This window comes from Rhizobium sp. PAMB 3182 (assembly GCF_052908355.1).
This window is the reverse complement of the sequence record NZ_CM128607.1, coordinates 2904870-3016053: the sequence shown is the minus strand read 5'-3', so window position 1 is coordinate 3016053 and position 111184 is coordinate 2904870. Positions and strand designations below refer to the sequence as shown.

Genomic DNA, 111184 nt, shown 5'->3' with positions numbered 1-111184 from the left:
GATAGAATGATCCCGGTTGCATGGAGTGTTGTAGATGGCCTTATTCGAGATCGATGTCTTTCCCTGCCGCAGCGACAATTTCGGCGTGCTGTTGCACGACCCCGAAACGAAGCAGACGGCGGCCATCGATGCGCCGGAAGAAGGGCCGATCCTGGAGGCGTTGAAACGCCGCGGCTGGACGCTGACCCACATTCTCACTACCCACCATCACCACGACCACGTCGAGGCCAATCTGGCGCTGAAGGAAAAGTTCGATTGCGAGATCACCGGACCGATCAATGAAGCCGTCGCCATACCGGGCCTGGACCAGGCCTTCGGCGACGATGACCGCTTCGAGTTTGCCGGCCACCCTGTCCATGTGATCGAGACACCCGGCCACACGGCCGGCCACATCTGCTATTATTTCCCGGACGACGCGCTTCTCTTTGCCGCCGACACCCTGTTCGCGCTCGGCTGCGGCCGCCTGTTCGAGCGGCCGGCCGCCGACATGTGGCAATCGCTACAGAAGCTCGCCGAACTCCCTGACGGCACCAAGGTCTATTTCGGCCACGAATACACCCTGTCCAATGCCCGCTTCGCGGTCACCGTCGACCCCGGCAACGACGCGCTCGCAAAGCGGGCAGCCGAAATCGAAGCCTTGCGGGCCGATGGCAAGTTCACCATCCCGACGACGATCGGGCTGGAGAAGGCGACGAACCCGTTCCTGAGACCGTCCGATGCCGGCATTCGTGCCCATCTGGGCATGGAGGCGGCAAGCGACGCCGATGTTTTTGCAGAGATCCGCAAACGCAAGGACAACTTCCGATGACTGCCGAAGAGATCATCCAGAAACTATCCCTGCAGCCGCACCCGGAAGGCGGCTGGTACGCAGAAACCTTCCGCGACACCGCCGGCGCACCGCGCGGAAATTCGACCGCCATCTACTACATGCTGCAGAAGGGCGAGAGATCTCACTGGCACCGCGTTCGCGATGCCGTTGAAATCTGGCACTATTACGCCGGCGCGCCGCTTGCCCTGCACCGCTCGTCGGATGGCCTGATCAGCGACACCGTCAAGCTCGGCATCAATCTGGCCGACGGTGAACACCCGCAGGCGATCGTCCATTCGGGCTGGTGGCAGTCGGCGGAAACGCTCGGCGATTACACGCTTGTCGGCTGCACCGTTGCACCCGGCTTCGAGTTTTCGAGCTTCGAAATGGCTCCGGCGAACTGGAACCCGCTCGACCGCTGAGTCGCCCTACTTGGCCCTCGCGGCCCGCCGGCCGATCATTTCCTGTGCCGCCAGCATCGCGCCGCCGGTAATCAGCAGGCAGGCGAGACCGATCCGCCAATCCAGCACCGCGAAACCGGCCAGCACGAGAACCAGCGTCGAGACGAGCGGCGCCGCATAGCTCGACGCGCCGAGAATCTGGATATCGCCGTTCTTCACCCCGTAGTCCCAGGTGTAGAAGGCAGCGCCGACCGGAAACAGTCCAAGCCCCAGCACAGCAAGCCATTCACCGACCGTTTGCGGCCATACCGTCTGCTCGAGCGCGAGATGGCTCAGGAAGGAAAGAATCGCCGTCGCCAGGCAGAAGCCCGCGACGACATCCGTCGGAACCTTGCCGAATCGCCGCGACAGCAGCGAATAGGCCGACCAGGTGAAGGCGCACAGGAACGCCGCACCATATCCAAGGGCATAGGCGCCATCGAATGCCACCCCATGGCGGCCGACGATCAGGACGGTGCCGCCAAGGCCCATCAAGGCGCCGGCGACATGAAACCACCTGAGCCGCTCGCCCGGAAGCATCGCCGAACCGACGACGATCAGCAGCGGCCAGAGATAGGCGATCAGCCCGGCCTCGACCGGCGGCGCGTTCCGGAGCGCCGTGAAATACAGGAAATGGTAGCCGAACAATCCACCGATGCCGAGCACCCAGACGGGCAGCGGCTGGCGCAGCAGGCTGCGCCTTTCCGGGCGAAGGATGAGAGAAAACAAGCCGGGCAGGCTGCCGATCGCAAATGTCATCGCCGCCAGCTGGAACGGCGGCACCTTGCCCGAGGCAGCTGTGAACAGCGCCAGGAATGACCACATTATGACGGCCGTGAAGCCGATCAGCGTCGCGCGGGTCTTCATCTTCAGGATTTCCGGCAAAAGGAGTTATGGACGAATTGCGGGCGAACCATAACCGGCACCACCATGACTGGCAATATGGCCGTTCTACCCTTCGAAGCGCACCGCCCGGATTACCAGCGTGCCAGCCCGGGTCGGGATATCCACATAGACCGGCGCATAGGCGCCACCGGACGCGGTTTTGGCGAACCAGATCTCCATGTCCCGGCTGCCGGCGAGATAGCGCATGTCCTTGTCGCTTTTCTTGTAGCCGGCCTGCGGTTTGAAATCGACGGCGCAGACTGCAGCATCTCCCTTGTAGCCGGCGGCGGAGAATTTGCGCATGGAGCGGAAGGACATCTTGAGCTCCATGCGCGTTTCCCCGTCGAACAGGGAAATCTGCTTCGGGCAGGCACCCTCGCCTGGCGGCAGAATCAGGCCGGAGATCGGATCGGAAACTCCGCGCAGATGTGCCGGTTCGACGTCGACCCAGTCCTTCGGCCGCCGTTTAGATGGCACGATCTCGGACGACGTCACGTTGCCGTTGTCGAAGGCGACCGTAAACTTGCGGTGCTTCTTGCCCTTCTTGTAGGCGAGCGCGTATCGCGACGGGGAGAGCCGTCCGTCGCGCACCGCGCCGCTGACATCCGCTGTCGCATCGAAGTCGGTGAAGAGATCGGCGATGCCACGCGCTTTGATGCGGCCGCTGATGGTGAAGGCGCCATTGTCGATCCGCGAGACGAAGGACGCGCCCGCCACGGTGAAGCCGGCCAGTGTCACCTTGTATTCGGTGGTGCCGCCACCGGCCTCCGCAGAGGCTTGCGGATTGAGGGCGGGAAGGACGCACAAGGCGCCAACAAGAGCTAAGCGACGCAACATATCGAAGGTACCTTTTCGCCCGCCCGGCGGATCGTCGGCCTTTGCGGCTCGTTGGTTGTGCTATGATATCGCGCTAGATGTGAATTGAAGCAAGTTTTTGTCTGAATCGGCTAAAACATCGAGCTTTGTCTTGACGCGGGCGGCTCCTCTGACTATAGAACCGCAACTTTCCAATCATGACCAGTTGGATTGCGCACTGGGCTTTGCCTGGCTGACGATCCAACGCGAAGAAAAAGAAATAAAGGTGTATCATGTCCCGCAGTTGCGAATTGACCGGCAAGGGCGTCCAGTCGGGTAACAATGTCAGCCACGCAAACAACAAGACCAAGCGCAAGTTCCTGCCGAACCTGTGCAGCGTCACGCTGATCTCCGATGCTCTCGGCCAGCGTTATCGCCTGCGCGTATCGGCTGCGGCCCTGCGTTCGGTTGAGCATCGCGGCGGTCTCGACGCTTTCCTTCTGAAGGCCGACGAGAACGAACTTTCGATGCGCGCCCGCCTGCTGCGTCGCCAGATCGTCAAGAAGACGGCCGAAGCCGCCTGATCAGGCCACCGTGCTTAAAGCTTGAAAAGGCTTGACCGGCATCCGGTCAGGCCTTTTGCTTGTGCATAATCGACACTCCAACTGGTGGCATACCCCAGGATAAAAAAATGCAGATGCTCAGACACACAATCCCCTATGTTGCCCTGATGACGCTCGTCGTCGTCGCCTCGAACTTCCTTGTGCAGTTCCCGGTACCTGGCACGATCTTCGGCATCAATCTCGCCGACATCCTCACCTACGGCGCCTTCATCTATCCGGTCTCGTTCCTGATCACCGACCTGACCAACCGGCAGTTCGGTCCGGCGGCGGCGCGCCGTGTGGTCGCAGCCGGCTTCGCCGTGGCGGTCATCCTCTCCATCGTCGCATCGACCCATCGGATCGCAATCGCCTCAGGCTCCGCCTATCTCGTCGGACAGCTGCTCGACATCACCCTGTTCAACCGGCTTCGCCGCTCAAGCTGGTGGAAGGCGCCGCTGGTGTCGACGCTTCTCGGCTCCGCCCTGGATACGGTCATCTTCTTCTCGCTGGCATTTGCGGCGGCCTTCGTCTTCCTCGGTCCGAACGACGATTTCGCGCTCGGCACCGCGCCGATCCTCGGCGTCGTCGCCTATGATATCCCCCGCTGGATGTCCTGGGCGATCGGCGACTTCACCGTGAAGCTTTTGATCGGCTTCGTCATGCTGCTGCCCTACGGCGCCGTCATGAGCCTCGTCAAGCCGATGCCGGCGGTAGAACCGACAGCCTGAAACTCATTGAAAAAGCGCGCGCGGAAGGTGTTCCGCGCGCTCTGCCCTCATTCGACCAGCTTGAACTCCAGCATCAGGCTGCGCTGCAGGATCGAATGATTGTCGTCCGAGACGAGGATGACATGCGTGCTGCCATCCTCCGCCTGCAAGGCGTCGATCCCCTCCATGTTATCGATCTGGTAGGACAACCCCGCCTGCAGCAGCACGTCGCCATCGACGAGAGCACCCGGACGGATATCATCCGTCCTGATCCGGCGGATGCGCATGTCGAGACCGTCGGAGAAGTTGAACCGGCGTTCAAGGATGAGCAAATCGCCGCCCGGCAAAAAGGTGCCGTCCGTCACGTCGAAATCGTCGGTGCGCCGAACGGTGAAGATACCCTTCCTGGGACCGCTGAGGACCGCTCCGAACAGGTTGCCGGCCGCATCGACGCTCTTCTCGGCAATCACCATCAGCGAACCGCCAAGCGGCCCGGCATCCGGAGAGCGCACCAGCGTCTCGAACCCGCCATTGTTTCGCAATTCGCCGCGAGGAATGAGGAAATCGAGCGTGCGCAGCGGCTTTGAGGCCTCGAATCCCGGATCGGGATAGACGTCAATGCGATGGCGCTGCTCGAAGCTGGCTGCAATCTCACCGCCCTCCATCAGTGTCAGCCCTTCGGCATCCACCCGCCACTTTTGCGATTGCGGCGCGCCGGACGAATCGAGAATCGACGTGATCGCGACGTCGCCGAGCCCTTTCAGCTTGCCGCTGTCGTCTCTTTCGATCTCGCCGGTTATCCAGTGCCCCGTATCGAGCACGCCGACGAAATGCCGCCCGTCCGGACGGAAGCGGATGGACGACCAGGCACCGAAGAGGCTGTCGGGCGAACTCATCACCATGCCACCGACGAATTCGAAAGCGCCGAACCGGGAGGCATCGGAGCCGGGCTCGAAGGCCGTGATCTGCCGCGCGGTCACCGTGCTTCCGCCGCTGGCGGGGCCACTCAGGCCGATTGTCACCGCGAAGGCGGCACAGGCAATAACGGCCCGGCGATGGGGAAAGCGCATTTTGATCGGGATCCTCGTAAGTCTGAGCCGCTGTTTACAACGCTGCGGCCGATCGCGAAACCCACGATCGCGCCTGCTGTAACGCGCCGCTCCAGCCACACGCAAGTATCAACGGAGAAACTCGCGCACTGGTAGAAATTTCCGCGCTTTCCGCGCCACGAGGGCGACATGGTTCACTCTTATACCGTTAGCAACCCCTACACGAACGTCGGCAGCGTTGCCTCCGCCGGCAACAGCAACGTGAAGTCGGCCGACACCGCGAGCTTCGATGACATCATCGCCAACGGCGCGCAGCAGGAATTGACGCGGGAGGAGAGACTTGCCGCTCAGGAGGCCGACAAGACCGCCGAATCCGACGCGCGCCACGCGGCACTCGCCGAAGAATTCGGTGACATGGCCAACAGAACGGCTGCGGAGCAGATCCGGGCACAGTATCTCGAAGAACGCGGCATGACGGAAGAATCCCTAGCCGCAGCCCCGCCTGAAGTCCGCGAGCAGATCGAGAAGGAAATCGCCGAGGAGATCAAGAAGCGGCTCAGGATTTCAGAGGACGCGGCTCCCGGCACGCTTGGCGCCGACAATCAGAATGAGGATCCCGCCGCCGAGCTGACGGCCAGCAACGCGCTGGACCTGCTGGAGTACTAAGCGGCCGGCTGCGATCAGCCGGCGCGGCGCCGGCTGCTGCCCCGCTTGCGCGTCATCTGCTCGTCCTCGAAGAGTGCCGCCAGCTGTTCGGTCATTGCGCCGGCCAGTTCGTCCGCATCGATGATCGTCACCGCGCGACGGTAGTAGCGCGTCACGTCATGGCCGATGCCGATCGCCAGCAGTTCGACCGGCGACTTCGTCTCGATCTGCTCGATGACCGCCCTCAGGTGCCGCTCCAGATAATTGCCCGGATTGACCGACAGCGTCGAATCGTCGACCGGCGCACCGTCCGAAATCATCATCAGGATCCGGCGCTGCTCGGGACGTCCGAGCAGGCGGTTATGCGCCCAGATCAGCGCCTCGCCGTCGATGTTCTCTTTCAGCAGCCCTTCCCGCATCATCAGACCGAGATTCCGACGGGCACGCCGCCAGGGCGCATCGGCGGACTTGTAGACGATGTGGCGCAGGTCGTTGAGGCGGCCGGGCGACTGAGGCTTGCCGTTGGCCAGCCACTTCTCGCGCGATTGACCGCCCTTCCAGGCCTTGGTGGTGAAGCCAAGGATTTCCACCTTCACGCCGCAACGCTCAAGTGTGCGCGCCAGAATGTCGGCGCAGGAGGCCGCAACGGTGATCGGACGACCGCGCATCGAGCCGGAATTGTCGATCACCAGGCTCACGACCGTGTCGCGGAAATTCGTGTCGCGTTCCATCTTGAAGGAGAGCGGCTGCATCGGGTCGATGACGACGCGCATCAGCCGCGCCGTGTCGAGATAGCCTTCCTCGAGGTCGAAGTCCCAGGAGCGGTTCTGCTGCGCCATCAGGCGGCGTTGCAGGCGGTTTGCCAACCGCCCGACCGCGCCCTGCAGATGCGCCAGCTGCTTGTCGAGGAAGGCGCGCAACCGATCGAGCTCGGCCTCGTCGCACAGTTCCTCTGCCAAAATTTCTTCGTCGAACTCGGGCGTGAAGACGCGGTAGTCGACCTTCTCGTTGACGTCGTCCAGCGGACCGTTGGGGCGGCGCGTCTCGCCGGGCGTCTCGGAATCGTCGTCGCCTTCGTCGGACATTTCCTCGTCGGAAATCTCGGCGCCGTCCATCTCGCCGTCTTCCATCTGCTCCTGGGACGACTCGTTTTCTTCGGCGGGCGCGGATTCGGAGCCGGCCTCCTCCTCCATCTGCTCTTCACCCTGCTCTTCGCTGCGGGGCTGATCTTCGTCCGTCGTCTCGCTCTCGTCGTCCTCTTCCGTCTCCGGATCGGCATATTCCTCGGCGACATTCATGGACGACAGCATGTCGCGCACGACGCGCGCAAAGGCCTGCTGGTCCTCGATCGTGCCGGAAAGATTGTCGAGTTCGCTGCCGGCCTTGTCCTCGATGAACGGCCGCCAAAGGTCCAGCACCTTGCCTGCCGAACCGGGAGCCTTCTCGCCGGTGAGCTTCTCGCGCACCAGCATGGCAACGGCTTCACCGAGAGGGGCGTCATCCTGGCGTTCGATGCCCTGGAAATTCGCTTTGGCATACTTCTCGGAATGCATCGACTTCAGGTTTTCGGCAACGCCGGCCATCCGGCGGGCGCCGATCGATTCCACCCGTGCCTGCTCGACGGCGTCGAAGATCGCCCGCGCATCGTCGCCCTGCGGCGACATGGAGGCGTGGATCTTGGCGTCGTGGCAGGCGAGACGCAGCGCCATCGAATCGCCAAGACCGCGGATAACCGCCAGTTCGTGCGCCGTTGGCTTCTTGGAGAGTTCCGGCAGGCGCACCCGCTCGCCGGCGAGCCCCGGACGCTCGTTGGAGAAGCTGACTTCGATATTCGGATCGCCGGCGACCGCGCGCACGCAGCCGGTGACGGCCCGCCGCATCGGTTCCGTATCCACGGCCTTGCCGGCCGTACTCCGTAAGTTGTCTCCGGGGCCTGCCATTATCGGGCCTTTCTCAGGCGCTGAGCACGATGTTTGCGGCGCTTTCCTTCAGCTCGACGCCGAAGGCGCGCTGGTAGTGTTCCGCCACCAGGGTCCGCTCCAGCTCGTCGCACTTGTTGAGGAAGGTCACGCGGAATGCAAAGGCCAGGTCGCCGAAGATTTCGGCATTCTCGGCCCAGGTGATGACCGTACGCGGGCTCATGACGGTCGACAGGTCGCCGTTCATGAAGGACGCACGGGTGAGATCGGCGACGCGCACCATCTTCGAAACCGTTTCGCGGCCGCTGCCGGTCGCCAGGCTCTTGACCTTGGCGCAGACGATGTCGACTTCGTTGTCATGCGGCAGATAGTTCAGCGTGGTCACGATCGACCAGCGGTCCATCTGTGCCTGGTTGATCTGCTGCGTGCCGTGATAGAGGCCGGTCGTGTCACCAAGGCCGACCGTGTTGGCGGTGGCGAACAGGCGGAACGACGGGTGCGGGCGAATGACGCGGCTCTGGTCGAGCAGCGTCAGGCGGCCGGATGATTCCAGCACGCGCTGGATGACGAACATCACGTCCGGGCGGCCGGCGTCGTATTCGTCGAAGACGAGCGCGACATTGTGCTGATAGGCCCAGGGCAGGATGCCATCGACGAATTCGGTGATCTGCATCCCGTCGCGAACGACGATCGCGTCCTTGCCGACGAGGTCGATACGGCTGACATGGCTGTCGAGGTTGACGCGCACGCACGGCCAGTTGAGGCGGGCGGCGACCTGCTCGATGTGGGTCGATTTACCGGTTCCGTGGAAACCGGACACCATCACGCGGCGGTTGTGGGCAAAGCCGGCGAGAATGGCAAGCGTCGTCTCGCGGTCGAAGAGGTAATCCGGATCGAGGTCCGGGACATACGCGTCACCCTTCGTGTAGGCCGGAACGCGCAGGTTGGTGTCAATGCCGAAAACCTCCCTGACCGAAACGGTTGTATCGGGCAGGTTTGCATAATCATATTCAGTCTTGCTCATCGTAACTCCATGCCGGGCGGGAGACACTCGGCTTCGACATCTCAAACTTCATGGTGCCAAGTTTTTTTCGTATCGTGTTCGCTTAGCAGAAGCCAGCCTGTTTTAACAATTGGTATGCTTGCACAACGGCGCGAAATCTTTCCTCCGAGCCCCGGTCGCCGCCATTCGCATCGGGATGGTGTTTCTTCACAAGCGCCTTGTAGGCCCGCTTGATGTCGGGCGCCTGCGCATTGGCCGACAGTTCGAGCGTATCGAACGCCTTGGCCTCGAGCGTTTTCAACTTACGCTGGCGCGGCTCGAACCGGGTTTCCTTTCCGCTCTGGTGTACGAAGCCGAACGGATCACGGACCCGCGCGAACGATGCGGCACTGCCCGAGCGAGTCGTGGAATGCAACGGACTGGCGCGCGCGGCGCTGTTGACGCCCACCGTCCAGGTGGGACGATGGCCGGTGATCGCCTCTTTCTGGTAGCGTGCGATCTCCCCGTCCGACAGGCCGGAGAAGTAATTATAGCCCTTGTTGTATTCCTTCACGTGTTCGAAACAGAACAGGAAGAACTTGCCTTCGGCGTTGCGTCCGACCGGCGCCCGGTGGGTACCCTTCTGCTCACAGCCGTCCCACTGGCAGGTCGGCACCGATTGGTCCGGTTCCGGCGTTCGCTTGCGTCGCGTGCGGACCTTGTCGAAATATTTTGAATCGAGCCTCATGACATCCATTATGGTGCGCCGCAGGGACCGCGGCAAGAATTGACAAAACGCTTTGTTGCTGGCTTTGTGCCTGCCCTTTTCCACCGGCCGCCGGCCGGAGCTCAAACACCGGACACATTACCGATGACGACCAGAAAAGACCGTATCGAGAAAACCCTGACCCGAACCTTCGCGCCTGAGCGGCTGGTCGTGATCGACGAAAGTCACCAGCATGCCGGCCATCACGGCATGGACGGCGCCGAGGGAACACATATCCGCGTGAGGATCGTTGCGGAAACCTTCAACGGCATGACGCGCATTTCGCGCCACCGTGCCGTGACCGATGCGCTGCGCGGCGAGATCGAAGACGGACTGCATGCGCTGGCGATCGAGCCGGCCGCACCGGGAGAACCGACCCGCTGGTGACTGCCAGACCGCTTACTTGACCACCACCTCATCGACCGGACGGATGCGAAGCTGCACGATCCGGTTCTTCTCCCGCTTCATGACGGTAAAGCGCTTGCCGTAGAAGGTGAAGGCCTGCCGTTCTTCCGGAATGGTCTTCGATTCGTGAATGACGAGGCCGGCGATCGTCGTCGCCTCTTCGTCCGGAAGATCCCAGTCGAGCGCGCGATTGAGGTCGCGGATCGGAACCCAGCCGTCGACGACGATGGAGCCGTCCGCCTCCTGACGCACACCGGAGATTTCGAGATCGTGCTCGTCGGCGATATCGCCGACGATTTCCTCGAGAATGTCCTCCAGCGTGACGATGCCCTGCACCTCGCCATATTCGTCGACCACGACGGCGAAATGCACCTTGCGGCGCAGGAAGGCGTTCAGCTGGTCCTTGAGGTTGGTGCTGTCCGGCACGAACCACGGCTTCTGGGCGATCTTGACGATATCGACCTTGGACGAATCCGCCTCGGCTTCCGCAAGCGCCCTCAAAAGGTCCTTGGCGTGCACGACGCCGATGATGTTTTCCGCCGAGCCACGCCACAGCGGCATGCGGGTGTAGGGACTGGTCAGCACGGTCCTGACCGCCACGTCCGGCGGATCGTCGGCATTGACGCCGCGCACCGCGGTGCGGTGGATCATGACGTCGGAAACTTCCAGCTCGCCGAGGTCGAGAACGCCGCCCAGGCGGTCGCGGTCGGCCTTGACCACCGAGCCTTCCTTGTGGAGCAGGTCGACGGCGCCGCGCAGCTCCTCATGGGCCGACAACATCGAATGGTCGGCGGAAAGGGTGAGCCCGAACAGCCCGAGGATGAAGCGGACGATCATGTTGACGCCGGCCGACAACGGGCCGATCACCGCCACCAGGATGCGCACCGGCGTGGAAACGGCGAGCGCGAAGCGGTCCGGGCTGGAGATCGCCCAGCTCTTCGGCAGCACTTCAGAGAAGATGACGAGAAGCGTCGTCATGACGACCGTGGCGATCGCGACGCCCGAAGCGCCGAACAGCGCCAGGAACAGGCTGGTCGTCAGCGACGAGGCGAGGATGTTGACGAGGTTGTTGCCGATCAGCAGCGCGCCGATCAGCCGGTCACGGCGCTCGATGAGGGAGTTCACCATGCCCGCCTTCACGTCACCGCTGTTTTCCAGCGAGTGCATGCGGGCGCGCGACACCGCCGTCAGTGCCGTCTCGGAGCCGGAGAAAAAGGCGGATGCGACGATCAGCACCAGGATTGCCGCAATCGTCATCCAGTGTTCCGCAAGTGCCGCAATGATCCCTTCGAATGTCATGCCGGGTGTTTTTCCTTCAGGAAGCTCAAGACCTCTGAGGCGGGAACGTCATCGGCGACAAACGACTGGCCGATGCCGTGCGTCAGGATGAAGGTCAGCTTGCCGGCCTTCACCTTCTTGTCCTGCGCGATCGCATCCATCAGCGTATCGGCCGGCGGCAAAGCGCCGGGGATGTCCTGGATGACGGTCGGAAGCCCCACCTCTTTCAGATGCGCCTTAACTTGGGATGCGGCGTCCGGGCTTGCAAGGTTCATCCGTGCGGAGAATTCATGCGCCAACACCATGCCGATGGCGACGCCTTCGCCATGCACCAGCCGCCGGCTGTCATATTGCGTCGCCGCCTCCAGTGCATGGCCGAAGGTGTGGCCGAGATTGAGGAGCGCGCGCTGGCCGTTCTCGCGCTCGTCGGCGGCCACCACATCCGCCTTCGCCTGGCAGCTGATGGCGATCGCCTCGGCACGCGCAGCACCTCCGGCAAAGACCTCGCGCCAGTTCTTCTCCAGCCAGCCGAAAAACTCCGGCTTGTCGATGAGACCGTATTTCGCGACTTCGGCATAGCCGGCGCGGAACTCGCGTTCGCTCAGCGTGTCGAGCACGCTGGTGTCGGCGAGCACCAGATCCGGCTGGTAGAAGACGCCGACGAGGTTCTTGCCGTGCCGGGTATTGATGCCGGTCTTGCCGCCGACGGAGGAGTCTACCTGCGCCAGAAGCGAGGTCGGGATCTGCGCGAACCGCACGCCGCGCCGGATGATGCCGGCGGCAAAACCGGTGAGATCGCCGATCACCCCGCCGCCAAGCGCGATGACCACGTCATTGCGTTCGATGCGGGCGTCGAGCAGCGCGTCCGTGACCGTCACCAGATGCTCGAAGCTCTTGGTCTTCTCGCCAGCCGGCATGACGATCGGGAAGACCTGGAAGCCCTCGGCCTTCAGGCCGGCGCTCACCATGTCCAGATAGAGCGGAGCGACATGCTCGTCGGAGACGATTGCCGCGCGCCGGCCCTTGATGCGTTCCGCCAGTCGCTTGCCGGCATCGGCCAGAAGACCGCCGCCGATCAGGATGTCGTAGGACCGGTCGTCGAGCGGTACGCGGACGGATTTCAGCTCACTCATCGGCACAGTTTTCCTTGTTCAGGCGGGCGACCGCCTTCAGCACTTCGCGCATCATGACGTCCTTGCGCACGTTTCGGGACACGACGGTGACATCCGCCTGCGCATAGATCGGATAGCGGCTGTCCATCAGCTTCTCGAGCGTCTGCTTCGGGTTCTCGGTTTTCAGAAGCGGCCTGTGGCTGCGCTTGCTGACCCGCTCCCAAAGCGTATCCAGGTCCGCCTTCAGCCAGACGGAGAGACCGCCATTGCGGATCTCCTGGCGCGTTCTCTCGTTGATGAACGCGCCGCCGCCGGTGGAGACCACCCGGGGGCCGTCCTGCAGGATGCGGCCCATCACCCGCGTTTCCAGGGCGCGAAACTCATCCTCGCCATAGGCGGCGAAGAGCTCCGAAATCGACATGCGCGAAACCGTCTCGATTTCGTGGTCCGTGTCGATGAATGGAATGCCCAGTTCGGCGGCGACCATGCGACCGATCGCGGACTTGCCCGCCCCCATCAGGCCGACCAGAATGAGGTTTCGTCCGTCAATGGCTTTGAGGGCCTTGTCACGCAGGGTCTCGGCGACGGGTGTTTGAAGCTCTGTCATCACGCTTTTCTGGCAAAATTTCATGACGGTATCGACAAATGTAAAGCAAGCGTCAAGCCATTCTGCGTCAAAAGACGGGGACTGGACCACACCTGCCTTGCGATCGGCTGCCGGCTTATCCATAAGGTGATGAACCTAGAGGACGTCTGAATGCCTACCCTCACCCGGCTGATCTTCATCATTGCGGTTATCGTGGGGTCGATCTACGCCGCGATGTTCGCCCTGACCGTCCTGGTCGAGCCGGCCCCGAGGCAGATTTCCGTCGACGTCCCGCCAGACCTCCTGAAGCCGCAAAGCCAGAAGGTCAAGCCATGAGGGATCTCGGCCGCGCCCATATGGAATCCTTCCTGGAAATGATGAGCGCCGAACGCGGCGCGGCGGTCAACACGCTATCTTCGTATCAACGCGACCTCGACAGCCTGCATGCCTTCCTCACCGGTCGCGGCGCACGCATCGTCGAGGCGACGACGGAAGACCTGTCGGCCTATCTGGCATCACTCTCGGCCGCCGGCTTCCAGCCGAGCACCCAGGCGCGCCACCTGTCCTGCCTGCGCCAGTTCTACAAGTTTCTCTATGCCGAAGGACTGCGCGACGACGACCCCACCGGCATTCTCGACGCGCCGAAGAAGAACCGCTCCCTGCCGAAAATCCTCAGCGTCGACGAGGTGACTCGCCTGATCGACCAGGCGACAGAAGAGGCCGAAGCCGAAGGCCCCGGCCAGTTGCAGCGACTGCGACTGCTTGCCCTCCTGGAATTGCTCTACGCCACCGGCATGCGCGTGACCGAACTCGTCTCGCTGCCGGCCAAGGTTCTGGATCATGAAGGCCGGTTCCTGATGATCCGCGGCAAGGGCAACAAGGAACGCGTCGTTCCGCTCTCGCAGGCAGCGATCAGGACCCTGCGCGCCTACGCCGCCGCCCGCCGACGGGAGGCTGAGCTCTCCGGACGCGAGGACGATTCCGAATGGCTGTTTCCATCATCGGGAAAGGCCGGCTATCTGCCGCGCCAGGTTTTCGCCCGCGACCTGAAGGACCTTGCCATCCGGGCCGGCCTTCCGCCGTCGGCCCTCTCGCCCCACGTCCTTCGCCATGCCTTCGCCAGCCATCTTCTGCAGAACGGCGCGGACTTGCGCGTCGTGCAGGAATTGCTCGGACATTCGGACATTTCCACCACGCAGATATACACTCACGTGCTGGAGGAAAGGCTGCGCGACCTTGTGGAAACACATCACCCCCTTGCCAAACGGGTGAAAAATCTAGATTAGGACCGTCAGAAAGCTCGGCCCATACCGGCCGAACGGCACGGACATTGAGAAACCGGACCCGACTGATGCACAATTATCTCGATTTCGAAAAGCCGATTTCCGATCTGGAAGGCAAGATTTTCGAACTGAAGAAGCTGGCAGAAGAAGACGAAAGCATCGACACGAGCGACGAGATCGGTCGCCTCGAAGTCCGCGTGCAGGAGGCGATGTCCGAGATCTACACCAATCTCACCGCCTGGCAGAAGACGCAGGTCGCCCGCCACCCGCAGCGTCCGCATTTCGTCGACTACGCCGCAGCGCTCTTCGAAGACTTCACGCCGCTCGCCGGTGACCGCAAGTTTGCGGAAGACGCCGCCATCCAGGCCGGCCTTGGACGCTTCCGCGGCCAGCCGGTCGCCATTCTCGGCCAGGAGAAGGGCAGCGATACAAAATCGCGCCTGAAGCACAATTTCGGCAGCCCCCGTCCGGAAGGCTACCGCAAGGCGATCCGCATCATGGAACTGGCCGACCGCTTCGGCCTGCCGCTGATCACCATGATCGACACGGCCGGCGCCTACCCGGGTGTCGGCGCCGAAGAACGCGGCCAGGCGGAAGCCATCGCCCGTTCGACGGAAATGTGCCTGAACGTCAAGGTTCCGATCGTTTCCGTCGTTCTCGGCGAAGGCGGCTCGGGCGGTGCGATCGCTATCGCCACCGGCAACCGCGTCTACATGCTCCAGCACGCGATCTACTCGGTCATCTCGCCGGAAGGCGCTGCTTCGATCCTGTGGCGCGATTCGACCCGCGCCCGGGAAGCTGCGACCAACATGAAGATCACGGCGGATGACCTGAAGTCGCTCGGCATCATCGACGGCATCATTCCCGAGCCGATCGGTGGCGCCCATCGTCATTCCGAGACGGTCATCAAATCCGCCGGCGATACGATCGCCAACGCGCTGAAGGAGCTTTCGGCCCTTTCGCCCGAGCAGGTGCGCGCCGACCGGCGCCAGAAATACCTGGCTATCGGCCGCAATCTCTAAGCTGTCATGCGTACATGAATTATGGCAATAATTGCCGCCATAATTCATGATATCGACACAATCTTACCGTCAATCGTGCCGTCAGGCAGCGATATTGGTAAGGTTTTGTGAAGCATACCCCGGATAATATCCGGGGGACAAAACCGGCAGCAACAGAGATCTGCCGAAACACATTCTGTGAGCGACCGATTATGGCCAACAGGCAATTCATTGCCGTAATGCTGATGGCAGCCCTTCTTGCCGGCTGCACCAATTCCACGGATGTCCTTGACGTCTCCAACGTCAAGGACAAGGTCGACCATCCACTGCCGAAGGAAATCCTCAACCGCATGGCGGCGAAGGATATGCCGAAGAATTCGCCGATCATGATCCGCATCTTCAAGGAAGAAGGCGTGCTGGAGATCTGGAAGGCGAAGACCAACAATCGATTCGACAAGATCGCGGAATATTCGATCTGCGCCTGGTCCGGCCGTCTCGGCCCCAAGGTGAAGGAAGGGGACCGCCAGGCGCCGGAAGGCTTCTATCCGCTGACGCGCGCCAATCTGAACCCCTATTCGAAGTACTTCCTGGCGATCAACACGGGTTTCCCGAACACCTATGACCGCGCGAACGCCCGCACCGGCACCAATTTGATGATTCACGGCGCCTGCTCGTCGTCGGGCTGCTACTCGATGACGGATGCGCAGATCCTCGAAATCTTCGGTTTCGCACGCGACGCCTTTGCCGGCGGGCAGACGACGATCCAGCTTCAGGCCTTTCCCTTCCGCATGACGCCGGACAACATGGCGCGTCACCGGATGAGCCCGTATATCGGCTTCTGGAACATGCTGAAGGTCGGCTACGACCAGTTCGAAGTGACCAAGCGCCCGCCGGAGGTCAATGTCTGCGAGAAGAAATACGTCTTCAACCAGCAGCCGGCCGAAGGATCCTCGTTCAGCTCGACGGGCGCCTGCCCGCCGATGAGCACGCCGCCGGCGCTTTCCGCGGCCCTGGCCGACTACAACAAGACCTATGACGTGGCCTACGCCAAGGCCATGCGCAAGTATGACGGCCTCGTCTGGTACGATCCGACCGAAGCCGAGCGCAAGGCTCTGGTGGCGGAACAACGCAAGGGCCGCGATCTCGCCTATGCGCCCACCGGCTCGGCCTTGAAGGCTGGCAAGCTGATGAAGGTCGAGGACCTGGAAGCCAAGCAGGAGGCACAGGAACAGGCCGAGGAGGCGAGTGCCGCCCTGAAGGCAACCTCGACCGTCCCCGTTCCCCAGCTTCCCCCGCCGCAAGCACAGGCGGCCGCACCTGAAGCGCAGCCGGCCGCAACCGCTCCATCGGATGTTGCAGATGCGGACGGCAAGAAGCCATTGTGGAAACGCTGGTTTACGAAGTGAGCGGCGACAGGCCCGAAACCGTCTACGATCTCAGGGGGCTGAAATGCCCCCTGCCCGTCTTGAAAACGCGTCGTCGCTTAACCGAGATGGCGTCCGGCGACGAACTGACGATCGAAACCACCGATCCGCTTGCCGTCATCGACATTCCGCATTTCTGTCATGAGGACGGCCACGAGCTGATCGGCTCGGAAAAGGCGAATGGCGGCCATCGCTTTCGTATCAGGAAGGGCTGATCCTCGTCAGAACTTCATGCCCGGCACAGCCAGCGGATTGTTTTCCAGCCCCTGTCGATCGGCCCGGTCAATCTGCGGCCGGCCGGTGAAGGCGTCAAACAGTTCGCGCACGAAGGCTTCCTCCAGCCCGTCGGTAATCAATACCATGCGGGTCTTGCGTTCGGCGCCCTCCGGCCATGCCTTCATCCGCACCGGCGTGTGGAAAATCTCCTGCACGCCGTGCAGCACCAGCGGACGGTCCGGATTGTCCTTCAGCAGGACGACAGCCTTCATCCGCAGAAGCTTTGGCCCATGAGCCGAACGCAGGAGGTCCACGAACATTTCCAGCGCCATCGGGTCGATGGCCTCCTCATGCACGATAGAGAAAGAGCGGATCGTATCGCCATGACGCGTCACGTCATGATGATGATGGTGGTGTCCGTGGTGGTCATGGTGATGGCCATGATCATCGTCGTGGTTATGGTTATGCTCATGATCGTGGTCATGATCCGTCTCCGCTTGCAGCCACTGCACGACGTCCGGAATCTTCGTCTCCGGATCGTAGAGCCCGTTCGCGAGAAGGGCCGCCCTGCCGGCATCCTCGCTGTCACCGTCGATCATGGGCGCCCGCGGATTGATGGAGCGCAGACGCGCCTTGAGGGCGGAGATCTGCTCAGCGCTTGCAAGCGTCACCTTGGACAGCACCAGCTGGTCGGCCACCGCCGCCTGCCGCAGCGCCTCGGAATGCCGCTCCAGCGTCGCGAGGCCGTTGACCGCATCGACGAGCGTGACCACCCCGTCGAGCACGAAATTCTGGGCGATCACCGGATTGCCGATGACGGCCTGCATCACCGGCGCCGGATCGGCAAGCCCCGTCGTCTCGATCACCACTCGCTTCAACGCGGCGATGCGGCCGGTCTGAACCTGCTCGACCAGCATGGCCAGCGTGTCGACCAGTTCGCCGCGGATCGTGCAGCACAGGCAGCCATTGGCGAGCTCGATGACGGAATCGTCCGACGCCTCGACCAGCATGTGATCGATGCCGACCTCGCCGAACTCGTTGATGATGACCGCCGTGTCCTTCATCGCCGGATCCTGCAGAATCCGGTTGAGCAAGGTCGATTTGCCGGCACCGAGAAAGCCGGTGACGATGGAGACCGGTATGGTCAGGGGCATGGTCTTTTCCGTGATATCTAGAGGGCCGGGCGCGGGATCGGCACCGGGACGTTTGCAATCTTCGGTGCCGGATCCCCGCCGGGCAGCAGCCCGGCAAAGACGTAGGTCGGCTGGTGATCCAGCGGCTTCATATAGGGCGAAACCGACTTGCTGTCGCTGTCGCCGTCACTGGTCTCCGATGCATTGCGCCGCGCTTTCGGATCGCACATCTTTTGGGAAATATCGGCAACCGGATTGGCAGCGGCCTGATCCGGCGCCAGCGACATCAGCGGCACTCCGGCGCCAGACGGCGCACTCAGGCCGGCCGTCAGCATGTCGGCCGAGCGTTCGGCCCGGGCCGCGAGACTGTCCGTGCCGAGCACGACCGAAATTACCGAGCGGCCGTCACGGGTCGCCGAAGACACCTGATTGTAGCCCGACGCGCAGATGTAGCCCGTCTTCATGCCGTCGGCGCCCTTGTAGCGACCGATCAGGGCATTGAAATTGCCGTAGGTGCGTTTGCCGGTGTTGATGCCCTCGATCTTGAAATAGCCGGCATACTGCGGAAAGTTCCGTTTCAGGGCGAGCGCCAGCAGGGCAAGATCGCGCGCCGTCGTGTACTGGCCAACGCCCGGCAGGCCGTTGGCATTGATGAAGCGGGTCGACGTCATGCCAAGCCGAGCCGCTTCGGCGTTCATCCGATCGACGAATGCCGGCTCGCTGCCACCGACGGTCTCGGCCACCGCCACGGCAATGTCGTTGGCCGATTTCACCAGCATGATCTTTAGCGCGCTGTCGAGCGTCAACCTCTGGCCAGGCTTGAAATACATCTTGCTCGGTGGCTGCGAGGCCGAATGCTGGCTCATCACCACCTCGCTGTTGAGGGTGAGCTCGCCGGCCTTCAGCGCGTCGAAGGTGACATAGGCCGTCATCAGCTTCGTCAGCGATGCCGGATACCATTTCTGGAACGCGTCCTCATGCTCGATCACGCGACCGGTATAGGCGTCGACGAGGATCGACGGATTGGCCCATGCGGTTCCTGCCGACAGAGCCATGACGGCGGCGAAGACGCTGCCGATGAAATACCGGATTGCCGATTGCATACGATTGTCTGAGGACACGGTTCCTCCCGGAATATTTAGCTTGATAGCGCGATTTTTTCCATTGCGAGGCGGTTCAAACGGCCTGGCACGAGGCCCATATGAATGGCAAAGACGGCCCCAAAGGTCAATTGCCGGGGCGCCCGCCGCCTGATAACAAAAACGTTTACTCATGAATTTGCCGGAGTCCAGACAATGCCGATACTCAACAGGGTTGCCGATCTTCAACGCGACGTCACCGAGTGGCGCCGCCACCTCCACACGCAGCCGGAGCTGATGTTCGACGTCGACGATACCGCAGCCTTCGTCGCCGAAAAGCTGACCGCCTTCGGCGTCGACGAAGTGGTTCAGGGCATTGGCAGGACCGGTGTCGTCGGCCTCATCCGCGGCAGAGGCACCTCGGGACGCACGATCGGCCTGCGCGCCGACATGGACGCGCTGCCGCTCGACGAAGTCTCCGGTAAGCCCTGGTCCTCGAAGGTTCAGGGCAAGATGCACGCCTGCGGCCACGACGGACACACGGCCATGCTGCTCGGTGCGGCGAAATACCTCGCCGAGACACGCAACTTCAACGGCAATGTCGCCGTCATCTTCCAGCCGGCGGAAGAAGGCGGCGGCGGCGGCGACCTGATGGTCCGGGACGGCATGATGGAGCGCTTCGGCATCGAGGAAGTCTACGGCATGCACAACATGCCGGGCCTGCCCGTCGGCCAGTTCGCCATCTGCAAGGGGCCGATCATGGCGGCGACCGACCAGTTCACCATCACCGTGAAGGGCCTCGGCGGCCACGCCGCCGAGCCGCACAAGGCGATCGACCCGATCACCATCGGCGCGCAGGTCGTCTCCGGCCTGCAGCAGATCGCATCGCGCAACACCGATCCGCTGAGCTCGATCGTCGTTTCGGTCACCCGCTTCAACGCCGGCTTTGCCTTCAACGTCATTCCGAACGAAGCTATCCTGAACGGAACGGTCCGCACACTGTCGGAGGAAAACCGGTCACTGGCCGAAGCCAAGATCAAGGCGATCGCCGAAGGCATCGCCGCCGCCCATGGCGGCAGCGCCGAGGTCGACTACCAGCGCAATTACCCGGTGACCGTCAACCACGACGCCGAAACCGACCACGCCGCGAATGTCGCAAGCGAAGTGGCGGGCGAGGCAAACGTCGAGAGAAACTACGCGCCCTCCATGGCCGGCGAGGATTTCTCCTTCATGCTGAACGCCCGCCCCGGCGCCTTCATCATGATCGGCAACGGCCAGACGCCGAACCTGCACAACCCCGCCTACGACTTCAACGACGAGGCGATCCCCTTCGGAATCTCCTACTGGGTTCGCCTGACCGAGCAGCGCCTGACCGACTAAGCACGCACGTCAAAATCATCCTATTGCCAGGTCCGATTAGTCCGTTTTCGGACTTGGCTTGTGGCCTTCGCTTTTGTATGGATGAACGCAAGTGGTCCCGTAGCTCAGCAGGATAGAGCGACAGATTCCTAATCTGTAGGTCACGCGTTCGAATCGCGTCGGGATCACCAATTTTCAGAACAACCCATGTCTTTCAGTGCGAACGCGAAGGCATCCGCCCATCGCTCGGCACCATTCCCTCCACGCATCACCCCATCCGCCTTTTTGGCTTGCGCAGTTTGCGATGGTCGCTCTAGAGTGAGACCGCTCGTACACGAATATCCCGTCCGGCTCCCCTGCCGGCCCGGCCTCTTCCGCACCCCTTCCACTGTGAAAGTCATGACATGGAACTGGTATTCGACGGTCACAACGACGTACTTTTGCGGCTTTGGAAGACGCGAAAGGATGGCGGCGACCCGATAGCGGAGTTCATTGACGGCACGGACAAGGGACACATCGATGCGCCCCGTGCCCGCAAGGGCGGGCTCGCAGGCGGGCTCTGCGCGATCTACATTCCGTCGGAAGGACCGATGCAGTTCGCCCCGGATGCCAACGGCCATTACGCCACGCCGCTTGCCGCGCCTCTGGAGCACAGCCCGTCGCTCGACATCGCTTTGGAGTTTGCTGCAATCGCCTTCCAGCTTGACCGCGCCGGCGGCTGGAAGCTCTGCCGTTCCACCGGAGACATCCGCCAGGCCATGGACGCCAGCGTCTTCGCCGCCGTCCTGCACATGGAAGGCTGCGAGGCGATCGGCCCGGATCTCGCCGCCCTTGAGACCTTTTATGCGGCGGGCCTTCGCTCGCTCGGTCCGGTATGGAGCCGCAACAACGTCTTCGGCCACGGCGTACCGTTCTCCTTTCCTGCCGACCCTGATTGCGGACCGGGCCTGACCGAGGCCGGTTTCGATCTCATCAAGACCTGCAACCGGCTGGGCATTGCCATCGACCTTGCCCACATCACCGAAGCTGGTTTCTGGGACGTGGCGAAAACCACCGACCAGCCGCTGATCGTTAGCCACTCCAACGTGCATGCCATCACGCCGGTCGCCCGAAACCTGACGGACAGGCAGATGGACGCCGTCAAGGAGAGCGGCGGCCTGGTCGGGCTCAATTACGCCGTCGCCATGCTTCGCCCCGATGCCGCCGCCGACGGCGACACGCCGATCTCGGACATGGCGCGCCATATAGAGCACATGCTGGAGCGCATGGGCATCGGCTGCGTGGCACTCGGATCGGACTTCGACGGTGCGCTGGTGCCCGATGCCATTCACGACGCAGCGGGAAATCAGGTTCTGATTTTGGCTCTTGAAAAGTTGGGCCTTAACGGGGAAGAATTGGCAAAAATCTGCAGGGACAACTGGTTGAGGGTGCTGAAATCCGCCTGGAAGGAAGCCTGACAACCGGCACACGGCAAGAATTCAAAAATCAAAAAAGGGGAAATCGCAATGACGATCATGTCCACGTTCAACAAGCACTTCCGCATGCTTTCCGCCGGCGCGGCCTTAGGCCTTCTCGTCGCCTCCACGCCGCAGGCCTTCGCCGAGACACCTAAAGACACGCTCGTGATCGGCTGGGCGATCGACGACGTCATCACGCTCGACCCCGCCGAAGCCTTTGAAATCACGATGGGCGAAATCAACGGCAACAGCTACAACACGCTGATCAGCCTCAACACGGAAAATACCTCGGAAGTCAAACCCTCGATCGCCGAGAGCTGGACCGTCTCCGACGACGGCAAGACCTTCACCTTCAAGCTGAAGCCCGGCCTGAAATTCGCCTCCGGCAACCCGATTACCGCCGAAGACGTCGCCTGGTCCTTCGAACGCGCCGTCAAGCTCAACAAGAACCCCGCCTTTATCCTGCAGCAGTTCGGCCTGACCGGCGATAACGTGACGGAGATGGCCAAGGCCGTCGACGAAACGACCTTCACCTTCACCACCGACAAGGCCTATGCGCCGAGCTTCGTGCTGAACTGCCTGACCGCGACTGTCGCTTCCGTCGTCGACAAGAAGGTCGTGATGGAACATGTCGCCAGCGTCACGCCGTCCGACGAATACAAGTTCGACAATGATTACGGCAATGAATGGATGAAGACCCATTATGCCGGCTCCGGCCCCTTCACCATCCGCGACTGGCGCGCCAACGAAGTGATCGTGCTCGACCGCAACGAAAATTACTTCGGCGAAAAGCCGGCGATGGCGCACGTGATCTACCGCCATATGCCGGAAAGCGCCGGCGAGCGCCTGGCGCTCGAGAACGGCGACATTGATGTCGCCCGCAAGCTGCAGCCGCAGGATCTCGACGCGATCGCCTCGAACCCGGACATCAAGACGGTCTCGGCGCCGAAGGGCACGGTCTACTACTTCAGCCTCAACCAGAAGAACGAGATCCTCGCCAAGCCCGAAGTGCGCGAGGCGATGAAATACCTCGTCGACTATGAAGCGCTGGAATCGACGCTGATCAAGTATATCGGCACCACGCACCAGACCTTCCTGCCGAGCGGCATGTTCGGCGCACTGGACGAAAACCCCTACAAGTTCGACCCCGCAAAGGCCAAGGAACTGATCGCCAAGGCCGGCTATCCGGACGGCTTCTCCGTGACGATGGACGTACGCAACAACCCGCCGGTCAGCTCTGTTGGCGAAGCGCTGCAGCAGACCTTTGCCGAAGGCGGCGTCAAGCTGGAGATCATTCCCGGCGACGGAAAGCAGACGCTGACCAAATACCGCGCCCGCAACCACGACATCTATATCGGGCAGTGGGGAACCGATTATTGGGATCCGAACTCCAACGCCGACACCTTCACGTCGAACCTCGACAACTCCGACGAGTCCAAGACCAAGACACTGTCCTGGCGCAACGCCTGGGACCGCCCTGACCTGACGAAGGAAGCCCAGGAAGCGCTTGTGGAGAAGGACACCGCGAAGCGTGCGGACATGTACAAGGACCTGCAGAAGAAGGTGCTTGAGGAAGGTCCGTTCGTGATCATGTGGCAGGAAACGGAAGTCGCGGCTTACCGGTCGAACCTCGGCGGCTACAAGCTCGGCCCGACCTTCGACACCAACTATCTCGATACGGTCACCAAGCAGTAATCCCTGCGAAAGGGACAATGCCATTGACCTCCATCGATCAAACCAGTGAAGCGCGGCGGGCGACCGCCCGCGCTTCCAGCTACATCATGCCCGTCATCCGCTTTCTGGTGACCCTCGTCACCACCTATCTCGGCCTGCTGGCGGTCACCTTCTTCATCGGCCGCGTCATCCCGGTGGATCCGGTTCTGGCGATCCTCGGCGACCGCGCGCCGGCCTCTGCAATCGCCCGTGTGCGCGCAGAACTCGGCCTCGACCTGCCGCTCTATCAACAGTTCATGATCTACGTGCAGAAGGCCCTGACAGGCGATTTCGGCACATCCGTGCTCACCACCCATCCGGTGATGGAAGACATCAAGCGCGTCTTCCCGGCGACGATCGAACTGGCAACGCTCGGGACCATCATCGGGACCATTACCGGCATTCCGCTCGGCGTGCTTGCCGCCGTCAAGCGCGGCAGCCTTGCCGACCAGATCGTACGCGTCGTCGGCCTCATTGGCTATTCCGTGCCGGTCTTCTGGCTGGGCCTGATTGCGCTGGTGCTGTTCTACGCCAAGCTTCGCTGGGTCTCCTATCCCGGCCGCATCGACATCGTCTATGAATATACCTTCACGCCGCAGACCGGCTTCTACATCATCGACGCCATCCTTCAGCGAAACTGGGAGGTTCTCGCCGACGTGATGCGTCACATCATCCTGCCGGCGGGCCTGCTCGGCTATTTCTCGCTCGCCTATATCAGCCGCATGACGCGTTCCTTCATGCTCAATGAACTGAGCCAGGAATATATCGTCGCCGCTCGCGCCAAGGGCATCTCGGAAAGCCGCATCATCTGGTTCCATGCGTTGCGCAACGCCGCCGTGCCGCTCGTCACCGTGATCGCGCTCTCCTATGCCGGCCTGCTGGAAGGCTCCGTGCTGACGGAAACGATCTTCTCCTGGCCGGGCCTCGGGCAATACATCACCAGTTCGCTGCAGAATGCCGACATGAACGCCGTGCTCGGCGGCACCATCGTCGTCGGCTCGGTGTTCATCGCCATCAATCTCTTCACCGACATTCTCTACCGCACGCTTGATCCGAGGACGAGAAGCCGATGACCGTCACCGCCTCGACACCAAAACTCAGCCGACGGGATTGGCTGCTCTCCGACAGGCCACAGACGCGCCTGCAGGCAAGGCTCGGCCGCTCCTACGTCATCTGGCGGCAGTTTTCCGCCAACAGGCTCGCCGTCGTCGGCATGTGGATCCTGATCGGCCTCCTGTTCGTCGCCGCCTTCGCGGATCTTCTGGCACCCTATTCGCCGGTCGTCGGCGACCTGAAGAACGCCCGGCTGCTGGCGCCGAACGCCGAACATTGGCTAGGCACCGACGGCCAGGGCCGGGATATTCTCTCGCGCCTCATCTACGGCTCGCGACTGACGCTGCTCGTCGTGTCGCTGGCGGCCATCATCGCCGCCCCCATCGGCCTCATCATCGGCACCATGGCGGGCTATGCCGGCGGCTGGATCGATGCCGTGCTGATGCGCATCACCGACATCTTCCTCGCCTTTCCCAAGCTGGTGCTGGCGCTGGCGCTGGTTGCAGCCCTCGGCCCCGGCATCGAGAACGCCATCCTGGCCATCGCGGTCACCTCCTGGCCGCCCTATGCCCGCATCGCCCGGGCCGAAACCCTGACCTTCCGCAACTCGGACTTCATCTCGGCGGTCAAGCTGATGGGTGCGTCGCCCACCCGCATCGTTATCCGCCATGTCATGCCGCTCTGCATGTCTTCACTGATCGTGCGTGTCACGCTCGACATGGCCGGCATCATCCTGACGGCCGCCGGCCTTGGCTTTCTCGGCCTCGGCGCCCAGCCGCCACTGCCGGAATGGGGCGCGATGATCGCCGACGGCCGCCGTTTCATTCTCGACCAGTGGTGGGTCGCAGCCGCCCCAGGCGTCGCCATCCTCATCGTCAGCCTCGGCTTCAACCTTCTCGGCGACGGCCTGCGCGATGCGCTTGATCCCAAGGAGGCCGGCCAATGAGCAATCTCCTCGAAGTCGACGACCTGCGCGTCACCTTCCCCACCCGCACCGGCGAAGTGAATGCCGTGCGCGGCGTATCTTTCACGCTCGGACGGGAACGGCTCGGCATCGTCGGCGAATCGGGTTCCGGCAAGTCGCAGACCGGCCGCGCCATCATGGGCCTGACGCCGCCGCATGCGAAGATCACCGCCAACCGGCTGAATTTCGACGGCATCGACCTTCTCGAAGCGCCGCCCGCCTTGCGCCGAAGCCTCAGGGGAAAGCGCATTTCGATGATCCTGCAGGATCCGAAATACTCGCTGAACCCGGTCATGCCGATCGGCAAGCAGATCATCGAGACCTTGTTGGCGCACGAGAAAATCAGCAAGGCCGAGGCGCGACGACGCTCACTCGACATGCTGGAAGCCGTGCAGATCCGCGATCCCGAGCGCGTCTTCAAGCTGCATCCGCACGAGGTCTCGGGCGGCATGGGCCAGCGCATCATGATCGCCATGATGCTAGTTACCGGCCCGGAATTGCTGATTGCCGACGAACCCACTTCGGCGCTCGATGTCACCGTCCAGCTCGACGTGCTCGCCATCCTCGACAAGCTGGTCGCCGAACGCGGCATGGGGCTGATCTTCATCTCGCACGATCTGCGTCTGGTCACCACCTTTTGCGACCGCGTCCTTGTCATGTATGCCGGCAAGGTGGTCGAGGAGCTGTCGTCCTCCGCGCTCGGAGAGGCAAAGCACCCATACACGCAGGGTCTCCTGAACTGCCTGCCGCAGATCGGCAACGACCGCCATCCCCTGCCCGTCCTCCAGCGTCAGGTGGAGTGGAGCCAATGACAGACGCCATCACCATCAGCGACATGACCGTCAGTTTCTCCGGCCATCGCGCGCTCGACAATGTCAACCTGTCGGTCCGCGAGGGCGAATCCTTCGGCATTGTCGGCGAATCCGGCTCCGGGAAATCGACGCTGCTTCGCGCCGTCTCCGGGCTCACCCATTTCGACCGCGGCACCCTCACCGTCAACGGACGTCGATACGGCCCGAAGCGCCGCGACAAGGAATTCTACCGCACGGTGCAGATGGTCTTTCAGGACCCTTACGGCTCGCTGCATCCGCGCCAGACGGTCGACCGGCTGCTGCTTGAACCGCTCGTCGTCCACGGCTTTGGCGACGCCGAAACGCGCATCCGCCGCGCGCTCGACGAAGTCGGGCTCGGCTCCGGCTTCCGCTTCCGCTATTCGCACCAGCTCTCCGGCGGCCAGCGCCAGCGCATCGCCATTGCCCGTGCGCTGATCGTCGAACCGAAGATATTGCTGCTTGATGAGCCGACGTCCGCGCTGGATGCCTCCATCCAGGCGGAAATCCTCAACCTGCTCGAACAGGCGCGCGCCGATCGCAATCTCACCTTCGTCATGGTCAGCCACGACCTCGCCGTCATCAATCACATGTGCGGACGGCTGGCCGTCATGCGCGGCGGCGAAGTTGTCGAGATGCTGGATGCCTCAGCTCTTGAAAGCCGTGAGTTTCAGGCCGACTATACAAGGCAGTTGATGATCGCCAGCGAGGGCTTCAAGCGCGATCCCGTATCACCCGCCTCCGCGTAAACAACCAGCGCATAAGCCAGGACATTCCATGGGTAGGCACCGCCTGATCGTCGGCCGCGACGAATACGACGAAATCTTTGCCGTTGGAGATGTGCACGGCCATCTCGACCTGCTTCTCGGCGCCGAGGAGCGCATGCGCAAGAGCAGCAAGACTCACGGCCGGAAGCTGATCATCATGCTTGGCGACTATATCGACCGTGGTCCGCACTCATACGGCGTTATCGAGCACCTCATGAACACGCCGCCGGAAGGTTTTGACCGCATCTGCCTTACCGGCAACCACGAAGCCATCATGCTGGCGTTTCTCGCCGGCATCGAGGGTAATGGCGCCTGGCTCCAATGGGGCGGGACGGAGACCGTCGCCTCCTACGGCGTCGATCCCTACAAATATCTGGACATGGACGGCACCGGTCACGCCTTGCGCACCGTCCTCAATGACGTCCTGCCGCAGAGCCATCTCGACTTCATGCGATCCCTGCCGATCTGCGTCTCGTCGGCACCCTACCTTTTCACCCATGCCGGCATCGTTCCCGGCAAGCCGCTCGCCGAGCAGGCCGACGAGGACCTCTTCTGGATCAGGGAACCGTTCCTGACGCTTGGACCGCAATTGCCGGGACTGACGGTGGTTCACGGCCATACGCCGGCACCGGAGCCGACATTCGCCGAGGGCCGAATCGGCATCGACACCGGCGCCTACAAGACCGGCAGGCTGACCGTCCTGAAAGTCGATCAGGACGGAGCCGTGGTGCTATGATCGCAGGTTCTCCTGCCCCCACCCGCGATGAGCTCAGCGCCAGGACCATGCGATCCGGCGCCGACCTCATGGAGGAAGGCCGTAAGCTCGCCTCTGTCTGGCGGCTGGGACAAAGCCGGTTCATGCAGGAGACCGGCTTTCCCTCCGAGGCGGCTTACAAGCGTCACGCCATCAGCAACGGCGTCATCACCCAGCACGCCCACATCGGCTTTCGCAGCATCGAGCGCACACTTGCGGCCATGGGGGAAGTTCGGGATGCCTGCGCGGCGGGCGGTGTCACGGTCGACCGCTTTGGCATCACACTGGACTGGTCGATGGGCTATCCCGTCGACCGACGAGCGAATGCCGGCCGCGGCACCGGCATCGTCCTCAGCGGACCGGATGACTTCGCCCGCATCACGGATGCGACCGGTGCCGCCTGCCATTTCGGCGACTTCATGCTCGGACTCCCCGGTGCGCTGGACAATGTCAAGGCCGCCATCGCCGCCGGCGCAACCGCCCTCGGCAATCTCGGACAGTACTTCACATTCCGCCTGCCATACTGGGACGACGACGTGGCGACGACCGAAGCAACCGTGACGGCGCTCGGATTGATCGCGGCTCAGGACGCCGAAATTATCGTGCATTCCAATCTCGACGACGGTTTCGCCGGCCTGTTTCTCGACATGTGCTGCAGCCTCGGCATGGTGATCGTGGAAAAGCACATCGTCGAAACACTGATCGGAAGCCGGCTCTCCCATTGCTATGGCCACCATTTCTCCGATCCCCTGTCACGCATGGCATTCCATTGCGGCCTGACCCGTCTGAGCGACAGCGTCGGCACCATGATCTTCGGCAATACGGTCAGCTACCAGTCGAGCGACGCGGCCAATTTTGCCAGCCTGTCCAACTATCTCATGGCGGACATCCTGTCGTTGCGCCGATGGCCAAGCGGTCATGCGATCAACCCGGTCCCGGTCACCGAGAACCGGCGCATTCCGGATACCGACGAAATCATCGCCGCACAGGAATTTGCAGGCCGCCTGAAAGAGCACGCACATTTTCACGAGGCTGTTGTCGACTGGCAGACGGTGGAAGCGCTTTCCGACAGGCTCGTCGCCGGCGCGCGTCAGTTTGCCGAGAACCTGCTGACCGGGCTTGAAAACCTGGGGATCGATACGACGGACCCGGCAGCGCTGATGCTGGCAATCCGCCGTCTCGGCCCGAGGCGGATCGAAGCCCTGTTCGGCCCTGGCGCACAGCGCTTGGGACGTGACCGAAGATCAGCATTGGTTCTGGCGGAATGGGCGCGTGAGCTGGACGACAAAGCCGGACACTGGGTCGCCGCGAACCAGGTCGGCAACGAAGGCTTCGAGAGGCTGAAGGTCTGCGTGGGGACCTCGGATGTCCATGAGCACGGGAAATATCTGGTGGAAAAGGCGCTTGCCGGCCTCGGTGTGCAGATTGCCGACGGCGGCGTCGCGGTCGATCCGGAAATGCTCGTCGAAAGGGCCATCTCGCAAGGCGCGGACCTGATTGCGATCAGTACCTACAACGGCCTGGCTCTGCGCTACACCAAAAGTGTCCTCGACGCCGTGAAGGCGCGCGGGCTTTCTATCCCGGTCATGGTTGGCGGCCGGTTGAATGAAATTCCAGCGGATTCGAATTCCGGGCTTCCGGTGGAGGTCGCCGACGACATCAACAGGATCGGTGCCACGGCCTGCGCGAGCCTCGACGACATGCTTCCGCTCCTGCGTTCGACGATGCTCGGCCGATCGGCGCGAATGCCGGATGCGACAAGCTGATTTCGGTTCGCCTCTTGCTGGCGCTACTCAGGAATTGTAGAGCAGCGCAAACGGAAAAAGAACGGCGCGCAATGACACGAAAATCCGTCACGATCCTCGGCTCCACCGGCTCCATCGGCGTCAGCACGCTTGATGTCATCGGCCAGCTTGGCGGGCGCGAGCGTTTCGACGTGATGGCGTTGACGGGCAACGGCAACATCGCCCTGCTGGCCGAGCAGGCAAGAAACACCGGCGCAAGGCTGGCGGTCACGGCCGACGAGACGCGCTATCAGGAGCTGAAGGACGCGCTGGCCGGCACCGGCGTCACCGTCGCAGCCGGCGCCAGCGGCCTGGCCGAGGCAGCCGCGATGGAAGCGGACTGGGTGATGGCCGCGATCGTCGGCACCGCGGGGCTTGCCCCGACGCTCACCGCCGCCGAGCGCGGGGCGGATATTGCGCTCGCCAACAAGGAATGCCTCGTCTCCGCCGGTCCGCTCTTCGTCGAGGCTGTCAGGCGCGGCGGCGGCAAACTGATCCCGGTCGACAGCGAGCACAGCGCGATCTTCCAGACGCTGGAGGAGCATCAGCGCCATGCCCTGGAGCGGATCATCCTGACGGCGTCCGGCGGACCCTTCCGCACATGGTCACGCGACGAGATGGCCAATGTCACGGTGGAAACCGCCCGCGCCCACCCCAACTGGTCGATGGGCCTGAAGATTTCCATCGGCAGCGCCTCGATGTTCAACAAGGCGCTGGAAATGATCGAGGCGCAGCATCTCTTCGCCGCCACGCCGGAGCAGATCGAGGTCGTCGTCCACCCGCAGTCGATCGTCCACTCGATGGTCGGATATACCGACGGCTCCGTGCTCGCCCAGCTCGGCGTTCCGGATATGCGCACCGCCATCGGCTATGCGCTGACCTATCCGGCCCGCTCGCCGCTCAACGTGGACCGGCTGAACTTCGCCAAGATCGGCCGCCTGGATTTCGAGGCTCCGGACGAGGAGCGCTTCCCCGCCCTGCGTCTGGCACGTCTCGCTATGCAGCGCGGCGGACTGCAGGGCTGTGTCATGAACGCGGCCGAAGAAACGGCATTCGAGGCCTTCGTCGATGGCCGGATCCGCTTCCTGCAGATGGCGGACATCGCCGAGGCCGCAATGGAGCGCCTCTCATCGATTTCGCCGGCCGCATCGATCGAGGACGTGTTTGCCGCCGACGCCGAGGCCAGGCGGACGGCTGCCGAGATCATCGCCAGCCTTTAATGGAAATCAGGCCGCGTAAAGCGCCTTCACCAGATCGTTCGGAAACGCCCCGGTGCAGCCTTCCAGCGCCGTATTGCTATAGGCGACAAGACTGATGCCGTTTGACGGGTCGAGAAGCCAGCTGTTGCCGTATACGCCGCCCCATTTCACCGTTCCGGCCGGCACGCAGCTTTCCGCCGCTTCAGGGTTCACCGTGACAGAACCGAAATAGCCGAACTTCACGCCGGGGCTGTGAAGATGCTTGCCGATCTGGTTCGAGAGCCCCTTCACCGTCATCTCGGAAGAAAGGATCGGATCCCCACCTTTCTGAAGGGCATCCAGGAACTGCATGAAATCAGGAGCAGTGCCGGCCATGCCGGCGCCACCGGACTGAAACGCGGTCGGATTGAAGATCCGTGACGGGGAGAAGTTGAACGACGCCCCCTCCGCATTCGAAAGCCATTGCGGATCGGTCATCGGCATCGGGCGCGGACGCTGGTCGGCATAGGCCGTCGCAAGACGCTCCATGTCGACGACTCGGAACCGCGTGTCAGGCATGCCAAGCGGTCCGCAGACATGCTCGACGACGGCCTCTTCAAGCGTGCTCCCCGACACAGTCGCGATCGCCGCGCCGAGAATATCGGTCGCGTAGGAATACATCCAGCCGGTCCCCGGCGCGAAGCCGAGCGGGCGGCGGTTGACGCGCGAGAAATTCGTCTCGAAGTCGAGATCGGTATCGAGCAGACCCTGGTTGATCCGGTCATCCAAGGGCAGCTCCTCAAGCGACGAATCATAGGCAAGGCCCGATGTATGGGTCAGCAGGTGATGGATGGTGATCTCCGGTTCGGTGCCATCGGTAAGCTTCGGATGAAACCAGGGAAGGTAAGCCGAGACGCGCGCATCAAGCGCCAGCTTACCCTTTTCGACCAATGCGAGCGCGGTGGCCGCCACCAGCGGCTTCGTCACCGAGGCCATCCGGAATATCGTGTCCGTCGTCGTGGCCTTGTCGCTCTCCCGGTCGGCATAGCCGGCGGTTCGCTCATAGACCGGGCTTCCATTCTGGTGCACCAGCACCACGGCTCCGACGATCGTCTCGCCGGAAATAGCGGCATCGATGACGCGGTTGAGGCGGCTTTCAAGCGACATGAAACAGTCCTTCGTAATACAAAACAAAAAAGTGCGGGCCATTTAGAAATGACCCGCACCGAAATTCAAGCAGAGTTATGTCAGATCAGGCGACGGCGCGTGCCAGCGCACACTGCGACCAGAGATCGTGCAATGCGCCGACCAGATGGTTCAGGTCCTCGTCGGAATGCAGCGGTGTCGGCGTGAAGCGCAGGCGCTCGGTCTTGCGCGGCACAGTCGGATAATTGATCGGCTGGACATAGATGCCGTAGTTGTCGAGCAGGATATCGGAGATCCACTTGCACTTGGCGGCATCGCCGACCATGACCGGCACGATATGGCTCGGATTGGGCATGTGCGGGATACCGCGGGCGTCGAGCAGCGAACGCATCCGGCGGACGCGCTCCTGATGCGCACGGCGCTCGTCCTGCGAAACCTTCAGATGCTGGATCGAGGCAATGGCACCGGCGGCCAGTGCCGGCGGCAGCGCCGTGGTGAAGATGAAGCCGGACGAGAACGAGCGGACGAAATCGCAAAGCGCGGTCGAGCCGGTGATATAGCCGCCCATGACGCCGAACGCCTTGCCTAGCGTGCCTTCGATGACCGTCAGGCGATCCATAAGGCCTTCGCGTTCGGCGACGCCGCCGCCACGCGGACCATACATGCCGACGGCATGCACTTCATCAAGGTAGGTCATCGCGCCATACTTGTCGGCGATGTCGCAGATTTCCTTGATCGGCGCGATATCGCCGTCCATCGAATAGACTGATTCGAAAGCGATCATCTTCGGCGCCTTCGGATCGGCGGCCGCGAGCTTCGCTTCCAGATCCTTGACGTCGTTGTGCTTCCAGATCACCCGCTCGCAACGCGAATGGCGAATGCCTTCGATCATCGAGGCGTGGTTCAGTGCATCCGAGAACACGATCATTCCCGGGATCTTGGAACAGAGGGTTCCGAGAGCCGCCCAGTTGGACACATAGCCGGACGTGAAGATCAGCGCCGATTCCTTGCCGTGCAGATCGGCAAGCTCGCGCTCCAGCAGCACGTGATAGTGATTGGTTCCAGAGATATTCCGGGTGCCGCCAGCACCCGCGCCACAGTGATCGATGGCCGTTTTCATGGCTTCGATCACCTTGGGATTCTGCCCCATGCCGAGATAATCGTTGGAACACCAGACGGTAACCTGCTGCTCACCCTTGTCCGTGAAGCGGGTGGCGCGCGGAAACTGCCCGCTGTTGCGCTTCAGGTCGGCGAACACGCGATAGCGTCCTTCTTCGTGAAGGCCGGCGAGTTCGCTCTGAAAGTAGTTCTCGAAATCCATCATTATCTCCAGACAGGTGGAACCGTTTTCTTTTGAATCATTCCAATCGTCAACCTTTTTTCGTGCCACCCACGGCGCACTGCGTCGATTGGGCCCACCGGCTGAAACGGGGCTGCCGGACCTTTCAATATCCGGGCGATTCACCTGCGGCCTTGATGCAAATCAAAAACAGAGTCGCTTGGAAAAATGAATGCGAGATGAACGGGCGGTTTTGTTGGCGTTCATCGAAACGTCCCTATAAGATGCGCAAGTGTAAGCGAGGATCGTCAATCTGACCCGGAGTGTTTCATGTACGGCAAGGCATTCACGACCATAATCGCGGCAAGCATCGCCATTGGCGGCTTCCTTGCCATGCCTGCGGCATCGTTTGCCGAGGGCACAGTCATCACCTCGGGCGGCCAGGTTACAAGAAACAGGACCGAATACGACGGCGACACGAGCTCCAGCCAGCTCGGCGGCAAAACGACCGACGAATCACGTGGACGGATGCGTTGCGAAATCAGTCTCGCGAAGGAAAAGGCTAAACGATACGGCTATCGTTTTCCGGAAGTGGCATCCGTCTCGAAGCGGGCAATCGTGATCGGCGGACGTCTGAACAATCGCTGGCGCCAGATCGCGTTTGCCAACCACTATGGCTGCCCGGTGCTGGACCGATGACAAAAGCGCGCCGGGCCAATGCTGGCGGGATTAATTTTATTTAATGAGCCGGGGAACAAACGTTCGTTCTTTTTATTTATGTGGTGAGCCTTCAACTTGCATGCGTATTGAAATACTCTGAGCCCGCCACATCAATGATCGCGACAATCTTGGACAACGGGACAGGCGATCAGCTCGAAGTTTAGGTCAAGACCGGCATACAAAGTTGCGTAATACCCGATTTCGCCGTGGGGCGTTGGCGGGAAACAGGGACCCGGGAGCAGAAGCCGCCTTCCGGTCCAGCGGATCAAGCGGCTGACAAAATTTGGAGAGAGTAGATGAAAAAGGCAATTGTTCTGATTCTTGTCGGCTTGTCCGTCGCAAGCTGCACCCAGACCGAAAAGGGAGCCGGCATCGGCGCTGCTTCCGGCGCTGTCATCGGTGGTCTGGCGACCGGTAACGTCCGCGGCGCAGCCGTTGGCGCTGCAATCGGTGGCGTCGCTGGCGCTGTCATCGGTTCGGCGAACGAACCCGGCAAGTGCTACTACCGCGACCGTTACGGCCGCCGTTATGTCGACGATTGCCCGGCTGGCTACCGTTAATCAATCCAGGCAAGGCGCACCCAACCGGTGCGCCTTCGCATTTTTGGGGCAGCGTTGACCGCGGCTTCCCAATGATTCTCGCATTCGGAACGTGCTCCGATCGACGCGGCAAGTGTGTCTGCCGTCTGACGCTTCCGGAAATTTATGGTCGAAACCGCAGCTCTGAAGGCAGTTGACTGTTGCCTGGATCGTATCGGTCTGAGACAATGTCTGTACCAATGTTGAAGAGACCGAGCGGACATAGAATGAGTTTTGCGTTGTCACGCCACCGGCCGATGGTCGTCGCGACGACGGCGCTTTTGATATTTTCGGCCCTGCCCCCTGCTGCCTCAGCCTTTGAACTCTTCGGCATCCATCTTTGGGGTTCCAAGGATAAATCGGTCGATGTCGTCGATCCGGTCAAGTATGACGTCGAACTCACGCTGACATCCTCCGACAAGGACCTGAAAGAGACGCTTGAGGAAAGCTCGCTTCTCGTTCAGGACAAGGATACTCCGGTTTCCGGCGATCTCGGCCTCATCGTCAAGGCGCGCGACGATCGCGACCGCCTGGTCGCGGCTCTTTATGAAAACGCCCGCTATGGCGGCGTCGTCACCGTCACCATCAACGGCCGCGACATCGACCAGATCGGACCGACGGAATCATTCGATCGAACGTCAACTCCGAAAGTCGTCATCTCCGTGGACCCCGGCCCCGTATTCAAGATCGGCAAGGTTGCCTTTGAAGGCGATGCGCAGAGGCTCGATCCTGCCAACTACGATCTAGTGCCGGGAGGTGACGCGAGCTCACTGGTCATCCTCAAGGCTGCGGAGAAGGTTGTCCAGGACCTGAAGGCCGAAGGCCGCCCCCTGGCGCGACTGACGCAGCGGGCCGTGGTCGCCGACCATGACACGGATCTCGTCGATATCACCATCGGAGCAGAGAGCGGTCCCATCGCACCGCTTGGACCTGTCAGCGTCAACGGGCAGAAGACAGTGGATCCCGATTTCATCCGCCGCTATTCCCGCCTGAACGAGGGCAAGCCCTATTCGCCGGAGCAACTCAAGGCCGCCAGCGAACGGCTTCGAAAGCTTTCCGTCTTTTCGAGCGTCACCGTCAAGGAAGACGACACCCTCAATGGCGCCGGCCAGATTCCGGTCAAGATCGAGGTCTCGGAGGGCAAGCATCGCTATTTCGGCTTCGGCGCCGAATACTCGACCACAGACGGGTTCGGCCTTACCGGCTACTGGGGGCACCGCAATCTGTTCGGCGAGGCCGAAGCCCTCAAGATCGAAGGGTCGGTCTCGCGCCTCGGCGAAACGACCGACTTCAAGCAGCTCGACTATTCTACCGGGATCACCTTCACGAAGCCGGGCGCATTCGTGCCCCAGGCAACCTTCTCCGCCGGCCTAGTGGCCAAGACGGAGCACACCGACTCCTACGACACGGCCAAGGTAACGGGAACGACCTCGATCGCCTACGAGCTGACCGACAAGGACACGCTCACCGGCGGTCTGGAGCTGTCCTACGAAGACACCGACGACGCCTACGGCAACAATCAGTACGTGACCTTTGCGACGCCATTCGAATATGTTCGCGATGCCCGCGACAACGAGCTGAATCCGACCGAGGGATATCGTTTCTCCGCTTCCGCGGAGCCGGGTTACGAGTTCCTGAGCGCGTCGCCATACCTGTCGCTCGAAGGGTCGATCTCCGGCTACAAGGCGTTCGGCGCCGATGACAATGTCGTCTTCGCCGCCAAGCTTTCCGCCGGCTCGCTTCTGACCTCGAACCTTGAGCATGTACCAGCTACCAAACGGTTCTACGCCGGCGGCGGCGGCTCGGTTCGCGGCTATGCCTATCAGGAAATATCGCCGTACAATTCGAACGGCGATGCGCTTGGCGGCCGCTCCTATGCGCTCGGCTCCTTCGAAGCCCGCATCCGTGTCACGGACACGATCGGTGTTGTTCCGTTCCTCGATGCCGGAACCGTCTCGAGCGAACTCTATCCGGACTTCTCGGACATTCGCACCGGAGCCGGCATCGGGCTGAGATATGCCACGCCATTCGGCCCGATACGCCTCGATTTCGCCGTGCCGCTCAACCCCTATCCTGACGGCACGAAGTACGGCATTTATGCCGGCATCGGTCAAACCTTCTGATAAGCGGACGAACGCCCTTCTATAGACGTTTTAGGCCTGTATTTACTTGAGGATGAGCAGTTTGATTCGCGCCCTTGGCCAGATCACGAAATATGCCGGTATCGGCCTGGTTGTGCTTTTGGCGCTGGCCGTTGCCGTCATTCTGGCGGCCGGCTTCGTCCCTTCCCTGACCCAGTATGCAGCGGACAAGGTTGCCGCGATGGTGTCGACACCGGAACGTCAGATCGCCATTTCGGATCCTTCCGGGCTCTTGAGCGGCCATCTGCGCGTCAAGAACGTCACCATTTCCGATGAAGACGGCACATTTGCGACCATAGACAATATCGCCGTCAACTGGTCCCCGCTCGAACTCCTCGGCGGAAAATTCCATGCGCGCACCGTCGCCGCCGACCGGATTGAAGTCACCAGGCAACCGAAGGCGTCGACGGAGAGCAACACCACCGAGACAGACTCAAGCGGCTTCTCCCTTCCGGTCGCGATCGACGTCGACCGTTTGACGGTTCCCGAAATCGCGCTCTCGGAAAATATCACCGGACGCCCTTTCGACCTGACACTCGACGGATCGGCGGCCGCCGACAGCAACAGCATTGCCCTGAACCTGGCCATCAACCGCCGGGATGTGCCGGACGCGAAGGCGCTCGCCGATATCCTGTTCGCACCGGATGAGAACCGGCTGACGCTGAAGGCGTCGGTCTCCGAGCCGAAGGGCGGCCTCCTCGTCAAGGCACTGAACATCGCAGGCGAGCCGGCAATCGATCTGTCGCTCGACGGCAGCGGACCGTTGTCCGACTGGTCTGGAACGCTGAGCGGCTCGGCGAACGGACAGCAACTGGTGACAATCAAGGGAACGCATCACCAGACCGTCGCCGGCATGCACGACGTCAGCCTCACCGGCGGCGGCGAGATTTCCGCCCTGCTGCCGGAAACGTTCCGCACGTTCTTTGCGGGGGAGACGGACATCAATGTCGCCGGTTCCTTTAATGAGAACGGAAAGATAACCGTCGACAAGTCCGATATCGCGAATGCCAGTTTCCGCCTGTCCGCATCCGGGGCGCTCGATCCGGCAGGTCAGAACGACCTCCAGGCCAGCATTTCCGGCGTCTCCGGTCCGATCGATTTCCGCTGGCCGCTGGCAGAAGGCGAACTGCGCGCGTTGATCACGAGCGCCCGGCTTTCGGTCACCGGCCCGGCGACGGCATCCGGCATCAAGGTGTCGGCGGCCCTGCAATCCGTGGCAATGCCCGGGATCTCGGCCGGAGACATCGCCGTCACTGCGGCAAGCTCGTCCTTCGACGTCGCCGGCAGGACCGGTCAGCTGGCGACGACGCTGTCGGTGGGCAGCACCGCCTTTGCCAATCCAAACCTGCAGCGCCTCGTTCGTGCGCCGCTGAAACTGACGGCACCCCTGAAGATCTCCGACGACCGTGTCGGCTTCGACGGGACGGAACTGGAAAGCGCATCGATCGGCGGCACCGTCAATGGCGGCTATCAGATTTCCGAACGACGCGTGACCGGCAACCTTCAACTCTTCGCTCTCCCTGCCACCTTGCCGGGCGCGCTGGCTGCCAAGGTTTCCGACACGATCCAGATCCGCACCGATTTCGACGCGACCCTGCCCGGCTCGGTGGCGCTATCCGATCTGATCGTCAAGTCCGACGTGCTCGATCTCAGCGGCAACGCCACGCTCGCCGACAACAAGCTGACGGCGGATATTGCCGGCAGCATCCCCGAACTGTCGAAGTTCGTCGCCAACACTGCCGGTTCCGTCAGCTTCAAGAGCTCGCTCGCCGGACCGCTGACAGCCCTGGAGTTCGATGCTTCCGCCGAAGCGGAAAACGTCTCCATGGCCGGCAAGACGCTTGAAAGCCTCAACGTTTCGGCCAAGGGCACCGCCGATCCGGACGCACCGCAGGCGGCGCTGACGGCCAGCGGAAACCTGGACGGACAGAGGATCGATGCCAAGGCCAATGTCGTTTCCAAGGACGGCAAGATCAACCTTCCGGAACTGACGGCTGATGTCGGCCCCAATCACCTGGAAGGCGCCATTGAACTGTCGGCAGACTTTACGCCGGACGGCAAGATCAGGTTCGATTTCCCCGACGTCTCGCTGCTCGCGGCCTTCGCCGGCCAGCAGGCGGCAGGTGACCTATCGGGAACGGTCGACATCGCCAGCCAATCGGGAACGACAAAGCTCTCCGTTACAGCGAACGGTCAGAAACTGCAGGCCGGAACGGCAAGCGTCGCAGAACCGAAGGTCGATTTGACCGCGACGATCGGGGAGCAGCTTGCAGCCAACGGCACCGTGAAGGCGAGCTCGGTGGCGTCAGGGAGCAATCAGGTCAAGAACCTCTCCCTCGGCTTCGACCAGCAGGGCGCGGCCACAGATTTCAAGTTGCTCGGCACCTACGACAACGCGCCGCTCAAGGCCGACGGACGGCTGACGACGTCGGACGGCACGATGGTATCGCTCAACGATTTCCAGGCGAAGCCACGCGGCATCCCGCTCTCGCTTGCCAAGCCGGTGGACATCACCGTCAAAAACGGCGCCGCGCGCTTCAAGGATCTGACCGTCAAGACGGGCTCCGGATCGGTTTCCGCCAGCGGATCGGTCGGCTCCAGTCTCGATGTACAGGCCAACATCACCAACCTGCCGGCGGACCTCGCCAACAGCTTCGTCCCGACGCTCGGAGCGGAGGGGACTATCTCGGGCAAGCTGACGGCCAAGGGCGCCCTGTCCGCGCCGGTGGTGGATTTCCAGTTGAACTGGGGCAATGCGGCCGTCGCCGCCAGCCGCTCGCAGGGCATACCCGCCTTCGGCCTCAAGGCGAACGGCACCTTCGCCAACAACAAGCTGGACCTGCAGACGGACCTCTCCGGGCCTGGTGGACTGAACATCGGCGGCAACGGCAACGTGAACATCAGCGGCGACAGGCCGCTGTCCTACAAGCTGACCGGCGCGGTGCCGTTCTCCCTGCTCGCTGCCAAACTCGCTGAACAGGGCTTCGTGCTGAACGGCAATGCTTCGGTCGACCTGACCGTTTCGGGAGGTGCTTCCTCGCCGCAGGTCTCCGGCACGCTGAGTGCAAAGGGCGCACAACTCATCGATGTCCGCCGCAATCTGGTCCTCAACGACCTGACGGCCAATGTCTCGCTGTCCGGCGAAAAGGCGACGATTTCCGCGCTGTCCGGCAAGCTGGCGACGGGTGGATCGCTGTCGGCGACCGGCGAGGTGGGCATTTCATCCGGCAGCGGCTTCCCGGCCGACATCCGCATGACGATCGACAATGCCGTCTACGTCAACGGAACGCTGGTGACATCCACCGTTGACGGCAAGCTGAGCCTCACCGGACCGCTCGTGGGGTCTCCGACGCTGTCGGGCGAAGTCCGCCTTCAGAAGACGGCCATCACCGTGCCGCAGAAATTGCCGGCTTCGCTGTCGGAGATAAACGTCAACCATCGCAACGCTCCGGCAGACGTCCGGGCCCAGGCCTCCGAAATTGGCCAGCAGGGACAGGTCGGCACCAGCTCCTCTTCCTCGGGCATAAACCTCGACCTGGCGATTTCCGCCCCGAGGGAAATCTTCGTGCGTGGTCGCGGTATCGACGCAGAGCTTGGCGGCAACCTGACCGTCAAGGGCTCGACCTCCTCACCGGTCGTCTCCGGCGGCTTCACCATGCAGCGCGGGCGCCTGACGATCCTCAACAAGCGGCTCGATTTCTCGTCGGGCACCATCACCTTCGGTGGCGGGCTGATCCCGTTGCTCAACATGGTGGCGACGTCTTCGGTCAACTCCAACACGATCACCGTGGATGTAAGCGGATTCGCCAACGATCCGGATTTCACGTTCTCGTCCAGCCCAGCCCTGCCTCAGGACGAAGTATTGGCCCAGCTCATCTTCGGGTCGTCGATGTCGAAGCTTTCGGCGCTGCAGATCGCCCAGCTGGCAAGCGCGGTCAACCAGCTGGCCGGCGGCCGTTCAACCTCGCTGTTCGACAGCCTGCGGTCCGGGCTCGGGGTCGATGATCTGGACATTTCGACGAGCAATGACGGGCAGGCCGAGGTATCGGCGGGCAAATACCTCAACAACCGCACCTATCTGCAGCTGGAGCAAAGCGGCAGCTCCGGCGGCAAGGCGATCATCAATCTGGATGTCGGCAAGGGCGTCAAGCTGCGCGGCGAGGCCGGCAGCGACGGATCGGCCGGCGGCGGCATCTTCTACGAAAAAGAGTACTGATCGCGGCACGCCTGCCAAATTGGCAGTTCCCGTTCGACAAACTGCTCGATTGACGTTCCGAAATGACAGTTTTCTGTCTTTTTGGTGAAACCAATCCCGTCGATAATGGGCGGCACGCAAATCAAAGAGGTCAGCATGTCGAAGATGAAGCAGCCCGTCACCCTGATTGGAATTCCGCTGGAGGAAGGCTCCGGCAGACGAGGTTGCGCCATGGGTCCCGCCGCACTCAGGATCGCCGGAATAGAAGAGACCCTGGCGGAGCTTGGCTATGAAGTCATCGACGCCGGCGATCTCGAGCCGTCGCCCGTGAACGATCTTCAAGAGGTGGCCGGTACGAAGAACTATGCCCAAGTCGCCGGCTTCACCCGCGCGATCGAGGCTGCGACCTATGACGCGGCCAGAAGCGGCACGCTGCCGATTCTGCTCGGTGGCGATCACAGCCTTGCCATGGGCAGCGTGTCCGGCATGGCGCGCCACGCCGCCGAGACAGGCCGTCCGCTCTTCGTGCTATGGCTCGACGCTCATGCCGATTTCAATTCGCCCGCGACATCGCCCTCCGGCAACATTCACGGCATGCCGGTAGCGTACTACTGCGGCGAGGCCGACCTTGGCGATATCCTGCCTGCGGGCCGTCCGCTGGTCGATCCGACACGGGTCTATCAGGTCGGCATCCGGTCGGTCGATGAACGCGAGCGTGAGGAAATCGCCGACCACGGTGTCAACGTCTTCGACATGCGCGCGATCGACGAGCACGGGGTCGGCAGCATCATGAAGCAGATCATCGCCGCGGTGGAGGCGGAGAATGGTCTCCTGCATGTCAGCCTCGACGTCGATTTCCTTGATCCCGACGTCGCACCCGGCGTCGGCACCACGGTGCCCGGCGGCGCCACCTTCCGCGAGGCGCATCTGATCATGGAATTACTGTGCGACAGCGGGCTGACTGCCTCCCTCGATCTCGTCGAGCTCAACCCCTTTCTCGACGATCGCGGCAAGAGCGCCCGCATTCTCGTGGAGCTGACGGCAAGCCTGTTCGGACGGAGGATCTTCGATCGGCCAACCCGGGCCGCGTGACTTGCCAAAGGCTCTACAAAGCTTCGCAGATTAAGATCGCGATCCGACGGCGTTAGCATTTCTTTGACGCGATGGTTATCAGCACCTTACAGAAATGAATGGATACTTAACGGCGGGCATCCTGAAATCTTGTAGTCAAACCTTACCGCGGCATTAATATTCGCCGTGTAGAACCGTCTGTAAGAGAAAATTAGGATTTCCCCAACCCGGCCCCGGAAACTGTGGCTGGGCGCTTGTGTTTGTGATCTATTAATTTTTACCATTTAGAACTGCTCCTCATCGAGACACCCCCTCGCACTGCGGCTGTCTCGACCTTGCATCGTCAAAGGTCAGGCGCGCTTCACGAGCTTCCTCACGGATTGCACCGTGACGGAGGAGAAGGAACAGACATGAGTTTTATGGGTTCGGACGAAAAAGCCGTCCTGAAAGCGATCGGCAAATCACAAGCCATCATCGAGTTCGCGACGGACGGAACTGTCCTTTGGGCAAACGACAATTTCCTGCAGACGCTCGGCTATGCGCTTGAGGAGATCAAGGGCAAGCATCACCGCATGTTCTGCGATCCCGCCTATACGGCATCAGCGGAATATGAAGCCTTCTGGTCCAATCTGCGCAACGGCCGCAGCAATGATGGAGAGTACAAGCGCTTTTCAAAGGACGGCCGGGAAGTCTGGATTCAGGCGTCCTACAATCCCGTATTCTCGGGCGGCAAGGTCTACAAGATCACCAAGATCGCCAGTGACGTCACCGCCGCGAAGCTGAAGGCGGCCGAAAATTCGGGCAAGATCGACGCGATTTCCCGCGCCCAGGCAGTGATCGAGTTTACGCCAAAGGGCGAAATTCTCGACGCGAACGACAACTTCCTGAATACCGTTGGCTATTCGCGCCAGGAAATCGTCGGAAAGCACCACAGCATGTTTTGCGACCGCGATTACGTCCGTTCGCCCGACTATGAGGCCTTCTGGCAGAAGCTGGCGGCTGGCCAGTATGTCGCCGACGAGTTCAAGCGTATCGGCAAGGGCGGCAAGGAGGTCTGGATCCAGGCATCCTACAATCCGATTTTCGACATGAACGGCAACGTCTTCAAGGTCGTTAAGTTCGCAACCGATGTCACGGACCGCGTGAACGCAGTCGAAAGCCTGGCATCCGCACTCGGCGCACTCGCCAAGGGCGACCTGTCGAATACCTTGACAACTCCCTTCCCGCCGGCCCTCGAACGGATACGCGAAGACTTCAACACCTCCCTCTCGCATCTGCGCGACGCCATGCGCACGGTCGCCGGAAATGCCGACACGATCGCCGCCAGCGCCGAGGAAATCCGTTCGGCGTCCGACGATCTGGCCCGACGCACGGAGCAGCAGGCGGCCGCGATCGAGGAAACGGCAGCCGCCCTCGAGGAAATCACCCAGACGGTCACCGACAGCGCCACTCGCGCCCGCGAGGCAGGTGAACTGGTGGCCAACACCAAGTCGCATGCCGAGAAATCCGGGGAGGTCGTGCGCAAGGCCGTCACGGCCATGGGCGAGATCGAAGCCTCCTCGAAGGAGATCGGCAATATCATCGGGGTCATCGACGACATAGCCTTCCAGACCAACCTTCTGGCACTGAACGCGGGCGTCGAAGCGGCACGCGCCGGGGACGCCGGCAAGGGATTCGCGGTCGTCGCCCAGGAGGTGCGCGAGCTTGCACAACGCTCGGCCAATGCCGCCAGGGAGATCAAGACGCTGATCTCGAACTCGTCGTCGCAGGTCACCAACGGCGTGAAGCTGGTCGACGAGACGGGCAAGGCGCTGACGGAAATCGTCGGCCAGGTCAACGCGATCAACACCAATGTCGCAGCGATCGTCGAAGGTGCGCGCGAGCAATCGACCGGTCTCAGGGAGATCAACAAGGCCGTCAACCAGATGGACCAGAACACCCAGCAGAATGCCGCGATGGTGGAAGAAAGCACCGCGGCAAGCCATGGCCTGTCGCGAGAAGCCCAAATTCTGCGCGATCTGCTGGCAGGATTTAGATTTGGGCAAGATTCTTCCGGTAGGGTGCAATTGGCGCGGTCCGATGCCCAACCGGTAGCATCGCCTGCACGGAAACTGATGGCACAGATTGCCCGCACCAACGGGAATGCGGCACTGGCATCCAACAACTGGGAAGAGTTCTAATGGCGACGGCAATCAACCCAAGCAATTTCGGCACGGAAAATCTGGAAATCATCGCCTTCCGGCTGCATGACCAGGAATTCTGCGTGAAGACCACGACCATCCGCGAAATCCGCGGCTGGGCACCGTCCACCCCGATCCCGCATTCTCCGCCGGAAGTCATCGGCGTGATGAACCTGCGCGGCTCGGTGATCCCGATCATCGATCTCGCCAAGAAGCTCGGCATGCCCTCGACGGTCGCCAACGAGCGCAGCGCCATCGTCGTCGCCGAAGTCCACAACATGGTCATCGGCATGCTGGTCGACCGCGTGTCGGACATCCTGACGATCCCGTCGATCCAGATCCAGCCGGTTCCGGAAATCTCGGCCTCCTTCGACAAGTCCTTCTCCGAAGGCATCATCGCCAGCGAAGAAGGCATGATCTGCTTCCTGAACCTCGCCAAGATGTTCAAGGAAAGCGAAGCCGAAGAAATGGTCGCCTGATCGATCCGTCATCGAATGACAAAAGGCCGTCCGCGAAACCCGCGGGCGGCCTTCTTGTATTCAGTCATGCGGATCAGGCAGCCGGGCGGTTGATCTTGCCTGAAGCGTCGATCACCAGCGGATCGAAACCGGCATCGCCCTTCTCGATCAGCTCGAAGAACTGACGCCGCATGCGCGGCTCCCAGAACTTGTTGATGTGATTGGCGACGCCGTCGGCGGCCTCGCTTGCCGGCTGCGACTTGAAGAACGTCGCGATCTGGTTCGCCATGCGGACGAGCTTGTTATCATGCGACATGGGCGGTCGCTCCTTCCCTGATGCGTTCCGGATGGCTGAAGACTTCGAATTCTTCGCCCCGGACGAGCGCGATGATGGTCATGCCGGCCTTTTCCGCCGTCCGGATGGCAAGCGCCGTCGGGGCGGAAATGGCAATGATGAACGGGCTGCCGGCGGCGGCGGCCTTCTGGATCAGTTCCACCGAGACCCGGCTGGTCATGACGACCGCGCCCCGGCGTGGATCGACGCTGGCGCGTGCCAGCGCGCCGACAAGCTTGTCGAGGGCATTGTGGCGGCCGACATCCTCCCGCACGGCGAGGAGCCCCTCGCTGGGCACGTAGAAAGCCGCGCCGTGCATCGCCCGCGTCAGCGCATGCAAAGGCTGCCGACCATCGAGCAGGCGGACGGCCTCGACGATCTCCTGACTGGAAAGCGACAGCGATAAGCCAGCGACCGTTGGCGGCTCCTGCAGGGCCTCTTCGATCGATTCCACGCCGCACAGGCCGCAGCCGACCGGCCCGGCCTTCGCCCTGCGGCGACCCCGGAATTCCTCCGTCAGATCGCCGGCCAGCGTCATCTGCAGATCGATCCCCTCGCCTGCCGGAACCACTTCGAACGAAGCAATGTCTGCGGGCGACGTGATGATGCCCTCGTTCAGCAGGAAACCGACGGCGAAGTCTTCCAGATCGTCGGGTGTGGCCATCATCACCGCATGCGAAGACCCGCCGATGGAGAATGCGATCGGCATTTCCTCCGGCACCGTGCGCGTGCCGGAGAGCATCGCGCCGCCACGGCGCAAGGTTTCCGGCACGGACTGGGTGGTCTTGGCGGCCATCGCTACTCCGCCGGTTCCATCTTCTCGGCAATCCGGCGGGACTGCCGCGCCTGCTCCTCATAGTCACGCTGCCATTCGGTCGGGCCGTTGGAAGGCGACACCTGCACCGCCGTCACCTTGTATTCCGGACAATTGGTCGCCCAGTCGGAAAAGTCGGTGGTGATGACGTTTGCCTGCGTGTCCGGATGGTGGAAGGTGGTGTAGACCACGCCCGGCGCCACACGATCTGTGATCAGGGCCCTGAGCGACGTCTCGCCGGAGCGGCTGGCAAGCCGGATCCAGTCGCCGTCGCGGATACCGCGGTTTTCGGCATCGTGCGGATGGATTTCCAGACGGTCCTCCGCATGCCAGGCGACATTGCCGGTACGCCGCGTCTGGGCGCCGACATTGTACTGGCTGAGAATGCGGCCGGTGGTGAGCAGCAACGGGAAGCGCGGACCGGTCTTCTCATCCGTCGCAACATATTCCGTGCGGATGAACTTGCCGCGGCCGCGCACGAAGCCATCGACATGCATGACCGGCGAGCCTTCCGGGAACTTTTCGTTGCACGGCCACTGGACCGACCCCTTCTTGTCCAGGAGTTCGTAGGTGACGTTGGTGAAGCTCGGCGTGGTCGCAGCGATCTCCGCCATGATCTCGGAGGGATGCGCATAGTTCCAGCCAAGCCCCATGGCCTGCGCCATCTTCTGCGTGACTTCCCAGTCGGCATAGCCGTTCTTCGGGCTCATCACCTTGCGCACGCGGTTGATGCGCCGCTCCGCATTGGTGAACGTCCCATCCTTCTCGAGGAAGGTCGAGCCCGGCAGGAAGACATGCGCGTAGTTGGCGGTCTCATTCAGGAACAGGTCGTGCACGACGACGCATTCCATCGCAGCGAGGCCGGCCGCGACATGCTTGGTGTCCGGGTCGGACTGCAGGATGTCCTCGCCCTGGATGTAGAGGCCCTTGAACGTGCCTTCGACGGCAGCGTCCAGCATGTTCGGTATGCGCAGGCCCGGCTCGTTGTTGAGCGTCACGCCCCAGAGCTTTTCGAAGATCTCGCGCGTGGCGTCGCCGGAGATATGGCGATAGCCCGGCAGTTCGTGCGGGAAGGAGCCCATGTCGCAAGAGCCCTGCACGTTGTTCTGACCACGCAGCGGGTTCACGCCGACGCCCGGACGGCCGATATTGCCGGTCGCCATGGCGAGGTTGGCAATCGAGATGACCGTGGTCGAACCCTGGCTGTGTTCCGTCACGCCGAGGCCGTAATAGATCGCACCATTGCCACCCGTGGCATAAAGCCGTGCCGCACCGCGAATGAGATCGGCCGGAACGCCCGACAGCTTTTCAACCTCTTCCGGGCTATGGCGCGGCTCGGCGACGAAGGCGGCCCAATCCTGGAACTCGTCCCAGTCACAGCGCTCGCGGATGAAGGCCTCGTCGAACAGGCCTTCGGTGACGATGACATGCGCCAGCGCCGTGACGACGGCCACGTTGGTGCCGGGCTTCAGAGGCAGGTGATAGCTCGCTTCGACATGCGGCGTGCGCACGAGGTCGATGCGGCGCGGATCGATGACGATCAGCTTGGCGCCCTGGCGCAGCCGCTTCTTCAGCCGCGAACCGAACACCGGATGGCCGTCGGTCGGGTTGGCGCCGATGACGAGCACAACGTCGGAATGCTCGACGCTGTCGAAATCCTGGGTGCCGGCGGAGGTGCCGAAGGTCTGGCCGAGACCGTAGCCGGTCGGGGAATGGCAGACGCGGGCGCAGGTGTCGACATTGTTGTTGCCGAAGCCGGCGCGCACCAGTTTCTGCACGAGGTAAGTCTCTTCATTGGTACAGCGCGACGAGGTGATGCCGCCGACGGACTCCCGCCCGTACTGATACTGCAGCCGCTTGAACTCGGACGCGATGTGGGAGAACGCCTCCTCCCAGCTGACTTCGCGCCACGGGTCGCTCACCTTCTCGCGCACCATCGGATTGAGGATGCGGTCGCGATGCGTCGCGTAGCCATAGGCAAAGCGGCCCTTGACGCAGGAATGGCCGCGGTTCGCCTTGCCGTCCTTCCACGGCACCATGCGCACCAGTTCCTCGCCGCGCATCTCCGCCTTGAAGGAACAGCCGACGCCGCAATAGGCGCAGGTGGTCACAGCCGAATGCTCCGGCTGGCCGATCTCGATCACGGATTTTTCGGTGAGCGTCGCGGTCGGACAGGCCTGCACGCAGGCGCCGCAGGAGACGCATTCCGATGACAGGAAGTCCTCGTGCATCCCGGGCGAGACGCGGCTTTCGAAGCCACGCCCCTCGATCGTCAGCGCGAACGTGCCCTGCACTTCCTCGCAGGCGCGCACGCAACGCGAACAGACGATGCATTTCGAAGGATCATACGTGAAATACGGATTGCTTTCGTCCTTGGCCATCCAGCGGGCATTGACCTCGCCCACGCCGTCGCGCGCCTTCACGTGGTTGTCGCCCTCATAGCCGTAGCGCACGTCGCGCAGACCGACCGCACCGGCCATGTCCTGCAGTTCGCAGTCGCCATTGGCCGCACAGGTCAGACAGTCGAGCGGATGGTCGGAGATGTAGAGCTCCATCACCCCCTTGCGCAACTGCTTCAGCCGGTCCGTCTGGGTGTGCACGACCATGCCCTCGGCAACCGGCGTGGTGCAGGATGACGGCGTGCCGTTGCGCCCGTCGATCTCGACGAGACAGAGACGGCAGGAGCCGAAGGCGTCGACCATGTCGGTCGCACAGAGCTTGGGGATTTGCGTGCCGGCTTCCATGGCCGCCCGCATGACCGACGTGCCTTCCGGAACGGTGATGGCGTTTCCGTCGATCGTCACCGTGACCGTCTTTTCCGACTTCGATGCCGGGGTGCCATAGTCGATTTCTTCAATAAGGGACATGGTTTTACTCCGCAGCAAAATTGGTGAAGTAGGATGCCGGGCGGGCGAAATCACCCCCCTCTGTCGCTTCGCGACATCTCCCCCACAAGGGGGGAGATTGTCTGAGCCGCCTTCCTTGCAAAACAAGCCTCATGGATAGGCCTGTTGCTGAAAGGCGGCCGTTCGTCTTTTCGATCTCCCCCCTTGTGGGGGAGATGCCCGGCAGGGCAGAGGGGGGTATTCCGACAGACAGGCCCATCATTCCGCAGCCTCCACCATCGGCTTCGGCGCGAAATCTTCCGGGAAATGCGTCATCGCGCTCATCACCGGATAGGGCGTGAAGCCGCCGAGGGCGCAGAGCGACCCGAACTTCATCGTGTTGCAGAGATCAGCGAGCAGAGCCTTGTTCTTTTCGGGCTCCAGCCCTTGCGCGATCTTGTCAGCCGTTTCAACGCCGCGGGTCGAACCGATACGACAGGGCGTGCACTTGCCACAGCTTTCCACTGCGCAGAATTCCATCGCGAACCGTGCCTGCTTCAGCATGTCGGCAGTCTCGTCGAAGACGGTCACGCCGGCATGGCCGATCAACCCGTCCCTGGCCGCGAAGGCTTCATAGTCAAAGGGCGTGTCGAACAGGGAGCGCGGGAAGTAGGCCCCAAGGGGACCGCCGACCTGCACTGCTTTCACCGGCCTGCCCGTGGCCGTGCCACCGCCGATTTCATCGACGATCTGGCCGAGCGTCAGGCCGAAGGCCGTCTCGTAGAGACCGCCATGCTTGACGTTGCCGGCAATCTGGATCGGGATCGTGCCGCGCGAGCGGCCCATGCCGTAGTCCCGGTAGAAGGCAGCACCCCGGTCCATGATGACCGGCACGGAGGCAAGTGAGATGACGTTGTTGACGACGGTCGGTTTGCCGAGGAAGCCTTCGAGCGCCGGCAGCGGCGGCTTGGCGCGCACGATGCCGCGCTTGCCTTCCAGCGAGTTCAGCAGCGACGTTTCCTCGCCGCAGACATAGGCACCGGCGCCGACGCGCACATCCATGTCGAAGGTGTAAGACGAACCGAGCACCGACGCACCGAGGATGCCGGCCTTTCGGGCGATTTCGATCGCCGCGCGCATGGTCTCGATCGCATGCGGATATTCCGAGCGCGTGTAGATATAACCCCGCGTGGCGCCCGTCGCGATGCCGGCGATCGTCATGCCCTCGATGAGGACGAAGGGGTCGCCTTCCATGATCATGCGATCGGCGAATGTGCCGCTGTCGCCTTCGTCGGCGTTGCAGACGATGTATTTCTGGTCCGCCTTGGCGCCGAGAACCGTCTTCCACTTGATGCCGGTCGGGAAGCCGGCACCGCCGCGGCCGCGCAGGCCGCTGTCGGTGACTTCCTGGACGATCGCTTCCGGCGTCATGGAAATCGCCCGTTCCAGACCCTTCAGGCCCTTGTAGTGGCGATAATCTTCAATCGACAGCGGATCGGTCACGCCGCAGCGCGAAAATGTCAGGCGCGTCTGGCTCTTGAGGAACGGAATTTCGGCGGTCACGCCCTGCGACAGCGGATGGTCGGCGCCAGACAGGAACCCGGCATCAAACAACCCGGCGACATCCTTCGCCTTGACCGGACCATAGGCAACGCGACCGTGATCCGTGCGCACCTCCACGAGCGGTTCCAGCCAATGCATCCCGCGCGAACCGTTGCGCACGATTTTCACGTCCAGCCCGCGGGCTTCGATCTCGCTAGCAATAGCGGCAGCCACCTTGTCGGCACCAAGCGCCAGCGCCGCCGCATCGCGCGGAACGAAAACGGTAACGCTCATCGGCGGGCCTCCCGAACGAGTTCTCCGAGGCAATCCGCATCCAGCCGTCCATGAACCTCGCCGTCGAGCATAGCCGCCGGCGAGCACGAACAGAGCCCGAGACAGTAGACCGGCTCCAGCGTGATGGAGCCGTCAGCCGTGGTTTCATGAAAGTCGATGCCAAGAAGGCGCTTGGCCTGCGTCGCGAGATCGTCCGATCCCATAGACTGGCAGGCTTCGGCGCGACAGAGCTTGAGAACGTGGCGGCCCTGGGGATGGGTCTTGAAGTCGTGGTAGAAGGACGCCACCCCATGCACTTCGGCGCGCGACAGGTTCAGGACCTCGGCGATTGCAGGAAGCGCCTCCGGCGGCACGTATCCGAACTCTTCCTGCACCGCGTGCAGGATCGGCAGCAGCGGACCCTCGAGTGATTTCATCTCGCGGGCGATCAAAGCCGCCCGTTCGGCCGCGCCATCGGCAGCCACATGCACATTCATGATCGACCTCCCGGAAGGGTTTCCCCTCCCATTCCAAGCATCCGCGGGATTTCTTGGAGAGCCCGCGTGTCGTGCAGCTTCTCCTCAAAACCTGCACGCAGCATTAGCGGAACTGTGACACCGATGATCAGGCCGATCAATAATGCGGTTTCGTTGATCGATAGAAAAAATCTATCAATCCGCCTTCTCGGAGAACAGCCGGGCCTCGTGCAGGAGGGCTGAAACAAGCGGCGTGAACGGCTCGCGATGCGTCGCCACGACACCAACGACGTGGACGGCCTCCGGTTCGGTGATCGGGATGATCTTGAGATTGGCGCCGAAGGACCGTGCCGTATGGCCGGGCATGATGCTCGCCCACCGCCCCGTCGTCACATGCGAGAACAGCACGATCATGGAATTGGATTCCAGCATCGCCTCCGGCGTGACGCCGGCGTCCTCGAAGTGGCTGTTGATGATACGCCGGTTCTGCATGTCCGGCGACAGGAGACAGAGCTTCAACCGACTGACCTCGCGCCAGGTCACGCTGGTCCGGTCAGCAAAAGGTCCCTCCTCGGCAACGACGAGATGGAAGCGTTCGTCATACAGCGGAACGGCGGTAACGCGGCCCAGCGGCTCGTCCTGCAGGTAGGTGATGCCGGCGTCGATCTCCAGGTTTTCAAGCTGGGAGAGGACCTGCAGGGAATTGGCCGACATCACGGAGAAGGTCACGTCCGGATGCCGCTCCTGAAACGGGCCGGTGATCTTGTGCACCATGGACAAGGCCGTCGGAATGACCGCCAGCCGCAGATGGCCCGACAGGCCGGTGCGGGCCGCGCGCATTTCCTCGCGCATCGTCCGTGTGTCGCCGACGATGCGCCGCGCCCATTCCAGCACCCGCTGCCCTTCCGGCGTGAGCCCCTGGTAGCGCGAACCGCGCACGACGAGGCTGACGCCGAGTTGCTCCTCCAGTTGCCGGATGGCGGCCGAAAGCGTCGGCTGGGTGATGCCGCATTCCTCCGCCGCCCGGCCGAAATGCCTGGCCTTGGCGAGCGCGATGAAAAACTCGAGCTTGTCGATCATAGAAATTTCCTCTTAATCGAAGGCGTAGCCTCTCCCCCCTCCCTCGACAAGGCCAAAAACCCGCCCGCAGCATTGGCAGACGCAGCCGCATTTGTCACAGTGACCTCCAATGATAGAACAAACTGGAGGAAGTCACCGATGTCATTCACCGCCATGGTCGTCGACAAGGCCGAAGACGGCACGATCAGCCAGTCCATCCAGACGCTTGACGAAAGCCGCCTCCCCGATGGCGACGTGACCGTCGCGGTCGAATATTCGGCGGTCAACTACAAGGACGGCCTCTGCCTGACGGGCAAGGGCGGACTGGTGCGGCAGTTTCCGCATATTCCGGGCGTGGACTTTGCCGGGACGGTCGAGACTTCCAGTGATCCGCGCTACACGCCGGGCGACAAGGTGGTTCTGACCGGCTGGCGCGTCGGCGAGGTCTGGTGGGGCGGCTATGCCACCAAGGCACGGCTGAAGGCGGATTGGCTGGTGCCGCTGCCCGCGGCCCTGACGACCCGTCATGCCGCGGCAATCGGCACCGCCGGCCTGACCGCGACACTGGCCATCATGGCTCTGGAGGCTCACGGCCTGACGCCGGAAAGCGGCGAGGTGCTGGTGACCGGTGCCGCCGGCGGGGTTGGCTCCATGGCCGTCGCCCTGCTCGCCAGACGCGGTTACCAGGTCGCGGCCGTCACCGGAAGACCGGAGACTGCCGACTACCTCACCTCGCTCGGCGCATCCACGATCGTCGACCGGCAGGAACTTGCGGAGACCACGCCGAAGCCGCTGGAATCGGAACGCTGGGCCGGTGTGATCGACAATGTCGGCGGCGACATCCTCGGACGTGTTCTGAAGCAGGTGAAGCGCAACGGCTCGGTGGCCGCCATCGGCCTTGCCGCCGGCGCGGCGGTTCCATCCTTCACCGTCACGCCTTTCCTGCTCCGCGGCGTCAACCTTCTCGGCATCGACTCCGTCATGCAGCCCTATGAGAACCGCGTCAAAGCCTGGGCGCGCATCGCCGAGGACCTGCCGTCGGCGATGACGGAAGCCATCATTTCGGATCACACGTTGAAGGAATTGCCGGCGCTCGCTACGGATATCCTGAAGGGACAGGTGCGCGGACGAGCCGTCATCGATGTCAACAAGTCGTAGGCGGAGGGAAAATCAGGCTTCCACGGCCTGCGGCTTGCAGAACATGTTGTAGAGCGCGCCGATGACGTTGGTGATTTCCGGCTTGGCGATGCTGTAGAAGATCTGCCGGCCTTCGCGACGCGTCTGGACAAGCTGTTCGAGGCGCAGGCGCGCCAGTTGCTGCGACACCACCGCCTGCTGCAGGCCGAGGCCGGCCTCGAGTTCGCTCACGGTGCGTTCGCCGTCGACCAGCATGCAGAGGATGAGAAGCCGGGTCTCATGCGAAATCGCCTTCAGAAAATCACTTGCGTTGCGTGCGTGCGATGCGAGTTCGTCCAGCTCATGCTTGGAGGGGCCCGCCTGGATCTCAGCGACGTCGGTCATGTGCTTCTTCGATTTTGCCTGAATTGCCGGTCAAGGCGCTATTTCAATCATACTTGATTAACGCAGACAAGTCTTAGCAGACCTGGCCGCAAATGACAAAGCGGCCCCGAAGGACCGCTTTCTCGATAAAGATCAAATGGGACGATTTCAGGCCGGAATGATGGTGCCGTTGAGATGCGTCAGCTCATCGAGGAACTGCTCGATGGCCGAGCGGTGCTCGTGGCTTTCAGCGCGTTCCAGCTCCTTGCGGGCAGCTTCGATACGCTTCTCGATGTCTTCCCGGTTGAGGTCGGTCATCGCGACGGCGGATTCTGCCAGCAGCGTGCAGCCTTCCTGAACGATGTCGGCAAAGCCACCGAATACGACGTAATCGGTCACAGTGCCCGATGCCGCGGTGACCTTGACGACGCCCGGCTTGATCGTGGTCATGACCGGTGCGTGATTGGCCATAACCGTCATCTCGCCTTCGGTCGCCGGGATGACGACAGCGCTCACCTCTTCCGAGACGAGCAGCTTTTCGGGCGAAACCAGTTCAAACTTGAAATTGGCGGCCATGACGGATCACTTCTTCTGTTTCTTGGCAATGGCGGACGGCGCGGCGAACCGCGCCGTTTCCAACATTATCAGGCAGCTTCAGCTGCGAGCTTCTTGGCCTTCTCGACGGCTTCTTCGATCGAGCCGACCATGTAGAAGGCAGCTTCCGGCAGGTGGTCGTATTCGCCGGCGACGAGGCCCTTGAAGCCCTTGATGGTGTCTTCGAGCGAGACGAGCTTGCCCGGAGAACCGGTAAAGACTTCGGCGACGTGGAACGGCTGCGACAGGAAGCGCTCGATTTTGCGGGCGCGGGCAACCGTCAGCTTGTCTTCTTCAGACAGTTCGTCCATGCCGAGGATGGCGATGATGTCCTGAAGCGACTTGTAGCGCTGCAGGGTCGACTGAACCTTACGAGCCACCTCGTAGTGCTCTTCGCCGACGATCATCGGGTCCAGCATGCGCGAGGTCGAGTCGAGGGGGTCCACGGCCGGGTAGATGCCCTTTTCGGCGATCGAACGGTTCAGGGTGGTCGTCGCATCCAGGTGGGCGAACGAGGTCGCCGGTGCCGGGTCGGTCAAGTCGTCGGCCGGAACGTAGATGGCCTGGACCGAGGTGATCGAGCCCTTGGTGGTCGAGGTGATGCGTTCCTGCAGCGCGCCCATGTCGGTCGCCAGCGTCGGCTGGTAACCCACGGCCGAAGGAATACGGCCGAGCAGAGCCGACACTTCGGAGCCTGCCTGGGTGAAACGGAAGATGTTGTCGACGAAGAACAGAACGTCCTGGCCCTGGTCGCGGAAGTGCTCGGCAACCGTCAGACCGGAGAGAGCGACGCGAGCGCGGGCGCCCGGCGGTTCGTTCATCTGGCCATAGACGAGTGCGCACTTCGAGCCGGCTGCGGAACCGTTATGTTCCTTCGGGTCGACGTTCACCTTGGATTCGATCATTTCGTGGTAAAGGTCGTTGCCTTCGCGGGTACGCTCGCCCACGCCGGCAAATACCGAGTAACCGCCGTGCGCCTTCGCCACGTTGTTGATCAGTTCCATGATGAGAACCGTCTTGCCCACGCCGGCGCCGCCGAACAGGCCGATCTTGCCGCCCTTGGCGTAAGGTGCGAGCAGGTCGACGACCTTGATGCCGGTAACCAGAATTTCGGATTCGGTGGACTGTTCCGTGTAGGACGGAGCAGGCTGGTGGATCGCGCGGGTCGTTGCCGCACCGATCGGGCCAAGCTCGTCAACCGGCTCGCCAATGACGTTCATGATGCGACCGAGCGTTTCGTCACCGACCGGAACGGAGATCGGCGCGCCTGCGTCGAACACTTCCTGGCCACGGACGAGACCTTCGGTGGAGTCCATGGCAATGGTGCGCACGGCATTTTCACCGAGATGCTGGGCGACTTCGAGAACCAGGCGGTTGTCGCCGATCTTGGTTTCGAGCGCGTTCAGGATGGACGGCAGTTCACCATCGAATGTTACGTCCACAACAGCGCCGATGACCTGGGTCACCTTGCCGACAGAACCGGATGCGGCCATAGTTGTTTCCTCTTTTCTAGCTTCAGAGCGCCTCGGCGCCCGAAATAATTTCAATCAATTCCTTGGTGATCTGAGCCTGGCGCTGACGGTTGTAGGACATCGTCAGCTTGTTGATCATATCACCGGCATTGCGCGTCGCATTGTCCATGGCGCTCATCTTGGCGCCCATTTCACCAGCGACATTCTCGAGAAGCGCGCGGAAGACCTGAACCGAGATATTGCGCGGGATCAGGTCGGACAGGATCGATGCCGCATCGGGTTCGTATTCATAAACCGCCGAAGAAGCTTCCGATGCGTCCGCCGTCACAGGCCCGGCACTGGCCGGGATCAGCTGCAGCGCCGTCGGCACCTGCAGGATAACCGACTTGAACTCGGAGTAGAACAGCGTGCAGACGTCGAACTCGCCCTTGTCGAACATGGCGATGATCTTCTTCGCAATCGCATCCGCGTTCTCGAAGCCGACCTTCTTGACGTCGCGCAGTTCCGTGCGCTCGACGATCTTGTCCGAGAACTCGCGACGAAGCGACTCATAGCCCTTCTTGCCGACCGTGTAGATCTTCACCGTCTTGCCGGCGGCGATCAACTTGCGGGCATGCTCGCGAGCAGCCTTGGAGATCTGCGCGTTGAAACCACCGCAAAGACCACGCTCGGCCGTGCAGACGACGAGCAGGTGCACGTCGTCCTTGCCGGTACCCGTCATCAGACGTGGCACGCTGTCGTCAGCCCCGACAGCCTGGGCAATGTTCGCAAGAACCTTGCCCATGCGCTGCGAGTAAGGCCGGGCAGCCTCGGCCGCCTCCTGCGCACGCCGAAGCTTCGCCGCGGCGACCATCTGCATCGCCTTGGTGATCTTCTGCGTCGCCTTGACGGAGGCGATCCGGTTTTTCAGATCCTTTAGTGAAGGCATCCGTTATCCGTCCTTGGTTAGATCCCTTGGGCCCTTACGAGAAGGACTTGGCGAAGGTGTCCAGAGCGGCTTTCAGCTTGCTCTTGGTGTCGTCGCTGATCGCCTTTTCGGTGCGGATCGTGTCGAGGACCGCGGAACCTTCCGAACGCATGTAGGACAGAAGACCCTGCTCGAAGCGACCGACATCGGTGACCGGCAGCTTGTCGAGGTAGCCGTTGACGCCGGCGAAGATCACCGCGACCTGCTCTTCCGTCTTCAGCGGCGAGAACTGCGGCTGCTTCAGGAGCTCGGTCAGACGTGCACCGCGGTTCAAGAGGCGCTGGGTGGCGGCGTCGAGGTCCGAGCCGAACTGCGCGAACGCGGCCATTTCACGGTACTGGGCGAGCTCGCCCTTGATCGAACCGGCAACCTGCTTCATCGCCTTGATCTGCGCGGCGGAACCGACGCGGGAAACCGACAGACCGACGTTAACGGCCGGACGGATGCCCTGGAAGAACAGGTTGGTTTCGAGGAAGATCTGGCCGTCGGTGATCGAGATCACGTTGGTCGGGATATAGGCCGAAACGTCGTTTGCCTGCGTTTCGATGACCGGGAGAGCGGTCAGCGAGCCGGCGCCGTTGGCGTCGCTGAGCTTTGCAGCGCGCTCCAGCAGACGGGAGTGGAGGTAGAAAACGTCGCCCGGATAGGCTTCGCGGCCCGGCGGACGGCGCAGCAGCAGCGACATCTGGCGGTAGGCAACGGCCTGCTTGGAAAGGTCGTCGTAACCGATCAGGGCGTGCTGACCATTGTCACGGAAGTACTCGCCCATGGCGCAGCCTGCGAACGGAGCGAGGAACTGCATCGGAGCCGGATCAGACGCGGTCGCCGCGATGACGATCGAGTACTTCAGGGCGCCGCGTTCTTCGAGGACCTTCACGAACTGGGCGACGGTCGAACGCTTCTGGCCGACGGCGACATAGACGCAGTAAAGCTTGTCGGCTTCCGGACCGTTGTCGTGGATCGGCTTCTGGTTCAGGATCGTGTCGAGGATGATCGCGGTCTTGCCGGTCTGGCGGTCGCCGATGACCAGCTCGCGCTGGCCGCGGCCGACCGGGATCAGGGCGTCGATAGCCTTCAGGCCCGTGGACATCGGCTCATGAACCGACTTGCGCGGAATGATGCCCGGAGCCTTGACGTCGACGCGTGCGCGACGGGTGGCGTTGATCGGGCCCTTGCCGTCGATCGGATTGCCGAGCGCGTCAACGACGCGGCCGAGCAGTTCCGGACCAACCGGAACGTCCACGATGGCGCCGGTCCGCTTGACGGTGTCGCCTTCCTTGATGTCACGGTCCGAACCGAACACGACGACGCCGACGTTGTCGGCTTCGAGGTTCAGCGCCATGCCGCGAATTCCGCCCGGGAATTCGACCATTTCGCCGGCCTGGACATTGTCGAGGCCGTAGACGCGGGCAATACCGTCACCGACGGAGAGCACCTGGCCAACTTCGGAAACTTCAGCTTCCTTGCCGAAATTTTTGATTTGATCTTTGAGAATTGCGGAAATTTCCGCGGCGCGGATATCCATCAGCCAACCTCTTTCAGTGAAAGCTTAAGAGTGGAAAGTTTGGTGCGAAGGGAGGTATCGATCTGGCGGGACCCCACCTTGACGATCAGGCCGCCAAGCAGGGAGGGATCGACCGTCAGGTTGACGGCGACGTCCTTGCCGGTAACGCCCTTCAGCGCCTCCTTCAATTCGATGACCTGCGCGTCGGAAAGCGCATGCGCCGAGGTCACGTCGGCGGAAACTTCACCGCGATTGCGGGCAGCGATCAGGCGAAACGCCCGGATCATGCCCGGCAGTGCGAACAGACGGCGGTTCTTGGCGACCACCTTCAGGAAATTGGCGACGAGTCCCGTAACGCCCGCCTTCTCGCAGATTGCGGACATGGCAGCGAACTGGTCGTCGGCAGAAAAGACAGGGCTTTCGACGAGGCGCTTGAAATCGGCGCTTTCGTCAATCATCGCCTGGAAGCCGTCGAGGTCGGCCTGAACGGCATCGACCGAACCGCTCTCTGAAGCCAGATCAAACAGCGATGCGGCGTATCTTTCCGCAACACCGGAAACGAGCTGGGATGTATCTGCCACGGGCACAAATTCCCTGATTTTATTCCAAGGCGGGCCTCATCAATACTGACGAAGTCTAAGCCATTGAAATTGTTTCTCTTTTTATCGGGAATGGCGAAAATTGTCCCCTCGCACTCCCGCTTTTCGGGGTCCGTCTAGCATAGGATGTTGGGACTCGCAACACGCCCGACAAGGGGAAAATGCGTTTACAGGCGCTTTCCTGCGACAAAACGACTTTGCGGTTCAGGAAATGACAAGCGTCAAGGGAGTTTATCCCCGTGGAGCACCCATCGCTAGACTACTGAAAAAGGCCGAAAACATAGCCGAGCGGCAGTCCGCCCAGCACCAGTTGCAGGAGCAGCGGAAGCAGTGTTCTCAGACCGAAGGCGCGGTCGACCAGGAGCGACAGGATTCGGCCGAACAGGGCGGCCGCGAACGCCGCGCCGAGCGCCAGATAGATCCAGTCCTGTGCGAGCATGATGGCCGCAACGCCGAAGCCGAGATAGAAGCCACCGATCGTCGAGCGGGCCTCCGTGAGGCCGGCCGCAGCGGTCGGCTGCAGCGAGAGAAGGCGAAGACCGAGGCCAGGCGCAAGCAGCACCACGAGACCAAGAAGAGCGGTCACCGTCGCTGCCGCAAAGGCAAGCTGCTCACCGAACTGTTCCGGAAAATAAAACTCCATCGAAAACTCCCCGCATGCGCCGAATCGCCGTTGTTCTTCTTATCGCATGCCATCCGCGGCGACGAAAAGACGGGGTTTTTCAGAGAAAGCTTTGCGGATCGATATCGACCTGAACCTGGATGGAGCCGCGTTCCTTCGGACCCTTGGCCAGCATCTCCTTCAGGAAAGCCTGCATGTCCGAATTGCGCCGGCCATGAACCAGCAGGCGGAAACGATGACGTCCGCGGACCAGCGCCAGCGCCGCTTCCGCCGGACCGAGCACGGCGATGCCCGAGACATGCGGCGCCGCGGCACGCAGCGCGCGCGCATGATTTTCGGCATCCGCCCGGTTTTCGGCCGAAACGATGAGGGAGGCCAGCCGTCCGAAGGGCGGCAGCAGCGCCTTTTCGCGCTCGTTGATTTCACGGTCGTAGAAGGCTTCGGCATTGCCGGAGACGATCGCCTGCATAACCGGATGCTGGGGCTGATAGGTCTGGATGAGCCCGTGGCTTTTCAGACCCGACCGCCCCGCGCGACCCGTTACCTGCGAGAGAAGCTGGAAGGTCCGCTCCGCCGCCCGCGGATCGCCGTTCGATAGGCCGAGATCGGCATCGACGATGCCGACCAGCGTCATCAGCGGAAAGTTGTGACCCTTGGCGACCAGCTGTGTGCCGATGACGATGTCGACCTCGCCCTTCTCGATCGCCTCGAGCTCCAGCCGCAGCCGCTTCACGCCGCCGGTCATGTCGGACGACAGGACGATGATGCGCGCCTCCGGGAAGTGCTTCTCCACCTCCTCGGCGATCCGCTCGACGCCCGGTCCGCAGGCGACCAGATGGTCGAGCGTGCCGCATTCCGGACAAGCATCCGGCGTCTTCTCGAAATAGCCGCACTGGTGGCACTGAATCTGCCCCTTGAAGCGGTGCTCGACCAGCCAGCTGGAGCAGTTCGGGCACTGGAAGCGGTGCCCGCAGACCCGGCAAAGCGTCAGCGGCGCATAGCCCCGGCGGTTGAGGAACAAGAGCGCCTGTTCCTCCTTCTCCAGCGTCTTCTTGATACCGCGCAGCATGACCGGCGACAGGAAGCCGCCGCGCTCCGGCGCATGCCGGCGCATGTCGATCAGATGCAGGTCCGGCATCGCCGCATCGCCGAAGCGGGTCGGCAGATGCACAGGCTCGTAGCGCCCCGACAGCGCGTTCACCTGGCTCTCGACCGAGGGCGTGGCCGAAACGAGCACGATCGGAAAATCGTCGATCCGTCCGCGCACCACGGCCATGTCGCGGGCATTGTAGAAGACCCGGTCTTCCTGCTTATAGGCAGGGTCATGCTCTTCGTCGACGATGATCAGGCCGAGGTTCTCGAACGGCAGGAACAGCGCCGAACGGGCGCCAGCCGCCACCTTCACCTCGCCGGTCGTCACCTGCCGCCAGACCTTCTCGCGGGTGCGCGGCGCCAGGTCGGAATGCCACTCGGCAGGCTTGGAGCCAAACCGGTCCTGAAAACGCTCAAGGAAGCTGGAGGTGAGCGCGATTTCCGGCAGCAGGATCAGCACCTGCCGGCCCTGCCTCAGTGTCTCGGCGATCGCCTCGAAATAGACTTCCGTCTTGCCCGAGCCCGTCACCCCGTCGATCAGGGAGACGGAAAAACCGCCCTTGCGGACTTGGCTGCAAATCTCTTCGGCCGCCTCCTTTTGCGGCCCTTCGAGCCGCGGCGCGGTATAGTCCGGATCGGGAGGTGCGACCACCGGCGGCGGCGGCAGGAAGACGGTTTCAAACAGCCCTTGAGCGATCAGACCATCGACGACGCTGGCCGAAACGCCCGCCGCCCGCGCAAGACCGGTCCGGGTCCAGGAAAGCCCGTCGCCGGCAAGCTCCAGCACCCGCTCGCGCGCCGCCGTCTTGCGTTCCGGCTCTCCGCCCAGATAACGCAGCCCCTCCACCATCGGCTCGGGCTCGAAGGCCGCCGGCGCGCGAAGCGCCATCCGCGCCACCAGACCCGGCGGCGACAGGGTGTAGGCGGCGAGCCAGTCGAGGAACCGGCGCATGCCATTTGTCAGCGGCGGGCAGTCGAAGGCATGCGTGATCGGCCGGATCTTCTTCGGATCGACACCCTTCTCCGCCCCGCTATCGTCCCAGACGACGCCAATCACCTGCCGCGGTCCCAGCGGCACCTGCACGATCGAGCCGGGCTCGACATGCATCCCGGCAGGCACCTTGTAGGAATAGGGCACGGGTGCGGGCATCGGCACGAGCACGGGCACGACGCGTTCCGCCGCGCCATCTTCGAACAGCGCGCCAAACAGGTTTTCGGAATGTGAAGGCGAATCCTTTGACATTGCCGCAGACATTGCCCCGACAGCGGCCGAAAGAAAACCGCCCTGCCCGCCTATTAGCAAATCTCTAACCGTAAAGAGGCAGGATGGCTTGATATGTTTTCCTTGTTTTTTCGGGGGTTGAGTTGGACGGTCTTCTGATCATTGCAGATCCCTTCATGGCGGCGATCCGCAAGGCGTGGCTGGAAAGCCTCGAGCAGGAGCGACGTCTCTCCCCGAAGACGATCGAGGCCTATGAGCGCGACACCCGCCAGTTCCTGCAATTCCTGACGAAGCATCTCGGCGGCCCCGTCCGCATCAAGGACATCACGGCATTGCGTCCGGCGGACCTGCGTGCCTTCCTCGCCCATCGCCGCCGTGAACACGATGTCGGCGCCCGCTCGCTCGGGCGAAACCTCGCCGGGCTGCGCTCCTTCCTGCGCTATCTGGAGAAGAAGGGGCTGGTAAATGCCGCCGGCGCCGGTGCGATCCGCTCGCCGAAACAGCCGAAATCACTGCCGAAGCCGCTTTCCGGCAGCCAGGCACTTAACGTCGTCAGCCAGGACGCGCAGATGAACGCCGAACCGTGGATCGCCGCCCGCGACGCCGCCGTCCTGGCGCTGCTCTACGGCTGCGGCCTGCGTATATCCGAGGCTCTCGGCCTGACGCCGACAGCCATTCCGGCCGGCGCGCGCAGCCTGCGCATCACCGGCAAGGGCGGCAAGACCCGGCTGGTGCCGCTGCTTGCCGCCGTCCACGAAGCCGTCGAAAGCTATATGAAGCTCTGCCCCTATCATCTCGATCCGCAAAAGCCGCTGTTTCGTGGCGCCCGCGGCGGACCACTGCAGCCGGCCATCATCCAGCGCGAAATGCAGAAACTCCGCAGCGCGCTCGGCCTGCCGGACACCGCGACGCCGCACGCGCTGCGCCACTCCTTTGCCACACATCTTCTGGCCGGCGGCGGTGACCTACGCACCATCCAGGAGCTGCTCGGCCATGCCAGCCTGTCGACCACGCAGGTCTATACCGGCATCGACACGGCACGGCTGCTTGACGTTTACGATCGCGCCCATCCACGCGCCTGAGCCGCCCCGCCGTTAACCAACCGCGTTAAGCCTTTGTGAGCCGCCGGCGGATAAGCTTCGCCGACGATATCGACGAAGCACGGAAAAGCGAAATGCAGGACAAGACCATCTCCGCTCGCCGCGGACCTGTCGACCTCATGGCCGGGTCGACACTCTTCCTGATTGCCGCTTTCCACGTTCTGATGGCAATCAGCCTGGTCTTCGTGCTCGCCAGCATTTCGCCGGCCCATGCCGCTGGCGACAACTGCACCGGGCGCGACCTTGTCCCGCTTCTGCGCCAGAACGATCCGGCGGCCTACGCCAAGATGGAAGCGGCTGCCAACGCCACACCGAATCGCAACGGTATTTTCTACCGGATCGAAAAAGACGGCGTCGCGCCATCCTATCTGCTTGGCACCATGCATGTGACCGATCCGCGCGTGCTTGCCATGCCGCAGGCGGCGCAGACGCCGGTGACGCAGGCAAAGACGATCATCATCGAAACCGACGAGGTTCTCGACGAGAAGAAATCCACTGCGACGCTTCTCAGCCGGCCTGACCTGACGATGTTTACCGATGGCTCGACCATCACATCGCTGCTCGACGACAAGGAGACCGCGGAACTGGATGCCGGCCTGAAGGAGCGGGGCATCCCGCTTGCCAGCGTCAAGCTGATGAAGCCCTGGCTGATCGCAAGCTTCGTCGCCCTCCCCGCCTGCGAAATGGCGCGCAAGGCCGGCGGCGCCTCCTTCCTCGACAAGAAGATCGCCGAGGACGCCGTCTCCCGCGGCCAGACGGTCGCCGGGCTGGAAACCATGGTCGAACAGTTGCAGGCCATGGCCGACCTGCCGGCGGAATTCCACATCAAGTCGCTGATCGCCACGTTGAACATGGGCGACAAGCTGCAGGACGTAATGGAGACGATGACCGACCTCTACCTCGCCGGCGATATCGGCATGATCATGCCGATGCTCGAAGCCGTCTCACCCGAACCGGACGCATCGGAGGCGGACAGCTACGCCTCCTTCGAAAAGCGGATCGTGACCGACCGCAACAAGGTAATGGCCGAGCGTGCGGCGCCCTATCTGGAAAAGGGCGGCGCATTCATGGCCGTCGGCGCTCTGCACCTGCCGGGCAAGGACGGTCTCGTCGAACTCTTCCGCCGGCAGGGCTACACGATGACTGCGCTCGACTGAACCGTCGGCCGCCCAACCACAGCGGCTGTCAGGCTTTGACGCCGCTGGTCATGCGCTTCAGGACATCCGTCTTCCAGTAGAAGTGATGGATCAGCGCGGCACCCACATGCGCCACGATCAGCACCCAGAGGATCAGCTTCAGCGGCCCGCCATGCAGGAAGCCGGCCGTCTCGTTGCCGAAATAGTAGGCGCCGATGCCGGCCAGCGGCATGATGAAGAACAGGATGTAGAAGGTGCCGTGCGCCAGTGTGGAAAGCAGCTTCGCCACGGGCGGCTCGTCGGCGGGCGCCGGCGGAGCGCCCTGCACCAGGCGGAAGGCAAGCCGGATCAACGCCAGGGCAAGCACCGCAATGCCCACATAGGCATGGATGTTGGCCGATCCCACCACGTCCGCGTCGGCGGTGCCACCGTCGCGCACAGCGCGGCTCCACTTTTCCATCCCGTCGGAGAAAATCAGGTTGAAGAAAATCAACAGTGCCATCAGCCAATGGATGGACCGCTGCGCGACACTATACGAAACTTGAGTATTGGACGCCATTTTTTCTTGCTCCGACAATAACTTAGTTGATGCCAGCACAATAAAAGCCGCAGCCTGAAATACAAGCTGCGGCTTGGAATATGACGAAGATTTAATTCTTGGCTTTTGTCAGCCAATCACATGTGGATCGGCTTGAAGAACGTCGCCAGCGCGGCTTCCTTGACGGCCTCCGACATGGTCGGATGCGCATGGCAGGTCCGGCCAAGATCTTCCGACGAACCGCCGAACTCCATCAGCACGGCCGCCTCGTGGATCATCTCGCCCGCGCCGTAGCCGACGATATGGGCGCCGAGCACGCGGTCGGTTTCCTTGTCGGCCAGGATCTTGACGAAGCCGTCCGTCGCCAGCATGGCGCGCGCGCGGCCATTGGCGGTGAACGGGAACTTGCCGACCTTGTAGGCCACTCCCGCGGCCTTCAGTTCTTCCTCGGTCTTGCCGACGGAAGCCACTTCCGGCTGGGTGTAGACGACGCTCGGGATGACGTCGTAATTCACATGGCCCGCCTGGCCGGCCAGGATCTCGGCCAGCGCCACGCCTTCGTCTTCGGCCTTGTGCGCCAACATCGGCCCCTTGACCACGTCGCCGATCGCGTAAATGCCCGTGACCGAGGTCTGATAATGGTTGTTGATTTCGACGCGGCCGGCCTTGTCGAGCACCACGCCGGCCTTGTCGAGACCGAGACCTTCGGTGAACGGCTTGCGGCCGGTGGCGACCAGCACGACATCGGCTTCGAGCGTCACGGCATCGCCGCCCTTGACAGGCTCATAGGTGACCTTCGCGCCCTTGCCGGACTTCTCGACACCCGTCACCTTGGCCGACAGCTGGAATTCGAAGCCCTGCTTCGCCAGCATGCGCTGGAACTGCTTGGAGACCTCGCCGTCCATCGGACCGAGGATCTTGTCCAGGTATTCGACGACCGTGACCTGCGCGCCAAGGCGCGACCAGACGGAGCCGAGTTCCAGACCGATGACACCGCCGCCGACGACGATCATCTTCTGCGGCACCTTCTCGAGCGCGATCGCGCCGGTCGAGGACACGATCACCTTCTCGTCGATGTCGACGGACAGACCCGGAATGCCGGCAACATCCGAACCGGTGGCGATGACGATGTTCTTCGCTTCCAGTTCCTTCACGTCGCCGCTGTCGCTGGTCACTGAAACCTTGCCCTCGCCGAGAACCTTGCCGGTGCCCAGGAAGGTGTCGATCTTGTTCTTCTTGAACAGGAACTGCACACCGTCGACGTTGGACTTAACGGTGTTGTCCTTGTGGGTCAGCATCTTGGCGAGGTTGAGCTTCGGCTTGGAGACTTCCACGCCGAGTTCTTCGATGCCGTGAGCGGTATGGGCATAGACCTCGGAGGCGTGCAGCAGCGCCTTCGAAGGAATGCAGCCGATGTTGAGGCAGGTACCGCCGAACGTAGCGCGCTTCTCGATCACCGCAACCTTCAGGCCAAGCTGTGCGGCCTTGATTGCGCAGACATAACCGCCGGGGCCGGTTCCGATCACGACGACATCATAAGACATTGAACTTCCTTCCTTGGCTGGCGGACTATCTGCCGCCGGTCACATTAAGCACGGCACCCGTGACGTAGGATGCCTCGTTGGACAAAAGAAACACGATCGTGCTCGCCACTTCCTCCGGCTCGCCGGCCCGCTTCATGGGAACGGCATGCGCCAGATCGTGCGCACGATTGGGATTGCCGGCATCCGCCTGGATGTCGGTATGGATAAGGCCGGGACGCACCGCATTGACGCGAATGCCCTCGTCGGCGACTTCCTTGGCGAGACCGAGCGTGAACACGTCGATCGCCCCCTTGGAAGCGGCATAGTCGACGAATTCGCCGGGCGAGCCGAGCATGGCCGCCGCCGAAGACAGATTGACGATCACGCCGCCCTCCCCGCCGTGACGGGTCGACATGCGCTTGACCGCTTCCGCCGCCACGCGCATCGGTCCGAGAACGTTGACCTTGAACATGCGCTCGATGCGCTCGCGGCTCATCTCGTCGACGCGGACCGGCATGCCGATGATGCCGGCATTGTTGACCAGCCCGTCGAGGCGGCCGAAGGCGTTGTCGACAACGTCGTAGATCGCCGCGATATCCTCCTCCTCGGAGGCATCCCCCTGCACGGCAAGCGCTTCGCCGCCCATCGCCTTGATCCGGTCGACGACCGATTGGGCCGCTTCGGCGTTGCGCACGAAATTGACGGCGACCCGCCAGCCCTGCTTGGCCGCGAGAATGCAAACGGCGGCGCCGATGCCCCGGCTGCCGCCGGTCACGAGAAGAACGGGTCCGTCAGCCATTCGCGCAACCTTTCAGCTTGAACACATCCCAAGGGGCGACGGATGCCTTTTCCGCTCCCCAGGCGGAGGAGAAGCGCAGCGCGAGGCCGAAGCCCGGCAGCAACAACTGGCCGGCCGCATCCGCGCCTTCCGGCGGCAGAAGGTCAACATTGCCGCTGTCGTCAACCGCATAGATGACGCCTTCCCAGACGGTGCAGGCCCGAATGTCGGCGCCGGTCACGTCGCCATCCGGGCAGTTGTAGAACACCACGCCCTCGGTGCGCGAGACCTCGTCGGTGATCATCACATTGCCGTCGAGCACCACCTCGGTCTTCGGAACGGAAATATCGAACAGGTGGCTGGTTGCCGCGGCATCGGACTTGACCGGCTTGAAGGTCAGCTCGAAGCCGGCTTCCGGCTCCGCGTAGACGGCAAATTCCTGTCGGCACTCTTCCGCGCCCGCCAGGCCCGGAAGGCCAAGCAGGGCACCAAAGACGACCGCCATGTGCCGCTGCGGTTCCATCGCGTCAGCCTGCCTTCTCCGTCGCGAGCTTCAGCCCGAAGGCGATAAAGACCGCGCCGCTTGCCCGGTTGATCCACTTGCTGGCGCGCTCGAAAGACGCGCGCATGCGGGGAATGGTCAGGAAGAAAGACATGGCGACGAACCATGCAATCAGGCAGCTGGCCATGACCAGTCCGTAGCCGAACTTGATCACAGCCGGCGTGTGCAGGCTGACGACCGTCGAGAAGATCGACAGGAAAAAGAACACCGGCTTCGGATTGAGCGCATTCGCCATGAAGCCCAGCGCAAAGCCCTTGGCCGCGGACTGCGCCTTGACTGCCGTCTCAGCAACCGGCGCATCGAGCGAGACCTTGCCGGCCCGGAACGACTGGATGCCGATATAGACGAGATAGGCGACACCGGCCCACTTGATGACGTTGAAGAGGAGGATCGACTGCGAGATGATAAGGCCCAAGCCGAGGATCGTGTAGGTCACATGGAACATCAGCGACGTGCCGATCCCAAAACTCGTCAGGATCGCTGCCTTGCGGCCGTGGACGATCGCCTGGCGCATGACCATCGCCGTATCAGCCCCCGGAGCGATGATGCCGAAGGAGAAGATCGCCATCAGCGACGCAAGTTCGATCAGGTACTGATGCATTCCGAAATCCTCTCTTGCGATCAGCGCGTTGCCAGCGCCAGCTTGACGCCGAGTGCACCGAAGGCCATGGCCGACGTGCGGCGGATCCAGCTCATTGCCCGCTCGCTGGCGAGAATGTAGGTGCGGACCCGTGCCGCAAAGACACCGTAACCGACAAACACGATGAATGTCATCAGCATGAAGACGCCGCCGAGCTCGAGCATCGTCAGAAGCGTATTGGGACTATCCGCCGGAATGAACTGCGGCAGGAAGGCAAGGAAGAAGATCGAAAGCTTCGGATTGAGGATGTTGATCAGGAAACCGGTACGGGCAATGCGGGCGAGGCCATAGGGTGTGGCGGCGGCTTCGAAACGGACCGGCCCTTTGTCGCGCAAGGTCATCCAGGCCAGGTAGATCAGGTAGGCGGCACCGGCAAACTTGAAACCCTGAAACACCAGCGCGCTGGTGTGCAGGATCGCGGCAAGGCCGAGAGACGAGGCAAGAATGTGCGGCACGATCCCGAGCGTACATCCGAAAGCGGCTGCCAGCGACTGGGTGCGGCCCTGACCGAGACCGGTCGAAACCGTGTAGAGAACGCCCGTACCCGGAGCCAGAACGACGATCAGCGCTGTCAGCAGAAATTCCGGAGTCATGGCGCCACCCTGCGTTGGAAACGAAGTCCGGACCGGCCATTGCTGGCCGGTCCGGGCAAATGTCTTAGAGGTCGAGAACCAGGCGTTCCGGATCTTCCAGGCTTTCCTTCACGCGCACCAGGAAGGTCACGGCTTCCTTGCCGTCGACGATGCGGTGATCGTAGGAGAGCGCCAGATACATCATCGGACGGATGACGACCTGACCGCCGATGGCCATCGGACGTTCCTGGATCTTGTGCATGCCGAGAATGCCGGACTGCGGGGCATTGAGGATCGGCGACGACATCAGCGAACCGTAGACACCACCGTTGGAGATGGTGAACGTGCCGCCCTGCATGTCGGCCATCGACAGCTGACCGTCACGGGCAGCCTTGCCGAGGCGGCCGATTTCCTTCTCGACTTCGGCAATCGACATCTGGTCGGCATCGCGCACGACCGGAACGACGAGGCCCTTGTCCGTGCCGACGGCAACGCCGATGTGGCAGAAATTCTTGTAGATGATGTCGGTGCCGTCGATTTCGGCGTTGACCGCCGGCAGTTCCTTCAGCGCATGCGTCACGGCCTTGGTGAAGAAGCCCATGAAGCCGAGCTTCACGCCGTGCTTCTTCTCGAAGATGTCCTTGTACTTGTTGCGCATGGACATCACGGCGCTCATGTCCACCTCGTTATAGGTGGTCAGCATCGCCGCCGTGTTCTGCGCATCCTTGAGGCGCTTGGCGATCGTCTGGCGCAGGCGGGTCATCTTGACGCGTTCTTCACGCGGGGCATCGTCCACGGACGACGGCGCGCGGGCGGCCTTCGGCGCTTCGGCGGAAACCGACGGGCCCTTGGCGATGGCGGCGATCACGTCGCCCTTCAGCACCTGGCCACGCTTGCCGGAACCTTCGACCTGCTCGGCGGAGACGCCCTTCTCTGCCATCATCTTGGCAGCAGCCGGTGCCGGCGGCATGTCGCCTGCGGGAGCGGCGGCCGGAGCCGGAGCAGCGGCGGGTGCCGGCGCGGCAGCCGCCGGCTTTTCAGCCGGAGCAGCAGCAGCGGCGCCAGCGCCTTCCGAGATGTTGCCGAGCAGTGCGTTGAGCTCGACCGTCTCGCCCTCGGCAGCGACGATTTCGGACAGGACGCCCGATGCCGGAGCCGGTACTTCGATCGAAACCTTGTCGGTTTCCAGTTCGAGCAGCGGCTCGTCGGCGGTAACAGTGTCACCGACCTTCTTGAGCCAGGTGCCGACGGTTGCTTCCGAGACGGACTCGCCGAGGGTGGGAACGCGGATTTCAGTGGCCATGATTTAAATTTCCGTTGGTCAGAATTTCGTTTGGCGCAGGGGAGCATCAGCCCCCGAGCGCGTCCTCCAGGAAAGCTTCCAGCTGCGCCAGGTGCTTCGACATCAGGCCCGTTGCCGTCGAGGCCGAGGCCGGGCGGCCCGTATAGCGCACGCGCTGATACTTGGCGTCGATGTGGGCGAGCACCCATTCCAGATACGGGTCGATGAACGCCCAGGCGCCCATGTTCTTCGGCTCTTCCTGGCACCAGACCATTTCCGCGTTGCGGAAGCGCGACAGCTCGTTGATGAGCGCCTTGGCCGGGAACGGATAGAGCTGTTCGACGCGCAGCAGGTAGATGTCGTCGATACCGCGCTTTTCACGCTCTTCGAGAAGGTCGTAGTAGACCTTGCCCGTGCAGAGCACGACGCGACGAATCTTGTTGTCCTTCTGCAGCTTGATCGGGCCGTTCTTGATGACCTCCGCATCGTCCCACAGCAGGCGGTGGAACGAGGATTCGCCGGCCAGTTCCGACAGCGACGAGACCGCACGCTTGTGGCGCAGCAGAGACTTCGGCGTCATCAGGATCAACGGCTTGCGGAAATCGCGCTTCACCTGCCGGCGCAGGATATGGAAGTAGTTGGCCGGCGTGGTGCAGTTGGCGACCTGCATGTTGTCTTCGGCGCACATTTGCAGCCAGCGCTCGAGGCGGGCCGAGGAGTGTTCCGGACCCTGGCCTTCATAGCCATGCGGCAGAAGGCAGACGAGGCCGGACATACGCAGCCACTTGCGTTCGCCTGACGAGATGAACTGGTCGAAGATGACCTGTGCACCGTTGGCGAAGTCGCCGAACTGGGCTTCCCAGAGGGTAAGCGCATTCGGACGGGCCAGCGAATAGCCGTATTCGAAACCGAGCACTGCTTCTTCCGAGAGCATCGAGTTGATGACCTCGTAGCGGCCCTGCCCGCCGCCGACATGGGCGAGCGGAATGTAGCGTTCCTCGGTCTGCTGATCGTAGAGCACGGTATGGCGCTGCGAGAACGTGCCGCGCTCGACGTCCTGACCGGACAGACGGACGGCGGTGCCTTCCTGGCAGAGCGAACCGAATGCGAGTGCCTCGCCCATGGCCCAGTCGATGCCTTCACCGGTCTGGATCATCTCGGCGCGATTGTCCATGAAGCGCTTGATGGTGCGGTGGACGTTGAAGCCTTCCGGAACTTCGGACAGCTTCTTGCCGATTTCCTTCAGCGTCTTCATCGGCACGGCGGTCTTGCCACGGCGCTGCTCGTCTGCATTGTCGGCAGCCCGAAGGCCCGACCATGCACCGTCCAGCCAGTCGGCCTTGTTCGGCTTGTAGGACTGGCCGGCCTCGAATTCCTGTTCCAGACGGGCACGCCAGTCGGCCTTCATCTTTTCCAGTTCGCCTTCGCTCAGCAGACCTTCGCGCACCAGGCGCTCGCCATAGAGCTGGACGACCGTCTTGTGCGAGCGGATGACCTTGTACATCTTCGGCTGGGTGAAGGACGGCTCGTCGCCTTCATTGTGGCCGAAGCGGCGGTAGCAGAACATGTCGATGACGACCGGCTTGTGGAACTTCATCCGGAATTCGGTCGCGATCTTGGCAGCGTAGACGACGGCTTCCGGGTCGTCGCCGTTGACGTGGAATATCGGCGCTTCGATCATCTTGGCCACGTCGGACGGATAGGGCGAGGACCGCGAGAAATGCGGGTTCGTCGTAAAGCCGATCTGGTTGTTGATGATGAAGTGGACCGTGCCGGCGACGCGATGGCCGCGCAGACCGGAAAGGCCGAGGATTTCGGCAACCACGCCCTGGCCAGCGAATGCGGCATCACCGTGCAGCAGGAGCGGCATGACCTTGGCACGCTCCTTCAGCGGAATGACATCGTTGTCCCAGTTCTTCGCCTTCAGGTCCTGCTTGGCGCGGGCCTTGCCCATGACGACCGGATTGACGATTTCCAGGTGCGACGGGTTTGCCGTCAGTGACAGGTGCACGTTGTTGCCGTCGAACTCGCGGTCGGAGGACGCGCCGAGGTGATACTTCACGTCGCCGGAACCTTCGACATCGTCCGGGGCATAGGAGCCGCCCTTAAACTCGTGGAAGATCGCCCGGTGCGGCTTGGCCATCACCTGCGACAGCACGTTGAGGCGGCCGCGGTGGGCCATGCCGAGAACGATTTCCTCGAGACCCATCTGGCCGCCGCGCTTGATGATCTGCTCGAGCGCCGGGATCAGCGCTTCACCACCATCGAGGCCGAAGCGCTTGGTGCCCTTGTACTTGACATCGATGAACTGTTCGAAGCCTTCGGCCTCGATCAGCTTCTGAAGGATAGCCTTCTTGCCGTTCGGCGTGAATTCGACGCCCTTGTCCGGGCCCTCGATGCGTTCCTGGATCCAGGACTTCATTTCCGGATCGGAGATGTGCATGAACTCGACGCCGAGCGTCGAACAATAGGTGCGCTTCAGGATCGCCAGCATCTCGCGGATGGTGGCGTATTCCAGGCCGAGCACCTTGTCGATGAAGATCGGACGGTCGTAGTCCGCTTCGGTGAAACCGTAGGATTCCGGCGCCAGTTCCTTGAAATCCTCGACGGCCGCGGCAATGCCGAGCGGATCCAGCTTGGCATGCAGGTGGCCGCGCATGCGGTAGGCGCGGATCATCATGATGGCGCGAACGGAATCGCGCGTTGCCTGCAGCACGTCGGTGCCGCCAGCCGGCTTGCCTGCGGCTTCCGCCTTGGCCTTGAGCTTTCCTTCAACGGCCTTCTCGACCGTGGCCCAGTCGCCGTCGAGCGCATTGACCAGGTCGCCGTTGGCGGCGATCGGCCAGTTCTTGCGCTTCCAGGACGCGCCCTGGGCGGCCTTCTTCACATCGTCCGGATTGTCTTCCAGTGCCTTGAAAAACGCCTGCCATTCCGGAGACACCGATGCCGGGTCATCCTCGTAGCGCGCGTAGAGCTGCTCGATATAGGCAGCGTTCTGGCCATCCAGGAAGGATGTGATCTGAAACTGTTCGTTGGCTTCTTGTCTTGCCATGGGTATTTGCAGACCCGCGGGCCTGCCTCCTTGTCAGGGCTTTTCTCGTCACCCAGGTTTCTCGTCGGCATTTCAAACGGCCCGACTTGCCGCCGCCGGGATAAACCGGAACCATGAGGGGAAAATGTGGCCCTCCCCTCATGGAATTTCAAATGTCAGCCCTTGAGGACTTCGACCAGCGTCTTGCCGAGGCGGGCCGGCGACGGGGAGACGCGGATGCCGGCCGATTCCATGGCCGCGATCTTGTCTTCCGCACCGCCCTTGCCGCCGGAAATGACGGCGCCGGCGTGGCCCATCGTACGGCCGGGAGGAGCCGTGCGGCCGGCGATGAAGCCAACCATCGGCTTCTTGCGGCCGCGCTTGGCTTCGTCCTTGAGGAACTGTGCCGCATCTTCTTCCGCGGAGCCGCCGATTTCGCCGATCATGATGATCGACTTCGTCTCGTCGTCTGCCAGGAACATTTCCAGCATGTCGATGAATTCGGTGCCCTTGACCGGGTCACCGCCGATGCCGACAGCCGTCGTCTGGCCGAGGCCTTCGTTCGAGGTCTGGAACACGGCTTCATAGGTCAGCGTGCCGGAGCGCGACAGGACGCCGACCGAGCCCTTCTTGAAGATGGAACCCGGCATGATGCCGATCTTGCACTCTTCCGGCGTCAGGACGCCCGGGCAGTTCGGCCCGATCAGGCGCGACTTGGACTTGTCGAGCTTCGCCTTGACGTTGACCATGTCTTCGACCGGGATGCCTTCGGTGATGCAGACGATCAGCGGGATTTCGGCTTCGATCGCTTCGATGATCGCCGCACCAGCGCCTGCCGGCGGAACGTAGATCACGGATGCGTTCGCGCCGGTTGCTTCCTTGCCTTCGGCGACGGAGGCGAAGATCGGCAGGGTTTCACCCTTCGAGCCGGCCCAGTTGCTGCCGCCCTTGGAGGGATGGATACCGCCGACCATCTTGGTACCGTAATAGGCAAGCGCCTGCTCGGTGTGGAAGGTACCGGTCTTGCCGGTGAGGCCCTGCACGAGGACCTTGGTGTCTTTGTTTACGAGAATGGACATTCTTAAATCCCGATCTCTAACTTGAGTGTTTGCGGCGCGTCATCCAAAGGAGAGCAACACCACCAATTAAAACGATGCCAAGAGCGACGAACGGAGCCAGAGGCAAGCATAACGAAAATGCCAATGATGATGAATTCTCGTAGAAACCATCACACCAATTCACCTCTTCTCGCCACCACAACCAGCAAGCGGAGAGAGCGATCAAGACAACAAAGATGACCGCTCTCTTTCTCAATCTCAGGCCTTTACAGCTGCGACGATCTTCTGGGCTGCGTCATCCAGGTCGTCTGCCGGAATGACATTGAGGCCGCTTTCGGAAATGATCTTCTTGCCAAGCTCGACATTGGTGCCTTCGAGGCGCACGACGAGCGGGACCTGCAGACCGACTTCCTTGACCGCTGCGAGAACGCCTTCGGCAATAACATCGCACTTCATGATGCCGCCGAAGATGTTGACGAGAATGCCCTTCACTGCCGGATCGGCCGTGATGATCTTGAATGCTGCGGTGACCTTCTCCTTGGAAGCGCCGCCGCCAACATCGAGGAAGTTCGCCGGCTCGGCGCCGTAGAGCTTGATGATGTCCATGGTCGCCATGGCGAGACCGGCGCCGTTGACCATGCAGCCGATGTTGCCGTCGAGGGCGACATAGGCGAGGTCATACTTCGAAGCCTCGATTTCCTTCTCGTCTTCTTCCGTGATGTCACGCAGTTCGACGACTTCCGGATGACGGAACAGCGCATTGCCGTCGAACGACACCTTGGCGTCGAGGACGCGCATGCGGCCGTTGGTCATGACGATCAGCGGATTGACCTCGAGCAGGCTCATGTCCTTTTCGACGAAGGCCTTGTAGAGGATCGGGAAGAGCTTCAGCGCATCTTCGCGGGCAGCGCCTTCGAGCTTCAGCGCGTCGGCGAGCGCGTTTGCGTTGTCGGCAGTGACACCGGCTTCCGGATCGATCGCTACGGTGACGATCTTCTCGGGGGTTTCTTCCGCAACGGTTTCGATGTCCATGCCGCCTTCGGTCGAAACGACAAAGGCAACCTGGCCGACGGAACGGTCGACGAGGATCGAGAGGTAAAGCTCACGGTCGATGTCGGCGCCGTCTTCGATGTAGAGACGGTTGACCTGCTTGCCGGCCGCGCCGGTCTGCTTGGTCACGAGCGTGTTGCCGAGCATTTCCTTGACGTTGGTGACAACGTCTTCGATCGACTTGGCGAGACGAACGCCGCCCTTGGCGTCGGGGCCGAGTTCCTTGAACTTGCCCTTGCCGCGGCCGCCGGCGTGGATCTGGCTCTTGACCACGTAAAGCGGTCCCGGCAGCTTCTTGGCTGCGGCTTCGGCTTCGTCAGCCGAGAAGATGGCCACACCTTCCGCGACCGGCGCGCCGTAGCTCTTCAGAAGAGCCTTGGCCTGATATTCGTGAATATTCATTCGTATATCCCTGCTTTGATAAGGTTCAGGTGATTACTTGAGTGCCGGAGCGATGTTGATGCAGGCCTCGCAGAGACCGGCAACCGCGCCGACGGACTTGTCGAACGCTTCCTTTTCGGAAGAGTTCAGATCGATTTCGATGACGCGCTCGACGCCGCCGGCGCCAATCACGGTCGGAACGCCGACATACATATCCTTCACGCCGTACTGGCCGGCGAGATAGGCGGCGCAAGGCAGGACGCGCTTCTTGTCCTTCAGGTAGGATTCAGCCATCACGATCGCGGAAGCGGCCGGGGCGTAATAGGCCGAGCCGGTCTTCAGCAGGCCGACGATTTCGGCGCCGCCGTCACGGGTGCGCTGGATGATTTCTTCGAGGCGCTCCTTCGTGCACCAGCCCATCTTCACGAGGTCGGTGAGCGGAATGCCGGCAACCGTGGAGTAACGGGCGAGCGGCACCATGCTGTCGCCGTGGCCGCCGAGAACGAAGGCGGTGACATCTTCAACGGAAACGTCGAATTCCTGTGCGAGGAACAGGCGGAAGCGCGAGCTGTCCAGAACGCCGGCCATGCCGACGACCATGTTCTTCGGCAGGCCGGAGAACTTCTGCAGCGCCCAGACCATGGCGTCGAGAGGGTTGGTGATGCAGATGACGAAGGCGTTCGGGGCATACTTCTTGATGCCGGCGCCGACCTGCTCCATGACCTTGAGGTTGATGCCGAGAAGATCGTCGCGGCTCATGCCCGGCTTGCGCGGCACGCCGGCGGTAACGATGCAGACATCCGCACCTTCGATGGCCGAGTAATCGCTGGCGCCCGTCAGCTTGGCGTCGAAGCCGTCGACCGGCGAGGACTGGGCGATGTCGAGACCCTTGCCCTGCGGAATGCCGTCGGCAATGTCGAACAGGACGACGTCGCCCAGTTCTTTCATGCTGGCCAGATGCGCCAGCGTACCACCAATCATACCGGAACCAATAAGTGCGATTTTCTTGCGGGCCATGAAGTGCTCCCTTTGCGCTTTAAGAACGGACCGACACCTGGATGTGCCTCCATTATCGGGCTTTCGCATAGCCCTAAAGCGTAAATATGGCAACCGATTAATTTTGGCTGAGGAATTTCAATCGTTTAGATACTAAAATTCTTACGTAAACGTAAGATAATTTCGCACCATTTCAGCATCAGCCGGCATGGGCTTCCCGGCTGGCTTCCAGATATTCCTGGCTCCGCATCTCGAACAGGCGCGAGATCGTGCGGTCGAATTCAAAGCCCTCGGTGCCACGCCTTTCGGTCAGAAGCTCCTCCGGCCAAGTGGCCGCGGATGCGATCAGACGCACCTTGCGATCATAAAGAGCGTCGACAAGGATAATCAATCTCTTGATCTCGTTGCGACGATCTGCCCCCATTTGTGGAATGTGATCGACAAAGACGGTGCTGTATTTCTCGGTAATCGCCAGATAGTCGGACGCCCCCAGCGGCTTGCTGCAGAGATCGGCAAAGCTGAACCGCGCCATCCGCCCCACGGCCTGCGGCACCGCGATCGAACGCCCCTTCAGCTCGATCGTTTCCGCCGAAGGCTTCCGCCCCTCGGCATAGGCATTCCAGGTCGCGTTCATCGCCGCATCCGTGCGGTCGTCGAGCGGCGTCATGTAGACGGGCAGGCTGTTCAGCTTCTCCATGCGGTAGTCGTTGGGAGAATCCAGCGACACGATGCCCACATACTCTTTCAGCAGTGTGACAAAGGGCAGGAACAGGCCGCGATTGAGGCCGTCCTTGTAAAGATTGTCCGGCTCGACATTCGACGTCGCCACCAGCACGCAGCCGCGCGAGAAGAGTTCCGTGAACAAACGGCCAAGGATCATCGCATCGGCGATATCGGTGACCGTGAACTCGTCGAAGCAGAGAAGCTCCGCCTCGGCGAAAAGGTCAGCGGCGACCGGCGGCACCGGATCGGCCTGGCTCGTCTCGCCGTTCTTCAGCTTCTGTCGATGCGCATGGATGCGGGTGTGAACGTCACCCATGAACTCGTGGAAATGCGCGCGCCGCTTGCGCTTCACCGGCGCCATCTCGAAGAACATGTCCATCAGCATGGTCTTGCCGCGCCCGACGCTGCCATGGACGTAGAGGCCCTTGACCGCCTCTTTCTTCTTGCCTTTGCGGGCGGCAAACAGCCAGCCGAGCGCGCTGGTCTTCGCCGCGTGCCGGTGCTCCTTGAGGTCGGTCAGGACGCGGTCGAGGCGGGCGGCCACCGCCATCTGTGCCGGATCCGGCTTCAGTTCGCCGGATGCGGCCAAGGCCTTCAGCTTTTCGCTGACGCTGATGTTGTAGTCTGGCGCAGGCTGCATGGATCGCCCGTATGCCGCCGCAGGACGCGGCGGATCCTGTTAGCGGCTGAGGCTGAAGGGCTGACCGGCAGCCGTGGTGCCGTCGAAGCGGGTGTCGGCCGTCTTGTAGAGCGTGCCGATCACGTTGCCGTCGCGGTCCTTGACCGAGATCTGCTTGCCGCTGACTTCCCAGGAAGCCATCGTGGTGAGCGGGCCAAGGCAGCCGCGCGTACCGCCGCGCAGGCCGGAGCCGAGATTGGTGAGCGTCAGGAACATGTCGCAGGTCACGCCGGAATTGGAAACCTTCCAGCTGCCGACCATGGATTCCTTCGTGACATCCAGCGCATTGGCAGCCATGGCGGGATTACCGGCGGGCGGCATGCCGTTCTGCATCGTCTGGTCGCCCGGCACCTGCGTTCCGTTCGGCGGCGGCAACTGGCCGGACTGGACGGACGGCACCGGTTGGGCCTGAAGCGGCGGCAAGGTCGACGACGGTTGCTGGTCGTAATAGGACGTACGCTGGCATCCCGAGAGTGCCAGAGCGATCATTACACCGGCCGCCGCAAATCTGAACTGCATCGCCAAACTCCTTGCTTGCCCTTGACGGGCTTGTCTTCCCTAGAGGTTGCCCGAATTATCGTGAAAGATGGGGATGAATCAAGGCAAGCACCGGCGAATTCACGGCAAAGGGACAAAGGGCCCGCCTTTTTTGCCGTTTGGCCGCAAAGCAGCCGCAGGCGTCCCCGGATATGATCGTCTCGGGCTGGACGGGCACGGGCAATTGCCGAATCGCACCTGAACCTAGATGCAAAAAAAGAGGGCCGCGGTTTGCACGCGGCCCGTCTTCAAACGATCTGCAAAGCGCGACGTCAGACGCGGCGCTCGACCATCATCTTCTTGATCTCGGCGATCGCCTTGGCCGGATTCAGACCCTTGGGGCAGGCTTGCGCGCAGTTCATGATGGTGTGGCAGCGATAGAGGCGGAACGGATCCTCGAGATCGTCGAGGCGTTCGCCGGTCGCTTCGTCACGGCTGTCGATCAGCCAGCGATAGGCCTGCAGGAGGACGGCCGGACCGAGGTAGCGGTCGCCGTTCCACCAGTAACTCGGACAGGACGTCGAGCAGCAGGCACAGAGAATGCACTCGTAAAGCCCGTCGAGCTTCAGGCGATCCTCGTGGCTCTGCTTCCATTCCTTGGCCGGGGGCGGCGAAACCGTCTTCAGCCACGGTTCGATCGAGCGGTGCTGGGCGTAGAAGTTGTTGAGGTCCGGCACCAGATCCTTCACCACCGGCATATGCGGCAGCGGGTAGATCTTCACGGCCCCCTTGATGTCGTCCATGCCCTTGGTGCAGGCGAGCGTGTTCGTGCCGTCGATGTTCATCGCGCACGATCCGCAGATGCCTTCGCGACAGGAACGACGCAGCGTCAGCGTCGGGTCGATGTTGTTCTTGATGTAGAGCAGACCGTCGAGCACCATCGGTCCGCAATTGTCGAGATCGATGTAGTAGGTGTCGATCGACGGGTTCTTGCCGTCGTCCGGATTCCAGCGGTAGACGCGATATTCGCGAACGTTCGTCGCGCCTTCCGGCTTCGGCCAGGTCTTGCCTTCGCCGACCTGCGAATTCTTGGGGAGAGCGAGTTCAACCATGGTTCAGATCTCCTCAATCAATAAACGCGAGCCTTGGGCTCGATCTTGTGCGGATCGATGCCGTCGGCCAGAAGTTCGGTGTGAACCGGGCGATAGTCGAGCTTGACGTCGCCGGCTTCGTTGACCCAGGCCAGCGTGTGCTTGCGCCAGTTGACGTCGTCGCGGCCGCCGAACGGACCGTCGACATAGTCTTCGCGGGCATGCGAGCCGCGGCTTTCCTTGCGGGCTTCGGCGCCGTAAACCGTGGTGATCGCGTTCGCCATCAGGTTATGCAGCTCCAGCGTTTCGACCAGATCGGAGTTCCAGATCAGCGAACGGTCGGTGACCTTGATGTCCTGCAGGTCGCCCTTCCAGATTTCCGAAATGCGGCGGCAACCCGATTCCAGTGCTTCCTGCGTACGGAACACGGCGGCGTCTTCCTGCATGGCGCGCTGCATCTTGTCGCGAACGACGGCCGTCGGCGCCGAGCCGGAGGCATGACGCAGGCTGTCGAAGCGGTCCATGATCTTGTCACAGGCCGCCGTGTTGAGGGCGGGGATCGGCGCTGCCCGGTCGATGATCTGGCCGGCGCGGATCGCTGCCGCACGGCCGAAGACCACGAGGTCGATCAGCGAGTTGGAACCGAGGCGGTTTGCGCCGTGAACGGAGGCGCAGCCGGCTTCGCCAACGGCCATCAGGCCAGGAGCGATGCGTTCCGGATTGGAGCCGTCGGCGTTCAGCACTTCGCCCCAGTAATTGGTCGGGATGCCGCCCATGTTGTAATGCACGGTCGGCAGGACCGGTATCGGCTCGCGGGTCACGTCGACGCCGGCGAAGATCTTCGCGCTTTCGGAGATGCCCGGCAGGCGTTCGTGCAGAACGGCGGGATCCAGGTGGTCCAGATGCAGGAAGATGTGATCCTTGTTCTTGCCGACGCCGCGGCCTTCACGGATTTCCATCGTCATGCAGCGCGAAACGACGTCGCGTGATGCAAGATCCTTTGCCGACGGCGCATAGCGCTCCATGAAGCGCTCGCCTTCGGAGTTGACGAGGTAACCGCCCTCGCCGCGTGCGCCTTCGGTGATGAGACAGCCGGCGCCGTAGATGCCGGTCGGGTGGAACTGAACGAATTCCATGTCCTGAAGCGGCAGGCCGGCGCGGGCGATCATGCCGCCGCCATCACCCGTGCAGGTGTGGGCCGAGGTCGCCGAGAAATAGGCGCGACCGTAACCGCCGGTCGCCAGAACGACCATCTTGGCGGAGAAGCGGTGGATCGTGCCGTCGTCGAGGTTCCAGGCAACGACGCCCGTGCAGCGGCCATCGTCGGACATGATCAGGTCGAGCGCGAAATACTCGATGAAGAACTCGGCATTGTTTCTGAGCGACTGGCCGTAAAGCGTATGCAGGATGGCGTGGCCGGTACGGTCGGCAGCGGCACAGGTGCGCTGCACCGGCGGGCCTTCGCCGTAATTCTGCATGTGCCCGCCGAACGGACGCTGGTAGATCTTGCCTTCCTCGTTGCGCGAGAACGGCACGCCGTAATGCTCGAGCTCATAGACCGCCTTCGGCGCTTCCATGGCGAGATACTGCATGGCGTCGACGTCGCCGAGCCAGTCGGAACCCTTGACGGTGTCGTAGAGGTGCCACTGCCAGCAGTCCGGTGTCATGTTCTGCAGCGAGGCAGCAATGCCGCCCTGGGCGGCAACGGTGTGCGAGCGGGTCGGGAAGACCTTGGTGATGCAGGCCGTCTTGAAACCCTGCTCGGCCATGCCGAGCGTGGCGCGCAGACCAGCGCCGCCGGCGCCGACGACGATCACGTCATAGGCGTGATCGACATAAGTGTAAGCCTTGCCATTCCGGGCGGGTGAACTGTTTTCAGCCATAACGCGGTTATCCTACGAATGCGATCTTCAGAATGGCGAAGAGACAGAGCGCGCCAATCAGAACCGCAAAGAATGTGTTGAGCATCAGAAGGGCGAGCTTCATCTTTTCGCCATGCACGTAATCTTCGATGATCACCTGCATGCCGAGCTTCATGTGGATGATGCCGGAAATGATGACCAGCGCCATGACCACCGCGACGACCGGGTTGGCGAGCGCGCTCACCACCGTGGCGTAGTCCGCGCCGTTATAGGCGATCAGGAAGAAGATGAAGAACAGGAGCAGGGGCACGTTGGCGACGGCCGTCAGCCGCTGGCGCCAGAAATGTTCCGTACCGTCTTTCGCGGATCCGAGCCCGCGCACCTTGCCGAGTGGCGTACGCATGTCCATGAGCTTACTCCCTTACCGCACGATGTAGCCGACGATCCAGATGAGGATGGTCAGACAGATGGAGGCAACGATCGTCGCCTTGGCGAGTTTGGTGGAAAAATGCTTCTCGAAGCCGTAGCCGAGGTCCCACATGAAATGGCGAAGGCCGCCGAGCATGTGATGAACCAGCGCCCAGGTGTAGCCGAAGAGGATCAGGCGGCCGATGAAGGAGCCGTAGATTGCATTGACCCAATCGAAATAGGCCTGGCCGGACGCCGCAGCGATCAGCCACCATGCGACGAGTATCGTGCCGAAATAGAGCGCGCCACCGGTGATGCGGTGAACGATCGACATGATCATGGTCGGGATTGGCTTGTAAATCTGCAGATGCGGCGACAGCGGCCGGTTGTTTGTCACATTCGCCATCGTGTCCTCATAAGGCGTTGGACGTGGCTTTAAGCACGTCTTTCCATCAAACGCACAACAATTGTGCATCGAATGTGCGTTGCACCAATTCCCTCGTTTAATAGCCGATTTACGTCGCGGCAAGTGCTGAGGACGACCAATTCGGCATTTAATCGATTATTTAAATCTGGGCGGCAGGGCCGCTGCGGCAAGGGACCGGCGAAAGCGCCGCCATAGGGCCGGCCATTGCCTTTCAGCGGCTTCGCGATTAATCTTTCATTAACTTTTGTACCGAGTCAGAAAGAGGCCGCCATGATAGCGCGCATCGCCAAGTCACTCTCCCTCGCAACATTGATCCTTGCCGCCTGCGGGCTTGCCATGACGGCAGCCGCCGGAGATTTCTCCCGTCACCGTCATTACGGCGACCGCGGCTGGGATCGCGATCAAGACCGCCACGACCGTGACAGGTATGACCGCGGCGACATAGGCTTCGACAACCCGCCCTTTATCGGCCCGAATGTTCCAATCCACATCAAGGGCAACGGCACCTATGCCGGCAGCATCTCGGTCGTCAGCTATCGCGGCAACGGCACCTACGCCTATCTTTCGCGCAGCGGACCGGGCGTCCAGACGATCGCGCCGCCACCGACGGCCAAGATCATCCATGTCTCACCGGACGTGGCTGCCGCCAATTGCTCCATGGAAGCAGGCGTCTGCGTCATCCGCCCCTAGTCGCCGAACCGCCAGACGACCGTGCGCTTGACCTCGCTGTCTTCCAGCGCACGGGTGACCGGCACTTCATAGACCTGAAGCGACGTCAGCCGATCCCGGGGGCAGTAAGCCCGCCCCGGATCGCCGGCAATGACGGCAATACCCGACGCGGACAGTCGTTCGAACCAGGGAATGATGGCCGCGGCAAAGGCCTGGTCGTAGAAGACGTCTCCCGCCAGCAGAAGGTCTGCTTCGATATCCTGTCCGATGATGTCGGCTTTCGTGAACTCGAGCGTCACGCCGTTTGCCTCGGCATTCAGTGCGACCGCCGTCTCCACCCACGGATCGATATCGACCGCCAGCACGCTTGCGGCTCCCGCCATGCGCGCCGCGATCGCCACCAGACCTGAGCCGGTGGCGAAGTCGACGACGCGCTTGCCTCTGACGGTCTCGGGGTGGTCGAGAATATAGCGGGCAAGCCCCTGCCCGCCGGCCCAGGCGAAGGCCCAGAACGGCGGCGGCAGACCGATCTCCTGCAGCTCCTCCTCCGTCTTCAGCCACAGATCATGCGCCTCGTCCGCCAGATGCAGCCGGATTTCCGGCACATGCGGCGGCGCCATGACCGCGGTATTGTCCAGAATGAAGGCGCGCGGATCAGTACGCATTCAGCGCGGCGGATTGTCCAGCCCGCCCATGCGGCAGACTTCCAGATATTCGTCTTCCGTCACCGGCTGCACCGACAGGCGCATGGAGGTCACGAGCGACATTTCCCCAAGCTTCGGATTGGCCTTCACGTCCTTCAGGCTGACCGGCTTCGGAACATCCTGAACGGCACGGATATCGACGCATTCCCAGCGTGGATCGTCCGTCGTCGAATCGGGATGGGCCAGCGCGCAGACCTCGGCAATGCCGACGACTTCGAGCCCTTCATTGGAGTGATAGAAGAAGCCCTTGTCCCCGATCTTCATGGCCCGCATGTTGTTGCGCGCCTGGTAGTTGCGCACGCCGTCCCACTGCTCGCCCTTGTCGCCCTTGGCCTTCAGCATCTCCCAGGAGAACTTGAACGGTTCGGATTTGAACAGCCAGTATGCCATGACGCCTCACGCCTCCGGATTGTTGAAGACCCAGTTATAGGGCTTGATCTCGACGCTTTCGAACAGACCCGCCTTCGCATAGGGGTCGGCGGCGGAGATCTCGGCGGCGGCGGCCTTGTCGGCGGCCTCGACGATCACCAGGCTGCCGCACGGCTTGCCGTCCTCGCCGAGGAACGGGCCGGCGATCTTCAGCACGCCCTTTTCATTCAACCCGTTGAGCCAGGCCAGGTGTTCCGGCCGGGTGTCCATGCGGACATTCAGGTGTCCCGGCTTGTCGGTGCAGAGAAAGGCAAACAGCATGTCTTGTCCTCGAAGTTTATTCGGTGGTGATGGGCCGCGTCATCAATTGCTCGATGGCGGCGGGAATATCGAGACGGCCGTCGATGATGGCCGCGACGGCTTCGGTGATCGGCATGTCGACGGAAAGCTCGCGCGACAGCCGCGAAGCCACCGATGCAGCGAACGCGCCTTCGACCAGTGTTCCATGGCCGGCATCCGCCATGTCGCCACGCCCGAGCGCAATGCCGTAACGCAGGTTGCGCGACTGGTGCGACGTCGCCGTCAGCACCAGATCGCCGAGGCCGGAGAGACCGCGCACCGTGCCGGCCTCGCCGCCCTTGGCGGCGACCAGTCGCGACATTTCCGCAAGTCCGCGCGAGATCAGCGCCGCGCGGGCGGAATCGCCGAGCCCGGCGCCTTCCACGATGCCGCAGGCGATCGCCAGCACGTTCTTCAATGCGCCGCCAAGCTGGACGCCGATCCGGTCGGACGCCGGATAGAGGCGGAAGGTCCGGCTCGAAAGGGCGACCGCGATCCGTTCCGCCGTCTCCATGCGGGCGGCGGCCAGCGCCATCGCCGTCGGCAATCCCTTGGCGATATCGGCGGCAAAACCCGGACCGGACAGAACGGCGATCTCCTGATCCGGCAGTTCCTCTTCCAGTACATCGGTCAGCAGATCGCCCGTATGCCGGTCGATGCCTTTGGCGCAGGTGACGACCGTTGCGGCGTGGGAAATGTTGAACCGGTAGAAGCGCGCGGCCTCGCGCTGCGCCTGCGACGGCATCGCAAACAGCACGATCTTTGCGTCGTGAATGACGTCGGGATCGGAGGAAAGCTCCAGATTGTCCGGCAGGGGAATGCCTGGCAGCGATTTCTCATGGATGCGGGAAGACGCCAGCGAACGCATCAGCGATGCGTCGCGACCGACGAGGGTGACCTTAGCCCTGCCCTTCTGCGCCGCGACGGCGGCAAGCGCGGTGCCGAATGCGCCGGCGCCGATGACGGCAATCGTTTCGCTCATGCTTTCGCTCCCCGTTTGCCATGGCCGATCAGCGTCTCGGCATCCGCGTCCAGTGGCCAGCGCGACCGCGGCTGAACGTCGAGCTGATCAGGCACGAAGCCTGCCGCCATCCGCTCCAGTCCTGCCCAGGCGATCATTGCGGCGTTGTCGGTGCACAGCCGGTGCGGTGGCGCGATGAAACGGAAACCGTGTTCGCCGCAAAGCGCAAGCAGCGTCTCCCGCAGAGCTTTGTTTGCCGCAACGCCACCGGCAACCACGAGCGCCGGCGTGTCAGAAAGCCCGTGCATGGTTTCCTTGAAGCGCATGAGACCACGGCCGATGCGATCCTTCAGCGTGCGGGAAACCGCCTGCTGGAACGAGGCGCAGATATCGGCGATGTCCTGGTCGGACAGCGGCGCGATTTCGGTGGCGGCCTGGCGTACGGCGGTCTTCAAGCCGGAGAACGAGAAATCGAGCCGCGCCTCACCCACCAGCGGCCGCGGCAGGGAGAAGCGCTTCGGATCGCCGGTTTCGGCCGCCTTCTCGACGGCAGGGCCGCCCGGATAAGGCAGCCCCAGGAGCTTCGCCGTCTTGTCGAAGGCCTCGCCCAGCGCATCATCTATGGTCGTTCCCCAGCGCTCGTAATCGCCGACGCCGCGCACCAGCACGAGCTGTGTGTGGCCTCCGGAAACGAGCAGCATCAGGTAGGGAAACGACAGGCCGTCGGTCAACCGCGCCGTGAGCGCGTGTCCTTCCAGGTGATTGACCGCATATAACGGCTTGCGTGCCGCCATGGCGATCGCCTTGCCGGTCATCAGCCCGACAATGAGCCCGCCAATCAGTCCGGGACCGGAGGTAGCCGCGACAGCGTCGATGCCCCTGAGCGTGACGCCTGCCTGCCGCAGCGCCTCCTCGACCAGCGTGTCCATCGCCTCGACATGGGCGCGGGCAGCTATTTCCGGAACGACGCCGCCATAGGCCGAGTGCTCTTCCAGCTGGCTCAGCACGACGTCCGACAGGATCTCGCCCCTGCCGTCGGGATGGCGCAGAACCACCGCGGCAGCGGTCTCGTCGCAGCTCGATTCGATCCCGAGAATGCACAAGGGGTCCGTCATTTGGTCCGTTCGTTGATTGCGGTTTCATGCAAACATGGTTACGAAGCCTTCCGGTAACAACGGATCAGTGCGGATGCAAACAAAACCTTTCCGGATCGGCACGCGCGGCAGCCCGCTGGCGCTCGCACAGGCTCACGAGACCCGCGACCGGCTGATGGCTGCCCATGGCCTGACCGAAGACATGTTCGAGATCGTCGTGCTGTCGACCCAAGGCGACCGGGTGCAGGACCGGGCGCTGGCCGAGATCGGCGGCAAGGGGCTTTTCACCTACGAACTGGAAGAGCAGCTTGCCGACGGCCGGCTCGATTTTGCCGTGCATTCGTCGAAGGACATGCCGACGGTTCTGCCGAGCGGCCTCTACATCTCCGCCTACCTGCCGCGCGAAGATATCCGCGACGCGTTCATCGGCCGCACCGCGCCGACGCTCATGGAACTGCCGCACGGCGCGACCATCGGCTCGTCGTCGCTGCGCCGCCAGGCGCTGATACGCCGGCTGCGTCCGGATATCTCCGTCGTCATCTTCCGCGGCGCGGTCGAGACCCGTCTGCGCAAGCTCGCCGAAGGCCAGGTCGACGCGACCCTGCTTGCCTATGCCGGCCTGAAGCGGCTCGGCAAGACGGACGTGCCGACGGCCCTGCTCGACCCGAAGGATTTCCCGCCGGCGCCGGCGCAGGGTGCGATCTGCATCGAAAGCCGCATCGGCGACGAGCGCACCGACGAGCTGCTGTCCGCCATCAATGACGGCCCGACATTCGACGCCGTGACGCTCGAGCGCGCCTTTCTAGCGACGCTCGACGGCTCCTGCCGCACGCCGATTGCCGGCTACACCGAATTCGACGGCGACCGGCTGAAGTTCTCCGGCACGATCCTGTCCCCGGACGGCACAAAGGTTCACGAGGTCACGATCGACGGCCAACGTGGCGATGCGCTGGCGCTGGGCGCCAGGGCGGGCGAAATCATCCGCGCCAAGGCCGGCCCCGGTTTCTTCGAAGGCTGGAGCTGAGCCGATGCGGGTGGTCGTCACCCGTCCGGCCACCTCCGCCGAAGGCTCGGCGGCACGGCTTCGCGCCCTTGGCCACGAGCCCGTGTTTCTGCCGCTGACCCTGGCCGTCCACGAAGCCATCGATTGGAACGATATCCTTTGCGCCGAACCGGCGGCATTGGCCTCAACCAGCGCGGAAGCGATCCGTGCACTATCCGCCGCCGCGCCAATCCCCGAAAGCCTCCTTTCGATCCCGCTTTTCAGCGTCGGCCCGGCAACGTCGGCCGCGGCCAGGCAAGCCGGCTTCACCAAAATCATCGGGTCGCAGGGCAGCGGTCGTGAGCTCGCCATCCGGATCGAGCAAGAATGCCCGCCGACCTCGATCGATAATCCGCTCGTCTATCTTGCCGGAACGCCGAGGGCATCCGGGCTCGAGGCCGGGTTGGCCGAACACGGGATCGCCTTTCGCACCGTCGACGTCTACCGCATGGAAGACATCGCCTACGATCCGGCGACCGTTCGCCGCGCGCTCTTCGATCCGCCGGCCGATGTGGTTCTTCTCTACTCGCGTGCCAATGCCGAGCGCCTTCTCGCGCTGCCGCTTGATCCGGATGATCGCGAAGGGCTGCAATCGCTGCGGTTTGCCTGCCTCAGCCCCAATATCGCCGAAGCGCTGCCCGACACTCTGCGGGAAAGGGTCGCAATTGCGACAAACCCCGATGAAGACACGCTTTTTCGCCTCCTGGAGAAGCAAATGTGATCAAGGGCCTTTTCATGGCCCGAGTCACTGACTAGTTTCTTTGCACTGCAAGAATGAAGAGGTAGTCATGGATCCGGAAAAGCCGGCACGCCGTTCCCGTCCCAAGAAGGACCCGGTAACGATCGATCTCGAAGCGGAGAAGGCGACGGAAGAGACGGCGTCTGCCGAAACATCCGAGCCGACAGCCGACAGGGTGCCGGAGGAGCCGCAGTCCGGCGCACCGGAAGCATTTGCCGCTGAAAAGCCGAGCGAAACCAAGACGGATGACCCGGCACCGGAGCCAACCTACACGGACGAGGCGGCCCGCGAGGCCATCGAGGAACCGCCGACCGAGGGGCCTAAGCCAATCGAGCCGGTGCATGCGGCGCCGAGCCGCGGCGGCGCTGGTCTGCTTGCAGCCGGCATCGTCGGTGGCGTCGTCGCGCTGGCGTTGGCCGGCTCCATGCAATATGCCGGCTACCTGCCCTCTGCCTCCAAGCCGACCGCATCGAGCGAACCGTCCTTCGATGCAAGCGGGCTGGAAACCGAGATCGCCAGCCTGAAGAGCCAGATTGCCGACCTGAAGGCCGCTCCGGCCGGCGGTACCGCCGATCCGCAGCTTGAAACGCGCATTGCCGCCCTCGAACAGGCCCAGCAGAACGCCGGCAGCGCGCAGCCATTCGACAGCTCCGCCCTCGAAAGCCAGATCGCCGGTCTCAACGATACGGTCGCGGCGTTGAAATCGGAACTCGCCAGGACGGCCGAGGCCCAGACCGAAACGACGCAGGAAATCACCGACCGTCTGGCGACCGCGGAAAAGAAGATCGACGAACCCCGCAAGGATGTCAGCATGGCGCGCGCCGTCGCGGCCGCGACCCTGAAGACAGCAATCGACCGCGGCGGTCCGTTTCAGGCGGAACTTGCGACGCTCGAGGGCGTTGCCCCGGATAGCCAGCCCGTCAAGGACCTCGCGCCCTATGCCGCTATCGGCGTTCCCTCGCGCTCGGATCTCGCCCGGCAGTTCTCGCCGGTCGCCGACCGGATCATCGAGGCGGTCAACCAGCCAGCCGGCGACGAGAGCCTGACCGACCGGCTGCTGTCGAGCGCCAAGTCGCTGATCAAGGTCCGCCCCGTCGGCATGGTCGAAGGCGACAGCGTCGAGGCGATCGTCGCGCGGATGGAGGAAAAGCTGAAGAACGGCGACCTGAAGGGTGCGGCGATCGAATGGGAAAGCCTTCCGGACGCCGGCAAGCAGGCCTCAAGCGATTTCAAGGATACGCTCGACAAGCGCATCAAGGTCGAAGAACTCGCCGAAAGCATCATGACAAGTGCTGTAGCGGGCACAAACTAGGACAAGGGATCGCATGATACGTCTTTTGATATTCGCCCTTCTCGTCCTCGCGCTCGGTTACGGCTTCTCGTGGCTGGCCGACAGGCCGGGCGACATCTCCCTCGTCTGGGAGGGGCAGCTCTACGAGATGCAGTTGCAGGTCGCGGCTGTCCTGCTCGTGGTGGCCGTCGCGGCTGTCATGCTCGTCTGGTGGTTGCTGCGTTCGATCTGGACCTCGCCGCACCGCGTCACCCGCTTTTTCCGTGCCCGCAAGCGTGACCGCGGCTATCAGGCGCTGTCGACCGGCATGATTGCCGCCGGTGCCGGCAATGCGCTGCTGGCCCGCAAGATGAGCGCCCGCGCCCGCGGCCTGCTCAGGGTCGACCAGGAACCTCTGATCCAGCTCCTCGACGCCCAGGCGGCGATGATCGAGGGCAAGCATGACGAGGCCCGGCGCAAGTTCGAACAGATGGCCGAAGACCCGGAAACGGCGGAACTCGGCCTGCGCGGGCTTTATCTCGAGGCAAAGCGTCTCGGCGCCGACGAAGCGGCCCGCCAGTATGCGGAACGCGCCGTGGAAAAGGCACCCTATCTCCCCTGGGCCGCGCAAGCCGCCCTGGAGACACGCTGTCAGCTCGGCAACTGGGACAATGCGCTGACCATGGTCGATCAGCAGAAGGTCGCCAAGATCCTAACCAAGGAGGAAGCCAGGCGCAAACGCGCCGCCCTGCTGACCGCCCGCGCCAATGACCGGCTGGAAGGCGACCCGAAGGGTGCCCGCGAGGACGCCATGGAGGCGCTGAGGCTTGAGCCGGAATTCGTGCCGGCGGCGATTGCGGCCGGCAAGGCCTATCTGCGCGAAGACAACCTGCGCAAGGCGGCAAGCGTTCTGGAACAGGCCTGGAAGCTCAATCCGCATCCGCAGATCGCCGAGGTCTACATCAATGCGCGGGGCGGCACGTCCGCCGTCGACCGGCTGAAGCGCGCCGAAAAGCTGGAAAGCCTGAAGCCGAACAACCTCGAAGGCCTGATCGTCACCGCCCATGCGGCGCTCGACGCCAAGGAGTTCTCGCTGGCACGCCAGAAAGCCGAGGCGGCGATGAGGATGGAGGCCCGCGAAGGCATCTGCCTGCTGCTGGCCGATATCGAGGACGCCGAGACCGGCGATCAGGGCCGTGTGCGCTACTGGATGAACGCGGCGCTACGCGCGCCGCGCGACCCGGCCTGGATCGCCGACGGCTTCGTTTCGGAGAAATGGCTGCCCGTCTCGCCGGTCACCGGCAAGCTCGACGCGTTCGAGTGGAAGGCACCGTTTACGCAGATGCCAGGTGCAATCGAGAATTCCAGTTCCCTGCCGCCGCTGCCGCCACTGGAAAACAAGGCCCCGACGGCCGCCCCGGACCCCGTACCGGAGGCGCGTGTCGAAACCTCGGCCACCATCATCGAGGCAGACCTTGCAAAGCCGGTTGCAAAACCGCCAGCGGAACCGGTGGAGGCGAAGACGGCAGAGCCTGTTGCCGAGGTCCGCAAGGTCGAACCCGCCAAGCCGAAGCCGGTCACCGAGACCGTCGCGGCAAAGCCGGCAAAAAACAGGGAAGAGGAGCAATCCAGGGGGATCGAGGATCCGTTCTTCGGGCGTCCGCCGGACGATCCGGGCGTGAAGGATGCAAGCAAGGAGACGGAACCAAAAACCCGCCTGCGCCTTTTTTAAGGGTCGCCACCCCAAGGTCAGGCCAAACTGGATAGCCCCATGCTGGAAAGAATTCAGACTTTCTTCCAAAGTCTCAACATTGCCCGCCCGTCGTCCGAATTCTCCCCGGACGATCCGAAGATTGCCATCGTCGCCCTCTGCCTCCAGGTCATGGAGGCGGATGGCAGGGTCGAGGCTTCCGAGAAGGCCAAGCTGCGCTCGGTTCTCAAGTCGCATTTCGATCTCGACGACGGCCGGATAGACGATCTGGTGAAAGCCGCCCGCAACGTCGAAAGCGAGGCGGTCGACTATTATCGCTTCACCTCGTCGATCAAGTGGGCCCTCGACGAGGAGCAGCGCATCGAGCTGATCGGCATCCTCTGGGATATCGCTTATGCGGACGGCGAACGCAGCGAGCTCGAAGACAACGCCATCTGGCGGATCGCCGAACTGCTGGGCATTTCCGGCCGTGATCGCATCATCATGCGCCAGCAGGCGCAGGCGCGCACGCTGGCCGACACACCGACACCTGAAGGCTCGTCCGAAGGTTGATCTTCCTCGATACGCGTCGACGCTGAGAAGTTCATCAATCGACGTGCTTGGGCGCTTCCAGCGTATCGATGCTCCGGAGCTTGGGGAACCAGAGGGACCAGAGCCCGGCAACCGCCAGCGTTCCGGCGCCACCGATGACAACGGCGGCAACGGCGCCGAACACCGAAGCCATGGTGCCGGCGCGGAATTCCCCGAGTTCGTTGGAAGCCCCCACAAACACCATGTTGACCGCACTCACCCGGCCACGCACCTCGTCGGGCGTCCACAACAGGATGAGCGTTTCGCGCACATAGACGGAGATCATGTCGCCCGCGCCCATGAACAGGAGCGCCACGATGGATATCCAGGCGGTCTGCGAGATCCCGAAGACGATCGTTGCCGCGCCGAAGACGGCGACGCCGAGGAACAGGAACACACCCGCATGCTTCGTGATCGGCACGCTGGCGAGAAACAGCGCCATGCCGATGGCGCCGAAAGCAGGCGCGGCCCTGAGCAGGCCGAGACCAAGCGGCCCGAGAACGAGGATGTCGCGCGCATAGATGGGCATTAGCGCCACCGCGCCGCCAAGCAACACGGCAAACAGGTCCAGCGAGATCGCGCCGAGAACGACCTTTTCCGACAGGATGAACCGGAACCCGGCCAGCACCGTTTCCAGCCCGACAGCCTTCGCCGGCCCCCGCGAGGCGGGCTTGGGAATGAGGAGCGCCAGAACGGCGGCGGCCATGAAGAGCAGGACCGCGACCGAATAGGGCACGGAGGCGCCGAGACCATAGAGCAGACCGCCGGTCACCGGACCGACGATCGTCGCGGTCTGCCAGGCGGAAGAATTCCAGGCGACAGCGTTGCCGAGATCTTCCTTCGGCACGAGGTTGGGCGCCAGCGACTGGACGGCAGGCCCCATGAAGGCTCGGGCAATGCCGAGAACCAGCAGGATCGCGAAGATGACAAAAGGTGGAAAGAGGCCGGCCAGCGTCAACGCCAGGATAGCCGCCGTACAAGCGCCCAGCACGCCGATGCAGGCCGCCATGATCGCCCTGCGGTTATAGCGGTCGGCGACGGTTCCGGTCACCAGCATGAGCACCGGCGACGGCAGGAACTGCACCAGCCCGATCAGGCCGAGATAGAGAGCGCTGCCGGTCTCGTCATACATCTGCCAGCCGACCGAGACGCTGGTGATCTGCACCGCGAAGGTCAGCAGGAAGCGCGACAGGAAGAAGCGGAGGTAGGAGGAGTGGCGGAAAGCCGCGAAACGTCCGGACTGGGTCTGTGAATGCATGAGGCTTTCCGATGGCGCCGGCCGGGCGGGCATGGGGTTGGCTCCTTCCCGCGCCGATAAGGGAGCCATACGATCATGTGGCTAATATGCCTTTCGGAGGCGACGTCAAGCCTGCCCTGCAACCGCACGGTACGCATGTTAAGCATGTTTCCCTTCGACCGGCCCGGAATCCCTTGAGTGTTTGGCCGTCAATGTCTACATGTCGATCACAATCAGGAAACTGGAGACAGACATGATCGCCGTCATTGCCACGTTGAACTTCATTATCAACATTCTGTGGTTCATCATCATCGCATCGGCCATCTTCTCCTGGCTCTACGCGTTCAACGTGATCAATTCGCGCAACGAGTTCGTCAACATGATCGGCCGCTCGCTCTACCAAATCACCGAGCCGATGTACCGGCCGATCCGCCGCATACTACCGAACATGGGCGGGCTCGACCTGTCGCCGATCGTCGTGCTGATCATCCTTTACTTCATCCAGGTCCTGCTCAACACCACGATCGCCAACGCCGTTCTCTGACGGCCGGAGGATCGCGGTGTCCGGAGCGCTCCGGCTTTTCGAAGACCACGTGACGCTTTCCGTGCGGCTGACGCCCAATGCCGGCCGCGACAGCATTGAAGGCGTCGAGACGGATGCGGCCGGCGAGACCTATCTCAAGGCCCGCGTCACCTCGGTTCCGGAAAAGGGCAAGGCCAACAAGGCCCTGATCGCCCTTCTCGCCAAGGCACTGTCCATCCCGAAATCATCCATCGCCCTTCAGGGCGGCGAAACCGCGCGTAAAAAAATCCTCCGGATCGACGGCGACCCGGAGGATTTGAAGCGCAAGATTGCCGCCTTCGAGGACGGCTGACGCCTGACGCCTACTTGGCGTTCTTGGCGCGCTCGATCGATTCGAGGATCAGCTGCTTGGCGACATCGACGCCCTGCCAGTCGCCGATCTTGACCCACTTGCCCGGCTCGAGATCCTTGTAGTGCGAGAAGAAGTGCTCGATCTGCTGAAGGGTGATTTCCGGCAGGTCGGTGTAGTTGTGGACGTTCTCATAGCGACGGGTCAGCTTGCTGACCGGCACGGCGAGGATCTTCTCGTCCTTGCCGCCGTCGTCTTCCATCATCATCACGCCGATCGGGCGAACGTTGATGACGCAGCCCGGCACCAGCGGACGCGTGTTGCAGATCAGGACGTCGAGCGGGTCGCCGTCTTCGCAGAGCGTGTGCGGCACGAAGCCGTAATTGCCCGGATAGGTCATCGGCGTATAGAGGAAGCGGTCGACGACGAGCGTGCCGGCTTCCTTGTCCATTTCGTACTTGATCGGATGGCCGCCGACCGGGACCTCGACGATCACGTTGACATCTTCCGGCGGGTTCTTGCCGATGGCAATCGCATCAATGCGCATTCACGTCTCCAATGAGCTGGGTTCGAAACTGTTGCCGTCTCGATAATGGCAAACATGCCGCAACGCAACACGCGAAGCGCATGGCGGCAAGACATCGGCACCTTTCGATGCGCGAATGCTTCAATTTGACAGACAGTTCGGGAATGATGCAGACACCAGCGGCAGGGAGGAAGATATGATCAGGACAGCTACATTGCGGATGACGGTGGCGATCCTCGCTGCGGGCGCCGGCACCGCCTTCGCCAATTCGAGCGCCTACACAAACTTCGACGTCAAACAATGCGAGACGATCTCCGAGGACCCCGACGGTGGCGTGCTGAAATGCGAGGGTTACAAGGACTATCCGGTCTATTTCAAGGAAGGTGATCTGCGCCAGTCCATGCTCTACGGCCCTGCCGCCGAAGACATGCTGGCCGAAGCCTTCGAAAGCTTCGGCGCCTTCAACCACGTCGCCACGAAGATCGAGTGGCGGCTGGACGGCGCCGGCGAGCCGTTCGCGGCCATCCACCGCTGGTTCATCGACAATGTGGACGAAACCGGCGCGACCACACCGAAGACGGCGGGACAAGTTCTTGTCATATCGCATGTCGCCAACGATCCGGCGGACGGCGTATCCTGTGCCGTCGGCTATGTCGATGCGCTAGCCAACAAGGATGCCAATGAGATCGCCCGCAAGGTGGCCGACGACGAGACCCGCGACTTTGCCTGCGGCTATCAGGAACCTGCCTGGCATGGAGACCGTGGCGACAAGGCAAGCGAGCCGATGCGGCACCTGCCCGAGCGTCTCAAGATTGAATGAACGTCAGTTCCAGATGAAGCCGAGCTTCTTCAGCTTCCTGTCGCCGAAATCCTCGGTGCCCTCGACGAGGTCGAGACCGCCCTTGGAGCGCAGAAAGCGTTCGCCCTGCTCGCTGTCTTCCAGGCACCAGACGACCATGCCCTCGCAGCCGAGCGACTTCAGAAGCCGCCGCGATTCGCCGAACAGCAGCGTACCGAGGCCGATGCCCTGATATTCGGGACGGAGATAGAGTTCGTAGATCTCGCCTTCCTGCGGCAGGCCACGGGCGCGATTGAGGCCGAGCGTCGCATAACCGGCGATCATGCCCGCCACGTCTGCGACCAGAAGCGTCGCCGGACCGCGTGTCGCCTTTCGCCACCAGGTTTCACCCCGGCGTTCGATCATGTTCGTCAGCGGCTTGTGCGGAATGATGCCTGAGTAGGTATGTCGCCAGGCCGCCCGGTGGGCTTCGGAGATCGCCCGCGCGTCCTGCGGATCCGCATGTCTGACATCAATCGATAACGTCTTCATAACGTCGCCCCGGCTTCAAACAAAATACACGCGCCCGGGGTTGGTGACTTGTTCCGACCCGCCGTCATGGGCGTATTCGGACGTTAACGCTTTTTTAACGTCACCGGCAAGGTCCACCGTGACGAACACACAGGATTAGCCTGATGCCAGAAACACAAAATCCCCGGCAAGACCTGCCGAGGATTTGTTGTCTTCTATCAACCGATTTGTCAGGCGGCGCCCTGGTTGCGCGTCTTTTCGAAGCGCTTGCGGTCGTTCGAGTCGAGGTAGAGCTTGCGAAGACGGATCGACTTCGGCGTCACTTCCATCAGCTCGTCGTCCTGGATCCAGGAAAGAGCACGGTCGAGCGTCATGCGGATCGGCGGGGTCAGCTTGACCGCTTCGTCCTTGCCGGCGGCGCGGATGTTGGTCAGCTGCTTGCCCTTGAGCACGTTGACTTCCAGATCGTTGTCGCGCGAGTGGATGCCGATGATCATGCCGGCATAGACCTTCTCGCCCGGCTCGATGATCATCGGACCGCGGTCTTCCAGGTTGAACATGGCATAGGCGACTGCCTCGCCCGAGCCGTTCGACAGCAGCACGCCGTTGACGCGGCCGGCGATCTGGCCCTTGAAGGGCTGGTAGTCGTGGAACAGGCGGTTCATGATCGCGGTGCCGCGCGTGTCGGTCAGAAGCTCCGACTGGTAACCGATCAGGCCGCGGGTCGGCGCGAAGAACACCAGACGGACGCGGTTGCCGCCCGACGGACGAAGTTCGGCCATTTCGGCCTTACGCTCGGACATCTTCTGGACGACGACGCCGGAATGCTCTTCATCGACGTCGATGACGACTTCCTCGATCGGCTCGAGAAGCTGGCCGTTCTCATCCTTGTGCATGACGACGCGCGGACGCGACACGGCAAGCTCGAAGCCTTCGCGGCGCATGGTTTCGATCAGCACGGCGAGCTGCAATTCGCCACGGCCGGACACGAAGAACGAATCCTTGCCTTCAGCTTCCTCTATCTTCAGCGCGACGTTACCTTCGGCTTCCTTCAAGAGACGGTCGCGGATGACGCGGCTCGTCACCTTGTCGCCTTCGGTGCCGGCCAACGGCGAGTCGTTGACGAGGAAGGACATGGTGACCGTCGGCGGGTCGATCGGCTGGGCTGCCAGCGGCTCGCTGACGGACGGATCGCAGAAGGTGTCGGCGACGGTACCCTTGGAGAGGCCGGCGATGGCGACGATGTCGCCCGCATGGGCTTCTTCGATCGCGGTGCGCTCGATGCCGCGGAACGCGAGGATCTTCGAGATACGGCCGGTTTCGATCGTCTTGCCGTCCTGTCCGAGGACCTTGACGGCCTGGTTCGGCTTGATCGAGCCGGAATGGATACGGCCGGTGATGATGCGGCCGAGGAAGGGGTTGGCTTCCAGGATCGTGCCGATCATGCGGAAAGCGCCGTCTTCGTCGCCGACGCTCGGCTCCGGAACGTGCTTCAGAACGAGGTCGAGAAGCGGCGCGAGGCCTTCTTCCTTCGGACCTTCCGGATTGTAGTTCATCCAGCCGTCACGGCCGGAACCGTAGAGGATCGGGAAGTCGAGCTGCTCGTCGGTGGCGTCGAGGTTGGCGAAGAGGTCGAAGACTTCGTTGATGACTTCCTCGTGGCGGCCGTCCGGACGGTCGATCTTGTTGATCGCGACTATCGGCTTCAGACCAACCTTGAGAGCCTTGCCGACCACGAACTTGGTCTGCGGCATCGGGCCTTCGGAGGAGTCGACCAGAACGATCGCGCCGTCCACCATCGAGAGAATACGTTCGACTTCGCCGCCGAAGTCGGCGTGGCCGGGGGTGTCGACGATGTTGACGCGCACGCCCTTCCACTCGACCGACGTCGCCTTGGCGAGAATGGTGATGCCGCGCTCTTTTTCCAGATCGTTGGAGTCCATCACGCGTTCTGCGACACGCTGGTTTTCGCGGAACGAGCCCGACTGCTTCAGAAGCTCGTCAACGAGCGTGGTCTTCCCATGGTCAACGTGGGCGATAATCGCAATGTTGCGAATCTGCATTGTTCAAATCTCTTGATGGCTGAGGCGCGATACGGGCATTGGGAGGACGCGCCAGTTACATTTGGCGCGCTCATACATTGTTTTTCGCGATTGCGAAAGGGGGATAAGGCCGGCAACCGCAATGGCTCCGGCCTTATCGTCCCGGCTGAATGCCGTTTTGACCTTGTCAGGCGTTGCGAACCGGATCGAGCGTGATCTTCCAGAGTTCGTTGTCGTCACGGTCCATCAGGCGGACTGTGAGCTGTTCCGTCTGCCCGTCGACATCAACGAGACCGAAGAACTGGAAGCCGGCCGACGGCGGCAGGTTGGACTGGCCTTCCGGCGGCGCCTTCACGAACTTCACTTCCGGACCGAAGGTCATGTCGAGTTCGTTCGGACCATAGGTACCGGCATGCATGGGACCCGAGACGAATTCCCAGAAGGGTTCGAAATCCTGGAATTGCGCCTTGCTGGGGTCGTAATAATGCGCGGCCGTATAATGCACGTCGGCGGTCACCCAGATGGTGTTGGAAATGCCGGCCGTCTTCATGAAACGCAGCAGATCGGCGATTTCCAGTTCGCGGCCCTTCGGCAAGCCGTTGTCGGCGTTGGCGACGGCTTCGTCGCCCTTGCGCTCCGAATAGTTGTCCCAGACGATGAGGCTGAGCGGCATGTCGGCGGCGATCACCTTCCAGGTGGCCTTGGAGCCGGCCAGCTCGCGCTTCAGCCAGGCAACCTGTTCGGCGCCGAGAATGCGCGATTCCGGCGTCATCTCGGTCTCGAAGCCGTCATGGTTCGGGCCGCGATAGGAGCGCATGTCGAGGAAGAAGACATCGACCAGCGGACCGTAGGCGATCTTGCGGTAGACACGGCCGGGCTCGGCCGGGATGTAGCGGATCGGCGTCATCTCGTGGAAGGCGCGGGCCGCGCGGGCCGACAGCACATGGATCGACTTTTCCTTGTAGCGATCGTCATGCGACAGGTCCTTCGAGTCGGACCAGTTGTTCAGCACCTCATGGTCGTCCCACTGGAAGAAAGTCGGACAGACAGCGTTCAGCGCGCGCACATGCTCGTCCATCATGTTGTACTTCCACTGGCCGCGATACTCGTCCAGCGTCTGGGCGACATTGCGCTTCTCGTCGATCAGCACCTTGTTGATCCACTTGGTGCCGTCCGGAAGGTCGACCTCGTCCCGCATGCTGCCATCGGCATAGATCGTGTCGCCGGAATGAACGAAGAAGTCCGGCTGATGCTTGGCGATCGTGGCATAGGTCTTCATGCCGGTCTCGTCGATGCCCCAGCCCTGGCCGGCGGTATCGCCCGACCAGGCGAAACGGACGGAGCGCTTCGACGACGGCGCGGTGCGGAAGCGCCCGACGACCGGCTCGGAAACGGTGTTGATGTCCTGCAGGTCGGCGGCGACAAAGCGGTAGAAGATGTCCTGATCGGACGGCAGGCCCTCGATCAGGCGCTTGACGGCGTAATCGCTTTCCGGAAGGGCGTTGAGCGGAGCCAGGCGAACGGCATCCGAGAAGCTCTCGGTGGTCGCGTATTCCATCATGATGCGCGACGGACGATCGACGCGGCTCCAGACCATGCCGGACGACATGTCGACATCACCGGACTGTACGCCATGGGTGAAGACGGGACGATCGGCGGCGCGCAGGTAAGCGGGCAGCGCCAGACCGGAAGCGGCAACCAGTCCGGTGGCAGCGGACGAGCGAAGGAAACTACGGCGCGACAGCGCCATCAGGGCCTTTGACATCAAACCTCTCCTTTGATGGGAAACGGGACGAACTCCCGCGCCGGAAAAGGACCACGGCCATGTGTCAGTCAGATCAAGGATCCACGACAGTTTGATGGATGTTTGATGACGGTAAAGACGACGCTCAGCCGCCGGCGCCCTGGTACCGCCTGAGGCAGAAGCGCCAGAACCATGCTGCCACCAGCACGGCGGCGGGGCCGGCGAGCAGACTGGCCAGCCCGCCATAATCCCCCAGGAAAGGCACCGGCTTTCCGAGAAGGGACGCGACCGGCACATAGGCCATGAAGCCGAGCGGCACGATGGTCAGCATCAGGACCTGCACCGGCCAGGCGAAGATCGTCAGCGGATAGCGTGCCATTTCCCAGAAGTCGAAATAGAGGCCGAAAAGATAGCGCGAGCGCGTCAGGATCAACGCCACGGCGGCGACCATGGTCAGGATCGCGCCGGAAAGCAGCGCCGCGCTGATCAGGCTGAGGACAAGCTGCAGGCCGGCGATGACCGACCAGTCGATGCCGGCATTCGGCGCGGCCCAGGCGATCAGGCCGATGCCGAGCGTGACATGGCCGCCATATTCGATGTTGAAACCCGAAAAGGCGAGAAACGCCCAAGGGTTGATCGGCTGGACGAGAAGGACGTCGAAGGTGCCGTTGCGCACCCGCTCTTCCATGTTGCGCAGCTGCACGAAGGTGAACATCGCGCCGAGCGAATAGCCCAGCACGTGGAAGCCGAGGAGAAACGCAAGCTCCGGCCATGTCCAGCCGCCGATCATCTCGAACCGGTTGGCAATCACCCAGATCGAACCATAGACGCTGGCATAGCCGAAGGCCTGGGCGAACCAGGCGATGACGAGATTGGCGCGATATTCGAGCCGCGTGCGCAATTGCAGCCGGATCAGATACCAGTAGAGGGAGAGGCTCGCGATCATCGTCAGCCTCCCTGGATGACCAGGCGCAGGCAGGCGCGGCGCCAGGTAAAGGCGATAAGCCCGGCCAGAAAAACCGCCCATCCAGCACCGAACGCCAGATAGAGGAAGGCGGTCGCGGCATCCATCTGCCCGAGATAGACCGCCATCGGATAGAAGGTCACCCAGGCGAACGGCAGATGCTGTGCCACGCCTTGCGCCCAATCGGGAAAGAACCAGAGCGGCACCAGCCCGCCGGAGAAGAAGGCGAGCATGCCGCGCAGGAACCAGTCGAGCGCCAGCACATCCATCACCCAGAACACCAGAAGCCCGACGAAGGTCGCAAGCCCGAACAGGATGACCAGCGACAGGAAAACGAAGGGCACGAACAGCAGCGCATGGACAAGGCTCGCCGGCGGCTGGAAGCCATAGAGCAGGCTCGCGCCGGCGAGAACCGGCACACCGACGGCCAGCATGTCGAAACCGCGCACGCCGAATTGCCGGGCAAACAGCGAGACCGGATAGCTGTAAGGCCGCATCAACTGGCTGACGACATCGCCGCTGCGGATGTCGGCGCCGATTTCGCGCACCATCTGGCTTGCATCCCAGGCGGACAGCAGCGTCGTGCCGATGATCGCATAGGTGACCATCTGGAGGAGCCCGATCCCGTCCATCGACTGCTGGTGGCCGTAGACGGAGGTCCAGATCGACACGCGGGAGAACACCACCACAGCACCGCCGATGATGCGCATGAAGGTCTGCGAGCGGAAGCTTGCCTGTGTGCGAAACGCCGATAGAGCATAGGCGAAGAACATCGGCCTACCCCGCCATTCGCGATTGGTAATAGGTGCGGATCACATCCTCTATATCCGGCTCCTCCAGTCGCACGTCGACAAGTGCCCGGCCATCCCCCAGCGAGGCGATGATCTCGACCAGCGACCGGCGGTCATGGTTGAGCGTGAAGACCCGGCGAACGCCCTCCCCTTCGACAAGCTCGGCGCCCGCCACGGCAACCGGGCCCGGATCGTCGGCAAATTCCAGCGTCAGCTTCCGCCGTGCGCCGAAGGTCTCGTTCAGGCGGGCAAGCGGCCCGTCGAACAGCAGCCGACCTTCATCGACCATGATCAGCCGCGGGCAGATCTCCTCGATGTCTTTCAGATCATGCGTCGTCAGGATGATCGTCGTGCCGCGCTCGCGGTTGATCTGCGCCAGGAACTTGCGCACGACATCCTTGGCGACCACATCGAGACCGATCGTCGGCTCGTCGAGAAACAGGATCTTCGGCGAATGCATGAGCGCCATGGCGATCTCGGCGCGCATGCGCTGGCCGAGGCTCAGCTGGCGAACGGGACGGTCGATATAGGGCGTGATCTGCAGCATCGCGACCAGTTCGTCACGCGTCCGCTCATAATTTGCCTCATCAACCCTGTAGATGCGCCGGTGGAGGTCGAAACTGTCGGCAAGCGGCAGGTCCCACCACAGCTGGCTGCGCTGGCCGAAAACGACGCCGATCTCCCGGGCATTGGCAATCCGCTCCTCGTGCGGCGTGCGACCGAGCACCCGCACCTCGCCGGCCGTCGGCACCAGGATGCCGGTCAGCATCTTGATCATGGTCGACTTGCCGGCGCCGTTGGGGCCGAGATAGCCGACCGCCTCGCCCATGCCGATCTCGAACGAAATGTCCTCGACCGCCCTGACTTCCTTCGTCTCCGGCGCAAGATAGTAGCGCAGCGACCCGGCCAGGCCCGGCTGGCGGATGCGCTGGCGGAAGATCTTTGCCGCGCGGTCGGCACGAATGATGGGAGACATGACGGGACCTGGAGAATCGGATGCGGGGCACGTTGCGCGCGCACTCTAGCCCCGGCACCCTGCATCCGGGAACCCTGAATTCTGCAGGTCAATCGCGAAAGCGCGCGACCGATCCGTCCCGGTAGAGAAGGTTATATGTCTCGAACGGAATAAGCTGACCGTTTTCGGTGACGAAGTGGATGCAGGACCGCTTGACGTTGCCGACGTCGAAATCGTGCCGGTCCATGAAATTGACGATTACCACGCGGAAGATGTTCTCGTAGGACAATCCCTCCGGCACCGGCACCTGCGGCAGGCAACAGAGGAGATCGCCGAGGCGACCGGCGACATTCGGCTCGATGGTGGACAGCGAGAACAGGTCGAAGATCTTCTGCTTCAACGACGGATAGCGCTCGAAATTAACCGCGTTCGGCACCGCCTCGACCAGCTCGTCCTTCGGGATCATCGAGGTCACCGGAATGACAGTTTTACCGTTCCTGAGACCATAGCCGATCGAGATCGCCGTCGGATTGCACGGCAGCGGGATCATGTCGGCCTCGCCGAAGATACCGCTGTCCTCGATGATCCGCCGGCGAATGTCGGAGAGCAGCACGCGGTTCTTCTTGAGATCGTAGTCCTCGTTGCGCCCGGCATCCTGCACCGGCTGGAAGGTGACACCGCGCACGCAGGAAAAGCCGAGCGCATGATCGATGATCGCCGCCATCTCGTGGTCGTTGACGCCCTTCTTGACCGTCGCCACAAGGGTCGTCGAAATGCCCCTCGCCTCCAGTGCCTCCAGCGCCTTGCGGCGCACCTTTGAGAGATCGGCGCCGCGCAGATTACGGATCGCGTCCGGCTCGAGCGAGTCGAACTGCAGATAGATTTCCAGCCCCTTCTTCCGCTCGGCAAGCGCATCGGCGAAGGCAGGATCGGTAGCGATCCTGAGGCCGTTGGTGTTGATCATCAGGTGCCGGATCGGCCGCGCCTTCGCCATGTCGATGATGGTGAGGATGTCGGGATGAATGGTCGGCTCGCCGCCGGAGAGCTGCAACAGGTCCGGCTCGCCTTCACTCCGAACCAGAGCATCCATCATCCGCCCGATGGTCTCGAGCGGCTTGTGGCCGGTCAGCGCCTGCGAAGAACCGGCGAAACAGACAGGGCAGGTCAGGTTGCAGGCCTCGTTGACCTCGATGATCGCCAGACAGGAATGCTGCTCGTGATCGGGACAGAGCCCGCAGTCATAGGGACAGCCGTAGTCGGTGCGGGTCTGCACCTCCAGCGGCCGGTCGCCGGGCTTCAGGAAGGAAAGCTCGGCCCGGTAGTAATCCGCATCGGAGGAGATCCGCACCTTCTGGACCCCGTGTTCGCGACAGCGCTTCTCGTAGAAGACGTCATCTCCCTCGATCAGGATCTTCGCCGGCACCAGCTTCATACAGGTGCCGCACATGGATCGCGTTTCGCCATAGAAGAGATACGGCTTGGATTTGCGCGGCGAATGGGCGTGATGGTTCATGCAGCCTTCCGATGGCAACAGAGGCAAAAGGATCGCAGATCAGCGCCGGACCGGCAGGACTGACTGCACATTGAAGGTCATGAGGCCTACGATCGCAAGCAACACAGCGGAAAACGGTTCAAAATGGAAATTGGGCGTCGCGCAGATACCCGGCAGCAGCAGGCAAAGACCACCGAGAATAGCGAGAAGGCGCACAGTCATCTGTTTCCCCACCTGATGAAAGAGCCGCAAGTCCCCGACATTACCAGACGGAGGACACAGGCGGATAGTCACTTACTCAAACCATCATAGATCATCTTCACGCCACCGAGGCCGATCAGGATGCCGACGCCCCAGATCGGCAGGACGCCCATGTCGATGCTGTTACCGATGAAGATCATGTTGCTGAATGCGAGACTGCAAAGCCCGGGAAGAAGCAGGATGCAGCCACCGACGACCAGCAAGATGCGCGCAATCATCGCGTTCCCCGCCAGTGCAGGAACGGCGGAACAACCGAGACGCCGATCGCGCCGGCTGTAACCAGAATGGTGATGATGATGTCATCCGGAGCGTCGATGCCCATCTCGTCGTAAAGCATCAGCACAGAAAACAGAATGACCAACGACGAGATGATCGCAAGCGCAAGACTGGCCTGCGGTGCCCGGCGCCAGGATGCATAGCGCAGCAGGAGGCCGATCAAGACCGTGGAAAGCAGGATGGAAGGCGCCGCCACGATGACGAACACGCCGGTAAAATTATGGGGGCCGCGAAAACGGAAGCCGCCAGAAATCCATTCGAACAGCGCCGCCACGTAAAACAGCCCGCCACAGGCGCCCGGCAACAGGAAGAGCACACCGAGCAGGACACGCAACGTGACACCGGCATTGCCGCGCTTTTCTTCCGGCACTCCATTCGGATCGAACATTCAGGTTCTCCCTTGACCCGACGCCCGCGCCTTCATCCGGCACCTTCCGGCTGAACCGCGCTCCGGCTCCCCTGCAGCATGACCAGCGCATAGCCGACCATGAGGAGGGACAATAGCTGAAAGACACTGAGCCCTGCAATCACCGCTCCGTAGGGCTTCCAGAATTCCAGAACGAAACGCTCGAGGCCGTAAAAACCGACGGCGAGATAGAAGCCATTTGCCCGCCAGTAGGCCGAGCCGCGCAGGATCATGCCGATATAGACGATCGCGAACGACGCCATGGCGAGGCTTTCATAGAGCGCCACCGGATGGCGCGGAATGCCGTCACCGAAGTCCCAGCCCCAATCTGCGCCGGTCGGAATGCCGTAGGTGAAATCCTCCATGCCCGACATAAGGCAGCCGATCCGCCCGACGGCAATGCCGAGCGCCACCGGCAGGGCGTAGATCGCCCCGGTCCGCTCTAAGATGCCGGAGGCGCGCTTGTAGAGCTCCACCGAGACGATGGCACCAAACAGAGCGCCTTCCACCGAGCGGCCGAAACCGGGCTGGCCCGAAAGCCAGAGATTGAGCGATCCGAAGACCCACGCACTCACACCGGCCCCGAAAACGACCGCTGCAATGTATCCGCCCCGCAGGGGCCGGCTCACCGGATTTTTCGGAAACCACGTCCGCCGCAGAACATAGAGAACGGCAAAGGATGTCAGCCAGGCGAGAGCGTCGAAGATCGTATGGAGAAGCACGTCGACGCCCTCCCCGAAGTCGTCAGGCCGCGAGGCCCTTCTTCTTCAACATCGCGTCCGGGCTTGGCAGCTTCCCGCGGAAGGCCTTGTAGGTGTCTTCCGGATCAACCGCGCCGCCGATCGAATAGACATTGTCCTTGAGCTTCCTGGCCGTTGCCGGGTCGAAGACGTTGCCGGTCTCCTCGAAGGCCGAGAAAGCGTCGGCATCCAGCACTTCCGACCACATGTAGGAATAGTAGCCGGCCGAATAGCCGTCGCCGGCGAAGACGTGCTGGAAGTGCGGCGAGGCGTGCCGCATGACGATCGACTGCGGCAGGCCGATTTCCTTCAGGTATTCCGTCTGGAAGGCCATCGGGTCCTCGACCTTGCCGGCCGTGTGGAAGGCCATGTCGACCAGCGCCGACGAGGTGAACTCCACCGTCGCGAAACCGGCGTTGAAGGTGCGGGCGGCGAGAACCTTGTCGAGAAGCGCCTGCGGCATCGGTTCACCGGTCTGGTAGTGCACGGCATAGGTCTTCAGGATTTCCGGAACGGTCAGCCAGTGCTCGTAAAGCTGCGAGGGCAGCTCGACGAAATCGCGGGAAACGCCCGTGCCGGACACGGACGGATAGGTCACGTCCGACAGCATTCCGTGCAGCGCGTGGCCGAACTCGTGGAACAGCGTGCGGGCATCGTCGAGCGACAGCAGCGCCGGCTTGCCGGCGGCGGGCTTGGCGAAGTTGCAGACATTGTAGATGATCGGCAGTTCGCCATGCGCACGGTTCTTCAGCGTCAGCCGGTGCTGCGACTGGAACGAACTCATCCAGGCGCCGGAACGCTTCGAGGAGCGGGCGAAATAATCGCCGAGGAACATCGCCTTCAGCGCGCCGCTTGCCGCATCGCGGATCTCGAAGACACGGACGTCCGGATGATAGGCGGTCACACCCTTGATCTCGACGGCCTTGATGCCAAACAGCCGGCCAGCGACATCGAAGCAGGCCTCGATGATCTTTTCGAGCTGCAGATAGGGCTTCAGTTCGGCTTCGGAGAAATTGAACTTCTGCGCCCGGATCTTCTCGGCGTAATGGCGCCAGTCCCAGGGCATGACGTCGTGGTTCTTGCCCTCGTCGGCGATCAGCGCGGCGATATCGGCCTCTTCGTCCTTGGCGCGAGCCACGGCCTTCGCCCAAACCTGCCTGAGCAGGCCGAACACAGCCTCCGGCGTCTTGGCCATCGTGTTGTCGAGCTTCAGTTCCGCATAATTGCCGTAGCCGAGCAGCTCGGCCTTCTTGGACCGCAGGGCGAGCGTGTCGCGGATGATGCCGATATTGTCCGTAGCCCCGCCGTTCGCGCCGCGGGCGATCCACGCCTTGAACGCCTGCTCGCGCAGGTCGCGGCGCTCGGAAAAGGTCAGGAACGGCTCGATGATCGACCGCGACAGGGTGACGGCGAACTTGCCGTCTTCCCCGTGTTCGGCGGCGGCGGACGCCATGGCATCCTTCAGGAAGTCCGGAATACCGGCAAGCTCGTCTTCGCTGCCGAGGAACAGTACCCAACCCTTCTCGTCGGCGAGCACGTTCTGGCCGAAGCTGGCGCCGAGACCCGCCAGCGTTTCATTGATGCCGGCCAGTTCCTCCTGCCTTTCCTTCGGCAGTTTCGCGCCGGACTTGACGAAGCCCTTCCAGTGGCGCTCCAGCACCCGGGTCTGCTCCAGCGTCAGGCCGAGCGTATCCTTCGTATTCCAGAGCGTATCGATGCGGGCAAACAGCGCGGCGTTCATACCGATCTTCGAGTAATGCCGGGAAAGCTTGGGCGCGATCTTGCGCTCCAGTTCCTGGACCACCGGATTGGTGTTCGCGCCGGCCCGGTTCCAGAACAGCGACGACACCCGTGACAGTTCGTCTCCGGCAATCTCCAGGGCGTCGACGGTGTTGGCAAAGCTCGCCGGCTCCGGATTGTCGGCAATCGCATTGATCTCGGCATCATGCAGGGCAAGCGCCGCGTCGAAAGCGGCCTCGAAGCCCTTGTCGTCGATTGCCTCGAAGCGGGGGAGCCCGTTCAGGCCGCTCCAGTCGATGAATTCGGGGCTGACGACGGGTTCTGCCTGCATGTGAAATTCCCTCCGGAATTTGAGATCTGGCGATAGGATCTATGCCGTTTCAGATATGGTTGCCTCATGCATATGGGAAGCCCGCAGCGGAAACAATCGGGGACAGCCACGCGAAAAGCGGAATTCGGCGTCACAATTTGAAGCAGCGGCGGAAATTAAACGGCACAGCGGCCGAGAAGTGTGGCAAGGTTATGAAAGCGTTCTGTCTCGCCCGCGATCGGCCGCAATCGATCAACCGGCGAACAGCCATTGCAAAACTCACGAAAAAATAATAATAAGTGAGACTTACAAAATGAGGAATGCAAAATGCCCATGAAGGCTGATCCCAATTCCGTTGGGTTCCTGATCAACGATGTCGCCCGCATCATCCGGTCGGCGTTTGAAAAGCGCATCAACGAAGCCGGATTGGGGATAACACCAGGCGAAGCGCGAGCTCTGTTGCACGCATCCACCTGTGGCGGATTCCGCCAGACGGCGATTGCGGAAAGGATGGGCATCGAGCCGATGACGCTGTGCGCCTATCTCGACCGCCTTGAAAAGCTGGACCTCATCAGCCGCACCCCCGATGAAACGGACCGCCGCGCGAAACTGATCTACGCGACAGACGATGCAGCGGCGATGGTCAGCAAGGTCCGGTATCTCGCAAAGGATGTGGTCGACAAGCTGCAGCAGGGCGTGGATGCGGAATCCCGGGAACTCGTTCGCCAGGCGCTGATCAAGATGCGCGACAACCAGTCGCTGGTCTTCGGTGACGAGCCGGCAGCGCAGGAAGAAAAAGAAAAGGCGTAATGAGTCTGTCCGTTCCCGGCCGCATGAGCGAAAGCCGGACCAGCATGATCGGGGCGCTGCTGATCACCATCGGCCCCATGTCCATGTCGCTCTACACCCCGGCCATGCCGGTTCTGGTGGATGCCTTTCACACCTCGCCTGCCGCCGTCAAACTGACCCTGTCGCTTTACTTCGCCGGCTTCGCGCTGACGCAGCTTCTGTGCGGACCTGCCTCCGATGCGCTCGGCCGCCGCCGTTCGGCGATCCTTTTCCTGTCCATCTATTTCATCGGCAGCGTCATGTCGGCGCTGGCGCCGACGGTTGGCATGCTGCTGGCGGGCCGCCTCGTCCAGGGCATTGGCGCCTCGATCGGCCTGACGACATCTCGCGCCATCGTGCGTGACCAGTTCACCGGCGCGCAATCGTCGCGCATCATGAACATGATCAACATCATGCTGGCGATCGGGCCGGCCATGGCGCCGACCATCGGCGGTGTTCTCCTGGAAATTTCCGGCTGGCAGGCGATCTTCTATATCATGGTCGGCTTCGGCCTGACGGCCGTCGGCGTCGTCTACTTCCTGATGCAGGAAACGACTGTCCCGGACATCACGAGGCTGAAGCCGGGCCCCCTGCTGAGGACATACCGGCGCATCTTCACCGACACGCAGTTCGTCTCGGCCGCCCTGACGCTCTCCTTCGCCGTCGGCGCACTCTACACGCTGGCGACCATCCTGCCCTTCGTTCTCGTCAAGGATGTCGGCCTGACGGAATTCCAGTTCGGCATCGGCATGCTGATGCAGACGGGTATGTATTTCTTCGGCTCCGTCCTCTTCCGCCTGCTGCTGCGCAAATGGAGCGCCGAACAGCTGGTCATCCCGGGTCTGCTGTTCGTGTTCGCCGGCGGGCTGGCGGCGTTCCTGTCCGCCCGTTTCGTGCCGCCGTCCTATCTCTCCATCATGATGCCCGTCGGCCTTTACGCTTTCGGCATTTCCTTCGTCATGCCGCACATGACGACCGCCGCTCTTGTGCCATTCCATCAGACGGCGGGTTCGGCGTCGGCGGTGATGGGCTTCCTGCAGATGGGAACAGGCTTTGCCTGCGGTCTGGCGGCGGCGATCATCGGCGTACCCTTGCTCGCCTTCATGACCGTGGTGCCGGGAATGAGCGTGATCTGCCTGGCGAGCTATCTCGTCTATCTGCGCGCCGTGCGCAAAGCCAGCCTTGTCGCGCCGTTGCAGGACGGCAAACAGCCTGCGGAATGAAAAACGGGGACCGAAGCCCCCGTCATCCATCGAAACATTTGAATGCCGGACTTACCGGTCGCGCTTGGCGAGCGTGCGCAGGCGCAGCGCGTTGAGCTTGATGAAGCCGGCGGCATCCTTCTGGTCGTAGGCGCCCTGGTCGTCCTCGAAGGTGACCAGCTTGTCGGAGTAGAGCGACTTCTCGCTCTCGCGGCCGGTAACCATGACATTGCCCTTGTAGAGCTTCAGCGTCACTTCGCCTTCGACATGCTCCTGGCTGCGGTCGATTGCCGCCTGCAGCATTTCGCGCTCCGGCGAGAACCAGAAGCCGTAATAGATCAGTTCGGCATAGCGCGGCATCAGCTCGTCCTTGAGGTGAGCGGCGCCACGGTCGAGCGTGATCGATTCCATGGCCCGGTGGGCGGCCAGCAGGATGGTACCGCCGGGGGTCTCGTAGACGCCGCGCGACTTCATGCCGACAAAGCGGTTCTCGACGAGGTCGAGACGGCCGATGCCGTTGTCACGGCCATAGTCGTTCAGCGCCTTGAGCAGGGTAGCGGGCGACATGGCGACACCGTTGATCGACACCGCATCGCCCTTCTTGAAGCCGATCTTGATGACCGTTGCCTTGTCGGGAGCGGCTTCCGGCGAAATGGTGCGCATGTGCACGTATTCGGGGGCTTCCTGAGAGGGATCTTCCAGAACCTTGCCCTCGGACGAGGAGTGCAACAGGTTGGCGTCGACGGAGAACGGCGCCTCGCCCTTCTTGTCCTTGGCAACGGGGATCTGGTGCTTCTCGGCGAAGTCGAGCAGATCGGTGCGGCTCTTGAACGACCAGTCGCGCCACGGTGCGATGATCTTGATGTCGGGGTTCAGCGCGTAGGCCGAAAGCTCGAAGCGAACCTGGTCGTTGCCCTTGCCGGTCGCACCGTGCGCAATGGCGTCGGCGCCGGTCTTCTTGGCGATTTCGATCAGGTGCTTGGAGATCAGCGGGCGGGCAATCGACGTGCCGAGCAGGTAGACGCCTTCGTAGACGGCATTGGCGCGGAACATCGGGAAAACGAAGTCACGGACGAACTCCTCGCGGACGTCCTCGATGAAGATCTCCTTGATACCGAGCATTTCGGCCTTCTTGCGCGCCGGCTCGAGTTCTTCGCCCTGGCCGAGGTCGGCGGTGAAGGTCACGACTTCTGCACCGAGTTCGGTCTGAAGCCATTTCAGGATGATCGAGGTGTCGAGACCGCCGGAATAGGCGAGGACGACTTTCTTCACGTCTTTATGCGATGCCATGTGACTGATCCACTTCGAACGCGGGCGGGACCGCCCTTCTGTTGAATTTGGCGCACTTTTAGCGAGTTTATCGGCAGGCGCAAGGGTCGTCGGCAGCTTATCCGGCGACGGGTCGGGGCATATGCCGGACCGGGACTTTCTGCCGCCGGTCATTTTCTATAAGCTCGCCGGGACGAGAGAAATGCATGGGGAGCCGATGTCCGGCAGAATGAGCGGGAGGAAGTTGCGTCGCCGGTTCCGGGCCATCCGGTTCGGCCTGCTCGTCGGCATTGTCATTCTGTCGCTGGGCGCCATCACCGTCGCATCCGACTACTGGCGTGACCGGGCCATGGTGACGATCCGCCAGCAGGCGATGGAAACGCTGTCGATACAGACGGAAGTGCTGGCCGGCATGTTCGAGAAATACCGGGTTCTTCCGCCACTGCTTGCGCGGCAGAACGATATCGCTTCCCTCTTCCGCGCCGGCGGTCATCCGGCAATGGCGGCCTTCAAGGCCGAGGAAGCCGCCGGCCTTTCCGGCGCCCGCGACGTCGCCTTCTTCTGGCCGGACGGACGGATGCTGGCTTCGGCACGCCACATCTTCGATCACAGCGACGCCGGCCTGAACCAGCTTTTCGGTGCCGCGCTGCAGGGCCGCTTGGGCCGCACCGTCATTTCGCCGGACAACAACACCCGCGCCTACGCCTTCGCCGCCGCTGTCCGCCGCGGCGGAGAGACGCTCGGCCTCGTGACCGTCTACGTCGATTTCGAGCGCATCGAGGCCACGTGGTCATTGCTGAC

The 111184-nt window shown here is 62.4% G+C and carries 108 protein-coding genes and 1 tRNA gene (1 of these 109 running past the window's edge); 44 read left to right on the top strand and 65 right to left on the bottom strand.

The features are described from left to right. The first annotated feature begins 34 nt into the window (after positions 1-34). Positions 35-808, top strand: a complete 774-nt coding sequence (gene gloB, locus ACU5AZ_RS14600) for a hydroxyacylglutathione hydrolase (RefSeq protein ID WP_446823071.1) — start codon at positions 35-37, stop codon at positions 806-808. Then, a complete protein-coding gene (locus tag ACU5AZ_RS14595; protein ID WP_446823070.1) occupies positions 805-1230 on the top strand; it encodes a cupin domain-containing protein in 426 nt (141 codons plus the stop codon). The genes gloB and ACU5AZ_RS14595 overlap by 4 nt, the downstream gene beginning before the upstream one ends. A gap of 6 nt (positions 1231-1236) precedes the next feature. Here the strand turns inward: ACU5AZ_RS14595 and yddG are convergent, their stop codons facing one another. Then, entirely contained in the window at positions 1237-2115 is an 879-nt protein-coding gene (yddG, locus tag ACU5AZ_RS14590; RefSeq protein ID WP_446823069.1) for an aromatic amino acid exporter YddG, read from the bottom strand. Between the two features lie 84 nt (positions 2116-2199). Continuing rightward, positions 2200-2970, bottom strand: coding sequence for a DUF3108 domain-containing protein (locus tag ACU5AZ_RS14585; RefSeq protein ID WP_446823068.1), 771 nt, complete (start codon positions 2968-2970; stop codon positions 2200-2202). 251 nt (positions 2971-3221) lie between these two features. On the opposite strand from ACU5AZ_RS14585, the gene rpmB reads away from it, so the two are divergent. Continuing rightward, a complete protein-coding gene (gene rpmB / locus ACU5AZ_RS14580) occupies positions 3222-3512 on the top strand; it encodes a 50S ribosomal protein L28 (RefSeq protein ID WP_446823067.1) in 291 nt (96 codons plus the stop codon). A gap of 107 nt (positions 3513-3619) precedes the next feature. Further along, the gene (locus tag ACU5AZ_RS14575; RefSeq protein WP_446823066.1) at positions 3620-4258 is read left to right on the top strand and encodes a queuosine precursor transporter; all 639 of its coding nucleotides are present in this window, start codon (positions 3620-3622) and stop codon (positions 4256-4258) included. Between the two features lie 47 nt (positions 4259-4305). Here the strand turns inward: ACU5AZ_RS14575 and ACU5AZ_RS14570 are convergent, their stop codons facing one another. After that, the gene (locus ACU5AZ_RS14570) at positions 4306-5307 is read right to left on the bottom strand and encodes an esterase-like activity of phytase family protein (protein ID WP_446823065.1); all 1002 of its coding nucleotides are present in this window, start codon (positions 5305-5307) and stop codon (positions 4306-4308) included. Positions 5308-5475: 168 nt separating this feature from the next. Between ACU5AZ_RS14570 and ACU5AZ_RS14565 the strand changes: the two genes are divergently transcribed. Continuing rightward, a complete protein-coding gene (locus ACU5AZ_RS14565) occupies positions 5476-5952 on the top strand; it encodes a hypothetical protein (protein WP_446823064.1) in 477 nt (158 codons plus the stop codon). A 14-nt stretch (positions 5953-5966) separates the two neighbouring features. Here the strand turns inward: ACU5AZ_RS14565 and cobT are convergent, their stop codons facing one another. From cobT to ACU5AZ_RS14550, 3 genes are all read right to left on the bottom strand, one after another. Further along, a complete protein-coding gene (gene cobT / locus ACU5AZ_RS14560) occupies positions 5967-7871 on the bottom strand; it encodes a cobaltochelatase subunit CobT (protein ID WP_446823063.1) in 1905 nt (634 codons plus the stop codon). Positions 7872-7884: 13 nt separating this feature from the next. Further along, entirely contained in the window at positions 7885-8874 is a 990-nt protein-coding gene (gene cobS, locus ACU5AZ_RS14555) for a cobaltochelatase subunit CobS (protein ID WP_446823062.1), read from the bottom strand. 82 nt (positions 8875-8956) lie between these two features. Beyond that, positions 8957-9580 (bottom strand): J domain-containing protein, encoded by a 624-nt coding sequence (locus ACU5AZ_RS14550; protein ID WP_446826016.1) that lies wholly within the window; start codon positions 9578-9580, stop codon positions 8957-8959. Positions 9581-9703: 123 nt separating this feature from the next. Here ACU5AZ_RS14550 and ACU5AZ_RS14545 point away from each other — a divergent pair, with 123 nt between their 5' ends. Beyond that, complete coding sequence (locus tag ACU5AZ_RS14545) at positions 9704-9985, top strand: BolA family protein (protein WP_446823061.1); 282 nt, start codon at positions 9704-9706, stop codon at positions 9983-9985. A 12-nt stretch (positions 9986-9997) separates the two neighbouring features. Here ACU5AZ_RS14545 and ACU5AZ_RS14540 read toward each other — a convergent pair whose 3' ends face one another. From ACU5AZ_RS14540 to ACU5AZ_RS14530, 3 genes are read right to left on the bottom strand one after another with little or no spacing between them, the layout of a single operon-like run. Next, complete coding sequence (locus ACU5AZ_RS14540) at positions 9998-11302, bottom strand: HlyC/CorC family transporter (protein WP_446823060.1); 1305 nt, start codon at positions 11300-11302, stop codon at positions 9998-10000. After that, entirely contained in the window at positions 11299-12414 is a 1116-nt protein-coding gene (aroB, locus tag ACU5AZ_RS14535; RefSeq protein ID WP_446823059.1) for a 3-dehydroquinate synthase, read from the bottom strand. Before aroB ends, ACU5AZ_RS14540 begins: the two co-directional genes overlap by 4 nt. Further along, positions 12407-13000: a shikimate kinase gene (locus tag ACU5AZ_RS14530; RefSeq protein WP_446823058.1), complete on the bottom strand. Its 594-nt coding sequence runs from the start codon at positions 12998-13000 to the stop codon at positions 12407-12409. The genes aroB and ACU5AZ_RS14530 overlap by 8 nt, the downstream gene beginning before the upstream one ends. 150 nt (positions 13001-13150) lie before the next feature. Between ACU5AZ_RS14530 and ACU5AZ_RS14525 the strand changes: the two genes are divergently transcribed. From ACU5AZ_RS14525 to ACU5AZ_RS14505, 5 genes are all read left to right on the top strand, one after another. Further along, positions 13151-13315, top strand: a complete 165-nt coding sequence (locus tag ACU5AZ_RS14525; protein ID WP_446823057.1) for a histidine kinase — start codon at positions 13151-13153, stop codon at positions 13313-13315. After that, positions 13312-14265, top strand: coding sequence for a site-specific tyrosine recombinase XerD (gene xerD, locus ACU5AZ_RS14520; RefSeq protein WP_446823056.1), 954 nt, complete (start codon positions 13312-13314; stop codon positions 14263-14265). The genes ACU5AZ_RS14525 and xerD overlap by 4 nt, the downstream gene beginning before the upstream one ends. 65 nt (positions 14266-14330) lie before the next feature. Then, positions 14331-15284 (top strand): acetyl-CoA carboxylase carboxyltransferase subunit alpha, encoded by a 954-nt coding sequence (locus ACU5AZ_RS14515; protein ID WP_446823055.1) that lies wholly within the window; start codon positions 14331-14333, stop codon positions 15282-15284. A 191-nt stretch (positions 15285-15475) separates the two neighbouring features. After that, entirely contained in the window at positions 15476-16669 is a 1194-nt protein-coding gene (locus ACU5AZ_RS14510; protein ID WP_446823054.1) for a L,D-transpeptidase family protein, read from the top strand. Then, positions 16645-16902: a sulfurtransferase TusA family protein gene (locus ACU5AZ_RS14505; protein ID WP_446823053.1), complete on the top strand. Its 258-nt coding sequence runs from the start codon at positions 16645-16647 to the stop codon at positions 16900-16902. The genes ACU5AZ_RS14510 and ACU5AZ_RS14505 overlap by 25 nt, the downstream gene beginning before the upstream one ends. Positions 16903-16908: 6 nt before the next feature. Here ACU5AZ_RS14505 and ACU5AZ_RS14500 read toward each other — a convergent pair whose 3' ends face one another. Beyond that, entirely contained in the window at positions 16909-18057 is a 1149-nt protein-coding gene (locus ACU5AZ_RS14500; RefSeq protein ID WP_446823052.1) for a CobW family GTP-binding protein, read from the bottom strand. Between the two features lie 17 nt (positions 18058-18074). Further along, positions 18075-19139: a D-alanyl-D-alanine carboxypeptidase family protein gene (locus ACU5AZ_RS14495; RefSeq protein WP_446826015.1), complete on the bottom strand. Its 1065-nt coding sequence runs from the start codon at positions 19137-19139 to the stop codon at positions 18075-18077. A 192-nt stretch (positions 19140-19331) separates the two neighbouring features. Between ACU5AZ_RS14495 and ACU5AZ_RS14490 the strand changes: the two genes are divergently transcribed. The 11 genes from ACU5AZ_RS14490 (at position 19332) to dxr (ending at position 31016) form a co-directional block, all read left to right on the top strand. Beyond that, positions 19332-20495, top strand: a complete 1164-nt coding sequence (locus ACU5AZ_RS14490; protein WP_446823051.1) for a M20 aminoacylase family protein — start codon at positions 19332-19334, stop codon at positions 20493-20495. Positions 20496-20588: 93 nt separating this feature from the next. After that, a tRNA-Arg gene (locus tag ACU5AZ_RS14485) sits at positions 20589-20665 on the top strand. Positions 20666-20878: 213 nt separating this feature from the next. Next, positions 20879-21931 carry a dipeptidase gene (locus tag ACU5AZ_RS14480; RefSeq protein WP_446823050.1) on the top strand — a complete coding sequence of 351 codons (1053 nt, stop codon included), beginning with the start codon at positions 20879-20881 and terminating at the stop codon, positions 21929-21931. Positions 21932-21979: 48 nt separating this feature from the next. After that, on the top strand, positions 21980-23626 hold the full coding sequence (locus ACU5AZ_RS14475; protein ID WP_446823049.1) for an ABC transporter substrate-binding protein: 1647 nt from the start codon (positions 21980-21982) through the stop codon (positions 23624-23626). 86 nt (positions 23627-23712) lie between these two features. Further along, entirely contained in the window at positions 23713-24717 is a 1005-nt protein-coding gene (locus tag ACU5AZ_RS14470) for an ABC transporter permease (RefSeq protein WP_446826014.1), read from the top strand. Next, positions 24714-25643 carry a nickel transporter permease gene (nikC, locus tag ACU5AZ_RS14465; RefSeq protein ID WP_446823048.1) on the top strand — a complete coding sequence of 310 codons (930 nt, stop codon included), beginning with the start codon at positions 24714-24716 and terminating at the stop codon, positions 25641-25643. The genes ACU5AZ_RS14470 and nikC overlap by 4 nt, the downstream gene beginning before the upstream one ends. Then, positions 25640-26473, top strand: a complete 834-nt coding sequence (locus tag ACU5AZ_RS14460; protein ID WP_446823047.1) for an ABC transporter ATP-binding protein — start codon at positions 25640-25642, stop codon at positions 26471-26473. Before nikC ends, ACU5AZ_RS14460 begins: the two co-directional genes overlap by 4 nt. Continuing rightward, the gene (locus ACU5AZ_RS14455) at positions 26470-27240 is read left to right on the top strand and encodes an ABC transporter ATP-binding protein (protein ID WP_446823046.1); all 771 of its coding nucleotides are present in this window, start codon (positions 26470-26472) and stop codon (positions 27238-27240) included. The genes ACU5AZ_RS14460 and ACU5AZ_RS14455 overlap by 4 nt, the downstream gene beginning before the upstream one ends. A 28-nt stretch (positions 27241-27268) precedes the next feature. Further along, positions 27269-27994 (top strand): metallophosphoesterase, encoded by a 726-nt coding sequence (locus tag ACU5AZ_RS14450; protein ID WP_446823045.1) that lies wholly within the window; start codon positions 27269-27271, stop codon positions 27992-27994. Then, positions 27991-29778 (top strand): cobalamin-dependent protein, encoded by a 1788-nt coding sequence (locus tag ACU5AZ_RS14445; protein WP_446823044.1) that lies wholly within the window; start codon positions 27991-27993, stop codon positions 29776-29778. The genes ACU5AZ_RS14450 and ACU5AZ_RS14445 overlap by 4 nt, the downstream gene beginning before the upstream one ends. Positions 29779-29849: 71 nt before the next feature. Then, the gene (gene dxr / locus ACU5AZ_RS14440) at positions 29850-31016 is read left to right on the top strand and encodes a 1-deoxy-D-xylulose-5-phosphate reductoisomerase (protein ID WP_446823043.1); all 1167 of its coding nucleotides are present in this window, start codon (positions 29850-29852) and stop codon (positions 31014-31016) included. A 6-nt stretch (positions 31017-31022) separates the two neighbouring features. Here the strand turns inward: dxr and ACU5AZ_RS14435 are convergent, their stop codons facing one another. Both ACU5AZ_RS14435 and hemA read right to left on the bottom strand, forming a co-directional pair. Continuing rightward, positions 31023-32141: a serine hydrolase domain-containing protein gene (locus tag ACU5AZ_RS14435; RefSeq protein ID WP_446823042.1), complete on the bottom strand. Its 1119-nt coding sequence runs from the start codon at positions 32139-32141 to the stop codon at positions 31023-31025. A gap of 85 nt (positions 32142-32226) precedes the next feature. After that, on the bottom strand, positions 32227-33441 hold the full coding sequence (hemA, locus tag ACU5AZ_RS14430) for a 5-aminolevulinate synthase (protein WP_446823041.1): 1215 nt from the start codon (positions 33439-33441) through the stop codon (positions 32227-32229). 288 nt (positions 33442-33729) lie between these two features. On the opposite strand from hemA, the gene ACU5AZ_RS14425 reads away from it, so the two are divergent. The 7 genes from ACU5AZ_RS14425 (at position 33730) to ACU5AZ_RS14395 (ending at position 44763) form a co-directional block, all read left to right on the top strand. After that, positions 33730-34098, top strand: coding sequence for a hypothetical protein (locus tag ACU5AZ_RS14425; protein WP_446823040.1), 369 nt, complete (start codon positions 33730-33732; stop codon positions 34096-34098). A 317-nt stretch (positions 34099-34415) separates the two neighbouring features. Then, positions 34416-34679 (top strand): YMGG-like glycine zipper-containing protein, encoded by a 264-nt coding sequence (locus tag ACU5AZ_RS14420; protein ID WP_261929009.1) that lies wholly within the window; start codon positions 34416-34418, stop codon positions 34677-34679. A gap of 245 nt (positions 34680-34924) precedes the next feature. Further along, positions 34925-36820 carry an autotransporter assembly complex protein TamA gene (locus tag ACU5AZ_RS14415; RefSeq protein ID WP_446823039.1) on the top strand — a complete coding sequence of 632 codons (1896 nt, stop codon included), beginning with the start codon at positions 34925-34927 and terminating at the stop codon, positions 36818-36820. 52 nt (positions 36821-36872) lie between these two features. After that, on the top strand, positions 36873-41054 hold the full coding sequence (locus ACU5AZ_RS14410) for a translocation/assembly module TamB domain-containing protein (protein WP_446823038.1): 4182 nt from the start codon (positions 36873-36875) through the stop codon (positions 41052-41054). A 135-nt stretch (positions 41055-41189) separates the two neighbouring features. Beyond that, a complete protein-coding gene (rocF, locus tag ACU5AZ_RS14405; protein WP_446823037.1) occupies positions 41190-42125 on the top strand; it encodes an arginase in 936 nt (311 codons plus the stop codon). A gap of 389 nt (positions 42126-42514) precedes the next feature. After that, entirely contained in the window at positions 42515-44284 is a 1770-nt protein-coding gene (locus ACU5AZ_RS14400; RefSeq protein ID WP_446823036.1) for a methyl-accepting chemotaxis protein, read from the top strand. Then, positions 44284-44763, top strand: a complete 480-nt coding sequence (locus ACU5AZ_RS14395; protein ID WP_446823035.1) for a chemotaxis protein CheW — start codon at positions 44284-44286, stop codon at positions 44761-44763. Before ACU5AZ_RS14400 ends, ACU5AZ_RS14395 begins: the two co-directional genes overlap by 1 nt. A gap of 73 nt (positions 44764-44836) precedes the next feature. Here the strand turns inward: ACU5AZ_RS14395 and ACU5AZ_RS14390 are convergent, their stop codons facing one another. The 6 genes from ACU5AZ_RS14390 to ACU5AZ_RS14365 form a co-directional block, all read right to left on the bottom strand. After that, positions 44837-45058, bottom strand: coding sequence for a formate dehydrogenase subunit delta (locus tag ACU5AZ_RS14390; RefSeq protein ID WP_446823034.1), 222 nt, complete (start codon positions 45056-45058; stop codon positions 44837-44839). After that, positions 45048-45872 carry a formate dehydrogenase accessory sulfurtransferase FdhD gene (gene fdhD / locus ACU5AZ_RS14385; RefSeq protein WP_446823033.1) on the bottom strand — a complete coding sequence of 275 codons (825 nt, stop codon included), beginning with the start codon at positions 45870-45872 and terminating at the stop codon, positions 45048-45050. Before fdhD ends, ACU5AZ_RS14390 begins: the two co-directional genes overlap by 11 nt. Before the next feature lie 2 nt (positions 45873-45874). Beyond that, entirely contained in the window at positions 45875-48757 is a 2883-nt protein-coding gene (gene fdhF, locus ACU5AZ_RS14380; protein WP_446823032.1) for a formate dehydrogenase subunit alpha, read from the bottom strand. Between the two features lie 237 nt (positions 48758-48994). Further along, positions 48995-50551 carry a formate dehydrogenase beta subunit gene (locus ACU5AZ_RS14375; RefSeq protein ID WP_446823031.1) on the bottom strand — a complete coding sequence of 519 codons (1557 nt, stop codon included), beginning with the start codon at positions 50549-50551 and terminating at the stop codon, positions 48995-48997. Beyond that, on the bottom strand, positions 50548-50967 hold the full coding sequence (locus ACU5AZ_RS14370) for a formate dehydrogenase subunit gamma (RefSeq protein ID WP_446826013.1): 420 nt from the start codon (positions 50965-50967) through the stop codon (positions 50548-50550). Before ACU5AZ_RS14370 ends, ACU5AZ_RS14375 begins: the two co-directional genes overlap by 4 nt. A gap of 234 nt (positions 50968-51201) precedes the next feature. After that, complete coding sequence (locus tag ACU5AZ_RS14365; RefSeq protein WP_446823030.1) at positions 51202-52086, bottom strand: LysR family transcriptional regulator; 885 nt, start codon at positions 52084-52086, stop codon at positions 51202-51204. Positions 52087-52224: 138 nt separating this feature from the next. Here ACU5AZ_RS14365 and ACU5AZ_RS14360 point away from each other — a divergent pair, with 138 nt between their 5' ends. Further along, positions 52225-53223, top strand: a complete 999-nt coding sequence (locus ACU5AZ_RS14360; RefSeq protein ID WP_446823029.1) for an MDR family oxidoreductase — start codon at positions 52225-52227, stop codon at positions 53221-53223. A gap of 12 nt (positions 53224-53235) precedes the next feature. On the opposite strand, the gene ACU5AZ_RS14355 is transcribed toward ACU5AZ_RS14360, so the two are convergent. From ACU5AZ_RS14355 to ACU5AZ_RS14320, 8 genes are all read right to left on the bottom strand, one after another. After that, positions 53236-53586 carry an ArsR/SmtB family transcription factor gene (locus ACU5AZ_RS14355; RefSeq protein ID WP_446823028.1) on the bottom strand — a complete coding sequence of 117 codons (351 nt, stop codon included), beginning with the start codon at positions 53584-53586 and terminating at the stop codon, positions 53236-53238. A gap of 147 nt (positions 53587-53733) precedes the next feature. Then, a complete protein-coding gene (locus tag ACU5AZ_RS14350) occupies positions 53734-54141 on the bottom strand; it encodes a F0F1 ATP synthase subunit epsilon (RefSeq protein ID WP_446823027.1) in 408 nt (135 codons plus the stop codon). Positions 54142-54209: 68 nt separating this feature from the next. Then, positions 54210-55652: a F0F1 ATP synthase subunit beta gene (gene atpD / locus ACU5AZ_RS14345; RefSeq protein ID WP_446823026.1), complete on the bottom strand. Its 1443-nt coding sequence runs from the start codon at positions 55650-55652 to the stop codon at positions 54210-54212. A 22-nt stretch (positions 55653-55674) separates the two neighbouring features. Next, positions 55675-56559 (bottom strand): F0F1 ATP synthase subunit gamma, encoded by an 885-nt coding sequence (locus ACU5AZ_RS14340; RefSeq protein WP_446823025.1) that lies wholly within the window; start codon positions 56557-56559, stop codon positions 55675-55677. Between the two features lie 34 nt (positions 56560-56593). Then, positions 56594-58123 carry a F0F1 ATP synthase subunit alpha gene (atpA, locus tag ACU5AZ_RS14335; protein WP_446823024.1) on the bottom strand — a complete coding sequence of 510 codons (1530 nt, stop codon included), beginning with the start codon at positions 58121-58123 and terminating at the stop codon, positions 56594-56596. Further along, a complete protein-coding gene (locus ACU5AZ_RS14330; RefSeq protein WP_446823023.1) occupies positions 58123-58689 on the bottom strand; it encodes a F0F1 ATP synthase subunit delta in 567 nt (188 codons plus the stop codon). The genes atpA and ACU5AZ_RS14330 overlap by 1 nt, the downstream gene beginning before the upstream one ends. Before the next feature lie 271 nt (positions 58690-58960). Then, entirely contained in the window at positions 58961-59344 is a 384-nt protein-coding gene (locus tag ACU5AZ_RS14325; RefSeq protein WP_446823022.1) for an AGROH133_08824 family phage infection protein, read from the bottom strand. Between the two features lie 79 nt (positions 59345-59423). After that, positions 59424-61658 (bottom strand): primosomal protein N', encoded by a 2235-nt coding sequence (locus ACU5AZ_RS14320; RefSeq protein WP_446823021.1) that lies wholly within the window; start codon positions 61656-61658, stop codon positions 59424-59426. A 122-nt stretch (positions 61659-61780) separates the two neighbouring features. On the opposite strand from ACU5AZ_RS14320, the gene ACU5AZ_RS14315 reads away from it, so the two are divergent. Both ACU5AZ_RS14315 and ACU5AZ_RS14310 read left to right on the top strand, forming a co-directional pair. After that, positions 61781-62719, top strand: coding sequence for a tyrosine recombinase XerC (locus ACU5AZ_RS14315; RefSeq protein WP_446823020.1), 939 nt, complete (start codon positions 61781-61783; stop codon positions 62717-62719). Between the two features lie 92 nt (positions 62720-62811). Then, positions 62812-63894, top strand: coding sequence for a TraB/GumN family protein (locus ACU5AZ_RS14310; RefSeq protein ID WP_446823019.1), 1083 nt, complete (start codon positions 62812-62814; stop codon positions 63892-63894). A gap of 28 nt (positions 63895-63922) precedes the next feature. Here the strand turns inward: ACU5AZ_RS14310 and ACU5AZ_RS14305 are convergent, their stop codons facing one another. The 18 genes from ACU5AZ_RS14305 to sdhC all read right to left on the bottom strand — a co-directional run bounded on the left by ACU5AZ_RS14305 (position 63923) and on the right by sdhC (position 81930). Continuing rightward, the gene (locus ACU5AZ_RS14305; RefSeq protein ID WP_446823018.1) at positions 63923-64432 is read right to left on the bottom strand and encodes a cytochrome b; all 510 of its coding nucleotides are present in this window, start codon (positions 64430-64432) and stop codon (positions 63923-63925) included. Positions 64433-64548: 116 nt separating this feature from the next. Continuing rightward, on the bottom strand, positions 64549-65955 hold the full coding sequence (gene lpdA, locus ACU5AZ_RS14300) for a dihydrolipoyl dehydrogenase (protein WP_446823017.1): 1407 nt from the start codon (positions 65953-65955) through the stop codon (positions 64549-64551). A 25-nt stretch (positions 65956-65980) separates the two neighbouring features. Then, positions 65981-66733, bottom strand: a complete 753-nt coding sequence (locus ACU5AZ_RS14295; RefSeq protein ID WP_446823016.1) for an SDR family oxidoreductase — start codon at positions 66731-66733, stop codon at positions 65981-65983. Then, complete coding sequence (locus ACU5AZ_RS14290; RefSeq protein ID WP_446823015.1) at positions 66726-67217, bottom strand: hypothetical protein; 492 nt, start codon at positions 67215-67217, stop codon at positions 66726-66728. The genes ACU5AZ_RS14295 and ACU5AZ_RS14290 overlap by 8 nt, the downstream gene beginning before the upstream one ends. A 22-nt stretch (positions 67218-67239) precedes the next feature. Then, positions 67240-67875 (bottom strand): LysE family transporter, encoded by a 636-nt coding sequence (locus ACU5AZ_RS14285; protein WP_446823014.1) that lies wholly within the window; start codon positions 67873-67875, stop codon positions 67240-67242. 20 nt (positions 67876-67895) lie between these two features. After that, a complete protein-coding gene (locus tag ACU5AZ_RS14280) occupies positions 67896-68507 on the bottom strand; it encodes a LysE family translocator (protein WP_446823013.1) in 612 nt (203 codons plus the stop codon). A 64-nt stretch (positions 68508-68571) separates the two neighbouring features. After that, a complete protein-coding gene (gene odhB, locus ACU5AZ_RS14275) occupies positions 68572-69789 on the bottom strand; it encodes a 2-oxoglutarate dehydrogenase complex dihydrolipoyllysine-residue succinyltransferase (RefSeq protein ID WP_446823012.1) in 1218 nt (405 codons plus the stop codon). A gap of 46 nt (positions 69790-69835) precedes the next feature. After that, positions 69836-72820 (bottom strand): 2-oxoglutarate dehydrogenase E1 component, encoded by a 2985-nt coding sequence (locus ACU5AZ_RS14270; RefSeq protein ID WP_446823011.1) that lies wholly within the window; start codon positions 72818-72820, stop codon positions 69836-69838. A gap of 155 nt (positions 72821-72975) precedes the next feature. Further along, positions 72976-73878 carry a succinate--CoA ligase subunit alpha gene (gene sucD / locus ACU5AZ_RS14265; RefSeq protein ID WP_446823010.1) on the bottom strand — a complete coding sequence of 301 codons (903 nt, stop codon included), beginning with the start codon at positions 73876-73878 and terminating at the stop codon, positions 72976-72978. A gap of 16 nt (positions 73879-73894) precedes the next feature. Continuing rightward, the gene (locus ACU5AZ_RS14260; protein ID WP_446826012.1) at positions 73895-74041 is read right to left on the bottom strand and encodes a QVPTGV class sortase B protein-sorting domain-containing protein; all 147 of its coding nucleotides are present in this window, start codon (positions 74039-74041) and stop codon (positions 73895-73897) included. A gap of 74 nt (positions 74042-74115) precedes the next feature. Then, positions 74116-75309 carry an ADP-forming succinate--CoA ligase subunit beta gene (gene sucC / locus ACU5AZ_RS14255; RefSeq protein WP_446823009.1) on the bottom strand — a complete coding sequence of 398 codons (1194 nt, stop codon included), beginning with the start codon at positions 75307-75309 and terminating at the stop codon, positions 74116-74118. 33 nt (positions 75310-75342) lie between these two features. Further along, on the bottom strand, positions 75343-76305 hold the full coding sequence (mdh, locus tag ACU5AZ_RS14250; protein ID WP_261928977.1) for a malate dehydrogenase: 963 nt from the start codon (positions 76303-76305) through the stop codon (positions 75343-75345). Between the two features lie 178 nt (positions 76306-76483). Next, a complete protein-coding gene (gene zapE, locus ACU5AZ_RS14245) occupies positions 76484-77647 on the bottom strand; it encodes a cell division protein ZapE (RefSeq protein ID WP_446823008.1) in 1164 nt (387 codons plus the stop codon). 39 nt (positions 77648-77686) lie between these two features. Continuing rightward, the gene (locus ACU5AZ_RS14240) at positions 77687-78205 is read right to left on the bottom strand and encodes a protease inhibitor Inh/omp19 family protein (RefSeq protein ID WP_446823007.1); all 519 of its coding nucleotides are present in this window, start codon (positions 78203-78205) and stop codon (positions 77687-77689) included. Positions 78206-78495: 290 nt separating this feature from the next. Next, positions 78496-79275, bottom strand: coding sequence for a succinate dehydrogenase iron-sulfur subunit (locus tag ACU5AZ_RS14235; RefSeq protein WP_261928974.1), 780 nt, complete (start codon positions 79273-79275; stop codon positions 78496-78498). 17 nt (positions 79276-79292) lie between these two features. Next, a complete protein-coding gene (gene sdhA / locus ACU5AZ_RS14230; RefSeq protein WP_446823006.1) occupies positions 79293-81137 on the bottom strand; it encodes a succinate dehydrogenase flavoprotein subunit in 1845 nt (614 codons plus the stop codon). A 7-nt stretch (positions 81138-81144) separates the two neighbouring features. Beyond that, positions 81145-81525: a succinate dehydrogenase, hydrophobic membrane anchor protein gene (gene sdhD, locus ACU5AZ_RS14225; RefSeq protein WP_446823005.1), complete on the bottom strand. Its 381-nt coding sequence runs from the start codon at positions 81523-81525 to the stop codon at positions 81145-81147. 12 nt (positions 81526-81537) lie between these two features. Then, the gene (sdhC, locus tag ACU5AZ_RS14220; protein WP_446823004.1) at positions 81538-81930 is read right to left on the bottom strand and encodes a succinate dehydrogenase, cytochrome b556 subunit; all 393 of its coding nucleotides are present in this window, start codon (positions 81928-81930) and stop codon (positions 81538-81540) included. A gap of 291 nt (positions 81931-82221) precedes the next feature. Here sdhC and ACU5AZ_RS14215 point away from each other — a divergent pair, with 291 nt between their 5' ends. Further along, positions 82222-82641: a hypothetical protein gene (locus tag ACU5AZ_RS14215; protein ID WP_446823003.1), complete on the top strand. Its 420-nt coding sequence runs from the start codon at positions 82222-82224 to the stop codon at positions 82639-82641. Here the strand turns inward: ACU5AZ_RS14215 and ACU5AZ_RS14210 are convergent. From ACU5AZ_RS14210 to tsaD, 5 genes are read right to left on the bottom strand one after another with little or no spacing between them, the layout of a single operon-like run. Then, positions 82638-83285: a class I SAM-dependent methyltransferase gene (locus tag ACU5AZ_RS14210; RefSeq protein WP_446823002.1), complete on the bottom strand. Its 648-nt coding sequence runs from the start codon at positions 83283-83285 to the stop codon at positions 82638-82640. The two genes, ACU5AZ_RS14215 and ACU5AZ_RS14210, sit on opposite strands and share 4 nt — an antisense overlap. Further along, the gene (locus tag ACU5AZ_RS14205; protein ID WP_446823001.1) at positions 83286-83714 is read right to left on the bottom strand and encodes an EVE domain-containing protein; all 429 of its coding nucleotides are present in this window, start codon (positions 83712-83714) and stop codon (positions 83286-83288) included. Positions 83715-83720: 6 nt separating this feature from the next. Further along, entirely contained in the window at positions 83721-84014 is a 294-nt protein-coding gene (locus ACU5AZ_RS14200) for a YciI-like protein (RefSeq protein WP_446823000.1), read from the bottom strand. A gap of 16 nt (positions 84015-84030) precedes the next feature. Then, positions 84031-85014 carry an NAD(P)H-dependent glycerol-3-phosphate dehydrogenase gene (locus ACU5AZ_RS14195; RefSeq protein WP_446822999.1) on the bottom strand — a complete coding sequence of 328 codons (984 nt, stop codon included), beginning with the start codon at positions 85012-85014 and terminating at the stop codon, positions 84031-84033. Then, a complete protein-coding gene (gene tsaD / locus ACU5AZ_RS14190) occupies positions 85011-86108 on the bottom strand; it encodes a tRNA (adenosine(37)-N6)-threonylcarbamoyltransferase complex transferase subunit TsaD (RefSeq protein WP_446822998.1) in 1098 nt (365 codons plus the stop codon). The genes ACU5AZ_RS14195 and tsaD overlap by 4 nt, the downstream gene beginning before the upstream one ends. Positions 86109-86181: 73 nt before the next feature. On the opposite strand from tsaD, the gene hemC reads away from it, so the two are divergent. From hemC to ACU5AZ_RS14165, 5 genes are all read left to right on the top strand, one after another. Next, positions 86182-87111, top strand: coding sequence for a hydroxymethylbilane synthase (gene hemC, locus ACU5AZ_RS14185; protein ID WP_446822997.1), 930 nt, complete (start codon positions 86182-86184; stop codon positions 87109-87111). Positions 87112-87115: 4 nt separating this feature from the next. After that, on the top strand, positions 87116-87850 hold the full coding sequence (locus tag ACU5AZ_RS14180) for a uroporphyrinogen-III synthase (protein ID WP_446822996.1): 735 nt from the start codon (positions 87116-87118) through the stop codon (positions 87848-87850). A 67-nt stretch (positions 87851-87917) separates the two neighbouring features. After that, positions 87918-89180 (top strand): mitofilin family membrane protein, encoded by a 1263-nt coding sequence (locus ACU5AZ_RS14175; RefSeq protein ID WP_446822995.1) that lies wholly within the window; start codon positions 87918-87920, stop codon positions 89178-89180. A 13-nt stretch (positions 89181-89193) separates the two neighbouring features. After that, positions 89194-90870, top strand: coding sequence for a heme biosynthesis HemY N-terminal domain-containing protein (locus tag ACU5AZ_RS14170; RefSeq protein WP_446822994.1), 1677 nt, complete (start codon positions 89194-89196; stop codon positions 90868-90870). Positions 90871-90909: 39 nt separating this feature from the next. Continuing rightward, positions 90910-91401 carry a tellurite resistance TerB family protein gene (locus ACU5AZ_RS14165; protein ID WP_446822993.1) on the top strand — a complete coding sequence of 164 codons (492 nt, stop codon included), beginning with the start codon at positions 90910-90912 and terminating at the stop codon, positions 91399-91401. 34 nt (positions 91402-91435) lie between these two features. On the opposite strand, the gene ACU5AZ_RS14160 is transcribed toward ACU5AZ_RS14165, so the two are convergent. Continuing rightward, positions 91436-92677, bottom strand: coding sequence for an MFS transporter (locus ACU5AZ_RS14160; protein WP_446822992.1), 1242 nt, complete (start codon positions 92675-92677; stop codon positions 91436-91438). Between the two features lie 232 nt (positions 92678-92909). On the opposite strand from ACU5AZ_RS14160, the gene ACU5AZ_RS14155 reads away from it, so the two are divergent. Together ACU5AZ_RS14155 and ACU5AZ_RS14150 are read left to right on the top strand one after the other, a co-directional pair. Continuing rightward, positions 92910-93200: a YggT family protein gene (locus ACU5AZ_RS14155; protein WP_446822991.1), complete on the top strand. Its 291-nt coding sequence runs from the start codon at positions 92910-92912 to the stop codon at positions 93198-93200. A gap of 16 nt (positions 93201-93216) precedes the next feature. Then, positions 93217-93531, top strand: a complete 315-nt coding sequence (locus ACU5AZ_RS14150; RefSeq protein ID WP_446822990.1) for a DUF167 family protein — start codon at positions 93217-93219, stop codon at positions 93529-93531. Positions 93532-93541: 10 nt separating this feature from the next. On the opposite strand, the gene ppa is transcribed toward ACU5AZ_RS14150, so the two are convergent. Then, positions 93542-94075: an inorganic diphosphatase gene (gene ppa / locus ACU5AZ_RS14145; RefSeq protein ID WP_446822989.1), complete on the bottom strand. Its 534-nt coding sequence runs from the start codon at positions 94073-94075 to the stop codon at positions 93542-93544. Between the two features lie 175 nt (positions 94076-94250). Between ppa and ACU5AZ_RS14140 the strand changes: the two genes are divergently transcribed. Then, complete coding sequence (locus ACU5AZ_RS14140) at positions 94251-94874, top strand: hypothetical protein (protein ID WP_446822988.1); 624 nt, start codon at positions 94251-94253, stop codon at positions 94872-94874. A 3-nt stretch (positions 94875-94877) separates the two neighbouring features. On the opposite strand, the gene ACU5AZ_RS14135 is transcribed toward ACU5AZ_RS14140, so the two are convergent. From ACU5AZ_RS14135 to ACU5AZ_RS14080, 12 genes are all read right to left on the bottom strand, one after another. Continuing rightward, positions 94878-95384, bottom strand: coding sequence for an N-acetyltransferase family protein (locus ACU5AZ_RS14135; RefSeq protein WP_446822987.1), 507 nt, complete (start codon positions 95382-95384; stop codon positions 94878-94880). Between the two features lie 209 nt (positions 95385-95593). Further along, positions 95594-97426 (bottom strand): translational GTPase TypA, encoded by a 1833-nt coding sequence (typA, locus tag ACU5AZ_RS14130; protein WP_446822986.1) that lies wholly within the window; start codon positions 97424-97426, stop codon positions 95594-95596. Between the two features lie 166 nt (positions 97427-97592). Continuing rightward, positions 97593-99170, bottom strand: coding sequence for an alkaline phosphatase D family protein (locus ACU5AZ_RS14125; protein ID WP_446822985.1), 1578 nt, complete (start codon positions 99168-99170; stop codon positions 97593-97595). Between the two features lie 124 nt (positions 99171-99294). Continuing rightward, positions 99295-100095 (bottom strand): ABC transporter permease, encoded by an 801-nt coding sequence (locus ACU5AZ_RS14120; protein WP_446822984.1) that lies wholly within the window; start codon positions 100093-100095, stop codon positions 99295-99297. 2 nt (positions 100096-100097) lie between these two features. Further along, positions 100098-100886: an ABC transporter permease gene (locus ACU5AZ_RS14115; RefSeq protein ID WP_446822983.1), complete on the bottom strand. Its 789-nt coding sequence runs from the start codon at positions 100884-100886 to the stop codon at positions 100098-100100. Between the two features lie 4 nt (positions 100887-100890). Further along, a complete protein-coding gene (locus tag ACU5AZ_RS14110) occupies positions 100891-101880 on the bottom strand; it encodes an ABC transporter ATP-binding protein (RefSeq protein WP_446822982.1) in 990 nt (329 codons plus the stop codon). An 88-nt stretch (positions 101881-101968) separates the two neighbouring features. Further along, the gene (locus tag ACU5AZ_RS14105; protein WP_446822981.1) at positions 101969-103372 is read right to left on the bottom strand and encodes a radical SAM protein; all 1404 of its coding nucleotides are present in this window, start codon (positions 103370-103372) and stop codon (positions 101969-101971) included. A gap of 39 nt (positions 103373-103411) precedes the next feature. After that, the gene (locus ACU5AZ_RS14100; RefSeq protein WP_446822980.1) at positions 103412-103573 is read right to left on the bottom strand and encodes a hypothetical protein; all 162 of its coding nucleotides are present in this window, start codon (positions 103571-103573) and stop codon (positions 103412-103414) included. Between the two features lie 68 nt (positions 103574-103641). Then, complete coding sequence (locus tag ACU5AZ_RS14095; protein WP_446822979.1) at positions 103642-103830, bottom strand: hypothetical protein; 189 nt, start codon at positions 103828-103830, stop codon at positions 103642-103644. Further along, a complete protein-coding gene (locus ACU5AZ_RS14090) occupies positions 103827-104276 on the bottom strand; it encodes a hypothetical protein (RefSeq protein ID WP_446822978.1) in 450 nt (149 codons plus the stop codon). The genes ACU5AZ_RS14095 and ACU5AZ_RS14090 overlap by 4 nt, the downstream gene beginning before the upstream one ends. A gap of 32 nt (positions 104277-104308) precedes the next feature. Then, the gene (locus tag ACU5AZ_RS14085; protein WP_446822977.1) at positions 104309-105016 is read right to left on the bottom strand and encodes a prolipoprotein diacylglyceryl transferase family protein; all 708 of its coding nucleotides are present in this window, start codon (positions 105014-105016) and stop codon (positions 104309-104311) included. Positions 105017-105038: 22 nt separating this feature from the next. Continuing rightward, positions 105039-107105, bottom strand: a complete 2067-nt coding sequence (locus ACU5AZ_RS14080) for a M3 family metallopeptidase (protein WP_446822976.1) — start codon at positions 107103-107105, stop codon at positions 105039-105041. A 306-nt stretch (positions 107106-107411) separates the two neighbouring features. On the opposite strand from ACU5AZ_RS14080, the gene ACU5AZ_RS14075 reads away from it, so the two are divergent. After that, the gene (locus ACU5AZ_RS14075) at positions 107412-107894 is read left to right on the top strand and encodes a MarR family winged helix-turn-helix transcriptional regulator (protein WP_446822975.1); all 483 of its coding nucleotides are present in this window, start codon (positions 107412-107414) and stop codon (positions 107892-107894) included. Beyond that, positions 107894-109135 (top strand): multidrug effflux MFS transporter, encoded by a 1242-nt coding sequence (locus ACU5AZ_RS14070; RefSeq protein WP_446822974.1) that lies wholly within the window; start codon positions 107894-107896, stop codon positions 109133-109135. The genes ACU5AZ_RS14075 and ACU5AZ_RS14070 overlap by 1 nt, the downstream gene beginning before the upstream one ends. 51 nt (positions 109136-109186) lie before the next feature. Here the strand turns inward: ACU5AZ_RS14070 and ACU5AZ_RS14065 are convergent, their stop codons facing one another. Then, positions 109187-110404, bottom strand: a complete 1218-nt coding sequence (locus tag ACU5AZ_RS14065) for an argininosuccinate synthase (protein ID WP_446822973.1) — start codon at positions 110402-110404, stop codon at positions 109187-109189. A 208-nt stretch (positions 110405-110612) separates the two neighbouring features. Between ACU5AZ_RS14065 and ACU5AZ_RS14060 the strand changes: the two genes are divergently transcribed. After that, on the top strand, positions 110613-111184 hold the 5' portion of the coding sequence (locus tag ACU5AZ_RS14060; RefSeq protein ID WP_446822972.1) for a sensor histidine kinase. It continues 1174 nt past the right edge of the window; only the first 572 of its 1746 coding nucleotides appear in the window; the start codon lies at positions 110613-110615; its stop codon lies off the right edge, out of view.

Excerpts from the sequence above, each read along its gene's own strand:
- ACU5AZ_RS14400 (WP_446823036.1), top strand. The coding sequence starts at position 42,515 with ATGAGTTTTATGGGTTCGGACGAAAAAGCCGTCCTGAAAGCGATCGGC.
- ACU5AZ_RS14575 (WP_446823066.1), top strand. The coding sequence starts at position 3,620 with ATGCAGATGCTCAGACACACAATCCCCTATGTTGCCCTGATGACGCTC.
- ACU5AZ_RS14135 (WP_446822987.1), bottom strand. The coding sequence starts at position 95,384 with ATGAAGACGTTATCGATTGATGTCAGACATGCGGATCCGCAGGACGCG.
- ACU5AZ_RS14495 (WP_446826015.1), bottom strand. The coding sequence starts at position 19,139 with ATGCAATCGGCAATCCGGTATTTCATCGGCAGCGTCTTCGCCGCCGTC.
- ACU5AZ_RS14180 (WP_446822996.1), top strand. The coding sequence starts at position 87,116 with ATGCGGGTGGTCGTCACCCGTCCGGCCACCTCCGCCGAAGGCTCGGCG.
- odhB (WP_446823012.1), bottom strand. The coding sequence starts at position 69,789 with ATGGCCACTGAAATCCGCGTTCCCACCCTCGGCGAGTCCGTCTCGGAA.
- ACU5AZ_RS14080 (WP_446822976.1), bottom strand. The coding sequence starts at position 107,105 with ATGCAGGCAGAACCCGTCGTCAGCCCCGAATTCATCGACTGGAGCGGC.
- xerD (WP_446823056.1), top strand. The coding sequence starts at position 13,312 with ATGAGGGATCTCGGCCGCGCCCATATGGAATCCTTCCTGGAAATGATG.
- hemA (WP_446823041.1), bottom strand. The coding sequence starts at position 33,441 with ATGGATTTCGAGAACTACTTTCAGAGCGAACTCGCCGGCCTTCACGAA.
- sdhC (WP_446823004.1), bottom strand. The coding sequence starts at position 81,930 with ATGGCGAATGTGACAAACAACCGGCCGCTGTCGCCGCATCTGCAGATT.
- ACU5AZ_RS14235 (WP_261928974.1), bottom strand. The coding sequence starts at position 79,275 with ATGGTTGAACTCGCTCTCCCCAAGAATTCGCAGGTCGGCGAAGGCAAG.
- ACU5AZ_RS14285 (WP_446823014.1), bottom strand. The coding sequence starts at position 67,875 with ATGCATCAGTACCTGATCGAACTTGCGTCGCTGATGGCGATCTTCTCC.
- ACU5AZ_RS14095 (WP_446822979.1), bottom strand. The coding sequence starts at position 103,830 with ATGATTGCGCGCATCTTGCTGGTCGTCGGTGGCTGCATCCTGCTTCTT.
- ACU5AZ_RS14110 (WP_446822982.1), bottom strand. The coding sequence starts at position 101,880 with ATGTCTCCCATCATTCGTGCCGACCGCGCGGCAAAGATCTTCCGCCAG.
- ACU5AZ_RS14410 (WP_446823038.1), top strand. The coding sequence starts at position 36,873 with ATGAGCAGTTTGATTCGCGCCCTTGGCCAGATCACGAAATATGCCGGT.
- fdhF (WP_446823032.1), bottom strand. The coding sequence starts at position 48,757 with ATGTCCCTTATTGAAGAAATCGACTATGGCACCCCGGCATCGAAGTCG.
- ACU5AZ_RS14545 (WP_446823061.1), top strand. The coding sequence starts at position 9,704 with ATGACGACCAGAAAAGACCGTATCGAGAAAACCCTGACCCGAACCTTC.
- ACU5AZ_RS14395 (WP_446823035.1), top strand. The coding sequence starts at position 44,284 with ATGGCGACGGCAATCAACCCAAGCAATTTCGGCACGGAAAATCTGGAA.
- fdhD (WP_446823033.1), bottom strand. The coding sequence starts at position 45,872 with ATGGCCGCCAAGACCACCCAGTCCGTGCCGGAAACCTTGCGCCGTGGC.
- ACU5AZ_RS14170 (WP_446822994.1), top strand. The coding sequence starts at position 89,194 with ATGATACGTCTTTTGATATTCGCCCTTCTCGTCCTCGCGCTCGGTTAC.
- sdhD (WP_446823005.1), bottom strand. The coding sequence starts at position 81,525 with ATGGACATGCGTACGCCACTCGGCAAGGTGCGCGGGCTCGGATCCGCG.
- gloB (WP_446823071.1), top strand. The coding sequence starts at position 35 with ATGGCCTTATTCGAGATCGATGTCTTTCCCTGCCGCAGCGACAATTTC.
- ACU5AZ_RS14240 (WP_446823007.1), bottom strand. The coding sequence starts at position 78,205 with ATGCAGTTCAGATTTGCGGCGGCCGGTGTAATGATCGCTCTGGCACTC.
- ACU5AZ_RS14200 (WP_446823000.1), bottom strand. The coding sequence starts at position 84,014 with ATGCTGTTTGCCTTTCTCTGCACCGACAAGCCGGGACACCTGAATGTC.
- rpmB (WP_446823067.1), top strand. The coding sequence starts at position 3,222 with ATGTCCCGCAGTTGCGAATTGACCGGCAAGGGCGTCCAGTCGGGTAAC.
- ACU5AZ_RS14435 (WP_446823042.1), bottom strand. The coding sequence starts at position 32,141 with ATGTCGCTTGAAAGCCGCCTCAACCGCGTCATCGATGCCGCTATTTCC.
- ACU5AZ_RS14155 (WP_446822991.1), top strand. The coding sequence starts at position 92,910 with ATGATCGCCGTCATTGCCACGTTGAACTTCATTATCAACATTCTGTGG.
- sucC (WP_446823009.1), bottom strand. The coding sequence starts at position 75,309 with ATGAATATTCACGAATATCAGGCCAAGGCTCTTCTGAAGAGCTACGGC.
- cobT (WP_446823063.1), bottom strand. The coding sequence starts at position 7,871 with ATGGCAGGCCCCGGAGACAACTTACGGAGTACGGCCGGCAAGGCCGTG.
- ACU5AZ_RS14070 (WP_446822974.1), top strand. The coding sequence starts at position 107,894 with ATGAGTCTGTCCGTTCCCGGCCGCATGAGCGAAAGCCGGACCAGCATG.
- ACU5AZ_RS14510 (WP_446823054.1), top strand. The coding sequence starts at position 15,476 with ATGGCCAACAGGCAATTCATTGCCGTAATGCTGATGGCAGCCCTTCTT.
- ACU5AZ_RS14195 (WP_446822999.1), bottom strand. The coding sequence starts at position 85,014 with ATGAGCGAAACGATTGCCGTCATCGGCGCCGGCGCATTCGGCACCGCG.
- ACU5AZ_RS14415 (WP_446823039.1), top strand. The coding sequence starts at position 34,925 with ATGAGTTTTGCGTTGTCACGCCACCGGCCGATGGTCGTCGCGACGACG.
- lpdA (WP_446823017.1), bottom strand. The coding sequence starts at position 65,955 with ATGTCTTATGATGTCGTCGTGATCGGAACCGGCCCCGGCGGTTATGTC.
- ACU5AZ_RS14425 (WP_446823040.1), top strand. The coding sequence starts at position 33,730 with ATGTACGGCAAGGCATTCACGACCATAATCGCGGCAAGCATCGCCATT.
- ACU5AZ_RS14450 (WP_446823045.1), top strand. The coding sequence starts at position 27,269 with ATGGGTAGGCACCGCCTGATCGTCGGCCGCGACGAATACGACGAAATC.
- ACU5AZ_RS14595 (WP_446823070.1), top strand. The coding sequence starts at position 805 with ATGACTGCCGAAGAGATCATCCAGAAACTATCCCTGCAGCCGCACCCG.
- ACU5AZ_RS14160 (WP_446822992.1), bottom strand. The coding sequence starts at position 92,677 with ATGCATTCACAGACCCAGTCCGGACGTTTCGCGGCTTTCCGCCACTCC.
- ACU5AZ_RS14175 (WP_446822995.1), top strand. The coding sequence starts at position 87,918 with ATGGATCCGGAAAAGCCGGCACGCCGTTCCCGTCCCAAGAAGGACCCG.
- cobS (WP_446823062.1), bottom strand. The coding sequence starts at position 8,874 with ATGAGCAAGACTGAATATGATTATGCAAACCTGCCCGATACAACCGTT.
- ACU5AZ_RS14320 (WP_446823021.1), bottom strand. The coding sequence starts at position 61,658 with ATGTCAAAGGATTCGCCTTCACATTCCGAAAACCTGTTTGGCGCGCTG.
- ACU5AZ_RS14420 (WP_261929009.1), top strand. The coding sequence starts at position 34,416 with ATGAAAAAGGCAATTGTTCTGATTCTTGTCGGCTTGTCCGTCGCAAGC.
- sdhA (WP_446823006.1), bottom strand. The coding sequence starts at position 81,137 with ATGGCTGAAAACAGTTCACCCGCCCGGAATGGCAAGGCTTACACTTAT.
- atpD (WP_446823026.1), bottom strand. The coding sequence starts at position 55,652 with ATGGCCGCATCCGGTTCTGTCGGCAAGGTGACCCAGGTCATCGGCGCT.
- ACU5AZ_RS14115 (WP_446822983.1), bottom strand. The coding sequence starts at position 100,886 with ATGTTCTTCGCCTATGCTCTATCGGCGTTTCGCACACAGGCAAGCTTC.
- ACU5AZ_RS14525 (WP_446823057.1), top strand. The coding sequence starts at position 13,151 with ATGCCTACCCTCACCCGGCTGATCTTCATCATTGCGGTTATCGTGGGG.
- ACU5AZ_RS14445 (WP_446823044.1), top strand. The coding sequence starts at position 27,991 with ATGATCGCAGGTTCTCCTGCCCCCACCCGCGATGAGCTCAGCGCCAGG.
- ACU5AZ_RS14305 (WP_446823018.1), bottom strand. The coding sequence starts at position 64,432 with ATGGCGTCCAATACTCAAGTTTCGTATAGTGTCGCGCAGCGGTCCATC.
- ACU5AZ_RS14375 (WP_446823031.1), bottom strand. The coding sequence starts at position 50,551 with ATGAGCGTTACCGTTTTCGTTCCGCGCGATGCGGCGGCGCTGGCGCTT.
- ACU5AZ_RS14455 (WP_446823046.1), top strand. The coding sequence starts at position 26,470 with ATGACAGACGCCATCACCATCAGCGACATGACCGTCAGTTTCTCCGGC.
- ACU5AZ_RS14540 (WP_446823060.1), bottom strand. The coding sequence starts at position 11,302 with ATGACATTCGAAGGGATCATTGCGGCACTTGCGGAACACTGGATGACG.
- ACU5AZ_RS14550 (WP_446826016.1), bottom strand. The coding sequence starts at position 9,580 with ATGAGGCTCGATTCAAAATATTTCGACAAGGTCCGCACGCGACGCAAG.
- tsaD (WP_446822998.1), bottom strand. The coding sequence starts at position 86,108 with ATGACGGACCCCTTGTGCATTCTCGGGATCGAATCGAGCTGCGACGAG.
- nikC (WP_446823048.1), top strand. The coding sequence starts at position 24,714 with ATGACCGTCACCGCCTCGACACCAAAACTCAGCCGACGGGATTGGCTG.
- ACU5AZ_RS14290 (WP_446823015.1), bottom strand. The coding sequence starts at position 67,217 with ATGGCGGTCGTCTTTGGTGCCCTGCTTGGCCTTCCGGGCCTGGCGGGC.
- ACU5AZ_RS14215 (WP_446823003.1), top strand. The coding sequence starts at position 82,222 with ATGATAGCGCGCATCGCCAAGTCACTCTCCCTCGCAACATTGATCCTT.
- yddG (WP_446823069.1), bottom strand. The coding sequence starts at position 2,115 with ATGAAGACCCGCGCGACGCTGATCGGCTTCACGGCCGTCATAATGTGG.
- ACU5AZ_RS14370 (WP_446826013.1), bottom strand. The coding sequence starts at position 50,967 with ATGAAATCACTCGAGGGTCCGCTGCTGCCGATCCTGCACGCGGTGCAG.
- ACU5AZ_RS14125 (WP_446822985.1), bottom strand. The coding sequence starts at position 99,170 with ATGTCAAAGGCCCTGATGGCGCTGTCGCGCCGTAGTTTCCTTCGCTCG.
- ACU5AZ_RS14480 (WP_446823050.1), top strand. The coding sequence starts at position 20,879 with ATGGAACTGGTATTCGACGGTCACAACGACGTACTTTTGCGGCTTTGG.
- ACU5AZ_RS14355 (WP_446823028.1), bottom strand. The coding sequence starts at position 53,586 with ATGACCGACGTCGCTGAGATCCAGGCGGGCCCCTCCAAGCATGAGCTG.
- ACU5AZ_RS14340 (WP_446823025.1), bottom strand. The coding sequence starts at position 56,559 with ATGCCTTCACTAAAGGATCTGAAAAACCGGATCGCCTCCGTCAAGGCG.
- aroB (WP_446823059.1), bottom strand. The coding sequence starts at position 12,414 with ATGAGTGAGCTGAAATCCGTCCGCGTACCGCTCGACGACCGGTCCTAC.
- ACU5AZ_RS14360 (WP_446823029.1), top strand. The coding sequence starts at position 52,225 with ATGTCATTCACCGCCATGGTCGTCGACAAGGCCGAAGACGGCACGATC.
- ACU5AZ_RS14075 (WP_446822975.1), top strand. The coding sequence starts at position 107,412 with ATGCCCATGAAGGCTGATCCCAATTCCGTTGGGTTCCTGATCAACGAT.
- ACU5AZ_RS14065 (WP_446822973.1), bottom strand. The coding sequence starts at position 110,404 with ATGGCATCGCATAAAGACGTGAAGAAAGTCGTCCTCGCCTATTCCGGC.
- ACU5AZ_RS14585 (WP_446823068.1), bottom strand. The coding sequence starts at position 2,970 with ATGTTGCGTCGCTTAGCTCTTGTTGGCGCCTTGTGCGTCCTTCCCGCC.
- ACU5AZ_RS14515 (WP_446823055.1), top strand. The coding sequence starts at position 14,331 with ATGCACAATTATCTCGATTTCGAAAAGCCGATTTCCGATCTGGAAGGC.
- ACU5AZ_RS14350 (WP_446823027.1), bottom strand. The coding sequence starts at position 54,141 with ATGGCCGCCAATTTCAAGTTTGAACTGGTTTCGCCCGAAAAGCTGCTC.
- ACU5AZ_RS14295 (WP_446823016.1), bottom strand. The coding sequence starts at position 66,733 with ATGGCTGACGGACCCGTTCTTCTCGTGACCGGCGGCAGCCGGGGCATC.
- ACU5AZ_RS14165 (WP_446822993.1), top strand. The coding sequence starts at position 90,910 with ATGCTGGAAAGAATTCAGACTTTCTTCCAAAGTCTCAACATTGCCCGC.
- ACU5AZ_RS14470 (WP_446826014.1), top strand. The coding sequence starts at position 23,713 with ATGCCCGTCATCCGCTTTCTGGTGACCCTCGTCACCACCTATCTCGGC.
- ACU5AZ_RS14270 (WP_446823011.1), bottom strand. The coding sequence starts at position 72,820 with ATGGCAAGACAAGAAGCCAACGAACAGTTTCAGATCACATCCTTCCTG.
- ACU5AZ_RS14310 (WP_446823019.1), top strand. The coding sequence starts at position 62,812 with ATGCAGGACAAGACCATCTCCGCTCGCCGCGGACCTGTCGACCTCATG.
- ACU5AZ_RS14205 (WP_446823001.1), bottom strand. The coding sequence starts at position 83,714 with ATGGCATACTGGCTGTTCAAATCCGAACCGTTCAAGTTCTCCTGGGAG.
- ACU5AZ_RS14105 (WP_446822981.1), bottom strand. The coding sequence starts at position 103,372 with ATGAACCATCACGCCCATTCGCCGCGCAAATCCAAGCCGTATCTCTTC.
- ACU5AZ_RS14140 (WP_446822988.1), top strand. The coding sequence starts at position 94,251 with ATGATCAGGACAGCTACATTGCGGATGACGGTGGCGATCCTCGCTGCG.
- ACU5AZ_RS14120 (WP_446822984.1), bottom strand. The coding sequence starts at position 100,095 with ATGATCGCGAGCCTCTCCCTCTACTGGTATCTGATCCGGCTGCAATTG.
- rocF (WP_446823037.1), top strand. The coding sequence starts at position 41,190 with ATGTCGAAGATGAAGCAGCCCGTCACCCTGATTGGAATTCCGCTGGAG.
- ACU5AZ_RS14475 (WP_446823049.1), top strand. The coding sequence starts at position 21,980 with ATGACGATCATGTCCACGTTCAACAAGCACTTCCGCATGCTTTCCGCC.
- ACU5AZ_RS14280 (WP_446823013.1), bottom strand. The coding sequence starts at position 68,507 with ATGACTCCGGAATTTCTGCTGACAGCGCTGATCGTCGTTCTGGCTCCG.
- mdh (WP_261928977.1), bottom strand. The coding sequence starts at position 76,305 with ATGGCCCGCAAGAAAATCGCACTTATTGGTTCCGGTATGATTGGTGGT.
- hemC (WP_446822997.1), top strand. The coding sequence starts at position 86,182 with ATGCAAACAAAACCTTTCCGGATCGGCACGCGCGGCAGCCCGCTGGCG.
- ACU5AZ_RS14565 (WP_446823064.1), top strand. The coding sequence starts at position 5,476 with ATGGTTCACTCTTATACCGTTAGCAACCCCTACACGAACGTCGGCAGC.
- ACU5AZ_RS14460 (WP_446823047.1), top strand. The coding sequence starts at position 25,640 with ATGAGCAATCTCCTCGAAGTCGACGACCTGCGCGTCACCTTCCCCACC.
- ACU5AZ_RS14325 (WP_446823022.1), bottom strand. The coding sequence starts at position 59,344 with ATGGAGTTTTATTTTCCGGAACAGTTCGGTGAGCAGCTTGCCTTTGCG.
- typA (WP_446822986.1), bottom strand. The coding sequence starts at position 97,426 with ATGCAGATTCGCAACATTGCGATTATCGCCCACGTTGACCATGGGAAG.
- ACU5AZ_RS14530 (WP_446823058.1), bottom strand. The coding sequence starts at position 13,000 with ATGACAGAGCTTCAAACACCCGTCGCCGAGACCCTGCGTGACAAGGCC.
- ACU5AZ_RS14365 (WP_446823030.1), bottom strand. The coding sequence starts at position 52,086 with ATGATCGACAAGCTCGAGTTTTTCATCGCGCTCGCCAAGGCCAGGCAT.
- ACU5AZ_RS14490 (WP_446823051.1), top strand. The coding sequence starts at position 19,332 with ATGCCGATACTCAACAGGGTTGCCGATCTTCAACGCGACGTCACCGAG.
- ACU5AZ_RS14100 (WP_446822980.1), bottom strand. The coding sequence starts at position 103,573 with ATGACTGTGCGCCTTCTCGCTATTCTCGGTGGTCTTTGCCTGCTGCTG.
- dxr (WP_446823043.1), top strand. The coding sequence starts at position 29,850 with ATGACACGAAAATCCGTCACGATCCTCGGCTCCACCGGCTCCATCGGC.
- atpA (WP_446823024.1), bottom strand. The coding sequence starts at position 58,123 with ATGGATATCCGCGCCGCGGAAATTTCCGCAATTCTCAAAGATCAAATC.
- ACU5AZ_RS14570 (WP_446823065.1), bottom strand. The coding sequence starts at position 5,307 with ATGCGCTTTCCCCATCGCCGGGCCGTTATTGCCTGTGCCGCCTTCGCG.
- zapE (WP_446823008.1), bottom strand. The coding sequence starts at position 77,647 with ATGCAGCCTGCGCCAGACTACAACATCAGCGTCAGCGAAAAGCTGAAG.
- ACU5AZ_RS14390 (WP_446823034.1), bottom strand. The coding sequence starts at position 45,058 with ATGTCGCATGATAACAAGCTCGTCCGCATGGCGAACCAGATCGCGACG.
- ACU5AZ_RS14210 (WP_446823002.1), bottom strand. The coding sequence starts at position 83,285 with ATGCGTACTGATCCGCGCGCCTTCATTCTGGACAATACCGCGGTCATG.
- sucD (WP_446823010.1), bottom strand. The coding sequence starts at position 73,878 with ATGTCCATTCTCGTAAACAAAGACACCAAGGTCCTCGTGCAGGGCCTC.
- ACU5AZ_RS14500 (WP_446823052.1), bottom strand. The coding sequence starts at position 18,057 with ATGCCCCTGACCATACCGGTCTCCATCGTCACCGGCTTTCTCGGTGCC.
- ACU5AZ_RS14090 (WP_446822978.1), bottom strand. The coding sequence starts at position 104,276 with ATGTTCGATCCGAATGGAGTGCCGGAAGAAAAGCGCGGCAATGCCGGT.
- ppa (WP_446822989.1), bottom strand. The coding sequence starts at position 94,075 with ATGCGCATTGATGCGATTGCCATCGGCAAGAACCCGCCGGAAGATGTC.